Here is a 115,343-nt window from a genome sequence, read left to right as displayed (position 1 = left end):
ACGCTTCATCCGGCAAGTCGGGATCACAGATCATACGAAGGTGTTATGGAAAGCGTCGCCCCGCAGATAACCGTCGTTGTACCTACATACAACGAGCGTGAGAACCTGCCAAAGCTCGTCGATCGCCTCGCCGCGTTGAAGATCCCGAACCTGCACGTCCTCGTGGTGGATGACAACTCCCCCGACGGTACGGGCGAGGTTGCCGACAAGTTGGGTATCGACGGCCCCATCCCGGTGGGAGTACTGCACCGCACGGTCAAGGACGGTCTCGGTCGTGCTTACGTCGCGGGCATGAGCCGGGCTCTGGCGGAGAACGCAGACATCGTCATTCAGATGGACGCAGATCTCTCGCACCCGTCCGAAGCGATCCCCGCCATGATCGAGATCCTCACCACTACCGATGCGGCAGTCGTTCTCGGCTCCCGTTACGTCGAAGGCGGCGCAGTCGCCGGCGACTGGCCGTGGCACCGCAAGGCACTGTCAGCCTGGGCGAACTTCTACGTCAACGCCATTTTGCGACTTCACGTCAAGGATGCGACCGCCGGCTTCAAGGCGTGGCATGCAAAGACCTTGCGCGACATCGACGTCGAATCGGTGCAGAGCAACGGCTACGCGTTCCAGGTCGAGATGAACTACCGAGTTGTTCAGCGCGGCATGAAGATCGCCGAAACGCCCATCCGCTTCGAGGAGCGCACCGAAGGCGTCTCCAAGATGAGTCTCTCGGTTCAGTTGGAGTCTGCTCTGGTGCCGTGGAAGCTCAAGTTCGGCAAGAAGTCTCTGTGACCTCGGCGGCCGATCGAAAGTAGTCGGCCGTCTGCTTGTCCGACGGGTAGAACGATTCGATCGCAATCTCTGCGAGCGTGACGTCGCGCGGCGTACCGAACACTGTGGTGGTGCTGAACATCGCCAGTTCGGTATCGCCGGCGCGTACACGCAACGGAACCAGCAGGGAATTTGCGCGGTCGTCGTGCCAGTCCCCTCCCCTCGGATAGCCGCGCAGCTCGTCGAGCAACGACGCCAACTGCGCATCGGCACTCACCTCCACTTCCCGCGCCAGCCTGGCTAGCAGGTGCGTCCGCCACTGCGCGAGGTTGACGATCCGCGGCGCCATTCCCTCGGGATGCAAACTCAACCGCAAGACGTTCACCGGTGGTTCCAGAAGGAACGCAGCGGCGCCCTCGGTCAAAATTCCCACGGCCTGGTTCCCGGCTACCATCTCCCACTGCTGATCGATCACCACCGCCGGATACGGGTCATGCGCGTCGATGATGCGATCGATGGCCTCACTCACTGCTGACATCGGCGCTTCCACCAACGACTTCTGCGAGTACTCCGGCGCGTGACCACATGCCAGTAGAAGCGTGTTCTGTTGCCGTAGAGGAACATCCAGGCAATCAGATAGGTGAAGAATCATGTCCCGACTGGGTTTGGAGCGGCCGGTTTCGATGAAGCTCAGATGTCTGGTCGACACTCCTGCCGTTGTCGAGAGACCCAACTGAGTGAGCCTTCGCCGCTCCCGCCACCGTTTGAGTTCTGTGCCAACGTCCATCGTCTCGAAGGTCATTCCCCCACGGTAGCGACCCGAGGTAGCCGAGGACATGACCTCACAGGTAATCGACCCGAAGCAGTTTCGGCACAACAGTGATATCAGCCGGCGAGAACGCCGGGTACTGATCAAGGGAGTTACCATGAGCGACTTCGACGCCATTGCCGATGCCTACATCGACATGTGGAACGAAACCGATACCACCGCCCGTAAAGCGCGGATCGAACAACTGTTTACACCAGCCGGTCGCTACACCGATCCGCTGGCGGACGTCACCGGACACGAACAGATCGACGCGATGATCAACGCTGTGCAGCAACAGTTTCCGGGCATGCGCTTCACTCTCGTCGGAGCGGTGGACGCACACCACCGGCAGGCGCGATTCGGCTGGGCTCTCGGCCCGTCGGGGGCCGAGTCACTGATCGACGGATTCGACGTACTCGAACGCGATGACGACGGGCGTCTGACGCTTGTCCTCGGGTTCCTCGACAAGGTGCCGTCAGCCTGAAGCGGCCTTCCACCGACAGCGTTCGACACGAAGGCTGTCGGTGGTTCGTGCCATCATCGTTGCCGATGAACGCCGACGGATTTACCTGGTCCACACCGATTCCCGAGCCTGAGGGCGCCGAGTACAGTGCTCACACGCTGACCGTCAACGGACTCATGACCGTGTATCGAATCGCCAAGACGACGCCTACCAAACTGGGCCAATTCGTCACGCTATGGCGCCGTTCCGATGCCGGGCCCATCCGCCCCTTCGACGCCACCGACGGCGTCATGCTGTTCGTGGTGAAGGTGCACGACGAAGAACATCTGGGGCACTTCGTCTTTCCTGTCGAGACCCTCGTCGAACACGACATCGTGTCGACCAACTTCTCGGGCGGTAAGCGCGCTATCCGGGTCTATCCGCCCTGGGTCACGCCGACCAGTGTGCAGGCAGTCAGAACTCAGCGCTGGCAGTTGCGGCATTTCGGCGAGTTCCCCGATGTGTTCAGCTCAACTGCGTTCACCTCAACTGTGTTCAGCTCACCTGATAAGTCGCAATGATGACGCCGGTTGTCGTGGGGACGCTGTCGACGAGGGTGAACTGAGCGAGCGCAGCGCCGTCGGGGAACAATCTGCGCCCGGTTCCGAGAACCAGCGGATGAATGAGCAGGGTGTAGGTGTCGACGAGGCGCCGCTCGGCCAATGACGCGATCAAGTCTCCACTGCCCAGAATTACCAGATCCGGACCCTCGCTTTCCTTGAGCGCGGCTACGGCATCGGCAGCATCACCTTTCAACAAGGTCGAGTTCTTCCACGGGAGCGGTTCACCCAAAGTTCTTGAAGCGACATACTTCTGCGTGTTGTCGAGCACCTCGGTGAACGGATTGTCGGTCTGAAACGGCCAGTACGAGGCGAAGTTCTCGTAGGTTCTGCGCCCGAAGAGCAACTCTGATTTCTTCGCCATTCCCTCCCCCATCTTCTGCGCCATGACGGAATCGCTGAAAGGTGCCGCCCACCCACCGTGCTCGAATCCGCCACGACGGTCTTCGTCCGGCCCACCAGGTGCCTGCATGACACCGTCGAGAGTCACGCTGTTGGTCACGCTGAGTTTTCTCATAACTTCGATCCTGCGCCTGAAGGACCATCGGGGAAAGAGAAAACGGGCGGTCCTTCTCGATTGAGAAGAACCGCCCGTCAGCTTCGAACGAGAATCAGGAACCGATCAGCCGTGCGGCCAGGTAGCTTTCCACCTGATCGAGGGCGACGCGTTCCTGCGCCATGGAGTCACGCTCACGAACAGTGACGGCCTGATCTTCGAGAGTGTCGAAGTCGACCGTGATGCAGAACGGTGTGCCGATCTCGTCTTGGCGACGGTAACGACGACCGATGGCGCCGGCATCGTCGAACTCGACGTTCCAGTTCTGACGCAGCTGCGCTGCAAGGTCTTTTGCCTTGGGCGTCAGGTCCGCGTTACGCGAGAGCGGCAGAACGGCAGCCTTCACCGGAGCGAGTCGACGATCCAGGCGGAGCACCGTGCGCTTGTCGACGCCGCCCTTGGAATTGGGCGCCTCGTCCTCGGTGTAGGCGTCGACCAGGAAGGCCATCAGCGAACGCGTGAGACCGGCCGCCGGCTCGATGACGTACGGCGTGTAACGCTCGCCCGTCGTCTGGTCGTAGTAGTTCAGCTCGGTGCCCGAGTGCTTGGAGTGCGTCGAGAGATCGAAGTCGGTACGGTTCGCGATGCCCTCGAGCTCGCCCCACTCGCTGCCCTGGAAGTGGAAGCGGTACTCGATGTCAGTCGTACCCTTCGAGTAGTGCGAAAGCTTTTCCGGCGCATGCTCGTACAGACGCAGGTTGTCCTTGTTGATACCGAGGCCGGTGTACCAGTCCAGGCGGTAGTCGATCCAGTACTGATGCCACTGCTCGTCTTCGCCCGGCTTGACGAAGAATTCCATCTCCATCTGCTCGAACTCGCGGGTACGGAAGATGAAGTTGCCGGGGGTGATCTCGTTGCGGAAGCTCTTGCCGATCTGGCCGATCCCGAACGGCGGCTTCTTACGCGAGGTGGTCAGCACGTTGGCGAAGTTCACGAAGATGCCCTGAGCGGTCTCGGGGCGAAGGTAGTGCATGCCCTCTTCGCTCTCGACGGGGCCGAGGTACGTCTTGAGCATCATGTTGAAGTCGCGCGGTTCGGTCCACTGGCCGACGGTGCCGCAGTCGGGGCAACCGATGACATCCATCGAGACGTCGTCCGGGTTGTCGAGCTTCTTCTTCTCCGCGTACGCCTCCTGCAGGTGATCCTGACGGTGACGCTTGTGACAGTTGAGGCACTCGACGAGCGGGTCGTTGAAGACACCGACGTGACCGGATGCGACCCACACCTCGCGAGGCAGAATCACCGACGAGTCGAGGCCGACGACGTCCTCGCGGCTGGTGACCATGTTGCGCCACCACTGGCGCTTGATGTTCTCCTTGAGCTCGACACCCAATGGGCCGTAGTCCCATGCGGACTTGGTACCGCCGTAGATCTCACCGCAGGGGTAGACCAGGCCTCGCCGCTTGGCGAGATTGACAACGGCTTCGATCTTGGACTTGGGTGCCACTCGATTGCTCTCCATCTGGGTAATAGATGCATGATTTTCGTGCGCTTTTCGCACCATCAGCCTATCTGGCGGCTGCCACGCACTTCCGTCCAAGGTTGACATGCATACTTGTGCATATCAAAATGAAAGTGATTTGCAATAATGTGGTGAGATGGCTATGCCCGGACATCATGATCTACCCCTCGAAGGAGCCTCGCTGTGAGCATTGCGGATACCGGCGATCTCCACAAAAGCCATGATCATTCCGACCTCGGACACACGCACGACCCGTTCGAAGCCGCACCTCCCGCGCCCGTGCCACCCAAGGAGACCTTGGCGGCCGCCGGCGAAATTCTGCGGGCACTGGCTGCACCCGTCCGGATCGCGATCGTGCTCCAACTGCACGAGTCGGAGCGCTGCGTTCACGAACTCGTCGGCGCTCTCGGTGTCACTCAGCCACTCATCAGCCAGCATCTGCGCGTTCTCAAAGCAGCGGGCGTCGTCCGCGGCGAACGCAACGGACGAGAAGTTCTCTATCGACTCGTCGACGATCACCTCGCACACATCGTCGTCGACGCTGTCGCCCACGCCGAAGAAGGATGAGATTCCACCGCATGAACACTCCGGGCAGTACGACCTCGAAACGTGGACCGGCCACCGTCGGCGTTCGTTCCACGAAGCAGCGCAGCGCAATCTCCGCCTTGCTCGACGACATCGACGAATTCAAGTCGGCACAGGAACTGCACGACGAACTGCGCAAGCGCGGTGAGGGCATCGGCTTGACCACCGTCTACCGCACGCTGCAGGCACTGTCCGACGCCGGAACCATCGACGTTCTGCGCACCGACACGGGCGAGTCCGTTTACCGTCGGTGCTCCTCCGGCCACCATCATCACCTGGTATGCCGCAACTGCGGATTCACCGTCGAGGTCGAGGGCCCGACCGTCGAGCAGTGGTCACAGACCATCGCCGAGGACAACGGTTTCACCGAAGTGAGCCATACCGTGGAGATCTTCGGTACCTGCCGCGACTGCGCCGCCTCCTGAGAGCGTCAGGGAATCAAACCCTGCCGGGCGGTATCTGCACCGGTGAGCGCCAGTAGCAACATCGTGGTCAGTGCCTCGTCGTCCAGTCCGGCCGCCGGGAACGTGTACCGCAGGATGACGTCCGCCAGACTGCCGTGACCGAACACCGCGATCGAGCCGAATTGGATGGTCCGATTCCGCTCGGCCACCTTGCGATGCAGTGCCGCGCTGACCGGCCGGTCCCACGCGAGAACACACGTCATGGACAGCACATCCAGACCCTCGGACAGATTCATCGCCTGGATCGAACACAGCGCGCCGGAGTACTGAAAACCCAGTGATCCGTCGGCAGCCACATCGACCGTCACGAAATGCGCCAGCGAGGCGGCCGCGCGTTCTTGTAGGCGGGCTGCTTCGTCGGTGGTGTCGGTCATGTTCTCCCCTGTCGTCATTTGACGCCACCGAATCTACGGTCGCGTGAGGCGTATTCGACGCACGCGGCCCAGAGGTCGCGGCGGTCGAAATCGGGAAACAGCTTCTCCTGGTACACCATTTCGGCGTAGGCGGATTGCCAGATCAAGAAATTGGACGTCCGCTGTTCTCCCGACGGGCGCAGGAACAGATCGACGTCGGGCATGTCGGGCTCGTCGAGGTACTTGGCCACCGTCGCCTCGGTGATCTTGTCCGGATTGATCTCGCCGGCGGCGACGCGCTTCGCGATTTCCTTTACCGCATCGGCAATTTCGGCCCGACCGCCGTAATTCACGCACATGGTCAAGTTCATGACGGTGTTGTTCTTGGTCAGTTCTTCGGCGATCTCGAGTTCCTTGATCACACTCGCCCACAGGCGCGGTTTACGGCCGGCCCACCGAACACGCACACCCATTTCGTTCATCTCGTCACGTCGGCGACGGATGACGTCACGGTTGAAGCCCATCAGGAATCGAACCTCGTCGGGACTGCGCTTCCAGTTCTCGGTGGAGAAGGCGTAGGCGGAGAGCCACTCGACGCCCATCTCGATGCAACCGCACACCGTGTCCATCAGGACAGCTTCGCCGCGTTCGTGCCCGGCGGTTCGCGGCAAACCGCGCTCCTGAGCCCACCGACCGTTGCCGTCCATCACCAACGCAACGTGGCGCGGGATGAGTTCGGTCTGCAGGATCGGAGGGGTCGCCCCGGACGGATGTGGGTCCGGTGGCCGGATCACCCGTTCAGCAGCAGAATCAAGCGGAGTTCGCGGTTCGCGTCGTCGAATCACGGGTTCCATCCTGCCTCACGGGCAAGTCGACCTCGACGGCTGCATGCGGCCTCGAACGCTCGATCAGCGGCAACGTCCGCAATTGGCGTTCGAGATGCCACTGCAGGTGTGCCGCGACCAGTCCGCTGGCTTGCGTCCGCAGAGTCGCGGGCGCCGAATCGGTACCCTCCCACTCCCCTCGGAGCAGGGCTTCCATCAAGTCGAGCACTCCGGGCGACGGCGTCGCGGCACCCGCCGGGCGGCAATAGGTACACACGGCTCCACCTGCGGCGACGTGAAATGCCCGGTGCGGTCCAGGAGCGCTGCAGCGGGCACACTCTTCGAGGGCAGGTGCCCAACCCGCATAGCCCATGGCTCGCAACAAGAACGCGTCGAGCACGAACTCGACCGGTCGTGCCTGCTCGGCGATCGCGCGCAGTGCTCCCACCGTCAATCGCTGAAGCTGCGGGGCCGGCGCACGTTCCTCACCAGCCAACCGCTCGGCAGTTTCGAGTACGGCGCAGGCCGTGGTGTACCGGCTGTAGTCGTCGACGATGTCGGTGGCGAACGCATCGACCGTCTGCACCTGGGTGATGATGTCGAGATTCTTGCCGGGGAGAAGCTGTACGTCGATGTGAGCAAACGGTTCGAGTCTGGCGCCGAATTTGGAGGTTGTCCGGCGGACACCTTTGGCCACGGCACGCACCAACCCGAACTGACGGGTGAGCAACGTGACGATGTGGTCGGCTTCGCCCAGTTTGTGCAGGCGCAGCACCACCGCCGTGTCTCGATACAACCTCACTCGACCAGTGTCCCACGTTGTACCGACGACCGATCCCGATGCCGCGCCCGATGACAGTTCGGAAATGCGCCAGGTCCGTCCGGATAGACTGGCCCGATGCCGAGCGACGCAATTGCGCAACCTGTCACTGCGGAGTTGACCGGTCGCGAAGCGCGGTGGGAGCGCCACAACTCCGAGCGTCAGAAACGGATACTCACCTCGGCGGTCGAACTGATCGAAGAGCGGGCAGCAGGCGCCGAGGTGTCCGTTCAGCAGATCGCCGACCGGGCCGGTCTCGCCAAGTCGGTGGTGTACCGGCAATTCAGCGGCCGCGACGACCTCGATCGACGAGTCCGAGCGTTTGTGCTCGGCCAATTTGCCGCGGCCCTGGATGCGTCGATGAGCATTTCGGTGGGAACACTCGACGAGATCCTGACCCGCACCATCAGCGCCGTCGCCGAGTGGATCACCGAGCATCCTCGGATTCACGAGTTCATGGGTACCGGCCCCACCGACTACGACGACGAGAGCATCGACGCGATCAGCAGCTTGAAGGCGACAATCGCCGACTCGGCCCTGGCCACCATCACCGAAGTCGGCCGAAGCGTGGGGATCGATTCGTCGCCCTTCGATTCACTGCCGTTCGCAGTGGTGACGATGGTCGAGGGCACGCTCACACACTGGGTTCGAAGCAATGATCCGAAACCGAGCCGCGCAGAGATCGTCGCCGACCTCGCGAAATACACCTGGTACATGTTCGACGGCGTTGCCCGCTCGAGCGGCCTCACGATCGATCCCCACGTCGAATTGTCCACGCTCATCGCTGAACTGGTGTCCTCCGACGGCCAGTCCTCGCTGCCTGACTAGATCCGGGCCACCTGACTAGATCCGTGTTTTGTCGGAGCGCTTCGGCTCGCCGCGATAGCGTGCGTAGTCGCCGTCGATGCCCAGCTTTCGCCACGCCCGCTTCGACACCGGGTTCATCAGACCGAGTTCGTCTGCCAGGGCCCGCATTTCACCGAAGTAGTTCCCCAGAATTCGGCGGGAATGCGGGCTGCCCCAGAAAGCACTCGCCATCACGTCTTCGGGAATGCCGAATTCTTCGGCGAATTCCTTGGGCGGTGACATGATTTCGCCTGCGAGCCAACGCATCGCGCCGGGGAAGGCTACCGACGTCATTGCCCGACTGGTACGACTGAGCCTGGGAACGTGATTGCGCAGGAACTCGTGCGCAAACGAAATATGTCTCGCTTCTTCGGCGATGTGAATCTCCATGGTGCGGAGCATCGCCGGCGGGGTGTCCTTACCTTCGCGGATCAAGTCCTTCTGGAAGTGGTCGATCGGCTCTTCTCCGGCAAGAATGCCTATGAAGAAGATGACCGGGAACTTGGCACCCAGCACTCCGATGATGGGCGAGAGTCGCCGGAACATCGGACGCATACCCGGCACGTCGATGTCCATACGATTGACGAGTTCCTGGAACATCTGGATGTGATTGCACTCTTCGGTCATCTCGTGAAGGCAGTACCGGAACTCGGGTGACTGATTGGGAAGCGCCATGATGTACTGCAGCATTCCCCGGATCAAGATGCTCTCGAACGCCGAACCCACCTTGGTCACGTTGGCCTGACGCCACATTCCCATCGCGATTCGACGTTCCAGGGACTGCTCCTGGTACCACTGCGTCGCGCCGAGGGGGTCCGAGACGGACGAGAGCACCCATCTCGGATCATGTGGATCGATCGCGAACTCTGGTGAATCCCAGTCGATGTCGAGGTAGGGATCAAAACTGCGGGCCACGGAGCCCTCGGACAAAGTCTGCAGTACCTCGTGGTACGGCATTTCCACTTCGATCGACGCTGACCGAGCCATCGGTGTCTCCTCACGGCCAGTCCGCCGATTGCAGTCGACGGACTTGAATGAGGTCAAACATAATGGGACACCGCGTCCCACGCAACCCCTTCGGTGGCCTGATTTCAGGCCCGACGGAGCGGAATGATCTCGCGAACCTTCTCATCTCGGAGATACAGTCCAGCCCACATCACGATTCCGGCGTAGACGGCAAACAATGTGGTGCTCACCAGAGGCTGTTCAGCTCGAAGGTTGGTCAACACAGCGCCACCCAGGTAACCGGTGAGCAGAATCGCGCCGAGCACGGACGTTCGCGGAATCACGTACAGCGCAAGGCAGATCAACTGCACAACCCCGGCTGTCAGGGCAAGAGAGTCGGGCAGCCCCAGTTCGGCCGAGGCGTCCTTGACCGTCTGCAGATTGAGGATGTGAATGATGCCGTCGAACAGCATGAAAAGTACGAACAGACCACTCAGGACGTATCCGACCTTGCGCGCGGTCCCCGAAGGTGCCGTTCGTGTTGCATCACCGGAAAGGGTGTCGTGGTGGGCAGGCTGGGTAGTCATCGGAATCTCCCGGGGCGAAGGCGAGCGGCCGGTTGCCACTTCGCTTGCAATAACGACTCCCCAGCGATCGAAAACTCATCGCGCCGGCAATTACCACGCACCCGGCGTTCAGGTGGGTTCACCTCTCGTGGTCTGATGGACGGCGACACGGGGTGCCGAAAAAGTCGGCTGAGATCAGACCCGATGAACCTGACCAGTTAGCACTGGCGGAGGGATGTCGACATGACCGAACAGCAATTTCAGCGCGCTCTCGAACTCAGCGAACAGATCGTCCTGATCACCGGTGGCGCCCGCGGGCTCGGAGCCGCACTGAGCCGAGCATTCTCCCGCTCAGGCGCCCGGGTGATCGTGAACTACAACAAGAGCCGTGATGCCGCCGAGGCCCTGGTCGCCGAACTGGGCGAGGATCGCACCTTCGCAGTCCAGGCGGACGTGACGGACCGCAGCTCCGTCGATCAGTTGTTCGCCGCTGCACTCGAGCGATTCGACGCACCGATCTCGACCGTGGTCGACAATGCACTCGTCGACTTCTCGTTCAACGGTGACGCCCGGCCGAACGCGGACACGATCACCTGGGCCGACTTCGACTCCCAACTACGCGGAGCTGTCGCCGGGACACTCAACACCACCCAGGCAGCACTCCCCGGCATGCGAGAACTCGGGTTCGGCCGAATCATCACTGTCGGAACCAATCTGGTCCAGAATCCGGTAGTTCCGTACCACGACTACACCGCCGCCAAAGCCGCACTGTTGGCACTGACGAGGACATTGTCCGCGGACCTCGGTCCGGACGGGATCACCGTCAACATGGTCTCCGGCGGCTTGCTCCGCACCACGGACGCGAGTGCCGCGACGCCGGAAGCAGTATTCGACATGATCGCGGCAAGTACTCCCCTGCGCCGGGTCACGACACCGGACGAATTCGCCGACGCCGCACTGTTCTTCGCCTCGCCCTGGTCGCGGGCCGTGACCGGCCAGAACCTGGTTGTCGACGGCGGACTCGTCAAGAACTGATGGGAACACAGCTACGGATAGGTGCGTTTCTTCTCGGGTGCGGACATCACAGTGCAGCGTGGCGTCACCGCGACTCACCGGTCGAAAGGCTCGGCGACATCACGTATTACGAGTCGCTCGCCCAGATCGCCGAACGCGGCAAGCTGGACGCCGTCTTCTTCGCTGACGGTCACAGTGTTCGCGAACCCGAGTCGGGTGCGTCGTGGTTTCTCGAGCCGATCACCGCATTGACTGCCATGGCGCGAGCGACAACGAACATCGGTCTGGTCACCACCATTTCCACGACTTTCTACACGCCGTTTCACGCGGCGCGACTGTTGGCATCACTCGACCACATCAGCGGCGGCCGGGCCGGCTGGAACGTCGTGACCTCGATGTTCGACCAGGAAGCGCGCAACCACGGACTGGAGGCGATGCCGGACCACGCGTCCAGATATGAACGAGCCGACGAATTTGTCGAAGTAGCCCTCGCACTGTGGGATTCATGGTCGGAAGACTCCCTGATCCTCGACCGCGGCGGGCGTTTCGCCGACGCCGGCAAGATTTCTCGAATCAATCACGACGGCAAGCATTTTCGGGTGGACGGCCCGTTGACGGTTCCGCGATCCCCGCAGGGTAGGCCGGTGTTGTTCCAGGCCGGGGCGTCCGAGCAGGGTCGCGATCTGGCGGCGCGGCGCGCCGAAGCAATCTATTCGGTTGCCTACGACCTCCCCAGCGCGCAGAAGTACTACGCGGACGTGAAATCGAGAATCGAACGCGCCGGCAGGGATTCCGCCGCTGTAGCGGTCATGCCGGGCCTGGTCACCTACGTCGGCAGCACGGTCGCCGAAGCGCGGGCGAAGAAGGCCGAATTGGACCGCCTTCTGCCCACTGAACAGTCGATACGCCAACTGTCATTGTTCACCGGACAGAACTGCGAAGACTGGGATCTCGACGGTCCCGTCCCCCCACTACCTCCGCTCGAGGCATTCACCGGGCCGCAGGGACGCTACGCAACGATTCTGCGGATCGTCGAGAAGGATTCACCGACAGTGCGTGAGCTCCTGGGAACACTGGCTGCCGGTGGTGGACACGCAACAATGATCGGAACACCCGAATCCATCGCCGACGAAATGGAAGCCTGGTTGCACGGCCGCGGCGCCGACGGCTTCAATCTGATGCCACCGACCTATCCCCACGGTCTGGAAGATTTTGTCGATCACGTGATTCCGGCATTGCAGGCTCGTGGGTTGTTCCGTCGCGAGTACGACGGAGCAACTCTGCGAGAAAATCTCACCTAGTCCGGAAGCAACGGCACCGACAGATCCGGGTCGCGCCCCAGAAGGACTCCCCTCGTGAGGGCCGCGGAGCCGAACTTCTTCCGGACACTGTCCATTGCCGAGTCGAGGGCGGCAGTGTCCGGACCCGCGAATCCTGGACCGTCAAAGGGCAATTCGAGTTGTTCGGCGCCGTCCCGATCCAGGTTGGAGACTGCGACACCGATCAACGTGATGCCCTTGTCCGCGATCAGCGGTATCGCTTCGTCCAGCAGCACCATCGAGGCGTTCAGCAGTTCCGCTGTGTCGGCCGTGGACCGGCGCAGCGTGTGAGATCGAGTAGCCCGCGTGAAATCGGCGAAGCGGAGTCGGAGCGTGACCGTGCGCCCCGTCCGCTGCGCCGAGCGCATGCGTCGACTGACACGGTCGACCAGGGACATCAACGACGCATCGAGTTCTGTGCGGGGATGGGATCCGCGACCGAGCGCATGCTGCGCGCCCATCGAACTGCGACCGCGATAGGCCCGGACCGGGCGCGGATCTCGGTTGTGCGAGAGCGCGTAGAGATGCCGGCCGGCGCCGCCCCCGAGAATCGACACTATCGAGGATTCGTCGTGCCGAGCAATGTCGCCCACCGTCACGATGTCGAAGTTTCGCAGCTTCTGGGCGGTGATCTTGCCGACGCCCCACAGCTTCTCGACGGGCAACGGATGCAGGAATTCGGTTTCGCCCTCTGGTGGCACCCGCAGCAATCCGTCGGGTTTCGCGAACGCGCTCGCGACCTTGGCCAGGAACTTGGTGCGCGCGATGCCGACCGTGATCGGTAGTCCGACCTGCTCGGCGACGTCACGCCTGAGGTTCGCACCGATCTGCAATGGCGTGCCGACGATCCGGGCCAATCCCCCGACCTCGAGGAACGCTTCGTCGATCGAAATTCCCTCGACCAGCGGCGACGTGTCATGAAAGACGTCGAACACGTCTTTGCTCGCTTGCGAGTACGCGGACATTCGTGGAGGAACGACTATCGCCTGGGGACACAGGGAACGGGCCTGACCACCGCTCATCGCAGTTCGAACCCCGAAGGCCTTGGCCTCGTAGCTTGCCGCCAGGACCACTCCACCGCCGACGATGACAGGCCTACCTGCCAGAGTCGGGTCGTCGCGTTGCTCGACTGATGCGTAGAACGAATCGAGGTCCGCGTGCAGGATCGTTGCATCTACCGGAGGCCGACTGCCGTCAGAACGAGTAGCGCCAGGGTGATCACCTGGCGTTTCTTGCTCGAACGGTTCGTGCGACACGAACATATGTTCCCATGCCCTACCGACAAAGCGGAAGCCCGCAAATAGATTCCATGGAATTTATAGTGAATCAGGCGTACGGTGAAAAAATGATTCCACGGAATGCATATCGATTCGGCGTCTGGTTATGACGAGGTCGGACCTGAGCAGCCACTTCGACAACCTCGTCCGCTTCGAAACCGAATTGTGGACGGCCATCGACCAGAAACTCCGAACCGAGCACGACCTGCCGCTGAGCCGATTCGAGCCGATGCAGATCATCGGCAGACTCGGTTCCTGCCGGGTCTTCGACATCGCCGAAGCACTCGCGATCACCGTCGGCGGCACCAGCAAGTTGGTGGATCGGATCGAGTCCTCGGGCCACTGCCGTCGACAATCCAATCCCGCCGACAAACGATCCTCACTCATCGAGTTGACCCCCGAGGGCAATGCACTGTTGGGGCGGGCGAAGGCCACGTTCGACGACGAACTGGAACGCCGTCTCGGTTCCGCCCTGACACCCGAGGCTCTCGACCGGTTCGGCGCCACACTGGCCACGCTCCGCGAGGTCAACCGTCGACTGACACCCGCCACGAAGGAGAAATCATGACTGCCACAATGCGGGCAATCGTGCTCGACGCCCCCGGTCCGCCAGAAGCATTGACGATCAAGGAGATTCCGATACCGGTGCCGGTCACCGGGTGGGTGCTGATCCGGGTGAAGGCCTTCGGTCTCAATCGATCCGAACTCCACACCCGACTCGGCCTCGCCGACGGCGTGACATTCCCGCGGGTGCCTGGCATCGAGGCCGTCGGTGAAGTGGTGAACTGCCCCGGCGGGGAGTTGGCCGAAGGACAGCAGGTCGCCGCCATGATGGGCGGGATGGGGAGGACGTTCGACGGCGGATACGCCGAGTACACGCGCGTTCCCCTCAGTCAGGTCGTTCCCTTCTCGAGCGAACTGGACTGGTCGACAGTGGGAGCTGTTCCCGAGATGCTGCAGACGTCCTACGGCTCGCTAACGGTAGGACTGGACGCGAAATCCGGTCAATCCCTGTTGATCCGGGGAGGAACCTCCTCAGTCGGCATGGCAACCGCAGTCCTGGCGAAGCAGTGGGGACTCACTGTCCTTGCGACGACCCGAGATGCGAGCAAAGCATCGTCGTTGACCGCGATCGGGGTTGACCACGTTATCGTCGACCACGGTGCTGTAGCCGGCCAGGTTCGAGACATCCTTCCGGGCGGTGTTGATCTGGCCCTCGAATTGGTCGGAACACCAACACTTCCCGACACGTTGCGCGCGACCCGCGTTCACGGCACCGTGTGTTTCACGGGCATGCTGTCCAACGAGTGGACAGTCAAAGACTTTTATCCGATCGACTACATTCCACGCGGAGTGCGATTGACCTCGTACGGTGGGGACGCGTCCGACCTGACTGCAGACGTACTGCAAGACTTCCTCTCCGCTGTGGCGTCAGGCGAGGCGGTGGTACCGATCGACGAGGTGTTCGCGTTCGAGGACATCGCGCGAGCACATGCCAAGATGGAAGCCGGTACGGCACGTGGCAAATTAGTAGTTGTGCTCTGACCTGGCTTCTCACACCACGAATCGATAACCCATCCCCGCCTCGGTGATCAGATGTTTGGGGTTGGCCGGGTCGTCTTCGAGTTTGCGACGAAGCTGAGCAAGGTAGACACGCAGATAGTGGGTTTCGGTGTCATACGCCGGTCCCCACACCTCCCGAAGCAATTCCTTCTGCCCGACCAGCTTTCCGCGGTTGCGCACAAGCATCTCGAGCATGCCCCACTCGGTCGGTGTCAAGTGCACCTGTTCGCCGCCCCGACTCACCGTTTTGGCAGCCAAGTCCACCGTGAAGGACGCTGTCTCGACCGACGGTTCCGAAGTGTCCGCCGCGGAGGTTCCCCGTCTCGCCGCTGCGCGCACGCGGGCCAGAAACTCGTCCATCCCGAAGGGTTTGGTGACGTAGTCGTCAGCACCGGCGTCGAGCGCCTCCACCTTGTCCGCGGAGTCGGTGCGCGCCGAGAGCACGATGACCGGCGCCGTGCACCAGCCGCGCAGGCCGGCAAGCACTTCGGTGCCGTCCATGTCCGGCAGTCCGAGATCGAGAACCACGACGTCCGGTGGACGCTCGGCAGCAGCCCGCAGTGCGCCCGCGCCGGTCGACGCCGTCACCACCTCGTACCCGCGCACCGACAGATTGATACGCAGGGCCCGCAGAATCTGCGGTTCGTCGTCCACTACCAGGATTCGACTCATAATCCATTTCCATTCGTACCGGCCGCAGCAAATTCCACGATCATCGTCAATCCCCCACCGGGTGTGTCTGTGGCGCTGACCGTTCCGCCCATTGCGTCGACGAATCCGCGCACCACGGAAAGCCCGAGCCCCACTCCGCCGGTGTTGTCACGATCTCCCATCCGTTGGAACGGTTGGAACATCGTTTCGGCCTCACCACGCGGAACACCCGGGCCGGTGTCGGCAACACTGATCACCACACGATCACCGAGTTGCGCTGCCCCGACTCGCACCGGGGTTTCTCCCCCGTAGCGCAGAGCGTTGTCGACGATGTTCGCGATCACCCGCTCGAGCAGCCCTTGATCTGCTTGCACTGCAACGGTACCCACGTCGACGACTACGCTTCGAGCCCGCGAATCGGAGCGTCCACCGATGCCCAGACCCAGCAATGCACGGTGAACCACCTCGTCCAGATACACCGGCCGGAGCGTGGGTTTCACCACCCCGGCGGCAAGACGGGACGAGTCGAGCAAGTTCCCGACCAGTGCCGTCAACTGATCCGCCGACTCCTCAATGGTTGCCAACAATTCAGCGGTGTCTTCGGGCGAGAACTCGATGTCGTCGCTGCGCAGACTCGACACCGCCGCCTTCACTCCGGCGAGAGGCGTTCGCAGGTCATGGCTTACCGCTGACAGCAGGGCTCGCCGCAGTTGATCAGCCTCGGTGAGCGCGGCAGCCTTGCTCGCCTCGACTGTCAGTTTCTCCTGGCGGATCATCCCAACTGCTTGGTGAGCCACCACCGTCAGCACTCGTCGATCCCGCGCACTCAGGTCGGGCCCAGCCAACAACAGCGCGTATTCCCCGTCGTTGACCTCACAGACCGTATCCGCTTCGTCGTCCGTGGTCGGCGGCTGCGTACCCACGGCGGCGATGACTCCGTCGTCGTGATGAATGACGGAAACCCCTCGCTGGCGATAGATTTCGAGTGCCTTCGCCAGCAGTGTCGACAGATCCGCTCCGCGGAGAACTGATCCCGCGAACAGTGTGAGCAGTTCGGCTTCCTCGGATGCGCGCTTCGCCTCGCGGGCGCGTTTTGCTGCGGCGTCGACCAGAACTGCAACTGCCACAGCCACGATCAACAGCACGACGGTGGTGATGAAGTTGTCCGGCTCGGCAATAGTGAAGCTGTACCGAGGATCGGTGAAGAAGTAATTGAGCAGCAGACCCGAAATCAGTGCCGACAATATCGCCGGGCCGACGCCGCCGAGGAGCGCAACCAGCACGACTACGACGAAGAACAATGCGTTCTCGCCGTTGACCCCGGAGATTCGGTCGACGAGCCCCATGATCGCGGCCGCGAGCGAAGGCACGACGATCGCCGCAATCCACGACAGGACACGACGCTCCGAGCGCCCCAACACCGAAATGCGTCGTCGCGTCGTCGCTTCCTCGTGCGTGACCATGTGAACGTCGATACCACCGGACTGCTGAACCACCGCAGCGCCGATCCCCTCGTCGAGAATGCGAGCCAGGCGGGAACGCCGCGACGTTCCCAGCACCAACTGTGTGGCGTTCTCCTCACGCGCGAACTCGAGGAGCGTCGACGGTACGTCGTCACCGACAACGGTGTGAAGCGTGGCGCCGACTCCGACAGCCAACGCGCGCACCTTGCCCATCTCGGGGGCCGAGACTCCGGTGAGTCCGTCACCGCGTACGACGTGGACCACCATCAGCTCGGCGCTCGACTTCGACGCGATTCGAGATGCGCGTCGTACCAGGGTTTCCGACTCCGGTCCCCCGGTCACGGCAACGACGACACGCTCGCGCGCTTCCCAGGTATCGGTGATCTTGTTCTCGGCCCGGTATTTCGCCAGTGCGGCGTCCACCTGATCGGCCACCCACAGCAGAGCCAGTTCGCGTAGCGCCGTGAGGTTTCCGCGTCTGAAGTAATTGCCCAGGGCCGCATCGACACGTTCCGGTGAATACACATTTCCGTGAGAAAGTCTGCGACGCAGCGCTTCCGGGGTGATGTCCACCAACTCGACCTGCGCCGCACTCCGTACTATCGCATCCGGAACCGTCTCCTGCTGCACAACGCCGGTGATGTGTGCGACAACGTCGTTGAGGCTTTCGAGGTGCTGGACGTTGACCGTGGACAGGACGTCGATCCCGGCTTCGAGCAGTTCCTGTACGTCCTGCCAGCGCTTGTGATTCTTGCTTCCCGGGGTGTTGGTGTGCGCCAACTCGTCCACCAGGACCAGGGCTGGACGCCGAGCCAACACGGCCTCGACGTCCAGTTCCGGCATCCGAGTTCCGCGATAGTCCACCAGCTTGGGCGGCACGATCTCGAGGTCCCCGATCTGCGCCGCAGTGCGGGCGCGGCCGTGTGTCTCCACGACGGCCGCGACCACGTCACAGCCCCGATCTCGACGCCGATGAGCTTCACCGAGCATCGCGAAGGTCTTTCCGACGCCGGGAGCAGCGCCGAGGTAGATACGCAATTCACCACGTTTGCGTGCCCTACCGAAAGATTGACCGACCTTCTCCGAAGAACTCACGTGACAATCATCCACCAGTCGTCGGCGTAGCACACGTAGGTGCCGTCAATCCGAGTGCCAGATTCAATTCGAGGACGTTGACTCGCTCGACCCCGAGAAATCCGAGTTGTCTGCCGTCGGTGTGCTCGGCCACCAGATCCCGCACCTTCTCTTCCGAGATGCCGTTGTTCGCCGCCACTCTTTCGACCTGTAATTCGGCGTACGCCGGACTGATGTGGGGATCGATACCCGATCCCGAACCGGTGACCGCGTCGACGGGAACCGATGCCGGGTCGACGCCCTCGCGTGCCGCGATGGCTGCCCGACGTTCGATGACGAATCCGGCCAGAATCTCGCTGCTCGGCCCCTGATTGGACGGCAATGCCGCAGCGGGATCACCGGTGGCAAACGGATCCTCGTCCGATACCGATCCGACAACACGGTTGTGGAAGAACGGGTCCTGTTGCCCTTCGGCAACCTGCGGATCTACACCCACCCAGGCGCTGCCGACCACGCAACCGGCGGCATCGGTGACCGGTGAGCCTTCGGCAGATCCGGAGCTGATCCGACTGACACCCCAGACCGCGGCGGGGTAGATCACACCGAGAACGACGGTGAGCGCGAGCAATACGAGAAGGCCCGCCCACACCTGTTTGGCAAAACCGATAGTGAAACGCATGTCAGGTCACCCAATTCCAGGAATAAAACGTACGACGAGATCGATCAGCCAGATACCGACGAACGGTGTGATCACGCCGCCGAGCCCGTAGACGAGCAGGTTGCGTCCGAGCAACTGCGACGCCGTCGACGGTCGGTATCGAACACCTTTGAGTGCCAACGGAATCAACCCGATGATTACCAGGGCGTTGAAAATCACGGCCGAGACGATCGCCGATTCGGGGGTGGCGAGCCGCATGATGTTCAACGCGTCCAGTTGCGGGTAGATGCCGCTGAACAAGGCAGGCAGGATTGCGAAATACTTCGCGAGATCGTTCGCCAACGAGAAGGTGGTCAACGCGCCGCGGGTGATCAGCAGTTGCTTGCCGATCTCGACTACCTCGATCAGCTTGGTGGGGTCGGAATCGAGATCGACCATGTTTCCGGCCTCTTTGGCTGCCGAGGTTCCCGTGTTCATCGCGACGCCGACGTCCGCCTGGGCAAGGGCGGGAGCGTCATTGGTCCCGTCACCGGTCATCGCGACGAGGCGCCCGCCTTCCTGTTCCTTCCGGATCAGGGCCAGTTTGTCTTCCGGCGTGGCCTCCGCCATGAAGTCGTCGACGCCGGCCTGGTCGGCAATCGCCTTTGCGGTCAACGGATTGTCGCCGGTGATCATGATCGTGCGAATACCCATTGCCCGGAGTTCGCCGAACCTGTCGGCCATTCCCGGCTTGACGACATCCGACAATGCGATGACGCCGAGTATCGAGGTGCTTTCGCTGTGCTTGACGGCTACAACCAAAGGTGTACCGCCGGCTTGGGCGATGTCGTTCACGGTGTCGGTCACCGCGGTCTCTGCGTGTCCACCGCCGCTGACGACCCAGTTCATCACCGCATCTGCTGCGCCTTTTCGGATTTGGCGTCCGGAGTGGTCGAGTCCGCTCATCCGTGTTTGTGCCGTGAACGGAACGAACTCTGCGCGTTCCTCGTCCAGCGTCGGCTCGGCAGCGAGACCGAACTCCGCTGCGCACAACTCGACGATGCTCCGTCCCTCGGGAGTTCCGTCGGCCAGGCTCGACAAGCGTGCCGCCGCAGCCAGATCGTCGGCGGATACACCTGGCGCCGGATGGAGCGCGGTGGCCCGGCGGTTACCGAAGGTGATGGTTCCGGTCTTGTCCATCAACAGGGTGTCGATGTCGCCCGCAGCTTCCACCGCGCGCCCCGACATCGCGAGAACGTTGCGCTGGACGAGGCGGTCCATCCCTGCGATACCGATCGCCGAGAGCAGCGCGCCGATGGTCGTCGGGATCAGGCAGACGAGAAGTGCGATCAGCTTGATCGGATCCTGTTCGTGCCCTGCGTACAAGCCCATCGGGCCGATGGCTACGACGGCGAGGAGGAAGATGACAGTCAACGACGCAAGCAGGATGTTGAGCGCAATCTCGTTGGGTGTCTTCTGTCGCGAGGCACCCTCGACGAGCGCGATCATCCGGTCCACGAACGAACTACCCGGTGCCGCGGTGATTTCCACGACGATGCGATCGGAGAGAACCGTCGTACCACCGGTGACAGCGCAGCGGTCGCCACCGGATTCACGGACTACCGGCGCGGATTCACCGGTGATCGCCGATTCGTCTACGGACGCAATACCTTCGACCACGTCGCCGTCGCCGGGGATGACCTCACCGGCAACCACTATCACCCGATCGCCGACCACCAGTTCGGTGCCCGACACCGATTCGATCGCACCGCTCATCGTGATCCGATGTGCTGTGGTGTCCTGCTTCACCTTTCGCAGGCTCGCCGCCTGCGCCTTGCCTCGCCCTTCGGCCACGGATTCGGCGAGGTTCGCGAAGATCACCGTGAACCAGAGCCACAGGGTGATCACCCAGGAGAACACCGAGGGATCGGCGATCGCCATGACGGTGGTGATGACGGAACCGACGAACACCACGAACATGACCGGGTTGCGGGCGAGGTGGCGTGGGTCGAGTTTGCGCACGGCCCCCGGCAACGCGGTGATCATCTGCCGCGGGTTGAAAACACCTGCGTGTACTTGACGGGACTGCCCTGGATCAACCTTGTCGGCAGCGTCTTGCGCCACCACGGGTTTCTCACTGATACGCACGGTCATTGAAGAGCCTCCGCTAGCGGGCCCAGCGCGAGGGCCGGGAAGAATGTAAGTGCAGCAACAAGAACGACGGTGCCGGTCAACAAACCGGTGAACATCGGTCCGGATGTCGGGAGGGTGCCGGCCGTCGGCGCCACCTTCTTCTGCGAGGCCAGCGCACCGGCCAAAGCGAGAACGAAGATGATCGGCAGGAACCGGCCCAGAAGCATGCAGATTCCGAGAGACGATTGGAACCAGTCGCTGGTGACCGTCAGACCGCCGAACGCGCTGCCGTTGTTGTTCGAGGCGGAAGCGAAGGCGTAAAGCACCTCGCTGAACCCGTGAATCGATCCCGGCGTGCCCGGATCTCCCCCATTGCCTTGATAACCGGTGGTCGAACCGAGGATCACGGTGATGGCGGTACCGATCAAGACCAGCGCGGGCATGACCAGGATCGACAGCGCCGCAAGGGTGATCTCGCGTCGACCCAACTTCTTGCCGAGGTATTCGGGGGTGCGACCGACCAACAATCCGCCGACGAACACTGCGATCAGTGCCAGCACAAGAATCCCGTAGAGGCCGGTTCCTACTCCGCCCGGGGCGATTTCGCCGAGCAACATGTTGAGCAGGACCGCTCCGCCGCCGAGGGGCGACATGCTGTCGTGGGCCGAGTTCACCGCACCCGTCGACGTTCCCGTTGTCGCCACCGCGAACAATGCCGATCCGGGGATTCCGAAGCGAACTTCCTTGCCTTCCATCATCGAACCGGCCGCAGTGGCAGCGACACCGCGGGCACCGGATTCGGCCGCCAGCGTCACCGCGAGCAGTCCGCTCCACAGGATTCCCATCACTGCCAGCAGGGTGAGGCCTTGCCGTCGGTCACCGACCAGGGTTCCGAATGTCCGGGTGAGGCAAACCGGGATCAGCAGTATCGCCAGGATCTCGACGATATTGCTCACCGGGGTGGGATTCTCGAACGGGTGCGCCGAGTTGGCAGCCAAGATCCCGCCACCGTTGGTGCCGAGTTCCTTGATCGCTTCCTGGGACGCGACGGGAGCAAGTGCATTGGTCACCGCATTGCCGTCGAGGCCGGTGGAGGCGAAACCGCTGTGGAAGGACTGGATCACTCCCTGGCTCAACAGGATCAGGGCGATCACGAAGGAGAAGGGCAGGAGGATGCGTAGAGAACCACGCGTCAGATCGACCCAGAAGTTGCCGATCTCACCGCCCCTGGCCACACGGATGAAGCCACGCACCAACGCGATTGCCACTGCCATGCCCACTGCAGCCGAGACGAAGTTCTGCACCGCCAGACCGACGGGCTGAACGAAGTTGCTCATCGTGGTTTCCGGCGTGTACGACTGCCAGTTCGTGTTCGCCACAAAGGAAATCGCGGTGTTGAAGGCAACGGCGGGGCTGACGCCTGACAGTCCGTCGTTCAGCGGCAGTACACCCTGGATCCGTTGGAGGAAGTACAAGAACAAGGCGCTCGCCAGCGAGAATCCGAGAACGCTCGCGGCGTAGCCGTACCATGTCTGCTCGGCGCGAGAGTCGATCCGGCCGACGCGGTAGATCACACTCTCGACGCGCAGATCTCGCGTCGACGAGTAGACACGCGCCATGTAGTCGCCCACCGGAACGTAGGCGATGGCAAGAACGACGAGGACAAAAGCGATCTGCAGGCCGGCTGCAAGAGCGGGCGACATCAGAACCTCTCAGGATCTACGAGTGCAACAAGCAGATAGATGACCAATGCCGCGGCGACGGCGATCAGAACCACGCTGACCACGCCGGCAACCGTCATTTGGGAGCGCTCGCCTGTAGGGCGCGCAGCACGAGCGCGCACACGAGAAAACCGCCGAGAATCAGAGCAACGTAGGCCAGATCGGCCATGAGCTTCCCTCTTCGAAATCTTTTGCCGTGCTGCTGTGCATCGCAGCCATGACGCTCGGTCGCCTCGACCGGGTGCGCTCTCTCAGCTTCGACCTCGGTTAGGACGGATTCCGCGTCTCTGACGATCCACTTACGCACCGACCTGGCGTCTTGACGCGATCTTGACGCGGAACCGAACGTGCCTAATACTGAAACAAGTTACTGTTCGTTCGAACGAACAGTTTGTGCGAAGGGAAACCGATGACTTCTCGAACCGACCACGATCTCGCCCCCGGTCTCGTCGACCAGGTTGCGAGTCTGGCTTCGGGCGTCACCTCGTCCGTCGCGGCGACCGAGGCAGCGCTGGCCCGGATCGACGCAACTCAGCCTCATCTCAATGGGTTCAAGATCGTGCGGCGAGAGAAGGCTCTCGAGGAAGCTGCCGAGGCCGACAGACGTCTCGCGCTCGGTGAGCGCCTACCGCTACTCGGTGTGCCGATCGCAGTGAAGGACGATGTCGACATCACCGGCGAACCCACCGCCTTCGGTTGCCCTGGCGATTTCCCGGCCAAGACCGAAGACTCGGAGATGATTCGACGCCTCCGAGACGCCGGCGCAGTGATCGTAGGCAAGACCAACAGCCCTGAACTGGGCCAGTGGCCGCTCACGAGCGGCTCCGCCTTCGGTTACACACGCAATCCGTGGTCGCGTCACCACACCCCTGGAGGATCGTCGGGCGGCACCGCCGCGGCCGTCGCGGCCGGATTGGTCAGCGCCGGAATCGGTTCCGACGGTGCCGGTTCCATCCGGATACCCGCGGCCTGGACCAACCTCGTCGGAATCAAGCCGCAGCGCGGGCGCATCTCCACCTGGCCCGACGCCGAAGCTTTCTACGGCCTCACGGTCAACGGCCCGCTCGCCCGCACCGTCGCCGACGCCGCACTGCTACTCGACGTCGCTGCGGGCAACCACGATGGCGATCTCCACAAGCCGACACCGGTGACGGTCAGCGACGCGGTAGGGCGCGACCCCGGAAAGCTGAAAATCGCTCTTTCCCTCCGCAATCCGTTTACCGCCACTCCAGTGAAGCTGGATCCAGAAGTGCGCCTGGCGGTGCATTCGATCGCCGATACGCTGCGGGAACTCGGACATCACGTCGTCGTCGACGATCCGGCATACGGCCTGATCTTCGGCCTGAACTTTCTGCCCCGCTCCCTCGTCGGGGTTCACGACTGGCTCGGACGCGTTCCCGATCCGACACTGGTCGATGCCCGAACACGCGGAAATGCCCAGAACGGCAAGCTACTTCGCGGCGCACCTCTGCGCGCAGCCCGTGCAGCCGAGCCTCGGATGCGAAAGCGGATCGGAGCGATCTTCGACACCTACGACGTCGTCCTGGCGCCAACGACGGCAACTCCACCGATCATGGCGACCGCCATCGACGGCATCGGCGGTTGGGACACCGACAAGGTCATGACCGGCGCCTGCCCGTACGCGTGGCCGTGGAACGTCCTCGGCTGGCCCTCGGTCAACGTGCCGGCCGGATTCAGCAAGGCCGGCCTACCCATCGGTGCGCAGTTGATGGGCAGCGAGAACACCGAACCGCTGTTGGTCTCGCTCGCTTCACAATTGGAATCGGTCCTGCGTTGGGATCAGGTCCGCCCCGAGCCGTGGTGGTGAATCGATGAGTAACCGCGACGTTCGCGAGCGAATACTCGATGCCGTTCTGCACGTCGTCGGTACCGACGGCATCCCCGGCGTGAGCAACCGGCGCATCGCAGCGCAGGCGGGCGTCTCACTCGGATCGATCACGTATCACTTCGCCAGCCAGTCGGACATGCTTCGGGCTGCGCTGTCTCGTTTCGTGACAGACGAGACGACGCGCCTGCGAGCCTTGGCCGAGGAGTACCGCGACAAAGGTCTGAGCATCGAGGACGCCGCGGCAATTGCCGAGAAGGTGACGCGAGACCTGTCGTTCTCCGCCGAACGGATCGCGCCGTTCGAGATGTACATCGCCGCCGGCCGAGACCACGAGCTACATCAGGTGGCGGTCGAATGCTTTGCCGCATACGACGATCTGACCGTCACGATCTTGACGGCACTCGGTACACCGGATCCGGAGTCGATTGCATCCACTCTCGTCGCCGTCATCACCGGCTTGCAACTCCGACGCCTGGCTACAGGCGTCGACGATCAAGACATCGGTGCGGCGATCCTCAGGGTCCTTCGGCCCCTGTGAGTGGTTAAGCAGTCCCTGGACTCCTTAACCACTCACGGGGCCGAAGGCCCTAGAAGCCCAGCCGGCCGAGCTGTTTCGGGTCGCGCTGCCAATCCTTGGCGACCTTGACGTGCAACTCCAGGAAGATCCGCACACCGAGCAGCTTTTCGATCTGCAGGCGCGCACTGGTACCGACTTCCCGCAGCCGCGCGCCGCCCTTACCGATGACGATGCCCTTCTGGCTGGGCCGCTCGACGTAGAGCAACGCATGGACGTCGAGCATCTCGCCCTGCTTCTCGGTGCGACCCTCACGCGGGATGACCTCCTCGATCACCACGGCCAAGGAGTGCGGCAATTCTTCACCGAGGCCCTCGAGCGCAGCCTCACGGATGAGTTCGGCCATGAGCACCTCTTCGGGCTCGTCCGTCAACTCCCCGTCCGGGTAGAAGGCCGGGCCCTCGTCCATCAGACCGGCAAGGACGTCGACCAGGATCTCGACCTGCTCGCCCGACTGCGCGGACACCGGGACAACCTCGGATTCGGGGCCGAGCAGGGTGGACAGCGCGAGCAACTGCTTGCCGACGGCGTCGCGGCTGACCTTGTCGATCTTGGTCACGATGCCGACCAGCTTGGTCTTGGGCGCCATCTGACGGACCTGCTGCACGATCCAGCGGTCGCCGGGCCCGATGGCCTCGTCAGCCGGGATGCACAGGCAGATGACGTCGACCTCGGAGTAGGTGTCACGAACCAGGTCGTTGAGACGCTGCCCGAGCAAGGTGCGGGGCTTGTGCAGTCCCGGGGTGTCCACCAGGATCAGCTGCGCATGCTCGCGGTGAACGATGCCGCGAATCGTGTGGCGCGTCGTCTGCGGGCGCGAGGACGTGATTGCGATCTTGCTGCCGACCAACGCGTTGGTCAGCGTGGACTTACCCGTATTGGGTCGACCCACGAAACACACGAAGCCTGACCGGAATTCGTTGTTGCTCATAACTGCTCCTCGCTGAACACTCGCTCAGTCATCGGTGTCTTCTGTCTCTTCGTCTTCGGACCGCGGGATGCGCTGCACGAACACCGTGCTGATGCGTACCCGTCCCCGGCCCGTATTGGTTCCCTCGCCGCGCAGGATCAAACCGTCGTACTCCACTTCGGAACCGGGAAGTGGAACACGGCCGAGTACGTATCCGATCAGCCCGCCGACGGTTTCGACCTCGTCGAGTTCGAGTTCGAGATCGAACAATTCACCGAGGTCTTCGATCGGGAGCCTTGCGGATACGCGGAACATTCCGTCACCGAGATCCTCGATCGGCGGCGTCTCGTCCTCGTCGTATTCGTCGGCGATCTCACCGACGATTTCCTCGATGACGTCCTCGATCGTGACAAGCCCGGCGATTCCGCCGTACTCGTCGACGAGGATCGCCATGTGGTTACGGTCGCGCTGCATCTCGGCCAGCAAGCTGTCGAGCGGCTTCGAGTCGGGAACGAACACTGCGGGCCGCATGACGTCGCAGACGTTGACGTTTCGTCCACCGTCAGGCAGGTGGTAGGTCTGCTTGACCAGATCCTTGAGATAGACGACTCCGAGCACGTCGTCGACGTTCTCCCCGATGACCGGCAAGCGCGAGTGACCACTCCGGACTGCCAACGACGTTGCCTGCCCGGCATTCTTGTCGTTCTCGATCCACACCATGTCGGTGCGGGGCACCATCACCTCGCGCGCCGACGTGTCTCCGAGCTCGAAGACGGACTGGATCATTCGGCGTTCTTCGTCGGCCACTACGCCGCGTTCCTGCGCCATGTCCACGAGTTCGCGCAACTCGATTTCCGAAGCGAACGGACCGTTGCGGAAGCCCTTACCCGGGGTCAAGGCGTTACCGACGAGGATCAGGACGCGACTGATCGGCCCGAGCAGAACACCGATCCAGAGCAGTGGCAGAGACGCTGCCATCGCGATCGAGTACGCATGTTGGCGCCCAAGCGTTCTCGGTCCGACGCCGATGACCACGTACGAGACGAGGACCATGATCACCGCGGTGACGGTCAGCGCCCAGCCCAACGAGAGGACGTCGATCAGGCCGCCCACGAGTACGACGGTGGCCGTGATCTCGCACAAAATGCGAAGCAGGACCATCAGATTCACGTATCGCGGACGATCGGTCAGGATGCGTTGCACTCGCGCCGCACCGGCTCGCTCTTCCTTCGCCATCTCGTCGATGCGCGCCGACGAAATGGTGTTGAGCGCCGAGTCGACGGCCGCGAAGACACCACCGACCGGGACAAGAGCAATCGCCAGAACAAAGAGCGCTATGGCGCTACTCACTACAGAACCCCCGGATAACTGTTATCGGTCCACTCCGTCGACGAAACCCGTCTTACCGAGCAGCTTCTGATCACGTTCGGCCAGCGCTGCTTCGCGGTCGATACGGCGAAGGTCTTCGTACCACTCTTCGAGGAGGCTGTTCTGCAAGCCGAACATCTCCTTCTCCTCTTCCGGCTCCGCGTGGTCGTAGCCGAGGAGGTGCAACACACCGTGAACGGTCAGGAGTGCCAATTCGTGAGCCAGTGAATGCCCGGCCTTGTCGGCCTGATCCGCAGCAAAAGACGGACACAACACGATGTCGCCGAGCATCGACGGCCCAGGCTCGGGGGAATCGGGACGGCCACCCGGCTCGAGTTCGTCCATCGGGAACGACATGACGTCGGTCGGGCCCGGCAGGTCCATCCAGCGAACGTGCAGATCCGCCATCGTCGCGGAGTCGACGAGAACCATCGACAGCTCGGCCGCCGGATGGACATCCATCCGAGCGATCACGAAACGGGCAACGCTGATCAACTCCGGTTCGGAGATGTCCATGCCCGATTCGTTCGAGACCTCGATGCTCATGTGCGACGCTCTTTCCTGGGAAAAGTAGGGGTTGATGCGTCGCTCAGCCTACCGTCGCGGTGAATGAGCATGTGCAGCGCGGCGCTGCGCACGGTTTCCGACCGCCAACTCGCCGGACCGATCCGATTCGTGACGCTCGTAAGCGTCGACGATGTGGGAGACCAGCCGATGACGTACGACGTCGCTGCTGTCGAGAGTGGCGAAATGAATATCGTCGATCCCGGTGAGGATTTCGGATGCCGCACGCAGACCCGAGCGGGCTCCGCCCGGCAGATCGACCTGGGTCACGTCTCCGGTGACCACGATCTTGGAACCGAACCCGAGACGGGTCAGGAACATCTTCATCTGCTCGGCCGTGGTGTTCTGCGCTTCGTCCAAGATGATGAAGGCGTCGTTGAGCGTGCGGCCACGCATGTAGGCGAGCGGAGCGACCTCGATGACCCCGGCCTGCATCAACTTCGGAATCGCCTCGGGATCCATCATGTCGTGCAATGCGTCGTGCAGCGGGCGCAGGTACGGATCGATCTTCTCGTGCAACGTGCCGGGCAGAAAGCCCAGTCGCTCGCCGGCCTCGACTGCCGGCCTGGTCAAGATGATCCGAGAGACCTGCTTGGCCTGCAACGCCTGAACGGCCTTGGCCATGGCGAGGTAGGTCTTGCCAGTACCGGCCGGGCCGACTCCGAACACGATGGTGTTCTCGTCGATGGCGTCGACGTAGCGTTTCTGGTTGAGGGTCTTCGGCCGAATCGTCTTGCCCCGACGCGAAAGAATGTCGAGGGAGAGCACCTCGGCCGGAGACTCGCCGACCTCGTTGGTGAGCATGCCGATGGTTCGTCGAACAGCGTCCGGAGCAATGGGCTGCCCCCGACCGGCCAGCGACGCCAACTCACTGAACACACGTTCTGCCAGCGCCACGTCTGCAGCCGTCCCCGACAAGGAGATGGTTCCGCCACGTACATGAATGTCGGCACGAAGCTCACGTTCGATCGCGGTGAGATTCTCGTCCGTCGCCCCCAGGATTTGACGCACGGTCTCCGGCGCCAGATCCATACTCGAACGGACGGTGCGCTCTGCGGGCAGAGCGCGCTCGGTGATGGTGGTTACACGGTTCCCGTCGAGTTCACTGTGTTCACTCACGTGGTGAATATGGCCTGCTTTCTGGTCCGATCAGCCCACTCGACTCGTGAGCCTCGATACTTCGAAGTCTAGCGCCAGAGTCGGACACGGCCCACTTGTTAATCGTCGCGGCTCAATCCTCGCGGCGACCGGGCGGCAGCGATTCGCGGATCCATTCCGACGCTTCGGCGACGATCTCGGAGCTTCTGTCCGGACTGATACCCGCGATGACCAGGCACACGGCGGCAAAGGATTCGCCCGAGTCCGTGATGAGCCCACTGTTGGCCTGATCGAACAAAGTGATCGTGATCGCCTCGGTCATCGCTACCAGAGTCTCGGCCGGCAGGTATTTCGAGAAGGTTCCGTCACGCTGACCGCGCTCGACGACGCTGATACTCACGGCGCGCGCGGGCTCCATCAGATCGAGAATCCGCTGCTCCCCCAACTCTTTGCGAGCAAAGCTGAGCAGCATCCGGAAGCGATCACCGACCGGCCATGACAGCAATGCCAGTACGGCAGTCGCCAGATCCGGGCGCTCGGGCGGCTCGCCGGCTTGGCTCAGCGCAGCTACGAGATCGGTCGACGCCTCGTCCACGATGCCGTTGATCAGGGCCTCACGGCTGTCGAAATGCGCGTAGACGGTTCGCCTGACCACACCGGCGGCCTTTGCGACGTCGTCCATGCTCGCATCCGGATCAGCAGCGAACGCCGTGATGGCCGCCTCGATGATGCGATTGCGATTGGCCGCGGCCTGACTACGACGCTGCCGTCCGCCCGATTCGGCAGTTCCCGAAACGACTGTGCCCGAATGCGTCAACGCGCGTTCCACCTCTTTCGACTGCCCAACTGTGATCTAGGTCAATCATAGTTGCACATCGGTGTGCAAGTTATTAACTTACACATCAGTGTGCAAATAGATCGAGGAGTCTCTTCGATCATCAGGAACGGAGTCGCGCCATGACGACACTCATGAGCAAACCTGTCTCGGAAATGGACCGGCCGTACTCACGGCGATGGGCCGCCCTGGGGGTGTTGTGCCTGAGCCTGCTGATCGTCGTGATGGCCAACACCGCGCTGATCGTCGCTGCTCCGGACATGACCAGAGACCTCGGCCTCACCAGCACTCAACTCCAATGGGTCATCGACGGCTACACCGTCCCCTACGCCGCATTGATGCTGCTGTTCGGCGTGATCGGTGACAAGTACAGTCGCCGCGGCGCACTTCTCGCCGGACTCGCCGTGTTCGCCGGCGGCGCCGTCTTCGGCAGCATCGCGGACACCACCAACGCCGTCATCGCGGCACGAATGATCATGGGCGTCGGCGCCGCGATCATCATGCCCGCGACGCTCTCCCTTCTGGTCGCTACCTTTCCCAAAGCGGAGCGATCACGCGCCATCGCGGCGTGGGCGGCGACATCGGGTCTCGCGATTGCACTCGGTCCGCTGTTGGCCGGATGGATTCTCGACAGTCATTCCTGGAGCATCACTTTCCTGATCAACGTCCCGATCGCCGCAGTCGCTGCCGTCGCCGCCGTAATTCTGGTGCCGCCGAGCAAGGCCGAGCACCTGGGCCGGATCGACTGGATCGGCGGCGCACTCTCGGTGGTCACCATCGGCTCGCTCGTGTACTCGATCATCAACGGATTCCACTTCGGGTGGACCGGCGGACCCATCGGTGCCGCCGTACTCGCTGCGATCGGCCTCGTCTCGTTCGTCGTCTGGGAACTGCGTCACCCGCAGCCACTGCTCGACGTCCGTAAGCTCGGCCAGCGAATGGTCGGCGGCGCGACGCTCGCCGTACTTCTGCTGTTCCTGGCCGCCTTCGGCGCCATCTACTTCATCTCACAGCAGTTCCAGTTCATCCTCGGCTACGGCGCACTCGAAACCGGTGTTCGTTTGCTGCCCTTGGCAATTGCCGTTTCGATCGGCGCCGTTGTCAGTGGGCGGATCACTCCGCTGATCGGCGTCCGGGCATCCATCGTCGGCGGCATGGTGGTTGCCGCGATCGGCGTTCTGATTCTCACGCAGGTCGACGGCGATTCGGGCTACTGGATGTTCGCAGTCCCACTGATCCTGCTCGGCCTGGGCATCGGCCTCAGTGAACCGCCGGCCACCGACGCCATCATGGACAACTTCTCCGAGGACGATCTCGGCGCTGCGGGTGGCCTCAACGACACCGCCATCGAACTCGGCGGCTCGCTGGGAATCGCGATCCTCGGCTCGATCCTCGCTGCGAGCTACAAGGATTCGATTGCCGGATTCATCAATGGCATGCAGGTTCCGCAGTTGACGGGCGAACTTGCGCAACAGGCCGCGTACGCGATGGAGGTGTCGGGCGAATCCGTCGGCGGCGCTTCGTTGGTCGCCGAAGAGATGGCAGGCAACCCGTTGGCTGCAGCTCAGGCACAGCCGTTGCTCGAGGCGGCCGGCAGTGCCTATGCCGACGCGATTTCGGCGGCCAGTTGGGCGGGCGGGCTTGCATTGTTCGTGGGCGCAGTTGTCGTCGCGTTCATCCTGCCGGGCAAGAAAGCCACTGTGCAAGAAGGCCCCGCGTCAGTCTGACGTGATCGGAGCCAGCGGGTCTTCGGCGAGAACCAACTCGCGGGAGACCCGCCAGGACTCGGTCGAGGGTGAAAGAAAGGCATCATGTCCTTCGCCCTCGATCACACGCAGCGCCACGGGATCACCAGCCGCTTCGGCAGCTTGTGCATACCGGGAGCTCACCTTGGCCGGCACCTGCAGATCCTGCGCACCCGTGACGCACACAACGGGAACGCCGATCGGCAGTCGATGCTGCGGCGACGCACTGCGATACAGATCCGGGTCCGCGTCGAACGGAACGCCGAACAGATCCTCGATGAAACTGATCCGTCGTCCACGCTCGCCTGCCGACGCCAGATCGAGTGCGGCAGCCTGGGCAACGACCCGTTCGGGTCGGGTGAACGTGTCTTTCTCCCCCGCCAGCCACACGGCGAGATGTCCGCCGGCCGAATGCCCGAGCAGGCGTACCTGATTCAGATCGAATTCGGCCGAAGACTTCGCGGCAACCAGTCCGGGGATCTCGTCGTACGCGGCTTTCACGTCGGCGGACATCTCCGGCCAACGACCGCCCGCCCCGAGACGGCGGTATTCGATGTTCCACACCGCGACGCCGTGCCGCGCGAGTTCGACGGCAAACGCGGTGCCCAGAGTCAATCCGTACTGCCCGCTCCAGAAGCCGCCGTGGATCTGCATGACGATCGGGATCGGGCCGTCAGCGGCTCCGTCGGGAACGTAGAGATGCCCGAACTGCTGCTCGTGTGGACCGTAAGGAATCTTGAATCGAGGCACCGGAGGAAATCTTTTCTCAGGCGAGGGCGCTGCCTGCGGCCCAGTCGGCCCACGAGAGCGTCCAGTCGCCGTTCTGCCAGACCTCCAGCGGAGCGCCGCCGGTGTTCTTGATCTCGACGACGTCTCCTGGCTGCGAGAAATCGAAGAACCATTTGGCGTTGGCCGCACTGAGATTGAGGCAACCGTGCGAGGTATCGGTGTTTCCCTGCGCCCAGACGGTGCTCTCCAACTCGTGAAGATAGATGCCGTCGGTGCTGATGCGGGTGGCCCAGTTGATGGATTCCTTGTACCCGAGGCGCGAGTTGATCGGCAGGCCGTAGGTCGACGAATCCATGATCACGGGATTGGCCTTGTCCATGACGGTGTACGTGCCGGGCTGGGTCCAGAACGAGAGCGTCGTGCCGCCGATCGTCTCGGTGCCGCCCATTCCCATCGAGGTCGGCATTTCCTTGATCACCTGACCGTTTTCGTAGACCGTCACCATCTTGGTGTTGTCGTCGGCGACCGAGACGTGAGAGTCACCGATCTTGAAGGACACGGTGTCGTCCTGCTGGCCGTACAGACCGTTGCCCAACTGCTTGCCGTAGATGTTCGCGTTCACAGACACCGTCGTGCCTGGTGCGTAGTAATTCTGCGGACGCCAGTGAACGTTCTGACCGTCGACCCAGTACCACGATCCCTGTACGGGCGGATTGGTTGTGACCAGCAGAGACTTCTCGGCCGCAGCCTTGTCACCGATCAACTCGTCGAAATGGACGGCAACGACCGTGCCGACGCCGTACGTGCCACCGTCCGAGATCGAGGCGCCGCCGGTGGTATTGATGTACGCACGGGTCTGATTACTCGGCGCGACAGTGGTCAGCGTCGTGTTCTTGGTCGTGGCAACACCATTCGCGTCGACGGCGTCGACGATCAACTTGTAGGTCTTGCCGTACCCGAGCGGTTCGCTCGGCTTCCAGGACGTCTTGTCCGGGGTCGTGATGCCGGCGACTTCCTTACCTTCGGGATTGGTCAGCGCGACGGTCGTCAGCGTTCCCTTCGCGACCTGGACTTCGATGGGATCGAGCGGACTCACCGGGGTTCCGCCGTCCGCCGGTGTGACGGTGACGAGCGCCTCGCTGGTCGGTGTGGTGGTGACGGCACTGCTGGAGGAACCCGCGTTGTCTCCGGTGGAGACTGTGCACCCCGCGACCAGGATCATCGCCGCCGCGGCACACACCGCTCCAACGATTCGCATATGCGCACGTGACAACATCTGGCCTCCTGAAATCCCCGAACCAACTCACGCCGAAGGCGACCCCCGACGTCCTTACGATAGTGCGCAAATCTGACACTTCGCTGAGCGCCGGATCCAATTCAGCTCGGGATCACAGCAAGATCAGTGCAGTGGTCGCGGTCCCCAGCGATCGGTCAGCACTCCGATTGCGCCCAGAGCGACGGCTCCGGCGGTCGACGTACGCAGGACCGTCGGGCCGAGAAGCACCGGAGTGGCCCCGGCCTCCGACAACGCACTGATCTCCGAATCGTCCAGTCCACCCTCGGGACCGACAACCAGAAAGACCTCGTCCGCGCTCGCCAGCGGCAAGCCGGCCAACGGCGTCGTCGCCGATTCGTGAAGCACCGCAACCACAGCGCCGCGGGCAACGGCGTCGCGAACCAACCTGATCACCGCCGCCGTCTTGTGCAGCTCCGAAATCTCCGGGACGAATGCGCGCCGAGATTGCTTCGCCGCAGACACGGCGGCACTTCTCCAGCGTGCGACGCCCTTGGCGAGCTTCGGTCCCTCCCACTTGGCCACACACCGCAGGGACTGCCACGGAATCACCGCGTCGATCCCCGCCTCAGTCGCCAGTTCGACTGCCAACTCGGAACGCTCGGCCTTGGGAAGTGCCTGAACAAGTGTCACCAGCGGCTTGGGCTGCTGCAGAACCTGGACGTCACCGACCAACAGTTCCAGGCGATCCTTGCCGACGCTCGTCACCTCGGCATCGGCTACCCGGCCACGACCGTCGGCCAGAACCAAACGCTCGCCGACGCCGATCCGACGGACGGTCGCCGCGTGGCGACCCTCCTGCCCGTCCAGAACCGCGATTTCACCGACACCGGGAACCGGGTCGAGAAAGAAGACCGTTGCGGCCACCGTCAGCGGCCGCTGAATGCTTCGCGAAGACGCGAGAACAATCCACCGCTGTTCTGCGAGTTGGTCGAGACAACTTCGGCCTCGTCACGATCGCGGAGCAGCTTGAATTCCTTGAGCAGCTTGGACTGCTTGTGATCGAGACGGCTCGGGATGACCACTTCGAGGTGAGCGTGGACGTCGCCGCGCACTCCCGACCGCAGCTTCGGCATGCCGTGACCACGAAGAACAGCAACGTGCCCGGGCTGGGTGCCTGGCTCGATGGTGATTTCCTTGGGGCCGTCGATGATGGTGTCGACGGTGACAGCCGTACCGAGCGCTGCGTCGACCATCGGAACGCGGATCGTGCAGTGCAGGTCTTCACCGTCTCGAACGAAGACGTCGTGCTGCTGCTCGACGATCTCGACGTAGAGGTCGCCGGGGTGTCCGCCGCCGGGGCCCACTTCACCCTGCGCGGTCAAACGGATGCGCATGCCACCGGCGACGCCCGCGGGAACCTTCACGGTGATGTCACGCTTGGCCCGAACTCGGCCGTCGCCGCCACACTTGTGGCAGGGATCCGGGATGGTCTCACCGGCACCGCGGCACGTCGGGCAGGGACGCGAAGTCATGACCTGGCCGAGGAACGAACGCTGGATGGACTGAACTTCACCGGCACCGTTGCAGGTCTCGCAGCGCACCGGCTTGGAGTCGCCGTTGGTTCCGGCACCGGTGCAGCTGTCGCACAGGATCGCCGTCTCGACGGTCACGTGCTTGCTGACTCCCGTCGCACATTCTGCGAGGGTGAGCTTGGTGCGAAGCAACGAGTCGGCTCCGGGCTGAACTCGACCGCGCGGGCCACGTCCTGCGCCGCCACCGCCGCCGAAGAATGCTTCGAAGACGTCGCCGAGGCCGCCGCCACCGAAGCCACCACCGAAGCCACCACCTCCGCCGCCACCGGACTCGAGCGGGTCTCCGCCGAGATCGACGATGCGACGCTTCTCGGGGTCGGTCAGGACCTCGTAGGCCGTCGAGATCTCCTTGAACTTGGCCTGCGCCGCCTCGTCAGGGTTGACGTCCGGGTGCAGTTCGCGTGCCAGCTTGCGGTAAGCGCGCTTGAGCTCCTGGTCTGTCGCGTTCTTGTCGACGCCGAGCAATCCGTAGTAATCCCGTGCCACGTTGAGTCTCTCGTCCTTCTCTTACTTCTAGGTTTTCCTCAGTCCTCGCGAGGAGGTGTGTCGACGAATGTCGACGTCCGTCATCGCTCGGAGAGAACTTCGCCGATGTATCTGGCAACGGCGGCAACCGATGCAATTGTTCCCGGATAGTCCATCCGAGTGGGTCCGAGCACACCGACACCACCGAAAACGGTACCGGCCGCGCCGTAGCCAGTCGAAATCACGGAGGTTCCGCGCATCTGTTCGACCTGCGTCTCTTCACCGATCTGAACGGTGACCGTGCCGGAATTCTGCGTCGCAGCGAGCAGCTTCAGGACCACTACCTGCTCTTCCAGTGCCTCGAGCACTGCGCGCAGCGATCCGGGAAAGCCGGCCAGACCGGAGAAATCGGCGGCGTTGCGCGTGAGGTTGGAGGTTCCGCCCAAGACAAGGCGATCTTCCGGATGCTCGACCAGGGTCTCGACCAGAACGGTTGCCGACCGGATCACGGCGTCGCGCAGGTCGGCCGGAGATTCGTCGGCCAGTTCCGCCACGGCAATCGACGCGGCGGCCAGGCGCTTGCCTTCCAGTGCTCCGCCGAGAAGCGTGCGCAACCGGGACAAATCCTCGTCTTCGAGAACGTCCCCGAGTTCGACGATTCGTTGATCGACGCGGCCGGAATCGGTGATGAGAACGAGGAGCAGACGCGCGGGCGTCAGCGCGACCACCTCGAGGTGGCGAACCGACGAAGCGGACAGCGACGGGTACTGGACAACCGCGACCTGACGGGTCAGTTGCGCGAGCAGTCGCACACCTCGACGCAGGACGTCGTCGAGGTCGACGCCTGATTCCAAGAACTCGAGGATCGCTCGACGCTCCGGCCCGGACATGGGCTTGACGTCGGCGATGCGATCGACGAACTCGCGGTATCCCTTGTCGGTGGGGACGCGCCCGGAACTGGTGTGCGGTTGGGCGATGTAGCCCTCGGCCTCGAGGAATGCCATGTCGTTGCGCACAGTGGCGCTCGACACTCCGAGGTTGTGACGCTCGACCAGTGCCTTGGATCCCACCGGGTCCTGGGTGGAGACGTAATCGGCCACGATTGCACGTAAGACCTCGAAACGCCTGTCGTCGGTACTCGACATCGTTGCCACCTCCGTTTCCTGAACAGAACGAACACCGACATTTACACATCGGTTCCCACTGGCAGTCTAATCGCCCGAGCGCCAGAGACGGCTGTTGCCCTTACTGTGGAGTGAGATCGGTGAACGGCCGATCGCACAACCACGGACAAGGCGGCACATGATCTTCAAAGGCGTGATGGACGGCAAACCGTATCCCGATCACGGACTGTCTCTACGCGACTGGTCGAAGTTCCCTCCACGTCAGGTTCGACTCGACGAGATCGTGACCACCACGAAGGTCCTCGAACTCGATCGCCTGCTGTCGGAGGACTCGACCTTCTACGGCGATCTCTTCCCTCACGCAGTGCAGTGGCGCGGCACGCTCTACCTCGAGGACGGCTTGCACCGAGCGGTTCGCTCCGCCCTGCGAAACCGCGTCGTACTGCACGCGCGTGTCTTCGACTTCGACGCAATGCCCGGTGTCATCGAGGGCGTCCGCTGACGCCCGGTGTCATCGAGGGCGTCCGCTGACGCTCAGGCGATAGTCACGAGCAGCGCAGGAGTCGTTTGCCCCGGCCAGGTTCCGGTGAGCGTTTCCGAGTCCGAGACTCGATCTGCGTCGATCACTCTCGCCACAGTCAGTTCCAGGCCTCCCGCGCGGATGATCGTGTCGGTGCCGACTGTCGAGCAGGTCACCGATTCGACGACCGGTACCGACGCCCCGGCCTTACCGCTGCCCGTGACGTGCGCGGTCACCGGAATGTGATCGCCCGAATCCGCGAAGACCAATTCGACCCCGGTACCGCCGGTGAGAATCGCGGTCGCCAACGCGGTCACGTGAACCGGATCACAGCACGCGTCGTACACCCACCGCTCGCCCAGCACCGAATGATCCATGGTTGCGATCAGTGCAGCGTCCGCCCCGGCCAGCGGAGCACCACGGTAGGTGAGCGGGACCTGAAGAATTCGACCGTCTGCCGAGCGGAGCAGGTGCGTCTCGATTCCGACCTCACCGTCCGGGTCGTCGAAACGATAGGCGTCGACGCGTTCGAGCGTCGAACAGTCGACGGCGCCGAGCCACGGTTGCTTGGGTACCCACGCTCGGAGCAAGTCGTTCTTGGACGGATTCAACTGCGCACGATGAATGATGGCCACCACGGCCACATTACGCGGCGAAGGATGGTGGCGCGTCAGGTCAGGATCGTGCGAATCACCGCATCGGCGAGCAGCCGACCACGGTCGGTCAGAACCACGTGATCTTTCTCGATCACAGCCAACCCGTCGACGACCACCTGTTCGGCCGAAACCCGTTCGGATGCAGACAGTTCCGAGAGCGGAAGCCCGGTACGCAAGCGTGCGGTCAACATGACGCGCTCCATGTGTTCGTCCTCGGCCGTCAGTTCTTCACTGCCGCCGACGGGAAGTTCACCGAGCGCCAACTGTTCCGCGTACCGCGCCGGGTGTTTGACGTTCCACCACCGCACTCCACCGACGTGACTGTGCGCGCCCGGTCCGGCACCCCACCAGTCACCGCCGTCCCAGTACCCGAGGTTGTGTCGGCAACGGGTGTCACCGGAGTCCACGGTTTCCGCTTTTGCCCAATTGGAGACCTCGTACCAGTGCAAACCCGCTTCGGCCAGGCGTGAATCGATTCGTTCGTATCGTGAGGCCAGCACGTCGTCGTCCGGGGCCGGCAACTCGCCGCGCCTGACCTTGCGAGCCATCGCGGTGCCGTCCTCGACGATCAGCGCGTAGGCCGAGACATGGTCGACGTCGGCGGAGAGAACCGCATCGAGTGAGGCGTCGAGATCCTGGTCGCGCTCCCCCGGCGTTCCGTAGATCAAATCCAAGTTCACGTGCGAAAAACCAGCTGCGCGAGCCTCTTTCGCGGCAGCGACGGCGCGGCCAGGAGTGTGCGTGCGGTCGAGGATCTTCAGAACGTGCTGAGCCGCGGACTGCATGCCGAGGGAAATCCGAGTGAATCCGGCACTACGGAGAGCACCGAAGAATTCCGGCGAGGTCGATTCGGGGTTCGATTCCGTGGTCACCTCCGCGCCCGATGCCAAGCCGAAACTGCTGCACACCGCCGACAGCACGTCGGACAGTCCGTCGCCGCCGAGCAGCGACGGCGTTCCGCCACCAACGAACACCGTGTCCGCCGCCGGGGCGCCCGTCATCTCGGCTGCGAGATCGAGTTCGCGCCGCAGACCTTCCAACCACGACTGCGGCGACGCCGAGGTTCCGAGTTCACCGGCCGTGTAGGTGTTGAAATCGCAGTACCCACACCTGGTGGCACAGAACGGGACGTGGATGTAGATCCCGAACGGCCGTTTCCCGACACCCTCGAGCGATCGCGCGGGCAAGGCGAAGGGTGTCGCCTCGCTCTGTCGAGTGGGAGTCGTACTGGTGGCATTCACGACTCCAGTGTCCCAGCATCCGGAATGCACACCTATCCAGCCCGCGATGCAGGTCGGCACGTGGCTTGAACTCGATATTTCCCCCATTTTTCGTGGAAATATGTCCCCGAGTCGGAATTATCGAGTTGACGTGGCACAATGGTCCGCATGACCGGACTCGGAGTGCGACTTGTGGCGCGTCGCCATGTCGACTTCAAGCGTGTGTGCAGCTCGTCGTGTCTGCACCTGTGTAGCTGTTGATCCTTCACTGATCTTCCAGCCTTTCCCGCTCATCTCCATCTGCTTCACCGAAACAGCTCTTCCAGAGACGGCTCCTCCAGCTGTTCGTTTTCGTGAGCACACCTGCCGGCCGCGAGCTTTCCGAGACCGAGGACAGCCCCCTCGATTTCCGACACGGACCGGTGCGTCCCGATCAGACACCGCCACAGTTCATCGCTAGTGCGTGCCGCGTGCCGATCAACCGCCCAGATCCAGGAGTTCATCGATGACGTCGACCACCGACGCCGCCACACCCGCCGATTCGGCAGCACCCGCCGAAGCTCGGCCCGCCCGCGCCGCACGTCCTGCCAAGCGTCGCGCCGAAGGTCAGTGGGCCCTCGGCTACCGCGAACCGCTCAACGCCAACGAGCAGGCCAAGAAGGACGACAACCCGCTCAACGTTCGGGCCCGCATCGAGAACATCTACTCCAAGCAGGGTTTCGACAGCATCGACAAGGGTGATCTGCGCGGCCGCTTCCGCTGGTGGGGTCTCTACACTCAGCGCGAGGAAGGCTACGACGGCACTTTCACCGGCGACGAGAACATCGATCTGCTCGAGGCCAAGTACTTCATGATGCGTGTGCGTTGCGACGCCGGCGCGCTGAACGTCGAGCAGCTGCGCACCATCGCCGGTATCTCGAAGGAATTCGGCCGGAACACCGCCGACCTGTCGGACCGCGAGAACGTCCAGTTCCACTGGATCGAAGTCGAGAACGTCCCGGAGATCTGGAAGCGCCTCGAAGCCGTCGGACTCAAGACCACCGAGGCATGTGGTGACTGCCCGCGCGTCGTCCTCGGTTCTCCCCTGGCCGGCGAATCGCTCGACGAGGTCCTCGACCCCACTCCGGCGATCGACGAGATCGTGCGCCGCTACATCGGCGATCCCAAGTACTCCAACCTGCCGCGCAAGTTCAAGACCGCCATCTCCGGTCAGCAGGATGTTGTTCACGAGATCAACGACATCGCCTTCATCGGCGTGAACCACCCCGAGCACGGCCCCGGCCTCGACCTCTGGGTCGGCGGCGGCCTGTCCACCAACCCGATGCTGGCGCAGCGCGTCGGCGCCTGGATCCCGCTCGACGAGGTTCCCGACGTCTGGGAGGGTGTCGTCTCGATCTTCCGTGACTACGGCTACCGCCGTCTGCGCGCGAAGGCCAGGCTCAAGTTCCTGATCAAGGATTGGGGCATCGAAAAGTTCCGTGAGGTTCTCGAGACCGAGTACCTGAAGCGTCCGCTCATCGACGGCCCGGCGCCGGAGAAGCCCAAGCGCCCGATCGATCACGTCGGCATCCAGAAGACTCGCAACGGCCACAACGCAGTCGGTTTCGCTCCGATCGCCGGCCGCGTCTCGGGAGACATCCTGGCTCAGGTCGCCGACGCTGCCGAGAAGGCCGGCAGCGACCGGATCCGCTTCACGCCGTACCAGAAGCTGATCATCCTCGACGTCGCCGACGAGACCCTCGAGCCGCTCATCGCCGATCTCGACGCACTGGGCCTTCCCGCCCGTCCGTCGCACTGGCGCAAGAACCTGATGGCCTGCTCCGGCATCGAGTTCTGCAAGCTCTCGTTCGCCGAGACACGCAAGCGTTCGCAGGTGCTCGTGCCCGAACTCGAACAGCGTCTCGCCGACATCAACAGCCAGCTCGACGTGCCGATCACCATCAACATCAACGGTTGCCCCAACTCCTGCGCTCGCTCCCAGATCGCCGACATCGGCTTCAAGGGCCAGCTCGTCGACGACGGTGAGGGGAATCAAGTCGAGGGTTTTCAGGTTCACCTGGGAGGCAGCCTCGGATTCGACAGCGCCTTCGGACGCAAGCTGCGCCAGCACAAGGTCACCAGCGTCGAGATGGGTGACTACATCGACCGCGTCGTACGTCAGTTCGTGAAGAACCGCAACGAAGGTGAACGGTTCGCCGAATGGGCAGTGCGCGCAGACGAAGGAGATTTGCGATGACAGTGGACATTTCCCGAGCAACTGCCGACGAGCTTCGGTCCATCGCCGAGCGCGGTGCCGTAGAACTCGACGGGGCCAACGCACAGGAACTGTTGCAGTGGACCGAGGACACGTTCGGCGACTCGTACATTGTTGCGTCGAATATGCAGGATGGCGTGCTGGTTCACCTTGCCGCACAGGTGCATCCGGGCGTCGACGTACTCTTCCTCGACACCGGCTACCACTTCCCCGAAACCATCGGCACGCGTGACGCGGTCGAGCAGGTGTACGGCGTCAACGTCATCAACGCTCGTGCGCTGGCAAGCGTCGCCGAGCAGGATGTCGCTGAGGGTAAGGACCTGTTCGCCCGAGATCCCAACCGCTGCTGCGCTTTGCGCAAGGTCGCACCGCTGAAGCAGACACTGTCCGGGTACAGCGCATGGGTGACCGGCATCCGCCGGGTCGAGGCCCCCACCCGCGCCAATGCTCCCCTGATCTCCTTCGACGATGCCTTCGGCCTCGTGAAGATCAACCCGATCGCTCCGTGGTCGGACGAGGAGATGCAGAACTACATCGACACCCATTCCATCCTCGTCAATCCTCTTGTCGACGAGGGATATCCGTCCATCGGCTGCGCACCCTGCACCAGCAAGCCAGCCCCCGGCAGCGATCCGCGTAGCGGTCGTTGGGCCGGTGCCTCCAAGACAGAATGCGGGTTGCACGCATCATGACAGTTGACTTGACACCTTCACGTCCTCAGCTCGACGGCACACAGTTCGACACTCTCGACGCCCTCGAGTCCGAAGCGATCCACATCTTCCGAGAGGTGGCCGGCGAATTCGAACGCCCGGTCATCCTCTTCTCGGGCGGTAAGGACTCCACGGTGCTGCTGCACCTGGCGATCAAGGCCTTCTGGCCTGCGCCGTTGCCGTTCACCCTGCTGCACGTCGACACCGGCCACAACCTGCAGGAAGTCCTCGACTTCCGCGACCACGTGGTGGCCAAGTACAACCTGCGCCTGCACGTGGCGAGCGTCGAGGAGTACATCGCGGACGGTCGCCTCACCGAGCGCCCCGACGGTATCCGCAACCCGCTGCAGACCGTGCCGTTGCTGGACGCGATCTCCGAGAACCGCTTCGACGCCGTCTTCGGTGGCGCTCGCCGCGACGAGGAGCGGGCCCGCGCCAAGGAGCGGATCTTCTCGCTGCGCAACGCTTTCGGTCAGTGGGACCCCAAGAAGCAGCGCCCGGAACTGTGGAACCTGTACAACGGTCGCCACTCCCCCGGCGAGCAGGTGCGAGTCTTCCCGCTCAGCAACTTCACCGAGCTGGACATCTGGCGTTACATCGCCCGCGACAACGTCGAACTCGCCAGCATCTACTACGCCCACCAGCGTCCGGTGTACCAGCGCGACGGCATGTGGATGACGCCCGGCGTCTGGGGTGGACCGGCTGACGGTGAAGAGCTGCAGACCCTTTCGGTGCGTTACCGCACCGTCGGTGACGGTTCGACCACCGGCGCAGTCCTCTCCGATGCGGCTGACAACGAGGCCATCCTGGCCGAGGTTGCGGCATCACGTTTGACCGAGCGCGGCGCGACCCGTGGCGACGACCGAGTTTCCGAAGCGGCCATGGAAGACCGCAAGCGAGAGGGCTACTTCTGATGAGCGATCTGCTCAGACTGGCAACTGCCGGCAGCGTCGACGACGGAAAGTCCACCCTCGTGGGCCGTCTGTTGTACGACACCAAATCCGTTCTCGCCGACCAGATCGACGCCGTCACCCGCGCGTCGGTGGACCGCGGACTCGACACCCCCGACCTCTCGCTGCTGGTGGACGGTCTTCGCGCCGAGCGCGAGCAGGGCATCACCATCGACGTGGCGTACCGCTACTTCGCGACCCCCAAGCGCACGTTCGTGTTGGCCGATACACCGGGCCACGTGCAGTACACCCGCAACACCGTCTCCGGTGCCTCGACGGCGCAGCTCGTGATCTTGCTGGTCGATGCCCGCAAGGGTGTCATCGCGCAGACACGTAGGCACGCAGCGGTTCTCGCGCTCCTCGGTGTTCCGAAGCTGGTTCTCGCCGTGAACAAGATCGACCTCGTCGAGAACCCCGAAGAGGTTTTCACCTCGATCTCCGCCGAGTTCAACGAACTCACCAGCTCGCTGGGCTGGGCAAGCGAAGATGTCGTGGAGATCCCGGTGTCTGCCCTGCACGGAGACAACGTCGCGATCCGCTCGGACAAGACCCCGTACTACACCGGTCCCACGCTTATCGAGCACCTCGAGTCGATTCCGGTCGACGCCGAGCCGCATCGCGTCGGCCTGCGTTTCCCGGTGCAGTACGTGATCCGTCCCCGCACCGCCGAGTTCCTCGACTACCGCGGCTACGCCGGTCAGGTTGCCGCCGGTTCCGTCGTGCCCGGCGACGAAGTGGTGATCCTGCCCTCGGGTACGCGCACCACCGTCACTCGTATCGACACGGCCGACGGCGAACTGGACGTCGCCCACGCGGGACGCAGCGTCACGTTGATCTTGGCCGACGACGTCGACGTCTCCCGCGGCGATACCATCGCATCGCCGTCGGATGCACCCGAGCCGATCGGCGAATTCGACGCCACTGTCTGCTGGCTGGCCGAGAAGTCGCTGCGCCCCGGCGCACGTCTGCTGCTCAAGCACGGCACGCGTACGACGCAGGCCATCGTGGGCAGCTTGGTGGAGCGCTTCAACGAGCAGGACCTGACCACAGATCAGGGCCCGGACACTCTCGAGCTCAACGAGATCGGGAAGATCTCGATCCGGGTGGCCGAGCCGATCGTGGCTGACGACTACGCCGTCAACCGCCACACGGGCAGCTTCCTGCTGATCGATCCCGCGGGTGGAAACACTCTCGCAGCCGGCCTGGTCGGCGACGTCATCTCCGCCGTCGAATTGGGCGAGCGCGTCTAAGTCGATGGTTCCGCTCATTGCTGTTGCGCACGGCAGCCGCGATCCCCGTTCTGCTCGGGTGATCGCGGCTGCTGTGGCAGCTCTTCGTGAAGCCCGGCCAGACCTCGATGTCCGGCTGGCGTTTCTCGACCTCAATGCACCGTCCGTCGATCAGGTCCTGGACGGAGTTGCACACGACGGCCACACTCACGCCGTTGTTGTTCCGATGCTGCTGGGCAAGGCCTTCCATGCTCGGGTAGATCTGCCCGGGCTCTTGGCCGCTGCCGCGACACGCCACCCCCAGCTGACCGTGTTCCAGGCAGACGTACTGGGTCGTGATGCTCGGCTGATCGAAGCAGTGCGCGAGCGAATTCTCGAAGCGGGTGCCCGGCGGGACGATCCGTCGGTCGGTGTCGCACTTGCGGCAGTCGGCTCGTCCGACGCGCGCGCCAATGCCACGACCTCAGAATTGGCGTCCACTCTCCTCTGCGGAACCAACTGGTCGGGCGTTCGAATCTGTTTCGCGACATCCGCGGAACCGACAGTTGCCCAGGCGATCTCCGCACTCGAGCAGGACGGCGCCGAACGTGTTGTCATCGCACCGTGGTTCTTGGCTCCCGGCCTACTGACCGATCGACTGAGCGCTGCCGCCGCGACGGCATGTCCGCGCGCGCGTTTCGCCGACACGATCGGTGGGCATTCTCTACTGATCGAAACGATGATCGACCGTTACCGACAAGTCGCTGATGCACTACCCGACCGTCTGGTCCGCTCCGCCTGATCCGGTTTCACAGGCCGTTATCAGATTGTTACCGTAGTGTTGGATCTGTCCAGCTCGCGAAGGTTCCTCCTTCGCCTGCGAAACAGATCTTTGGGTGCAATCCCCTCAGAGCGCCGCGAGAGGGATCACCATCACTCACAATCTTCGCCTCGGCACAGCCGGCATCGCATGGGTCCTGTCGGTGCTCTACCTGCTTGTCGAAATCTTCACGGCCGGCGCCTGGAAGACGCCGTACAGCTTCGCGCGCGACTCCATCAGTTCGCTCGGTGTGACGACATGCAGTGTGGATTCGTGTTCGCCGATGCACGATGTCATGAACGCAGCTTTCATGATCCTCGGTGCGCTCACCATCCTCGGTGCGGCCTTGCTGCACAAGTACATTCCGGACGGTCGTGCGAAGAAGTGGATTCTCGGACTTGCCGTCGTCGTTGCACTGAGCACCGCGGCCACCGGCCTCTTCCCGGCCAACGACGGGACCTTCGTTCACTGGACTGCCGTGCTCCCCGGCTTCGTCGCCCGGCACGCAGTTCTCGTACTCATGGCCATATCTTTCTGGCAGCATCGTAGGTGGATCGCAGTGTGGTCGGGACTGTGCGCGGCCACCGGAATCGTCGGCGCCGTACTGCTTCTCGGACGAACCCTCACCTTCGGCCTGGGTGAACGCCTGACGCTGTACCCGCTGCCCATGTGGATGGCGGTCACCGGCGTCGCAGCCCTGCTCGCATTGATGCGCCGAACCGTGTTGAAGAACGTGGAACTGACACTGCCCGGTAACGGATTCATCACCGCTCTGTTGTCGTTGCGCCCGCGCCGATCTCGCGCAGCAGTGCCCACCGACGTTCTCGCACCACGTGAGCTGACCAGTTTGTAGCGAACCGGGGGTGAGCAGGGACACACTGGTAAGGAGGCGACGCGAGGAGACTTCCATGACCAGTGCACCTGTTCGACACGGAATCGTGGCCGGTATCGACGGCTCGGCAAGCGCGGTCAACGCCGCGAGGTGGGCAGCATCGGCTGCAAAGAGATTCGACGAACCACTTCGCCTGACCCACGTGCTGCCAGGACAACCCGAGTCCGGTGGAGGTACCAACGTCACCGACGAAGAGATGTTCGACCACCACCTTCGCGTCGAGGGTGCAAAATTACTCGACGAGGCCGAGGACGCCATCCGTGATGATCACACCGACGTCACCATCGAACGCGGCCTCGTGACTGGTACTCCCGCAACCACACTCGTCGAACTCTCGAAGTCGGCGCGCATCGTTGCACTGGGTCAGGCCGGCACCAGCGAAATGCAGTCCGTGTTTCTCGGATCCGACACCATTCGGGTGGTCAACCGTGCGCACTGTCCCGTGGCCGTATTCCGAGGAACGGGTGATCACGCGATGGCCGACACCAGGCCCATCGTCGTCGGCGTCGACGGGAGCAAGCTCAGCGAACTCGCCGTCGCGCATGCTTTCGAGTTTGCCGCGTTCCTCGGCGCACCTTTGGTGGCGGTCCACACGTGGAACGAGCACGCCTCGCTCGGCGGCTATTCCGAAGCCAGGCGCTTCGTCGACTGGGGTCCGTACGAACAGCATGAGCATGCACTGTTGTCCGAGTGCCTTGCCGGTTGGACCGAGAAGTACCCCGACGTCGAAGTCACCCGAAGCGTCCAACGAAGCGGACCGATGAAGGCGCTGCTCGAGCATTCAGCGGAGGCGCAGCTCGTAGTCGTCGGTAGCCACGGCCGCAGTCCGTTCATGGCGTCGATAGTCGGTTCGACCAGTCAGAGCCTGATCCACCACGCCCAGTGCCCGGTCCTCGTTTGCCGCGAGGGCTGAACCCAGCTTGCTGCTGCCCCACCCCATTTCTTTTCTGAGCGAACGGCACTTTCGGCGCCTTCAGTAGACCGAAAGTGCCGTTCGCTCAAACAGGGGTGGGGGTGCAACAGGGCAGACAGCGCAAGCAGGGCGAGCAGGTCAAACCTGGCCGACGACGCTCACCGTGACCGGCTCCTGCACCGGCGTCGACACCGGGGTCTCCGGCAGATCCGGAGCCCGCGTTGCCCGGGCGTACACCGTCTCCCCTGCCTCGAGGTGCAGCGCTGCACTGTCACCGCGGGTGACCTGAGCCGAGAAGAGCTCGCCGGTTGCCTCGTTGCGCAGGTCGACCCGAACCTCGAAGCCGAGGTACACGACGCGCTCGACGGTTGCGCGTGTGACGCCGAGGGACTCGGCCGTTCCAAACTCCTGAGCGAGAGCCATGCTCGGATCGCGGCCGAGGCGGATGTCGTGCGGACGAACCAGCTGCCCGTTGAGCTTCGCGACGGACCCGAGGAAGGACATCACGAAGTCGTTGGACGGGCGGTCGTACAGGTCGGCAGGTTCACCGATCTGCTCGATTCGCCCCTTGTTCAGCACTGCGATCCGGTCTGCGACGTCGAGAGCCTCTTCCTGGTCGTGGGTGACCAGGACGGTGGTGACGTGCACTTCGTCGTGCAGGCGACGCAACCACGTGCGCAGGTCGGCACGGACCTTCGCGTCGAGCGCACCGAAGGGCTCGTCGAGCAGGAGAACCTGCGGGTCGACAGCCAGAGCGCGCGCCAACGCCATGCGCTGACGCTGACCACCGGACAGCTGCGCCGGGTACCGATGTTGAAAGCCGTCGAGGCCGACGATCCCCAGTAGTTCGTTGACCTTCTTCTCGATCTCCGGCTTCGGGCGCTTGCGGATCTTGAGCCCGAACGCCACGTTGTCCCGCACCGTCATGTGCTTGAACGCGGCGTAGTGCTGGAACACGAAACCGATGTCACGCTTCTGCGGCGAGATGCCGGTGACGTCCTTGCCTGCGATGGTGATGGTTCCCGAATCGAGTTCTTCGAGCCCGGCGATCGAACGCAGCAAAGTCGACTTTCCCGAGCCACTGGGCCCCAGCAATGCCGTCAACGAACCCGAAGGAATGTTGACCGTCACGTCGTCGAGTGCCGCGAAATCACCGTAGTTCTTGCGGGCCCCGGTCACTGTGATCATGTGGTGCTCCTCTTACGGTCCAGCAGCGTCATCAGCAACAGGACAATGATGGCGATGCCCATCAGCAGCGTTGCCGCCGAATACGCACCAAAGGTGTTGTGGTCGTCGATGTATCGCGAATGCACCAGCAACGTCAGCGTCTGAGATACCCCCGGGAAACCGGAAGAGACCATGATGACTGCGCCGAATTCACCGAGCGAACGCGCCACCGTCAACACGATTCCGTACGTCAGGCCCCAACGAATCGCGGGCAGTGTGATCCGCCAGAACGTCTGCCAACCCGAAGCACCGAGCGTCGCGGCAGCTTGTTCCTGCTCGTCACCGATCTCGTGCAGGACGGGTTCGACCTCCCGGACGACAAAGGGAAGCGTCACGAAAATGGTCGCGATCACCATGCCGGGCAAGCCGAAGATGACCTTGAACCCCAACGATTCGATCCCGCCGAACCAGCCGTTGGCGCCCCAGAGAAGGATCAAGGACACACCGACGACGACGGGCGAAACCGCGAACGGCAGGTCGACTACCGACTGCAGAACTCCACGGCCAGGGAACCGACCACGGACTAAGGCGAGTGCGGTGACGACACCGAACACAACGTTGATCGGGACCACGATCGCCACGATGATCAGCGACAAATTCAGCGCGGAGACGGCTGCAGGCGTCGTGACCGATTCGAAGAACGGACCGATTCCGTTCTCGAACGTTCGTGTCAGGATCACGCCGATCGGCACGACCAACAACACGAACAAGTAGACGAGCGCGACGGTCCGAAGACCGATCTTCGATCCTCTGGACACGTTCATCGGGAACTCTCCTCACGTCGCTGTCCGCGCGAAGCGAAGATTCGCAAGACGAACAGCGTCACGAATGCGATGACCAGCAGCACGACCGAGACGGCAGCGGCGTTGGTCGGACGATCGATCTCGATCTGCTGCTGAATGTACTGCGACGTCATCTGTGTCACTCGTGGGATGTTGCCGCCGATCAGTACGACCGAACCGTACTCGCCGATCGCTCGGGCGAACGCCAGTCCCGCACCCGAGATGACGGCGGGCGCCAACGTCGGAAGAACGACGGAGCGAAAGATCGTCCAATTGGACGCGCCCAACGATGCAGCGGCTTCCTCGACCTCACGGTCGACCTCCATCAGCACCGGCTGCACAGAGCGAACGACGAACGGCAAGGTCACGAAAGCCAGCGCCACGATCAGACCAGGCTGAGTTGCGTTGAGGTGGATGTCGATCGGCGACTGCGGGCCGTAGAGGGACAACAGCACGATCGACGCCACGATTGTCGGCAACGCGAACGGCAGGTCGATCATCGAGTTGACGATGCGCTTGCCCGGGAAGTCGTCGCGGACCAGCACCCACGCGATGATCGTGCCCATCACGACGTTGATCAGTGCCACGATCACCGAGACGAGCAATGTCACGCGCAGTGACGCCAAGGCAACTGGTGCAGTGACAGCGTCCCAGAATCCGGAGATCCCCTCGTCGAACGCGGTGGCGGTCAACGCGGCGAGCGGAAGCAGAACGATCACGGAGAGCCACAGAGTGGCTACTCCGATTCCGAGCGGCCCCACACTCCCCGTGACCCGCGCGAGTTTTCGCCGACGAGCCACGGGGGTGGGGTCAATAGTGTCAGTCACGTCAGTCTTACTTGGTCGCGTTGTCGTAGATCACTGCGATCGAACCGGTGTCCTTGGTGAACAGTGCACTGTCCACGGCCTTCCAGCCACCGAGGTCTGCGATGGTCCACAGCTTGGTCGGCTCGGGGAACTTGTCGGTGAACTTGGCAGCGACGGCGGGATCGACGGGACGGAATCCTGCTTCGGCCCAGAGCGTCTGACCCTCGGTCGTGTAGAGGTAGTCCTTGAACGCGGTCGCCTTGTCGAGGACCTTGCTGTTCGAGATCACGGCAACCGGGTTCTCGATCTTGAAGGTCGTGGGCGGGGTGACGTGCTCGACCGGGTCGCCGTTGCCCTCGATGAACAGAGCCTCGTTCTCGTAGCTGATCAGAACGTCGCCGCTGCCCTGAAGGAAGGCTTCCGAAGCCTCGCGTCCCGACTTGGGCTGGATCTTGACGTGATCATTGACCAAGGCGGTGACGTAGTCGAGGCCCGCTTGCGGGTTCTTGCCACCGTCGCTCTTTGCGGCGTAGGGCGCCAAGAGGTTCCACTTGGCCGAGCCTGAACTGAACGGGTTCGGCGTGACGACCTCGAGGCCGGGCTGCAGCAGGTCGTCCCAGTCCTTGATGCCCTTCGGATTGCCCGGACGGGTCACGATGGTGACCACCGATCCGAACGGAATTCCGTTGTAGGCGTCCTGGTTCCAGTTCTGATCGACCAGACCGGCATCGACCAGGCGGGTGATGTCAGGCTCGACGGAGAAGTTGACGAAGTCGGCTTCGGCACCGTCCTTCACCTTGCGCGACTGGTCGCCCGAGGCGCCGTACGAAGGATTGAAGTTGACGTTCTTGCCCTCGTCGGTCGCCTGGAAGGCTGCGGTGAGCTTGTCGAAGCCGGGCTTCGGCACGGCGTAGGCGAACAGGTTGATCGTGCCGGCGCTACCGTCGCTGGCAGCGCTGTCACCACCCACGGTGTCGCTCGAGCCACCACTGCACGCTGTGAGTACCACGGCCCCCATGGTCGCGATAGCGGTGAGAAGTGTGCGGGAACGGCGTTTCATTGCAGATACCTTCCTGAAAGGACTGACAAGAGAGTGGTTGACTAAATCACAAAAGTCCGAGACCTCTGGGGCTGAATCCATCGGGACGTTCAGACATGGAGAGCCGACGGGCCAAGAGCCCTGAATCGGGGGGCGCGAGTGACGCGCAGTGAAGTTCGAACGGGGTGCGCAGCACCACCGGAGAGGTCGAACTCAGAAAATCAACAACAGGCGACGTCAGCGACGTCGAGCATGCCGACAGCAATCAACGCCAACTGGTGGCGGATTACGGGAGCTGTTGCTTCGGACACGCGGTGGACTTTAGCAGAGCACCGGCGCCCGCTCTAATCGGGAGAACTAACGGGTGAGAAGCCACGCGACGATCACGAGGAGAATCAGGGCTATCAGGGCGAGAGTGACCCGTGAGCGGGGCATCAGCTTTCCTCTACTTCTCGAGAATTCCTACGCAACCAGCCGAAGAGCGGCAGAGCGAGTACGGCAGCCAAAGCGCGATCCAGACCGACGGCCACCAGGCGGCACAGCGGAACGACGACGATCAGGACCAACGCGACCTGCGGGATGAACGGGAGCCCCGCCATCCACAGCTCGAAGCTGTCCCACCAATCCGCAATCCGATCCACGTCAACACCCTATCCTTCGACCGAAACGGTCCCTACAGCGTGTGGATTGGACGTGTGTCGATTCTGGCCGGATGATGTCCGAATGAGTGCTGACGACGAAGTGGTGCAGACGATTCCTCCCGCCTCCACGGGTCACCATCGAAGCAACTTTCCCCCGATCGACGACTACGCGTTTCTTTCCGATTGCGAAACCTCGTGCTTGATTGCCCGTAACGGATCTGTCGAGTGGATGTGCGTTCCCCGCCCCGACTCCCCCAGCGTGTTCGGTGCCATCCTCGACCGCAGCGCAGGCCATTTCCGTATCGGCCCTTACGGCCAGAACGTACCCGCAGCCAGACGCTATCTGCCGGGCGGACTCATCCTCGAGACCACATGGCAGACGGAGACCGGCTGGCTCGTCGTTCGCGACGCACTGGTTCTCGGTCCGTGGCACAACGTCGACAAACGATCGAACACGCACAAGCGCACACCGACCGACTGGGATGCCGAACACACACTTCTCCGCACGGTCAAATGTGTCAGCGGCACCGTCGAACTCGAGATGAGCTGCGAGCCCGCGTTCGATTATCACCGCGGCACCGCCAATTGGGAGTACACCGGCAAGGTCTACGAGGAAGCGACGGCAACGTGTCGCTCCGCCAAGCCCGGAGACCACCCCACTCTCCGCTTGACCACCGATCTCCGATTGGGTCTGGAAGGTCGCGAGGCCCGGGCCCGGACGCGACTGGTCGAAGGCGACAACGTCTACGTCGCGCTCTCGTGGTCGGATCTTCCCGCGCCGCAGACGTTCGACGAGGCCGCCGACAAGATGTGGCAGACGTCCAAGTCGTGGCGCGAGTGGGTGACCATCGGAAAGTTCCCCGATCATCCGTGGCGCGGATACCTGCAGCGCAGCGCGCTCACACTCAAAGGCCTCACCTACGCACCGACCGGAGCCCTTCTCGCGGCTTCCACGACGTCGCTACCGGAAACACCAGGCGGAGAACGTAACTGGGACTACCGCTACGCATGGGTTCGCGATTCCACCTTCGCATTGTGGGGCCTCTACACGCTCGGGTTGGACCGTGAAGCCAACGACTTCTTCAACTTCATCTACGACGTGTCGAGTTCGGACAACGGTCAGCCGCACCCCTTGCAGGTGATGTACGGCATCGGCGGCGAGCGGACGCTCGAGGAATCCGAACTGAACCACCTCTCCGGATACGATGGCGCCCGTCCGGTGCGGATCGGCAACGGCGCGTTCGATCAACAGCAGCACGACATCTGGGGCACCATGCTCGACTCGGTGTACCTCCACATCCGTACCCGCGAGCGTGTGCCCGAAGCGTTGTGGCCGCTGCTCAAGAAGCAGGTCGAGGAAGCGATCAAGCATTGGCGCCAGCCCGACCGCGGGATCTGGGAGGTGCGCGGTGAACCGCAGCACTTCACGTCGTCGAAGATCATGTGCTGGGTCGCTCTCGACCGCGGCGCCAAGCTTGCAGAGATGCAGGGCGAGAAGAGCTTTGCGCAGCAATGGACGGCCATCGCCGACGACATCAAGGCCGACATCCTCGCGCACGGTGTCGACTCGCGGGGAGTTCTGACACAGCGCTACGGGCACGATTCACTCGACGCGTCTCTGCTGCTGGCTCCGCTGCTGCGCTTCCTGCCGGCCGACGATCCGCGCATCCGGGCAACGGTGCTGGCGATCGCCGACGAGCTCACCGAGGAGGGGCTGGTCCTGCGCTATCGCGTCGACACCACCGACGACGGCTTGAGCGGCGAGGAAGGCACGTTCACCATCTGTTCCTTCTGGCTGGTGTCCGCCCTCGTCGAGATCGGCGAACTGGATCGCGCAAAGCATCTGTGCGAGCGCCTGCTCGGGTTCGCGAGCCCGCTCAAGCTGTACGCGGAAGAGATCGACGCGCACACCGGTCGCCATCTGGGTAACTTCCCGCAGGCGTTCACACACCTGGCGCTGATCAACGCCGTGGTCCACGTGATCCGCGCCGAGGAAGCTGCCGAAGCCGGCGCATTCCAGCCCGCGCACAACGCAACCTAGACCCCCTGCTGTGCGCCTTTATTAACCGCGGGCGGTTAATAAAGGCGCACAGCAGATCTAGCCGGCGACCGCTTCGAGCTGCGGCGTGATCGATTCGAGCGAGTACTTCAGCGACAGTGACGACGGAGTGTTCAGGCCGGCAACAGTCGGATAGTCGACGATGGCCAATCCGCCACCCTTCACTGCAGGCAGGTCGGCAAATCCGGGCAGCTTCATCATGTCGTCCAGCGACCCGCCGTTGGGCAGCAGCACCACGACGTCGGCGCTGAGAGCGTCGACCCGTTCCGGACTGAGTATCAGCCGGCCACCGGTCACACCGGCCTCTTCGACCAGCTTGGGCGGCAACGACATTCCCAGACGCGTGAACAGTCCCGAAGCACCGTCCTTGGGATCGGCGACGATCACCAACTGAGACGTCGGGAAGACATACTGCGACAGAAGTGCCGTCTTTCCCTTCAGCCCCGGCTGTCGCTGTGCGAGCGCATCGATCTGCCCGTTCGTGGACTCGACGATCTCGTCGGCCCGCGACTCCTTGTCGAGGACTCGACCGAGAATCTCGACTTGGTCCTGCCACGGATCGACCTGGACTTCGGACAGACCGGCAATGGTCGGTGCAATCTTGCTCAACTGGTCAAAATCGTCCTGATCGGCGACGGAGAACCCACCGAGAATCAGATCGGGATCCAAGGCTGCAATTTCTTCGACTTTGAGCGGGACACCGAACTGCTGGATCGCGGAGCGATCGAGTTCCTTCGCAGACGCGTCGACGCCGCTCTCCCACGGAAACAGGCCACGATCGTCACCCATCGGGCCGGCAGCCAGGTACCCCACCGGTTGGATTCCGAGTTCGAGCAGGGCGTCGAGCCACTGGGTGTCGGCCGCGACAATGCGCGTCGGTGTGCCGGTGATCGTGGTGGCGCCGAACTTGTGGTCGACCGTGGTGACCCGACCGTCCGCGATCTCGTCGGCGTCCGAAGACGAACAACCACTGATACCGACGACCAGTGCTCCCAAAAGAGCCACCGCCGAGAACTTCTTCGCACGCACGAAATACTCCTCCACTAGTTAGTAGAGGCTTACCTTCTCATATGGGACGCGTCTGTGTCCGACCTTGCTTTTCAGGCGAAACGAGCGAGCAGACGCTCCGCTTCGGCGCCGATGCGTCGAACCACGTCGCCGGCCGGATGGGTTCCGTGCACGAGTCCCACTGCTTCTCCGGCGTAGACGACGCCGCTGTGCGGATCCGACGGGTCATACGCCTTTGCCAACGTTTCTTCGTCGGCGTCGACTCCGTGCCAGGCGGCGGTGAACTCGTTGGCCACCGCGCGGCCACCCCACCGCTGCGGCCACGGCTGACTTCGGGCACGGTCGAAAACTGAGGTGTAGATCGTGTCGGTGCTTCCGGCTTCGACGACGCGGTCGCGGGCATAGTCCGGTCCGACTGTCTCCGGGCTGGCGAGCAGCGCCGTGCCGATCATCACGCCTTCGCCACCGGCTGCCAGTACTGCAGCCAAACCGCGGCCGGTCCCGATACCGCCGGCTGCGAGCACCGGAAGCGTAGTCGCTTCCAGGATCTCCTGCAGCAGCGGCAGAGTTCCGATTCGGCCGGTGTGCCCGCCTGCCTCACCGCCTTGTGCGATCACGCCGTCGACACCTGCGGCCTCGACAATGCGAAGGTCTTCGAGCGTATTAATCTGTGACACAACAGGAATACCGGCGTCGTGGATGCGTCCGACGTACGCTGCCGGATCCCCGAACGACAAGGTGACCATGGTCGGTGCGACGGCAATCGCGGCGTCGAGCATCAGCTCGTTCTCGGGCAGCGACCACGTCATCAGGCCGACGCCGAATCTTCCGCCGATCGACCGGGCAACCTCGGCTTCGGCCTCGATCCACTCCGGTGTGTTGTAGCGGGCTGCGCCCAGTAGACCCAAACCACCGGCAGCCGAGACGGCTCCGGCGAGCGCACCGCCGGCGCGGCCACCCATGGGCGCCCCGAGAACGGGGATTTCGATTCCGAACTCTCGGGACAACCAGGTGGTGACCATGCGCTCCTACTTCTTGGGCTTCTCGCCAACCGATTCCGACGTCAGAGCCGCGACGAATGCTTCCTGAGGCACCTCGACGCGACCGATGGTCTTCATGCGCTTCTTGCCTTCCTTCTGCTTCTCGAGCAGCTTGCGCTTACGGCTGATGTCGCCGCCGTAGCACTTGGCAAGGACGTCCTTGCGGATTGCACGAATGTTCTCGCGCGAGATGATCTTGGCGCCGATCGCAGCCTGGATCGGAACCTCGAACTGCTGGCGCGGGATCAGCTCACGAAGCTTCGACGTCATGCGTCCGCCGTAAGCGCCGGCGTTGGAACGGTGCACGATCGAGGAGAACGCGTCGACGGCCTCGCCCTGCAGAAGGATGTCGACCTTCACCAGGTCGGCCTGCTGCTCACCGGCCTCCTCGTAATCGAGGCTGGCATAACCCTTGGTGCGGGACTTGAGGGCGTCGAAGAAGTCGAACATGATCTCGCCCATGGGCAGTTCGTAACGCAATTCGACGCGAGTCTCGGAGAGGTAGTCCATGCCGCCGAGTTCACCGCGACGGGACTGGCACAGCTCCATGATGGCGCCGACGTACTCGCTCGGGGCGATGACGGTGCACTTGGCGACCGGCTCGTAGACCTCGCGAACCTTGCCTTCCGGCCAGTACGACGGGTTGGTGACGATGACCTCGGCCCCATCCTCCATCACGACGCGGTAGACGACGTTGGGCGCGGTGGAGATCAGTTCCAGGCCGAACTCACGCTCGAGGCGGTCGCGGGTGATCTCCATGTGCAGCAAGCCGAGAAAGCCGCAGCGGAAGCCGAATCCGAGGGCAACCGACGTCTCCGGCTCGTAGGCCAAAGCCGCGTCGTTGAGGCGGAGCTTGTCGAGAGCGTCGCGCAGCACCGGGTAGTCCGAGCCGTCCATCGGGTAGAGACCTGAATAGACCATCGGCTTGGGATCGCGGTAGCCGACCAGCGGTTCGGTCGCGCCGTTGCGGGTTGTGGTGACGGTGTCACCGACGCGCGACTGGCGGACGTCCTTCACACCGGTGATGAGGTAGCCCACCTCGCCGACGCCCAGACCGATACTGGCCTTCGGCTCGGGAGAAATGATGCCGACCTCGAGCAGTTCGTGTGTGGTGCCCGTCGACATCATCGTGATCTTCTCGCGGGGACGGATCCGACCGTCGACCACACGCACGTAGGTGACCACGCCGCGGTATGCGTCGTAAACCGAGTCGAAGATCATGGCGCGAGCCGGACCGTCAGCATCACCCACGGGTGCGGGGATCTGCACGATTACTTCGTCGAGCAGTTCCTTGACGCCTACGCCGGTCTTGCCCGACACGCGCAGGACATCGCCGGGCTCGCAGCCGGTGATGTGCGCGATCTCTTCCGCATAGCGGTCGGGGTCCGCGGCCGGGAGGTCGATCTTGTTGAGGACGGGAATGATCTTGAGATCCTTCTCCATCGCCAGGTAGAGGTTGGCCAGCGTCTGAGCTTCGATGCCCTGAGCTGCGTCGACCAGCAGAATTGCGCCCTCACACGCTTCGAGCGCACGGGAGACCTCATATGTGAAGTCGACGTGACCGGGAGTGTCGATGAGGTGGAGAACAAACTCTTCGCCGTCGACGGTCCAGGGCAGACGAACGTTCTGGGCCTTGATGGTGATGCCGCGTTCACGCTCGATGTCCATACGGTCCAGGTACTGCGCACGCATCGCCCGCTCTTCGACCACACCGGTGAGCTGCAGCATGCGATCTGCCAGCGTCGACTTACCGTGATCGATGTGCGCGATGATGCAGAAGTTCCGGATCTGCGCAGGATCCGTGAACGTCTTGTCGGCGAAGCTGCTGATGGGAGACCCCTTAGTCGGACCGGCACCGGCCCGGATCCGGGCCACTGTCAACCCTCAGGATATCCAAGTCTCGGCGCCGCCGTACCAGGGGTTCCCGCGGGCGGGTGATTATGCTCGAACGCTATGGCAAGCATGTGGAAGCAGATCGGCAGAACCCTCGGAGCCCTCGCGGTGGAGAAGGGCCCTGCGTTGCTGCGCCAGTTGCAGTCGTCAACGTCTCAGTCGTCTACCTCGAAGCCTGGTCCGTCCGGCCGACCGATCGCCGCTCGGACATCTCCGACCGCACATCGCGCCAGGAGGGTGGAGTACTCCCCCGACCTCGACGGCAAAGCCGATCCAGGCGAGATCGTCTGGACCTGGGTTGCCTACGAGGAAGATCCGACCCAGGGCAAAGACCGTCCGGTGCTGGTGGTCGGCCGCGACGGCGACACGCTGCTCGGCCTGATGTTGTCTTCGCAGAGCAAGCGCGAAGGTGAGCGCGATTGGCTCGCAATCGGTTCGGGCCCGTGGGACGGCGAGGGAAGGCCCAGCTGGGTCCGGCTCGACCGGGTGCTCGACGTTCCCGAGAGCGGGATCCGGCGCGAGGGCGCTGTCATGGATCACAAGAAGTTCGACGCGGTCGCGGCAAAACTTCGGGCCGACTTCAGCTGGAGCTGAAGCCGACCCGAAGGGATAGAAGCAGTATCGATCAGCTGTCCATACGGTTGAACCGTCCGAAGAGTGCTCGATAGATGAGTGCACCGAGTGCACCGCCGATCAGCGGGAACACGATGAACAACCACACTTGACCTAGTGCGCCGTCCTGGAAGGGCGCGACTGCGAGGCTTCGAGCGGGGTTGACGGAGGTGTTGTCGATCGGGATCGAGATCAGGTGAATGACGGCCAGGGTGAAGCCGATGGACACTCCGGCAAGCGGTACGTCCGAGATCTGATCGGTCGACGCGAGAACGACGAACACCAGCAGCGCTGTCAGCAGGATCTCGATGATCATGGCGGCACCGATGCCGTAACCGTCCGAGACCACGTTGCCGAGAAGATTCTTCTCGGCCGACGGACTGTGTGCACCCCAACCGTTTGCGCCCAGTCCGTCAGCAGCACGGTTGTACGCCGGGAGACTGTTGGCCACCGTGTAGATCACGACGCCGGCGACCAACCCGCCGATCACTTGCGCGACAACGTAAATCGCCGCATTGACGGCTGAGATTCGCCCGATCACGAATTGGCCGAGGGTCACCGCCGGGTTGACGTGGCAACCGGAAATCGGCCCGATCGCATAGACGAGGAACAGCAGGGTCAAGCCGAATGCGAAGGCAACTCCGAGATTGCCGACTTTCGCACCTGCGAAGACGGCAGTTCCGACCGCGGAGAACACGAGCACAAAAGTCCCCACCGCTTCGGCCGCATACTTCTTCACATCCGAGATCGGTTCGATCTCAGTCAATTCCTGTGCAGTTGGAGACATATTCCCACCTTCTTCTCATCGAACGGTAGTAATGCTCACGCGCCTAGATTTGCCGGACTTTACGCAAGCCTGGTGATCTCCACAACAACTTCAAGATCTGTGGAGCGTCCACCGGAAAATATTCCCTTCAAAGGCGGCACATCCGAATAGTCCCTTCCTATTCCGACGGAGACATGCTGTTCATTCACAGCTATCGCATTGGTCGGGTCATATCCCCACCACGCGCCGGTCCACGCTTCGATCCACGCGTGCGATTCCCCGACCACCGTGTCCCCGACTGCCGCATCACGTTTGGGGTGGAGATAGCCGGAAACGTATCGACACGGAATGCCCATCGTTCGTAGCAATACCAAGGTCAGATGCGCATAATCCTGGCAGACACCTTTCCTGGCCGACCAGGCCTCGACCGCCGACGTATGCACTCCGGTCGTACCCGGAACATAAGACATTTCACCGTAAACCCATTGCGACGCAGCCACTACTGCATCTTCAGGTGATTTATCTTTGCGCAATTCCTTGGCAATTGTCGCCAGCTTACGATCACGCGGAACATATCTCGTGAAACTCAGTTGCTCGTTGAATCGATCTTTAATCGCGTCACCCGATAATTCATCCCAGTCGACGGTTTCCTCGGGCTGAACGAACGGTTCCGTCTCCACCACCGACAGTCCGGTCACTTCGAGTTCGGTGTGCGGCGCGTGCAAGTCGAACGCAGTCACCGCGGTGCCCCAGTAATCGGTGTACCGGTAGGAACGCGTTGCCGGCTGGGTTTCGACGCGCGTGAGGATCACCGTCTGCCTGGTGTCGCCGCGGGGTGTCAATCGCGCCTCGTTGTACGACGACGTCACCGGGGCGTCATACGCATATCCCGTGGTGTGCACGACCCTCATTCGCCAGCTCACAGCTCTCCCTCCACCGTCGAATCCGCGTACGCGGCCCCGGCATCCGTCCATGCGACCCACGGCGCGGCGTGGAAGTACTGCAATGCAATTGCCTCACCCAGTTCGCGGCACGTCTCCTGCCAACCGAGCAACCGTCCCTGCAGATCCTCGAGCAACACGCCCTGTGGCAAAAACTCGAGCTCACTGCGTGCGCGGCCCAGAAGCCGCGGCGCCTCCGCCCGGATTCCGACGCGACTGCCCGGCTGCGGGTCGAGTTCCTGCAGGCACTTCTCGGCCTGCCTGATCGAGTGGAACACCGAGCGCGGAAAGAGCCTGTCCAACAAGATGAACTCGACGACGCGATTGGCGTCGAGTGCTCCGCGATACGTACGCAGATACGTGTCATGCGCACCCGCCGAGCGAAGAACACTGACCCACGCCGGCGAAGACGGTCGGTCACCGGCGCGCGCCAGCAGCATTCGCACGATCATGTCGACACGTTCGATCGAGCGCCCCAGCAGAAGGAACCGGTAGCCGTCGTCGCGACTGAGCGTGGAATCCGCCAGGCCCGCGAACATCGCTGCGCGTTCCTCCACGTAGCGGAAGAACTCGTGCGGGCCCAGCCGGCGTGATGCACGCTCACGCTCGGCCAATCCGTTGTACGTGGTGTTCAGGCACTCCCACATCTCACTCGACGTGACCTCACGTGCTCCGCGAGCATTCTCTCGGGCACTCGCCAGCGAGTCCACGATCGAACCAACCTGATTGCGACTGAACGCAACCAGATCGGTGAGGGAACGCACGTCGAGCTTCTCCTCCGGCGCCTCGATGCCGAGAACACGCAAGAGCAAGCGCGACGTGCGGTCAGGATCGACGGTGGCGTCGTCGAGAAGTTGGTGGACGGCGACATCGAGGATCCGAGCGGTGTCGTCCGCCCGCTCGACGTAGCGGCCGATCCAGTAGAGAGACTCTGCGTTGCGAGCAAGCATCAGTCACCACGCTCCGTTCGCTGATAGTTCTTGGTAGCTGGGCAGTTCAGTGGAGTTCACTGTTGCTGCTGCTGTTGTTGTTGTTGTGAGGTGCTCAGCTCCGGTCCCTGCACCGGTTCCGCGGATTCCGGGGGCTCGGACACCAACTCCTCGCCGGACAGCTCCGGGTCCTCGTGAGAGGTGCGGCTCGCAAGCACCCACGTGTCCTTGCTTCCGCCGCCCTGGCTGGAGTTGACCACCAGCGAACCTTCCGGAAGCGCCACCCGGGTCAGGCCGCCGGGCAACACCCACACGTCTTCACCGTCGTTGACGGCAAAGGGCCGCAAGTCCACATGACGCGGCGAGAGAACGTCGTCGATCTTGGTCGGCACCGTGGACAACTGCACGAGAGGCTGCGCGATCCACCCGCGCGGGTCCGCCTTGATCTTGCGGGTGATCGCGGCCAGCTCCTTGGGGCTCGCGTCGGGCCCGAAGACGATTCCGTAGCCGCCGGACCCTTCCACAGGCTTGATGACGAGTTCCGCGACCCGGTCGAGGACTTGCTCGCACTCCTCGTCCAACCAACAGCGGAACGTGTCGACGTTCTGCAAGAGCGGCTTCTCACCGAGGTAGTAGTCGATGATCTGCGGAACGTAGGTGTAGACCAGCTTGTCGTCACCGACTCCGTTGCCGACGGCACTCGAGATCACCACGTTGCCCGCCCGCGCCGCATTCAATAGACCTGCGACGCCGAGAATCGAATCCGGGCGGAAGTGCATCGGGTCGAGGTACTCGTCGTCGATGCGGCGATAGATGACGTCGACCTGGCGCTCACCTTCCGTCGTACGCATGTAGACCATGTTGTCGCGGCAGAACAGGTCGCGACCTTCGACGAGTTCCACGCCCATCTGACGAGCGAGCAACGAATGCTCGAAATAGGCCGAGTTGGCAATACCTGGTGTGAGAACAACCACTGTGGGGTCCGCTTCGTTGAGTGCAGCACCCGCGCGCAGCGCCCTCAGCAAGTGTGTTGCGTAATCCCCGACGGCCCGCACCTTGTGGGACATGAACAGGTCGGGGAACACCCGAGTCATCGTGCGACGGTTTTCCATCACATAGGAGACGCCGGACGGAGATCGCAGGTTGTCCTCGAGAACTCGGAACTCCCCGGCCTCGTCACGGACCAAGTCGATACCGGCGACGTGGATTCGCACACCATTGGGCGGCACGATGCCGGCCGCTTCACGGTGGAAGTGCTCACACGAGGTGACCAGACGGCGCGGCAACACGTGATCGCGCAGGATTCGCTGCTCGCCGTAAATGTCCGCGAGGAACAGTTCGAGCGCCTTCACACGCTGCTTGATGCCCTTTTCCAGCCGCGACCACTCCTGCGCGGCAATGACCCGCGGCACCAGGTCCAATGGAAACGGTCGTTCCTGCCCGGACAGCGAGAATGTCACTCCCTGGTCGATGAATGCACGTCCGAGCGCGTCGGCGCGCGCAGCGAGGTCGGCACTGCTCGTGGGCGCTAGGGCTTTGAACACGCCCTTGTACGGAGCACGTACCGATCCGTCGGGCTCGAACATCTCGTCGAAAGCCAACTCGTAGCGACCGATGTCTGAATATCCGTCGAACACTGCAGCGGGACGCGCTCGGGTGGTGGTCGAACCTGTTTTACTCGAACTTTTCGAAGGCGGCGGCGTCATAGGGCAACATGCTGCTACAAGTGCGGCTATTCGGCAGCGCGGCGAGAGTTCGAGCGCTCGGTGTACTCTTCTCGACAGACGCAACGTGCGACGGTTTGGGTTCTTGGGCCCTCGGCTGGTAATCTTGCCAGTCGGTGCATCACTGCGCCCACAGCTTTCTCGACCGTAACCAGCTAAAGACGACAAGGATTTTACGCGTGGCCAACATCAAGTCCCAGGTGAAGCGAATCCGTACCAACGAGGCGGCCCGACTCCGTAACCAGTCGGTGAAGTCCTCGCTGCGTACCGCGATCCGTTCATTCCGCGAGGCTGCGGCAGCCGGTGACAAGGACAAGGCCAACGAGCTCCTCGTCTCCACCAGCCGCAAGCTCGACAAGGCAGCCAGCAAGGGCGTTATTCACGCCAACCAGGCTGCCAACAAGAAGTCTGCACTCTCGCAGGCCGCCAACAAGCTCTGACGTTTCCACTGTGACGGTTCGCCGTCATACTGGTTCGTCTCGATAGCCGCCAGGTCGAAAGACCAGGCGGCTATTTTGCGTCTTCAATCGGATCAGTGCGAAGACCCGCCATCCATGTCTTGCAGCGAATATGTGGACCGGGCTGCAACCATCTGATGATGGCGGTCAACAGGTACGGGAAACGCCCTCGCAACTGGTTGTTCACGACTGCCTTCTGGGCGGTCGTCGCTTTCGGCGTATTGGCCGCCCTGGGAATCCCTCGTTGGTGGGAATCATTGACGGTTGCCGTCGTTGGAGGTGCCGCAAGCTACGGATGGTGGAGGCGCAGGCAACGTAGCGAATTCCGGATCTTCTTCGGCGTGATGTGTTCACTCGTTGCGATTCTGGCGTTTCTCGCTGTTGGACGAGCGCTACTCACCACCGTGAAGGTGCCGGTGGACAGCATCGGCCAAGAAAGAATTGTCTGCGGCAGTGTTGTGAATCCGGTGCCCCACGACTCACTACGAGTGATCGACGTCAGAACAGGTGAACCAACGACACGGCCTCAGGCCATTCCGCATACTCAGTTGGAGCAAGCCTGCGTGAAACGCCTCGACTACCGGGCGGGTGAGGCCACGGCCGCCACTGTCGTCGGACTACTTCTGGCCGGTCGCGCCGTCGGCCACGTTGTTCTCAGTTCTTCCGCAACGCACACACTTTCCGCACTGCCATCTCCAGGGCGAAGGACGAGTCGACTGCGGCGCCCTTCACGTCGGCATTGAGGGCGGCGACGATCTGCATTGCAGCGCCGATCGACGTGGGATCCCAGCCGCCGACTTCCTTGATCGCCTTCTTGACCTTCCACGGCGGCATCCCGAGATCCGACGCCAACCGGAACGGGTCACCGCCCCGGGCAAACGGGCCGACCTTCGCGATGGTGTGGACTGCGTCGGCGAGGGCATCAGCGAGCAGGACATGGGCAGTTCCGATCTGATCTGCCCATCGGAGCGCCTCGAGCGCACCCCGGGTATCGCCGACGATGACTTTGTCGGCCACGTCGAATCCGGAAACCTCGGCCTTGCCCGAGTAATACTTGTGGACCGCATCGACGTCGATCTTGCCGCCGGTATCTGCCGCCAATTGTGAGCAGGCCGATGCCAGTTCGCGGAGGTTGGAGCCGACACTTTCGATCATCGCTGCGATCGCGTCGGGCGCAACCCTGACGTCGGCGGTCCGGAACTCACCGCGGACGAAGTCGACCAGCTGACTCTTGTTCAGTTTTCCGCAGCTGTGCACCGTGGCACCGAGCTTCTCGAGGGCCGGTGCCAACGCTTTCGCGCGACCGCCGCCCGAGTGTACGACGATCAGAACGACGCCTTCTGCCGGCTCACGCGCCGCCTCGAGTACAAGAGCTACGGCATCTTTGCCTGCTTCTGCCGCCGATTCCAAGACGATCACACGGTCTTCGGCAAAAAGAGAAGGGCTGAGCAACTCGGCCAACTCGGGAGCATTGGTGTCGCCCGCACGCATCTTGGTTACCGGGAGATCCGAAATACCCTGGCCGCGGTCACCGCGGACGGCTCTGATGAGCTGCGATACCGTGCGGTCGATCAGGAACTCGTCGTCCCCGAGAACAAGATGCAGCGGATCGACTCCAGACGGATTACTCACCCGAAGATGGTCCCACGAGGAACCGACACGATCGACACAGACCCGCCGCCCCCGCCGTACACAGCGACGGTGCCGTCGACGTCGGTCCGAACCACCGCCCCGCCCAATGAATCCAGTTCATCGAGAACCTCCGCATTCGGGTGCCCGAAACTGTTGCCGACGCCGACGCTGATCATCGTCAACCTCGGACGCACCGCTTCCAGAAATGCCGACGACGTGGTCCGAGAACCGTGATGGGGCAGCTTCAACACATCGGCCTTCACGTCCGCTCCCGATCGGAGGATAGCCTCCTCCCCCGCAACTTCGGCGTCGCCCGTCAACAGAATTCGACCCGCGCCCGTGTGCGCCATCACCACCAGCGACTGATCGTTGGCGGCGTCCGCGCCGTCCCCCGCATCACGGGGAGCCGGAAGCAACGGACCGAGAACCTCCACGTTCACCGATCCCAACGTCAACTCCATACCTGCGCGCAACGAGACAACCGGAACGGCCTGCGAGTCGGCGGCTTCCTTCACTGCCCGAAAACCTGACTCCGGCAACAACATCGAACCCACCCCTATCGCAGCGACCGAACGCCCACCCAGAACTGCTTCCAATCCACCGATGTGATCGGCATGAAAATGACTGATCATCAGCAACGCGATGTCGTTGACGTCCAACATGTTCAGGCAACGATCCATCGACGTGGGATCAGGACCGACATCGACGACGATCACCCTGCCGTCGCCGGTCGAGAGCACCAGACCGTCCCCCTGACCGACGTCGCACATCACCAGTACCCACCCCGGAACAATACGGCCACCCCCGAACACATGTTGAAAGATGAGCGCTAGAACAACTCCCAGAACGAGGACGCCGACCACCCATCTCGAGATCCGATTCCACAGCGTCAGCGCTACGACCAGTAAGACGCCCACGACGACGAGAGCGCCGATGAGTCCTGACGGCACCACCACCGACGCTCCGGGAAGCGCCGCCGCCCGCTCGGACACGTATAGCAGCCACCCCATCGGAGGCCGGACGAGCGGAGCAATGAACACGGCAATCGACGGACTGATCTGCGCGCACAAGGCAATTACCGCACCGAACACCGTGACAATTCCGATCACGGGAGTCACCGCCATGTTCGCGGCAATCGTGACGACACTGAATGTTCCCGCCATGGCGCCCACCAACGGTGCAGTGACGACAAACGCCGCACTGGAGACGGCTGTCATCTCCGCGAGCCAACGGGGCCATCCTCGTCGGCGAAGCACATCCACCCACACGGGGGCAATGATCACCAGTGCACCGGTGGCCGTGGTCGACAGCGCAAATCCCCAGTCGACGGCCAACTCGGGCATCACGATAACCAGAGCGATGACGGCGGCAGCAAGAGCAGGCAGCGCCTGTTTGCGCCGACCGGTGACCAGACTGAGCAGGCCGATCAGGCCCATCACCGACGCGCGTAGAACACTCGGCGACGGCCTCGCGACGACAACAAAAGCGACGAGGGCCATCAGTGCCAAGACGGCGCCGACCCGCGGACTCAGCGCCGCTGCTCTGACCAACAGCAGAATGGCCCCGAGCAGAATGCTGATGTTGGCGCCGGACACCGCGGTGAGATGGGAAAGCCCGGCAACGGTGAAGTTGTCCTTCACCACCGGCGACAGAGCCGATGTGTCTCCGACGACGAGGCCGGGCAGCAGACCTGCCTGATCGGGCGGGAGTGCAGCCGAGCACGCAGCCGCGAAACGAGTGCGCACCACGCTCGCCCATCGCTGGTACCAGGGCACGTCTCCCACCGCGACGGGAGGGCCTTCGGACGTGATCACGGCGAGCGTGGAATCGCTACGCCAGGGCTGACTCGCCCGGCCGCGAACCGTGAGGCTCTGCCCTGGAACAACTTCGAGCCACGACGAACTGGGCGCCCGGATGGTGACCAAGCCACCTCCGGAGTACCTGTGATTCTGTGCAACCACCGAATTGACGGTTGCCCTGAAGAAGACCTGACCTTGACCCGCCGCTCCGGAGACCGCGTGCGGATCCTCAGTAGGTTCCACTTCGACACTCACCCAGGCTCCTTCGCTGGCAGCTCGGGCCAGAGGGTGACTCTCCGCCTCGGACGCCCGCCATCCGCTGACGACACTGCACCCGACACCGAACAGTAATGCCGCCAACATGATTCGTGCCCACCCCGCAGATGTCCGGCGCGCAACCACGACAGTCAGGATTGCCGCTGGAACCACGCATACCGCCAGCACCCACGCAGTGGTCGCACCGTACAAGATCCCCACCGCGCTGCTCCCCCACACTGCGACGGCCGACAGAAGCAGTCGAGCGTCGAGAACGGGCCGGACCTCCGATTCGTTCATACCGACACCAGCACTCGCAGCTTCGCCAATCTCGCGGGGCCGATCCCGTCGACTTCCCCCAATTGCTCGATGTCCGTGAACTTTCCGTTGGAGGTGCGCCAGGAAACAATCGCCGCAGCCGTTACCGGCCCCACCCCGGGAAGCTCGTCCAATTCGGCCTCGGTAGCGGTGTTGAGGTTCACCGTGCCGGCCCCGCCCGTTTCACCTGTAGCGGCAGCGCCGGTATCTCCCGCGGTGGTGCTCGAACTCGGCGATACACCGCCGGACTGATCGGCCGCACCCACCACGATCTGATCACCGTCGGCAAGCTTCTGCGCCAGATTCAGGCCCACTGTCTCGGCGCCGTCGAGCGCGCCGCCTGCCGCGGCGAGCGCGTCGGCAATGCGCGAGCCCGGAGGTAGGTTGACAAGACCCGGCGTGCGCACGAGTCCGACGACACTGACTACCAGAGCCTCAGGCCGCTGCTCTTCTACGACACCGGAAGGTACGGGACTGGGTGATTCACCATCGTCGGCAGTGACAGTCGGCGCCGTGACATTCTGGGGCGAGGGCAGCGGTGGGACCGCCTGCATACTCGGAGAATCCCACCACACGGTGAACAAGCCGACAGCCGTGGCCAGTGCAGCGACGATCGCCAACACCCAGGTCGCCGATCGACTCGGGCGCCAACGTGTTCCGCGCCAACGCTCGGGCAGTCGATCGAACCGTGACGAGTCGGGTTGAGCTTCGTACTCTTCCTCGTCGAAGTCCTGAAGCCACTCGGGGGATCTCTCGAATGGCTGCGGGGACCTCTCGAAAGACGCTGAATCCTCGAATTCGTCGACGTCCTCGTGTCGCCGCCTGTAGTTGCCGTCCATCGCCGCGAGGCGATCACGCGCCCGCTCGCGCTCCTCGCTGATCCTCATGACTGGACGCTAACGAGAGACCTCGCCGCCAACGACGAACAATTTCAATCTGTGGAGAACTCGAGGGTTGTGGAGAAGCGATCAGGCACTCGTGTCGACGTCCGGCAGCGGGCACACCACAACACCGATCGCGCCGACACCGACGTGCGCTCCGATGACCGCGCTGAAGTCGGTAACCACAGATTCCGCTACATCGGGGATGCGCTCGGCCAACTGTTCGGCTATCCCGTCCGCACGCTCTCGCGCTCGCATGTGATGCACGGCTATCGCCACACGACCGAGACCAGCGCGCTCGACTGCCGAATCCACCAAGCGTGCAAGCGCTTTGGTGGTGGTACGTGTTTTCTCGCCGAGCACCAGCTTGCCGTCCACCAGATGCAGGATCGGCTTCATCGCCAATGCAGTACCCAGCAACGCGGCTGCGGTTCCGATTCGTCCGCCCCGGCGCAATTGATCAAGTTTGTCGACGACGATGTAGCAGCGCCCACGGCTTGCAACGTCGACGGCCCGGCCGTATGCCTCTTCCAGTGAAGCGCCCTTCTCGGCCAAGCGCGCAGCTTCGAGAGCGGGATATCCCAAACCCATTCCGGCGGACTGTGAATCGACGATCCGGACGGCGCCACCGAACTCCTGGGCCGCGACTCGTCCGGCTTCCCACGTTCCCGACAGTTGGCGTGAAATATGAACGGCGAGAACGCCGTCACCGTCGCTCATCTCCAGGGCGCGTGCGTACGCTTCGGACAACTCGGCGGGTGACGCTCCGGCCGTTGTCACTCCCGACAGATCGTTCGGCATTGCGTCGACGCCCTCACGCAAGTCGCAGCCGTCGCGGAGCACATGGAGGGGAACCACCTGAATGCCACATGCGTCGGCCGACTCCTGCGGAATGCAGGCGGAGGAATCCGTGACGACGACGACCGGCACTGTGCTACCCGACTTCGCTCGGTGGTGAGACGAGTTGCGGTGAGACAAGTTCCGGCGAAACCACTGTCTGCGCCTCGACCCCGCGAATCGCAGCGATCATCGCGCGGGCTACGCCGACGTGACCGTCCCAACCCCAGTGAATGCCATCAGGATTACCGTTCTCGGAAAAGACGTTGTCGCGCACTGCATCCGCGAGGTCGACCACGGGAACGTCTTTCTTCGTAGCCCACTCGGTGATCGCGGACACGGCGGCCGGCCGGCCGGCATGCACGCTTGCGTAGGCATCGCTGCGGTGCACGGATGGCAGAGTCGCGATCATCGGTAGTTCCGGCCGCATGTACTCCAACGCATTTCGCGAGCTTTCCAGATACTCGACGCTCAGCTTGGGCGGAAGCGCGACCGGGCGGCCCAGCGGTGCAAGCCTCGGCTGCAGCCACTGATAACCCTCGCGCACCACGCGTCGAAGCGCCGGAGGACGAACATAGCGGATGGTCTCGCGGAGCGCGGTAGGCAATGGGGACGGCAGCGAGTCCATACCGCCGACTGCGAACACGACGGCGCCGGCCCGCGGCACCGCCGCCCACACACGAGGATCCTGAGTCAGTGCCCACCACGCGTCGCGGCACGTCCAGCCGATACGGGCGACCAGCTCGACATCCCAGCCGAGTTCGTCGGCCACGATGTTGGGCCAGATGCGTGGATGATCTGCCGCGAGGCCGCCTTTGGGGCCGAAATACGACAGCGAATCCGCGAGCACGAGGAGGACGGGGCGCTGCCCGTCGGCACTTTCAGAGGACGTCATTTGCGACACTCGCAGAAGCATTCCATACGTCGAGTCGCCACTCGATCGACTTGACGTCACCGTGTCCGCTGAGTTGCACCCAACTGGTGTTTCCCAATCCGCCGAGGACAGCCCAGCGATCGACGGGCAGGTCGAGCAATGCCGCTGTCAGTGCCGCGATCAAGCCTCCGTGCGCCACCAGAACCACGGGCCGCTCGGCCCAGTCCGGGTGCGTCTCGAGTAGTTCGTGAACTACGGGAAGGCTGCGATTCGCGACGTCGATTCGGCTTTCCCCGCCGGGCGGCGCCAACGTGGCATCTGCCCGCCAGGCAGATCGCACACCGGGAGTGCGCTCGTCGACGTCGTGATGCGTCAGGCCTTGCCACTCGCCCAGGTGTGTCTCACGCAGACGCGTGTCGGTGAGGACCGGAAGTCCGGCGGCATCACCGACAGCGACGGCCGTGAAGTACGCCCGACGCAGATCCGAGGACACGATCGTCAACGGTCTGCGATCGGCGATCACCGGACCTGCACTCTTGGCCTGCGTACGTCCCAACTCCGACAGGTCGGTGTCGAGTTGCCCCTGCATCCGAGAGTCGGCGTTGTATTCGGTCTGTCCGTGACGCAGCAGGATGAGCCGGCGGACAGGGTTCGACGCCGCACTGGGCGCCGATGAAGTCACAGCGAGGGATCCTGCGCGTCCGGCTCGGAGACCGTGTCGGTCTCGAACACCGTGTTGGCGTCGGCGGGGCCGGGACGGTTCTGTCCGAGACCTTCGACCTCGACCGTCGGGCAGTCCTTCCACAGGCGATCGAGAGCGTAGAAGTTGCGCTCCTCGTCGTGCTGGACGTGGACGACGATGTCGGCGTAGTCGAGCAGTGCCCAGCGGCCCTCGCGGGTGCCTTCACGACGGACTGGCTTGTGTCCGGCTTCGCGGAGGCGATCCTCGATGTTCTCGACGATCGAGTTGACCTGACGCTCGTTGGTCGCGGACGCGATCACGAAGCAGTCCGTGATGACCAGCTGTTCGGACACATCGAGCACCACCACTTCTGTGGCCAGCTTCTCGTCGGCTGCCAAGGCCGCGATGCGTGCCATGTCGATGGCTTCGGTGTTTGCACTCACTCGATGTTCTCCAGTTTCGTCTTCAGAAAGTACTTGTTGTTCTCGGCTAGCTCGATTCGGCGCCCGGGACGGCTTCCGACTTCCCCGGTGCGGGCTCCGACATCGTTGTAGCTCCGTCGCGGCGCTCCGCGTCGACAGGTCGATACAGGTTCCGCTTCGAGATGTACTGCACCACTCCATCCGGCACCAGGTACCAGACAGGGCGGTCTTCACTTGCCCGACGCCGACATTCGGTCGACGAAATGGCAAGTGCCGGAATCTCTATCAACGTGACCGCGTCGGCGGGCATGGTGTCGAGGTGACCGGCCAGGTGCTCTGCATTGAGATCGAAACCCGGTCGCGATACCCCGACGAACTTCGCCAATGCGAACAACTCTTCCCAATCTTGCCAGGAAAGGATGCTGGCCAGCGCATCGGCACCGGTGATGAAGAAGAGTTCGGCGTCGGGATGGTAGGCCCGGAGGTCTCGCAGTGTGTCCACGGTGTACGTCACTTTTTCACGGTCGACGTCGACCCGAGAGACGGAAAACCGCGGGTTGGAGGCGGTGGCGATGACCGTCATGAGGTACCGATCCTCGGCAGGACTGACGCCCCTCCCCTGCTTCTGCCAGGGCCGCCCGGTGGGGACGAAGATCACTTCGTCGAGTCCGAACCGGTCGGCGACCTCACTGGCCGCAACGAGGTGGCCATGGTGAATGGGGTCGAAGGTGCCACCCATCACTCCGAGGCGTCGAGCACGTTCCACCGATAGTCCCTTCTGCACGAGTGTCGAGCTTACGGGTCAGACCGGCAGCAGACGGGACACGACGTCGGCAAGCTGCTGGGCCGAGCGGCACTCGTGCATGCTGATGACCTCGTTGTACACCTTCGCCGCGGAGTCACCCGTTCCCCATTGCCCCTTCGGCTCAGGGTTGAGCCAGTGTGCGTGCTTGGCAACCGCAACCATCTGCGACAGCGACTGGAGGTTGGGATCACGGTAGTTGTTGCGACCGTCGCCGAGGACCAGCAGCGACGTGCGACTGGTGATCGACTGCGCGAACTTCTCCTGGAACACACCGAAAGCGTGTCCGTAATCGGAGTGGCCGTCGTAGGTGATCAGTTCGGCTTCACGCACCATCCGTGACATCGCGGACCCGAGGTCTGCGTTCGAGTCGAAGAACCGCGTGACCTCGTCTGTCGTGTCGATGAACGCGAACACCCGCACGCGCGAGAACTGCTCGCGCAAGGCGTTCACGAGCAGCAGGGTGAAATGGCTGAACCCCGCCACCGAACCCGACACGTCACACATCACCACAAGTTCCGGTCGTGCTCGCTTCGGCTTGCGCTGCACCAGATCGATCGGCACTCCACCCGTCGACATGGACTTGCGCAAGGTGCGACGCAGGTCGATCGAACCCGCGCGGGAGCGGCTACGACGCACGGCGAGACGGCTGGCCAGCAGACGAGCCAGGGGTGCGACGTTCTTCTTCAGCGTGGTGAGTTCGGCGTCGGAGGCCCGCAGGAAGTCGACTTCCTCGGCGAGTTTCGGAACGCCGTACGTGGCGACCCGTTCCTTGCCCAGATTCTCAGCGGTGCGTCGACGCGTTTCCTTCTCGACCATCTTGCGGAAGTCCGCGATGCGCTGCGCTGCCGTGCGCTTGGCGACCTCGGATTGATAGTCGGAGTTGTCCTTGCCTTCCGACCCGGAACCCTCCTGGTTGCCGAGTAGACCCTGCAGGATCTTGTTGAGCAAAGTCTCCGGGGCCACGTCGCGCAGTGCCTGGTAGGCGGAGAACGACGGGCCGTTGCTCGACTGGTACTGCCCGAGTTCCTCGACCATTGCGGCGGTGAGAAGTTCGGTCAACTCCATCGCCTCGTCGCTGCCGTCAGTCAGCAATTCGGCGATCAGCTCACGCAAGGCCTGCAGATCGATCGAACCGTCGGGCTTACGCGGCAGTGACACGTCGACGTCACCGACCGCCCGGTCACCGATCGCTTTGGGGAACCACAGATCGAAGACGGCGTCGAACGTGGCCCGGTGGGTCGGCCTGCGCAGGAGCGAGCACGCCAGCCCTTCACGAAGAGCCTCACGATCGAGCAGATCGAGAACCGACATGACCTGACCGGCGTCGACGGTCTCGGACGGGCCGACCATGATTCCGCGTCGTCGCAGCGCCTCGACAAAATCGACGAGGTGACCGGGAATCCCGTGCGGCGCTGCCAGGCCGCCATGCGAGAGCGGCGACGTCGATCCTGCGGGAGCCATGTCAGACCTCAGTTCAGCCGAAGTTCAGCGGCGGCACGCACCTGGTCCGACTGGTGCTTGAGGATCACGCCGAGCGTGGCGCGAACGGCATCGTCGTCGAGAGTGTCCATGCCCAGAGCCAGGAGTGTGCGGCCCCAGTCGATGGTCTCCGACACCGAAGGGACCTTCTTGAGCTGCATTCCGCGAAGAACACGAATGGTATTGACCAGCTGCTCGGCAATCGCTTCGGGCAGTTCCGGCACCCGACTGGCGAGGATGCGACGCTCGAGGTCCGCATCCGGGAAGTCGAGATGCAGGAAGAGGCAACGACGCTTCAGAGCCTCCGAGAGTTCGCGAGTGGCATTCGAGGTCAACACAGTGAAGGGCTTGCGGGTGGCGGTAATGGTTCCGAGTTCGGGGATCGTCACCGCGAAGTCGCTGAGCACTTCGAGGAGCAGACCCTCGATCTCGACGTCGGCCTTGTCCGTCTCGTCGATCAACAGCACCGTCGGGTCCTCGCGGCGAATGGCCTTGAGCAGTGGACGAGCGAGCAGGAACTCCTCCGAGAACACATCCGCCTTCGTCGAATCCCAGCTGTGGTCGACCGCGACATCACCCCTCGCTCCGCTCGCCCCGCCCGACTGGATCCGCAAGATCTGCTTCGCGTGGTTCCACTCGTAGAGCGCACGCGCCTCGTCGACGCCCTCGTAGCACTGCAGACGTACCAGCTCGGCGCCTGTCGTCTGGGCTACCGCGCGCGCCAACTCGGTCTTACCGACACCGGCCGGTCCCTCGATGAGCAGGGGCTTGCCCAGTCGGTCGGCAAGGAACACTGCCGTTGCAGTGCCCTTGTCGGACAGGTAACCCGTCTCGGCCAAACGCTCGATCACGTCGTCGACGCTCGAGAAGAACGGTGTTGTATCGGGGAGAGCTCGGTCCACGGTTAACTCCTAAAAAGGGTGGGGCAAGTCTGGTGAACTTTTCAGGCGGGTCGGGTGTGCCCGTCGCCCCAGACGATCCACTTCGTGGACGTCAGTTCAGGCAGCCCCATGGGGCCACGCGCGTGCAGTTTCTGGGTGGAGATGCCGATCTCGGCGCCGAATCCGAACTGCTCACCGTCGGTGAAGGCAGTCGACGCGTTGACCATCACTGCGGCGGCGTCGACGCGAGCGGTGAACTCGCGGGCAGCCGAGAGATCGGACGTCACGATGGCTTCGGTGTGGCCCGTTCCGTACTGGTCGATGTGCTCGACGGCAGCGTCCAAGTCCTTGACGACCTTGAGAGCGACGTCGAGGGTGAGGTATTCCTTCGACCAGTCGTCCTCGGTGGCGGGGACCAGTCCCGGCAGATCACCGTGCACTACAACGTCGTGCATCTGGAGCGCTTGGAGCAGCTTCGGCACGGCGGTCTCGGCGATCGCAGCGTCGACCAGCACGGTTTCGGCTGTATTACAGACGCTGGGCCGACGGGTCTTGGAGTTGAGAAGAATCTTCTCGGCCATCAGGAGATCGGCGGCCGAGTGAACGTAGACGTGGCAATTACCGACACCGGTCTCGATGGTGGGCACGGTGGCATCACGCACGACTGCGTTGATCAACCCGGCACCGCCGCGCGGGATGACAACATCGACGAGGCCGCGGGCCTGGATGAGGTGCGTGACCGTCGACCGATCTGCACTCGGCAGAAGTTGAACGGAGTCCTCGGGGAGCCCCTGAGCAACCAACGACGCGCGCAGCGCCTCAACCAACGCTTCGTTGGACTTGACCGCCGAGGACGAACCACGTAGCAGCGCAGCATTTCCCGACTTGAGAGTCAGCCCGAAAGCGTCGACGGTAACGTTGGGGCGAGCCTCGTAGACCATGCCGACGACACCGAGCGGAACGCGCTGCTGGCGTAGCTCCAAGCCGTTCGGCAGAGTGGAACCACGAAGCACCTCACCGATCGGATCGGGTAGCCCGGCAACCTGACGCAAACCCGAAGCGATGCCCTGGATCCGGTCAGCGGTCAGCCGAAGGCGGTCGAGCAATGATTCCTCGGTGCCACCGGCCTTCGCAGTGTCGATATCGAGAGCGTTGGCCGCGAGAATCCGATCACTGGCCGCGAGTACCGCGTCGGCTGCGCCGTGGAGCGCAGCGTCCTTCTGCGCGGTGGTCAGCAGAGCCAGGACGCGCGAAGCCTTACGTGCTCGGCGTGCGGCGTCGTGCACGACGGCCTTGGTGTCGGACGCATTCGAGTCGACGGTTTCTGCGTTGGATGTCACAGCGGTCATGAATACACATTAACCACCCACCGCGGCGGCCTGCTCGGCGGAACAAGGCTGTGACCACCCGGGACCATTCCGGCGGACCGCCGGGGAACATTTCGGCGGACCGCCGGGGAACAATTCCGGCGCGCGACACTGTTGCACCCACCGACCTTCTTCTTCGAGTCAGGAGCCATCCGTGAGTGTGTTGTTCGAGCCTTTGACCCTGCGCGGCGTCACCATCCCGAACCGCGTCTGGATGGCACCGATGTGCCAGTACTCGGCTGACGTCATCGGCGACCAGGTCGGAGTGCCCAACGAGTGGCATCGCACGCACTTGGTGAGCCGTGCGATCGGCGGCACCGGCCTGATTCTCACCGAGGCGACGGCCGTCAATCCCGAGGGCCGCATATCGGCAGCTGATCTGGGGATCTGGAACGACACGCAGGCGCAAGCCTTCGCCGAGATCAACGCGCAACTCGCGTACTTCGGCGCAGTGCCCGGAATTCAGCTGGCGCACGCCGGACGCAAAGCGTCGACGCAGGTTCCGTGGCGCGGAGGCAAGAGCCTGCCGGCCGACGACCGTCTCTCCTGGCAGACAGTGGCTCCCAGCGCGGTTCCGTTCGGTCATCTCGCCGATCCGGTCGAGCTCACCACCGAGGGCATCGAACAGGTCGTCGCGGACTTCGCAGCGGCGGCAACCCGTGCATTGAAGGCCGAATTCAAGGTCGTGGAAATTCACGCGGCTCACGGATACCTGATCCATCAGTTCCTCTCCCCCGAGAGCAACAAGCGAACGGACCGCTACGGCGGCAGCTTCGAGAACCGCATTCGGTTGCTCCTGGAAATCCTGAGCGCAGTCCGCGAGGTGTGGCCGGCCGAGTTGCCGCTCTTCGTCCGGGTCTCGGCGACGGATTGGCTGACGGAAGAGCGCGGACTGGAGGTCGACAGCTGGACCGCCGATCAGACCGTTGCCCTCGCCAACATCCTCTCCGACTACGGAGTCGATCTCGTCGACGTCTCCACCGGCGGTAATTCACCGGCGGCGCAGATTCCGGTGGAACCGGGATATCAGGTTCCGTTCGCCCGTCGCCTGCAGAACGAGAGCCTGCTACCGGCCGCCGCCGTGGGCCTCATCACCGAACCCGAACAAGCCGAGAAGATCGTCGAGGACGGTAGCGCCGTGGCGGTGCTCCTCGGCCGCGAGCTGCTGCGTGATCCCTACTGGGCGCGCCGGGCGGCCCGGGAACTGAACGCCGAGGTAGGACCACATATCCCGTCGCAGTACGCGCGCGCCTTCTAGCCCGAAAATCGGCTCCCGCGCACAACTTTGATAGCGTAAGCGTCTTACTTGCCGGTAGTCCGGAGCCCTGTGGGCTCCGGACACTGCCGCGGGCCAGAGCCGTGCGACGGGGGTCGCAACGAGCCACAGGGCACGCGGACGCTCGATTTCCCGACCGGCTCATCGGCGAGTGGGCAACGAAAAGATGCGTGCATCAGGTACGTGCCCCGCTCGGTTCGATGATTGCGCTGGGGAGCGCATGTCATGACTACACCAGAGAACTCGATCAGCGCTCTCGAAGTGGCCGAATCACCCGATGTCTGCGTCACCGACAATGCGTCCGTCAAGCGCGCTGTCAAGGCGACGATGCTCGGAAATGCCATGGAGTGGTTCGATTTCGGCGTTTACGCATATCTAGCAACCACTATCGGAAAAGTGTTCTTCCCGGACGCGAGCGGCAGCGCTCAACTCCTCTCTACCTTTGCAATTTTTGCGGCAGCCTTCATCGTCCGCCCACTCGGCGGATTGTTCTTCGGTCCACTCGGTGACCGCATCGGACGCAAGAAAGTCCTGGCCACCACCATCATTCTGATGGCGGGCAGCACCTTCGCCATCGGCCTCATCCCGAGCTACGAATCCATCGGTATCGCCGCCCCGATCCTGCTGGTACTCCTACGCCTACTGCAGGGCTTTTCCACCGGCGGCGAATACGGCGGGGCCAGTACGTTCGTCGCCGAATACGCACCGGACAAGCGGCGCGGCTTCTTCGCCAGCTTCCTCGAATTCGGCACCCTGGCAGGATATGTGGCGGCAGCGGGCATCGTCACGATCATCCAGACCGTCGTCAGCGCCGAGGACCTCCTCCAGTGGGGCTGGCGCATCCCCTTCCTCATTGCCGGACCGCTGGGTCTCATCGGTCTGTACCTCCGCCTGCGCTTGGAAGAAACCCCCGCGTTCCAGATGATGGAGCAGGCCGAAGAGCGCTCCCTCGCAGACGAATCCACCGGCAAGAAACTGCGCGAAACTCTCGTCGACAACTGGCGACCGCTCGTCCTGTGCATCGTTCTCGTGGCGACGTACAACATCGCTCACTACGGCCTGCTCAGCTACATGCCGACGTACCTGACCAACACGTTGGGTTACGACGAATCCCACGGACTCATCCTGATGATCATCGTCATGATCGTGATGATGATGGGAATCAGCTACGTCGGAAAGTTCTCGGACCGAGTCGGGCGTAAACCATTGTTGCTCAGCGGTTTCATCGGATTCTTCCTCCTTTCCCTGCCCGCATACCTGTTGATCGGCGTCGGCAATTACGTGACGGTCTTCCTGGGACTCGCAATTCTCGGCGGATTGCTCCTGCTGTTCGTCGGAGTCTTCCCGTCCGTGCTGCCCGCACTGTTCCCGACCGGAATCAGGTACGGCGGCTTGGCAATCGGATACAACCTCGCGGTCTCCATCTTCGGCGGAACCACTCCCCTGGTGCTCACCGCCCTCGAAAGTGCAACGGGCAGCAACCTGGTCGCGCCGATGTACATGATGATCGCCGCAGTGATCGGTGGTATCGCGGTACTGCTCATCCCCGAGACTGCACGCAAGCCACTCGACGGTTCGCCGCCCTCCGTCGCCACCGACGAGGAGGCACGTCGGATCATCCGCAAGGTTCGTCGAAAGAGAATGAAGGCCGATAACCTCGAGGTATGAGCACGCCTCGAATCGTCGTCGTCGGCAGTATCAACATGGACCTCGCCACCTCAGTGTCCAGATTTCCCGCTCCGGGAGAAACACTGCTCGGCACTGCCTTTGCCACAACCGCGGGAGGCAAAGGCAGTAATCAGGCCATCGCCGCCGCGAAGGCAGGAGGCGATGTGTCGTTCGTCGGAGCGGTCGGCGACGACGGTTTCGGTACCCAGTTGCGAGACACGCTTGAAGACGCCGGCGTCGACACCGCATTGCTTCGTAGTGTCGACGGCCCGAGTGGCGTTGCCGCCATCACCGTGAGCGAGGACGCGGAGAACAACATCATCGTCGTCCCGGGCGCCAATTCCTCGGTCACCTCGTTGTCCGAAGGAGACCTCGACGCGATCGCACACGCCGACGTTCTCCTGTGCCAACTCGAAATACCCCTCGACACGGTCACCGCAGCGGCCCGGCACGCGCATGCCAACGGAACAACCGTCATCCTCAATCCTTCGCCGGTACAAGCCCTTCCGGGCGCCCTGATCGAGTCTGTCGATATCCTGATCGTCAACCAGACCGAGTCGGAGCAGTTGGCCGCGGCCACCGGCCGCGTCCGATACCTCGTCACGACGCTCGGGGCGGGCGGCGCGGATCTCAGGTCGGGCGAGAAGACAATCCACGCCGACTCCCCGGCCGTGACACCCGTGGATACAACCGGCGCAGGTGATGCCTTCACCGGCGCCTTCGCCGTGGAGTGGGTGCAGGACCAGGAACGCGCCCTGCAGTTCGCTGCCACGGCGGGAAGCCTGGCGACGACGGTTCGCGGTGCCTCGGTGTCGTCACCCGCTCGCGCTGCGATCGAGAAAGTGCTGAAGCGTCAGGCTTGACTCTGACACCGTGTGAGGTCGTAAACCTGTAGGTGTCGGGTTTGTTGAGAGAGAAACGGGGCGAGCAACCATGTTGAGCATCGGAGACTTCGCGAGAGCAGGTCGTGTGTCGGTGCGCATGCTCCGCCACTACGACGCCATCGGCCTGCTCACACCCGCGAGGGTCGACGCATCCAGCGGGTATCGCTCGTACACCGCGGGCCAGTTGGCGCTGCTCAACCGCATCGTCGCTCTCAAGGAGTTGGGCCTGACCCTGGCTCAGGTCCAGCAAGTGGTGGAGTCGGCGGTCACCGTCGACGGGATCCGCGGGATGCTCACGCTTCGCCGCGCAGAACTCGAAACCCGAATCCAGGAAGACACCGCGCGACTGGCGCACGTACAGGCGCGCCTACGCATCATCGAAAGTGAGGGACAGATGTCCGCATACGAGGTTGTGATCAAGTCCGTTCCGGCGCTGCGGGTCGCGGAGTTGACCGGTACCGCCAAGACGATGGATCCGTCGTCGATCGGACCGGTGGTTCGCGGGTTGTACGAGCGCCTTTGTACCGGTTTGGATCGTGCCGGTATCGCCGCGATCGGACCCGCTGTCGCCTACTACGAGGATTCCGGTGACGACGAGAACGTCGTCGTCCATGCGGCGCTACCGGTCGACGCGGATCCCGATGGCGACTACGAGTTCGCTGTGGTGGACCTGCGGGCCGAAGAGCACGTGGCCTCGCTGCTACACAAGGGTTCGATGGACAACTGCCTGCCCGCTTATCAGGCGTTGGCTCAATGGATCGACGCAGCGGGATACCGCAATGCCGGCCCCAGCCGTGAGGTGACGCTGGCGTGCCCGGAGGATGTCGACGGCTGGGTCACCGAGCTGCAGGAACCTGTTGCCAAGGCCTGAAGCCCGCACGTGTCGGCAGGGTCGTGCACCATGGGGTCCATGACCACCGCCACTGCCCCAGCCATGCGCGACGAAGCCGAGCGGCTGCTCCGCGAACTCGCGGGGCCGGATGCCCGCCTACGGGAGGACCAGTGGACGGCCATCGAGGCGCTGGTGGTGCAGCGCAAGCGCGCGCTTGTCGTGCAGCGGACCGGTTGGGGCAAGTCGGCGGTCTACTTCATCTCGGCGAAGCTGCTCCGGGCAACAGGCCACGGCCCCACGGTCATCGTCTCTCCGTTGTTGGCCCTGATGCGAAACCAGGTCAGTTCTGCCGAGCGTGCCGGGGTGCGAGCCGCAACCATCAACTCGGGCAATGTCACCGAGTGGGACGACATCCACGCCCGCGTCGCAGCCAACGATCTCGACGTACTGCTGGTCAGCCCCGAGCGCCTCAACAACCCCGACTTCCGCGATCAGGTCCTTCCGTCCCTGGCAGCTGACGCCGGCTTGGTAGTGGTCGACGAGGCTCACTGTGTTTCCGACTGGGGACACGACTTCCGTCCCGACTATCGGCGCATCAGGACGTTGATCGCCGAACTCGGCGAAGGCATTCCCGTCCTCGCGACCACGGCTACGGCCAACAACCGCGTCGTCGAGGACGTGTCCGCCCAACTCGGCGTCGGCGGCGAGGAAACGCTCGTACTTCGTGGCGGGCTGGAACGCGAGTCACTTCACCTTTCCGTGGTTCACATTCCCGAGGCGACGGCGCGCGCTGCCTGGCTCGCCGACATGCTCGAGACGCTGCCGGGATCGGGCATCATCTACACGCTGACGGTCTCGGCCGCACGCGACCTCGCAAGCCTGCTCTCCGAACGCGGGCATACCGTCGCCGCCTACACGGGCCAGACCGATCCCACCGAACGTGAATCCCTCGAGCAGGACTTGTTGGGCAATCGTGTCAAGGCTCTGGTGGCCACCTCGGCCCTCGGGATGGGCTTCGACAAGCCTGATCTCGGGTTCGTCGTCCACCTCGGCGCACCGTCGTCGCCGATCTCGTACTACCAGCAGGTGGGCCGCGCCGGTCGTTCCACCGACAGGGCCGACGTGATCCTGCTGCCGGGCGCCGAGGACAAGCAGATCTGGAGCTACTTCGCCTCGGTCGCCTTCCCCCGCGAGCATCTCGTCCGCAGCGTCATCGAGCACCTCGACACCGAAAAGGCCACGTCGACACCAGCACTCGAACCTCTGGTGGAGCTCAATAGAACGCGTCTCGAGATGGTCCTCAAAGTCCTCGACGTCGACGGCGCCGTCAAACGCGTCAAGGGCGGCTGGATCAGCACCGGCGAACCTTGGGTGTACGACGCCGAGCGCTACGGCCGACTCGACGACGCTCGCCAGGCCGAGCAGGCCGCAATGGTCGAGTACCAGAGCATCACGACGTGTCGAATGACCTTCCTGCGTGAACAACTCGACGATCCGGGCCTGACCTCGGAGAACTCACAGTGCGGTCGTTGTGACAACTGCACGGGCGATCGCTACGACACCACTGTCGACACCGCCGCCCTCGACGAGACTCGGGCGCGCTTGCAGCGCCCCGGATTCGACCTGGAGCCGCGCAAGATGTGGCCGACCGGCCTGAGCAAGCTGGGCGTCAAGCTGTCCGGGAAGATCACCGAGGGCCCGGAAACCGGGCGCATTCTCGGACGGATGTCGGACCTGGGCTGGGGCCAACGTCTCCGCGCACTTTTCGACGGTCCCGACGCAGAGGTACCCGATGCTGTGGTCAGCGCGTGTATCAGCGTTTTGGCGGCCTGGAATTGGGCCGAGCGCCCCACCGGTGTCATGGCCCTCGAATCCACGACGCATCCGTTACTGGTGTCGAGCCTGGCTGCCAAGCTGGCCGAGGTCGGGCGATTGACCGACCTGGGCACCCTTCGCTTGCGCCCCGACCACCCTCCGGTTTCGGCAGCGAACTCCGCCTATCGCGTGTCCGGACTGGTCGATGTTTGGGAAGTCCCGGACATGAGCATCCACCAGGGACCAATACTTCTTGTCGACGCAATCGCCGATACCGGTTGGACTTTCACGATGGCCGCACGCGCACTTCGACAGGCTGGTGCTCACTCTGTACTTCCGTTGGCGCTCGCGAGCCCGAAATAGCGAGTTTTTGCCCGAAATAGTCGCTCCGACAACGGCAAAAGTTACATAATGTGAGCACCATCACATTCATGTCCTCACCTGGGGCGCAACGGGTTCCACACGGCCCGAAACGGACATCTGCATGACTTCGACAGCAATGATTGTTACGTTCAGATGACCGATGAAGCCTGTTGATACGAGAGCTATCCCGACCACCGCGCCGGACGCGGTGTTGTTCAGAAGCCCACAGATCGATGACGGAGTCCGGCTCTGGGAGATCGCACGTGATTCGAAGGTGCTCGACCTCAATTCGAGTTATGCATACCTGTTGTGGTGCAGGGATTTCAGCGCGACGTCCATCGTCGCAGAGGTAGACGGCCGCGTAGTCGGATTCGTTTCCGGTTATACCCGTCCCAGCGCGCAGGAAACCCTGTTCGTGTGGCAAGTGGCGGTCGACGAAGACCAGCGCGGCAAGGCAATTGCTGCCCGCATGCTGTCCGACTTGATGGATCGCACTGCCCCACTGGGTGTTACACATCTGGAGACGACGATCAGCCCCGACAACGAGGCTTCGATCGCACTCTTCACCGCGCTCGCACGCCGACGCGAAGTACCGATAACCAGGCAGACCTTGTTCTCGCCCAACGATTTTCCCGATGGACACGAAGCCGAAGATCTTTACACGATCGGCGCCTAGCGCACTTCGCGCTCGGCATACAGCATGCCCCGGAGGAACAAAGAAGATATGAATATCAACGAAGCAAGCATTTTCGAAACCCTCGAGTCCGAGGTTCGCAGCTACTGCCGTGACTGGCCCGCAGTGTTCACCAGCGCATCCGGATCCTGGATTCGTGACGAGAACGGACGCGACTACCTCGATTTCTTCGCCGGCGCCGGCGCACTCAACTACGGTCACAACAACCCGGTGCTCAAATCCGCACTGGTCGACTACATCATGAACGACGGCATCACGCACGGCCTCGACATGTCCACTGTCGCCAAACGCGAATTCCTCGAGACCTTTCAGCGCAACATCCTCGAGCCACGCGGCCTGGACTACAAGGTCCAGTTCCCCGGCCCGACCGGCTCGAACACCGTCGAGGCTGCATTGAAGCTGGCTCGCAAGGTCACCGGACGTTCGGCAGTCATCAACTTCACCAACGCATTTCACGGAATGACACTTGGTGCACTCTCCGTGACCGGTAACTCGATGAAGCGCGCGGGCGCCGGTGTCCCCCTCGTGCACACGACACCGATGCCCTTCGACAACTACTTCGACGGCGTCACCGAGGACTTCCAGTGGTTCTCCCGCGTTCTCGATGATTCCGGCAGTGGTATCAACCGCCCCGCGGCAGTGATCGTCGAAACCGTGCAGGGTGAAGGTGGCGTCAATGTCGCTCGCCCCGAATGGCTTCGGGCGCTGGCAACACTGTGCTCGGATCGCGGAATCCTGTTGATCGTCGACGACGTGCAGATGGGTTGCGGCCGTACCGGCCCGTTCTTCTCCTTCGAAGAGGCCGGAATCGTTCCCGACATCGTCACACTGTCCAAGTCGATCAGCGGCTACGGAATGCCCATGGCGCTCACGCTGTTCAAGCGTGAACTCGACGTCTGGGGACCGGGCGAGCACAACGGCACCTTCCGTGGCAACAACCCGGCGTTCGTCACCTCCAAGGTGGCACTCGACCACTACTGGTCCGACGACGCACTGACCAAGACAACGCTGAAGAAGGGCGCACGCATCAGCGAATGCTTCGCCAATCTCTCCGATCAGTTCCCCGGCGAGGTCTCTCACCGCGGACGCGGCCTGGTCCAGGGCCTGGTCTTCGACCAGCCGGAGCGCGCCGGAAAGGTCTGCCAGCTGGCATTCGACGAGGGATTGCTCGCCGAGACCTCCGGACCCTCCGACCAGGTTGTGAAACTGCTTCCCGCACTGACGATTACCGACGACGAGCTCGAGCACGGCCTCTCCATCCTGGCCGAGGCGACACTCAAGGTCTGCAGCTAGAGGAAGGACTCTCCCATGATCGTTCGCACCACCACCGAGATCACCGACACCGACCGCGACATCACGAGCGAGGACGGGAACTGGCGCAGCAAGCGCATCGTCCTCGGCGGCGACCGCGTCGGGTTCTCGTTCCACGAGACCACCATCAAGGCGGGTTCGGTCAACGAGTTCCATTACGCCAACCACGTCGAGGCTGTCTGGCTCGTCGAGGGCACCGGCAAGCTGATCGACCTCGACAACGACAAGGAATACGATCTCGCACCGGGGTCGATGTACCTGCTCAACGGCCATGAGCGTCATCGCGTCGAGCCCGACACGCAGATGCGCATGCTGTGCGTGTTCAATCCGCCGGTCACCGGGCGTGAGGTACACGACGAGAACGGTGTCTACCCACTGGTGGAGGTCCCCGCGTAGCGTCTAGTCATGGCGACTGACACCTCTCCACGCGTAGCGATCGGCCCCGTCCCCGATGCACTGCTCGACAGCGCGGTGCTTCGGGGCGGTGGTCTGATCAGTCCGATCGACACTGCCGACGCCCTGATCTGGGCGGGCTCACCCGAAACATTTCCGTCGGAGTTACCGGCGTCGGTCAGGTGGGTGCAGCTTCCGTCCGCGGGAATCGAGGATTGGTTCGACTCCGGTGTGATTCCGAAGGACACAGATATTACGTGGACCTCGGCGGCCGGTGCATTTTCGGCGTCGGTGGCCGAGCATGCGCTCATGCTTCTCTTGGCCGGAGTTCGTCACTTGCCTGCACACATCGAAGCTCGAACGTGGCGTCAGTTCGAGTTCTTTCCCAAGATCGGCACCCTTCGTGGTTCGACGGTTGCGATCATCGGCGCAGGCGGTATCGGCCGCGCGCTGATTCCGATGCTGGCCGCGCAGGGGGCGGACAGCCTCGCAGTCAATCGTTCCGGTAGCCCGGTCCCCGGGGCGATCTCGACGTACCCCGCATCCAGAATGGATGAAATCTATTCTCGCGCAGATCACTTCGTGATTGCTGCGCCCGCCACCCCGGCCACCCGTCACCTCGTGGGCCGTGCGCAGTTGGCGGCGATGCAACCCCATTCCTGGGTGATCAATGTCGCGCGCGGATCACTGGTCGACACCGATGCGTTGGTCGAGGCGATCGAGTCCGAACAGATCGGCGGCGCCGGTCTCGACGTCACCGATCCTGAACCTCTCCCGGACGGTCACCCTCTGTGGGATCTGACGAATGCGATCATCACACCCCACGATTCCAATCCGCCAGGCGTTCGCCCCGCCGCGTTCGCGGATCACGTCTCCAAGAACGTGACCCGCTTCGCGAAGGGCGAGGCGCTGGCTGCCCTCGTGGACCCGGTTGCCGGATACTGAGCACGCCGCCGAAGCCCGAATGATCCGGCGAAAGCTGTCGGAAGTTACTGTGTCGACTCCCTATCCGGGAAGAAAAGTGCCCGCGCCCGGCGAGCGACTTCCTCGGCAGGTACGTCCTCGACCTTCGTGCATACTGCCCACCTGTGGCCGAACGGATCGAGAAACACCCCATGCCGGTCGCCCGAAAACGTATCGGCCACAGCCGTGACCAGCGTGCCTCCCTCGGCGACGGCCCGAGCGACAAACTCGTCCGTGTCCTCGGTGTAGACGACGATCGACGAATGCACCCAGCCGTCCTGCGGTGATTTGAGACCGAAGTCCGGCATCTCCTGCGAAAGCTGCAGCATCGAATCGCCGATCCGGATCTCCGCATGCATGAGTGAGCCGTCAGGTGCGTTCATCGCATCGATTATCTCAGCTCCAAGTCCTCGCTTGTAGTAGTCGAGTGCGGCATGGCCATCCGGCACCGCAAGGTAGGGAGTGATCGTGCGGTAGCCAGCAGGGATTGGGTTCACTGTGTTCATGGGTACGAGTATTGGCGATCGCACACGTGTTCTATTGAACATTTCGGACTTCCTCCGCGCCTCCGTCTCGCACACGCGCCTATCCTGGAACGGTGCCTACCGACAACAGCCGCCTCGACGCCCTTCCCGAGCTCCTGGCCGGCCGTCGCCTGGCAGTTCTCACGGGCGCCGGCATCTCCACCGACTCCGGAATCCCGGATTACCGAGGACCCGATTCACCCCCGCGCAATCCGATGACGTTCCAGCAGTTCATCGGCGATCCGGCGTTTCGGCGGCACTATTGGGCGCGCAACCACATCGGCTGGCGATACATGGACAGCTCCCGCCCCAACCAGGGCCACCGGGCCGTCGCAGCACTCGAGCGAACCGGGCGAGCAGTCGGCGTGATCACCCAGAACGTCGACCTCCTGCACACCAAGGCCGGCGCGCGAAACGTCATCGACCTCCACGGCACCTACGCGCAGGTTCGATGCCTGAGCTGCCAGCGGCTGATCTCCCGCACCACTCTCGCGGAGAGACTGGAAGAAGCCAATCCCGGATTCGCCGAAACGGTCGCTGCTGCAACAGGAGTCGAGATCGCACCCGACGCAGATGCCGTGATCGAATCTACCGCACACTTTCGCGTCGTGGATTGCGCCGTGTGCGGTGGGCTACTCAAACCAGACATCGTCTACTTCGGCGAATCCGTCCCCAAGGAACGCGTGGCCCGGGCGTACAGCCTTGTCGACCAAGCCGACGCACTGTTGGTAGCCGGGTCGTCGTTGACCGTGATGTCCGGCCTACGTTTCGTCCGGCATGCCGCCAAGACCGGGAAGCCGATCGCCATCGTCAATCGTGGCACGACTCGCGGAGACGAATTCGCCGACCTCAAGCTCGAAGCCGGTTGTGCTGAAGCACTTTCCGCCCTGGTCGATCACGACAGTTACAGCGCCACCAAGTCGTCCGCGTGAACCACGGGACGCTGCATGTCAGCCGGTAGATCGGTGGTGGAGCGCCCCAGGATCTCCTCGATCTCCGTAGCGTCGAATGCGACGACACCCCGGGCGACGGGCTTCTCCCCCGGCCCCATCAGGGACACGACGTCGCCGGCGTGGAAGTCACCGGATACACCGACAATGCCCGCGGACAGCAGGCTTCGACGCTTGGACACGACCGCGCGAACGGCGCCTTCGTCGAGGTGAAGGTCGCCCTGTGTGTCGGCGGCGTGACGGACCCAGAATCGGCGAGCCGACAATCGCGTCGGCCGCGGAGCAAAAGCGGTTCCGACATCGGCACCACTGAGTGCTCGAGCGGCGTCCGAGGCTGCGGCCAGCAGAACCGGCACTCCGGAATCAGCGGCCAGGCGTGCTGCTGAGAGCTTCGACGCCATGCCTCCGGTACCGAGAGCCCCACCCGAACCGGCAACCACACCGTCGAGATCCTCGGGACTGTTGACCTCAGGAATCAGTGTGGCATCGCCCTTTCGGGGATCACCGTCGTAGAGACCGTCGACATCCGACAACAGGATCAACGCGTCGGCACCGACCAGATGCGCAACCAGAGCAGCCAGCCGATCGTTATCACCGAACCGAAGTTCGGTGGTGGCGACAGTGTCGTTCTCGTTCACGATTGCCACCGCGTGCAACGCCCGCAGACGATCGAGCGTCCGTTGAGCGTTCCGGTGCTGCGTCCGTCGAGCGATGTCATCCGCAGTGAGAAGGACCTGCCCGACGGTGCGCTCGTAACGGGCGAACGACGTACCCCAGGCGTGAGCCAGCGCCAACTGTCCGACGCTGGCCGCAGCCTGCTTGGTTGCGAGATCCCGCGGACGCTTGGTCAGTCCCAGCGGCGCCAATCCAGCGCCGACGGCACCGGACGAGACGACGACAACATCGGAACCCGCACGCATGCGAGCCTCGATGGCATCGGCCAACAGATCGAGTCGGTGAGTATCGAGTCCCGCCACCAGACTGGTGAGCGCAGACGACCCGATCTTCACGACGATACTGTGAGCCGACGCTATCGACTCCCTGGTGGACCCGAGCACAGTCCCGTTCCCTCTCTTCGGTTTTCGTCCTGAAATCGCGTGGGTCAGGCGTCTTCGTCGAGCAGGCCGCGGCGGACACGACGCGCATGCTTGCGCTCGTCGGCGCCGATCCGCTCCACCTGATCGAGACGCGGATCGGTTCCACGGCCCGTGCGGGTCAGATCGATACCGGCCGGCGTCATCGGCTCCCACTCGAAGCTCACGTCACCGATGGTGACGGAAGCCCCTGGCTGAGCGCCCTTCTTGACCAATGCGTCCTCGACACCCAATCGAGCAAGACGGTCGGCGAGGTAGCCCACCGCTTCGTCGTTGTCGAAGGCGGTCTGACGAATCCACCGCTCCGGGCGGGTGCCGCGGACGACGAACCCACCGGGAATATCGGGATCCTTCTCGATGGTGAAGCTGGAATCCTTGACCTTGACCGGGCGAATGACCTGACGCTTCGGCTCGGGCTTCGGATGAGCTTCGCGGTAGTCACGGACCATCTTCGCCAGCGCGAATGTCAACGGTCGCAGGCCTTCTCGGCTCACTGCCGAGATGGTGAAGACCGGCCATCCGCGGGCTTCGATCTCAGGCGTGACCATTTCGGCCAACTCGGCTGCCTCGGGCACGTCGGTCTTGTTGAGGATGACGACCCGCGGACGCTTGTCGAGGTCACCGAGTCCCGAGTCGCCGGAGAGCGCAGGCGTGTATGCAGCCAGCTCTGCTTCCAAGGCGTCGATGTCGGAGATCGGGTCGCGTCCCGGATCGAGAGTGGCGCAGTCGATCACGTGCGCCAACACGGCGCATCGTTCGATATGGCGCAGGAAGTCCAGGCCCAATCCGCGGCCTTCGCTGGCGCCGGGGATCAGCCCGGGCACGTCGGCGACGGTGAAGGTTGTGTCACCGCTCGAGACGACGCCGAGATTGGGGACCAGAGTGGTGAAGGGGTAGTCGGCGATCTTCGGCTTGGCCGCGGAGAGAACGGACACCAGTGAAGATTTACCGGCAGAGGGGAATCCGAGCAGACCGACGTCGGCTACCGACTTGAGTTCGAGAACCAGGTCACGCTCGACACCGTCCTCACCGAGGAGTGCGAAACCGGGAGCCTTGCGGGCCTTCGACGCCAGCGCTGCGTTACCGAGTCCGCCGCGGCCGCCCTGAGCAGCGTCGAAGCGCGAACCGACACCCACGAGGTCGGCAAGCACGTTGCCGTCGGCATCGAGAACCACAGTTCCATCCGGAACCTTGAGGATGAGGTCTTCACCGTTTGCACCCTCGCGGTTGCTGCCGGCGCCCTGCTTGCCGTTGGTCGCCTTCGCGTTGGGATGGAAGTGAAAGTCGAGGAGGGTGTGGATGTTCTCGTCGACCACGAGGATGACGTCGCCACCGCGACCTCCGTTGGCACCGTCCGGACCGCCGAGCGGTTTGAACTTCTCGCGGTGTACGGAGGCGCAACCATTGCCGCCTTTTCCAGCGCTGACGTGCAGCACAACACGGTCAATGAATCGGGACATGACTGCCGGATCCTTCCTCAGTCAATTGCGGGTCTCACGCGATGAGCTGAACTTCTGGTGAGCAGGGTTGCTCGGGGTAAACAGGTACTGCTTAAACAAACGATAGGGGCGGACCGGGTTATTTCAACCCTGGTCCGCCCCTATCGGGAGCTTGGAACGCGTCACTCTCTTACCGAAAGCAGAACCGGCTTACCGAAGTAGAACCGATGACGCACAACTAGCGAGAAAGACTAGACCTCAGCCGCAACGACGGCCGGAACGATGTTCACGGTCTTGCGTCCACGCTTCTGGCCGAACTCGACTGCACCGGCAGCGAGAGCGAACAGGGTGTCGTCGCCGCCACGGCCGACGTTGACGCCGGGGTGGAAGTGCGTGCCGCGCTGGCGAACCAGGATTTCGCCTGCGCTGACCGACTGGCCGCCGAAGCGCTTCACGCCGAGGCGCTGGGCGTTTGAATCGCGACCGTTACGGGAGCTGGATGCACCCTTCTTATGTGCCATGCTATTGACCCTCCTCGGGTGAAATTAGCTAGAAAGAACTGGTTACTTGATGCCCGTGACCTTGAGCACCGTGATCGGCTGCCTGTGGCCCTGACGCTTGTGGTAACCGGTCTTGTTCTTGAACTTGTGGATGCGGATCTTCGGGCCCTTGGTGTGCTCGACGATCTCACTGGTGACTGCGACCTTGGCCAGCTTGGCCGCGTCGGTGGTCAGGTCGGATCCGTCGACCACGAGAACGGGAGCAAGCGAGACAGCAGTGCCGGGCTCACCCTCGATCTTCTCGACCTTGACGAGGTCACCAACAGCGACCTTGTACTGCTTTCCGCCGGTCTTGACGATCGCGTACGTTGCCATCGGAGGGCTACCCCTTGCTTCTTCGAACTTGCTCGCGCTGCTGCCTGAGGCTTCAAATGCATCGCGACTGGTCTGGTTTATGTCACCTCGGCTCGGTACTGACGTACCAGGACATTCACGCGCACTCTAGGCACACGGAATCTCTACCGCCGGGTGGCGACCCTCCAAGGTTACGGGAAAGCAACCGTCAGGGTCAAACCGCCCCGCCGAGGGGTGGTGCTCACTACTCTGTACTGCTTCTACCAGCTGAAACTTCGGATAACGGTTGGATGTCCTCGCTCATCGCGAAGTCATCCAACCGACCGAAAGCCAGTAGTTCTTACTCTCCGTCTACCGGAGGACCTGCGGGACGTGCTGCTGCACGCCTGCGACGGGGTCGCTTGACGACGACAACTTCTTCCTCAGCCGGAACTTCGGTGGCCGGAGCCGGAATGTTTTCCACGACCGGTTCTGCCACGGGTTCCGGAGTCGGAATCACGAAGACCGTACCCACCTCGGGAGCTGCCTCGGCAACCGGTGCCGACGCTGCCCGCGACGCCCGGCGACTACGCCGACGACCGCGCGGAGCTGCTTCGGTCGAAGCTGCCGCCGACTCGTTGTCCACTGCGGATACTTCTTCCGCAGCAGAGTCCACAACAGGAACGTCAGGGCGCTCAGTAGCAGCAGGAGTATCGATCGGCCGATCCTGTTGCCGATCGGCACTTTTGGATGCATCATCCCCCGAAGACGTACCGGTGGAATCAGACTCGATCGAGTCGGCCGCGATGGTCTCGTCGTCGTCGTGGTGGTGCGAGGCCATCGCCAATGCCACCGGATGAGCCCGCTTGACGGTCGCGTCGACAGCCGGAACCTCCGGCGCCGGAGCTTCCTGTCCGTTGGACTCGGTCGAAGCCGACTTGTCTGAGCGGCCACGCTTGTTCTTGCGCGAGGTACCGGAATCACTGCGCTGCGAGCCCGAACGCGATCCGCCGTCGTCCGAGGACTTCACCTCGACGGGCTCGGAGTGCACGATGATGCCGCGGCCGTGGCAGTGCTCACAGGTAGTCGAGAAGGCCTCGACCAATCCGGTGCCCAACTTCTTGCGCGTCATCTGCACGAGTCCGAGTGACGTGACCTCCGACACCTGATGGCGCGTGCGATCGCGACCCAGGCATTCGGTGAGTCGACGCAGGACCAGGTCCCGGTTCGATTCGAGGACCATGTCGATGAAGTCGACGACGATCATTCCGCCGATGTCCCGCAGGCGCATCTGGCGAACGATCTCCTCGGCAGCTTCGAGGTTGTTGCGGGTGACGGTCTCTTCGAGGTTTCCGCCGGCTCCGGTGAACTTGCCGGTGTTGACGTCGACGACGGTCATGGCCTCGGTGCGGTCGATCACCAGGGTGCCGCCGGACGGCAGCCACACCTTGCGATCGAGTGCCTTTGCCAACTGCTCGTCGATACGGCGAGCCGCGAAGACGTCGATTCCGTTGTTCGGCGTGTACTTCTCGAGCCGAGGAAGCAGGTCGGGAGCGACGGAGTTGATGTAGTTCTCGACCGTCGTGTGCGCCTTCTCGCCCTCGATGACCAGCTTGGAGAAGTCCTCGTTGAACAGATCACGAATGACCTTGACCAGCATGTCCGGCTCTTCGTACAGCGCCTGCGGGTTGCCCGACTTGCCGGCGTCCGCAGCGGCGGCCTGCTCCTCGATGCCGGCCCACTGCGCCTGCAGACGAGTCACGTCGCGCGCCAACTCTTCTTCGCTGACACCCTCGGACGCCGTGCGAATGATCACGCCGGCGTCGGCGGGAACGATGTCGCGCAGGATTTCCTTGAGACGCTTGCGCTCGGTGTCCGGGAGCTTGCGGCTGATACCCGTGGACGTGCCGCCGGGCACGTAGACGAGGAAACGACCGGCAAGCGAAATCTGTGTGGTCAGTCGCGCGCCCTTGTGCCCAACCGGATCCTTGCTGACCTGAACGAGCACCTGATCGCCAGGCTTGAGAGCCTGCTCGATCTTGCGCGAGTTACCACCGAGACCGGCTGCCTCCCAGTTGACCTCACCGGCGTAGAGCACGCCGTTGCGGCCACGCCCGATGTCGATGAACGCAGCTTCCATGCTGGGGAGCACGTTCTGGACGCGTCCGAGGTAGACGTTGCCGACCATCGATGCGGAAGCCGAGTTGGTGACGAAGTGCTCGACCAGGACGCCGTCTTCGAGGACTGCTACCTGTGTAGTCGCGTGCGGCTGACCGCTGTCTGCTCGATCGCGCACAACCATGACGCGGTCGACGGCTTCACGACGGGCAAGGAATTCCGACTCGGTCAGAATCGGCGGGCGACGACGGCCGGCGTCACGACCGTCGCGGCGACGCTGACGCTTCGCTTCCAGACGCGTCGAGCCACTGATGCCCTGGACCTCGTCCTTGACGCGGGTCTTGTTGCGCGGTTCGCGCTCGTGAACGACGGTGTTCGGCGGATCGTCCTCGGACGTCGCAGTCGCGTCGGTGGCGGCATCGGTGCCGGTCTTACGACGGCGACGGCGACGGCGGCGACGGCTCGATCCGTCAGCATCGAGGTCGGAATCGTCGGCGTTCTCGGATTCTGCATCCGCGTCGGACTCGGTCTTGTTTCCGGATTCTCCGCCGGAAGCATCTTCGGTTTGCTTTTCGACCGACTCGGGGGCAGTTTCCTGCTCCGCTTCGGTGGTCGTCTCCGACTCTTCGTCCGAGCCTTGATCGCTACCTTGCTCGCCGCCCTGTTCGCCACCCTGTTCTCCGCGGCCACGGCCACGTCCACGGCGTCCACGACGACGGCGACGCGGCTGATCGTCGTCCTCGTCCTCGGACTCGGCGCTCTCACCCTCGGTTTGCGGGGCGGTCACAGCCGGCTCTTCGACGGCTGGAACTACAACCGGCGAGACCTCGGGTGCGACTGTTTCGGTTTCCGCAGTTGCCTGCTTCTCTTCGACTACCGCCGGTGCGGCGGGTTCACGGCGGGCGCGACGGCGACGCGGGGCCACCTCGGCTGCCTCGAGATCCGGCTGCAGGAACAGCGGAACCTGCGGCGCGGCGGGAGCCACCTCGGGCTGATGGGTCTGCGGCGCCTCGAAGGAAGTGAACAGATCGGACTGCTCGGCTTCCTTGCTCTGCAGCGCAGCAGCGGCGTCGAGTCCAGCGCTGATCTCGGCGACAGCCGGATCCACCGCTTCTTCTGCTGCCGGTTCTTCGACAACTACTGCCTTTTTACGGGTTCGACGAGCCCTCACCGGCTTCTCGGCTGGAATCTCCGCAGCAGGCTGCTCGGCCGGAGTTTCCGCAGCAGGCGCTTCGACAACCGGGTCGATGAGGGTGTCGAGCTCAGCGACGACCGGCTCGATGGCCTCGGCCGCGGAGGTCAACGAAGCGTGAATCCGCTGAGCGACGTCACGTTGGAGACTCGACTGCGCACTGCGCAATTCGGTACCGAGCGCTGCAGCTTCGGCAAGGACCTGCTTGCTGGTGACACCGAGCAGCTTCGCCAGCGCGTGTACGCGCATCTTGTCGGGGAATTCCGGGGTGGTGCTGGAATCTGATTCGGTTGGGGATTGATCGGCCACGTAAGTCTCCTCAGCCCCCGGGCGCGTCCAACCCAGAAGTCGAGTTGTCACGCGGCCACGCGGGAGCGTGCTGTGTGTACTCGCACCCAGAAGTGAGTACGAGATTGTAAGGTCTCGCTCCGCATGGTCCGCAGTGCCCGTTATTCACTGCGAGCACATGAAGTGCCTGGCTGGATGGCCGTTGTCCTGTGCGCGAGCGCCTGATCATCCAGCGTGCAGAGGTCCAGGGATTTCCTGTTGACCTGGAGCAGCGATGAAAGGGCATCGAACCTAGGTGTCATCCGGTTGAACGTGCGTAAAACAAATTGCGGTTCAACTGAAAGCAGTATCCCACACCAACGCGCCTGCAACTGCAAAGGGCGCACCGATGTGGGATACGTGCCGAGAATTCGCTGTGGAGATGTGGGCCGAAGGCCCGGATAGAAGATTCAGATGGACGACAGCGCGGGGAACCACAGAGCGATTTCACGCTCTGCCGACTCCACGGAATCGCTGCCGTGAACGAGGTTCTGCTGCGCTTCGAGTCCGAAGTCGCCGCGGATCGTGCCCGGAAGAGCCTTGTCGACCGGGTCGGTTCCGCCGGCCAACTGACGGAAAGCAGCGATGGCGCGGGGGCCTTCGAGCACTGCGGCCACCAGCGGACCGGAGGTGATGAACTCCAACAAGCTCGGGTAGAACGGGCGCTCGGCGTGCTCTGCGTAGTGGCTACCAGCCACCTCTTCGGAAGCTACGCGGAGCTCGAGTGCTGCAATTGTCAGGCCTTTGCGCTCGATACGGCTGAGGATTTCTCCTACGTATCCACGGGCAACGGCGTCGGGCTTGATCAGTACGAGGGTGCGCTCAGTCACAGCGGACAGCCTAAATGGTCAGTCCCGCTGGCCGGGAAGCAGGCCCTTGTCCATCCGGCGCTTGATGTCTCTCTGCAGGTAGACGAGGTATCCCCAGACGATCCCGAAGGTGATGGCCACACCCACGATCGACGGGTGGACGAAGAAACCGAACAGAAGAATCACCTGCAGTGCGACGTTGAACCCCATCGCCCACGGCTTTCCCTGGACTCCGGCTCCCAGAATCATCAGTACCGCCAAGCCGATGATGAATCCGGCCGAGAGCGCGGTGAGGCCACCGCCGACGACCGCAACGACCGGCAAAGCCAGCAGCACGACTATCGCCTCGAGGATCAGAGTTCCGGCCATCACTCCGCGGAAACTCTTCCACGGGTCCTTGGTCGGAGGCCCGAACTCACCGGCAGTGTCGCCGGACTCGGGATTGGATTCTGACGGGGTGCTCACGCGGGGTCCTTTCCGAACAGCGTGCGGGCGGCGCCTGCGGTCACGACGGATCCCGTCACCACGACACCTGCCCCCGATACGGCTTCACCGGGTTCGGCGACCTGCTCGGCGATTTCGATCGCGACTTCCAAGGCGTCGGCAAGCACCGGTGCGACGACGACGCGCTCGTCGCCGAACTTTGCGACGGCAATGTTGGCCAGTTCCTCGACGTCCATCGCCCGGGGTGATCCGTTGTGGGTGACGACGATCTCGTCGAAGACGGATTCGAATGCGGTCAAGATTGCGTCGACGTCCTTGTCCGCCATGACGCTGACCACTCCCACGAGCTTGCGGAAGTCGAACTCCGCGGCCAGTGCGGCGGCGAGGGCGCGGGCACCGTCAGGATTGTGGGCGGCGTCGAGAAATACGGTCGGCGCGCTCCGAACACGTTCGAGGCGACCAGGATTGACGATCGAGGCGAAACCGTTGCGGATTGCATCCTGATCGAGTTGTCGATCCGGACCGGCACCGAAGAACGCTTCGACAGCCGCGAGCGCGAGAGCCGCGTTGCGCGCCTGATGCTCGCCGTGCAGCGGGAGGAAGATGTCGGTGTACACACCGCTCAAACCCTGGAGTTCGAGCTGCTGTCCGCCCACCGCGATCTGGCGAGCAAGCACCTTGAACTCCGAGCCTTCGCGAGCTACCGCAGCTTCGACCTCGACTGCTCGCCGCAGCAGTACCTCCATGACTTCGGGAGTCTGCTCGGCGATGATCGCGACAGTGTCCACCGGAACCAGGTCCTCGCGGCCCTTCTTGATGATTCCGGCCTTCTCCTCCGCGATCCCGGCCAGGTCGGTACCCAGATACTCGGCGTGATCGAGACTGATCGGGGTGATCACCGCGACCTGTCCGTCGATCACGTTGGTGGCGTCCCAGCGTCCGCCGAGGCCGACCTCGACCACGGCGACGTCGACCGGTGCCTCAGCGAATGCCGCATAGGCCATCGCGGTGAGCACTTCGAACTTGCTCATCGCCGGTCCCCCGGCTTCCTTGGACTGTGCGTCGATCATCTGCACGTACGGTTCGATCTCGCGGAACGTGTCCACGTAGAGCCGCGGTGAGATCGGATGACCGTCGATGCTGATCCGCTCGGTCGCGATCTGCAGATGAGGGCTGGTGGTTCGGCCGGTACGACGATGCAGAGCGCTCATCAAAGAGTCGATCATGCGCGTCACCGACGTCTTGCCGTTAGTCCCTGTCACGTGCACCGATGGATAGTTGTGCTGCGGCGAGCCCAGCACGTCCATCAGCGCCTCGATACGGGTCAGTGACGGCTCGATCTTGGTCTCGGGCCAACGCTTGTCGAGTTCGGCCTCGACCAGCGCCAGCTCGGCGATGTCGACCGGAGTCGGAACCGAACTCTGAGCGTCGAACTGGGACGGCTCGTACGAACTCACTTGTCGGCCAACTCCTTCAGACGTCCTGTGATGCGCTCGATCTCTTCGACGGCGATCTGGCGACGGTTCTTGATCTTGTCGACGACGGCGTCGGGCGCCTTCGCCAAGAAGGCCTCGTTCGCAAGCTTGTTGTCGGCGGTGACGAGTTCCTTCTGCGCTGCCGCGAGGTCCTTTTCGAGCCGCTTCTTCTCGGCACCGAGGTCGATGGTGCCCGAGGTGTCGATGTCGACCGTGACGGTGCCCTGGCTCAGACGCACCTCGACGGAGATCGATGCGGTGAATCCCTCTTCGGGTTCGGTCAGCTTGGCCAGCGCTGCCACGTAGGCGAACTGGCCGTCCATACCGGCCTCCGAAAGCCCTGACGCACGCGCTGGGACCTTCTGGGAAGGCTTGAGCCCCTGATCGTTTCGGAAACGTCGCACCTCGGTGATCAGTTTCTGGGTGTCTTCGATCCGGGTGGCGGCCGCAGTGTCGACTGCGACCCCGGACAGCGTCGGCCAATCGGCGACGACGACGGATTCGCCTCCGGTGAGCACCTTCCAGAGGGTTTCGGTCACGAACGGGATGACCGGGTGCAGGAGGCGGAGCAGTGCATCGAGAACGTTGCCGAGCACTGCGCGGGTGTTCGCGGCGACGGCCTCGTCGTCGGCGAACTGCACCTTGGCGAGTTCGAGGTACCAGTCACAGACCTCGTCCCACGCGAAGTGGAACAGGCCTTCGCATGCCTTGCTGAACTCGTAGCGATCGAAAGCGGCATCCGCCTCGGCCTGGACCGTGTCGAGACGGTCGAGGATCCAGCGGTCGGCGTCGGTCAGTTCGCTTCGAGCGGGCAGCGGCGCCGGAGCGGCGCCGTTCATCAGCGCGAACTTGGTCGCGTTGAACAACTTGGTCGCGAAGTTGCGTGAGGACTGCGCCGAATCCTCACCGACGGACAGGTCACTGCCCGGGTTGGCCCCGCGTGCGAGTGTGAATCGCAGGGCGTCGGCGCCGAAACGATCCACCCAGTCGAGTGGGTCGATACCGTTGCCACGAGACTTCGACATTTTCTTGCCGAACTGATCGCGAACCAGTCCGTGCAGGAACACGTCCTTGAACGGCATCTGCGCGCCGGACTTACCCGGACCGGCGGTGATCGACTCGTCCTCGGACACATACGTGCCGAACATCATCATGCGGGCGACCCAGAAGAACAGGATGTCGTAGCCGGTGACGAGAACGCTGGTGGGATAGAACTTTTCGAGTTCGGGGGTCTTGTCGGGCCAACCCATCGTCGAGAAGGGCCACAGTCCGGAGGAGAACCAGGTGTCGAGGACGTCGGGATCCTGGACCCAGCCTTCCGGTGCCGCTTCGTCGGGACCGAAGCACGCAACTTCGCCCTCGGGGCCGTACCAGACCGGGATGCGGTGTCCCCACCAGAGCTGACGGGAAATGCACCAGTCGTGCATGTTGTCGACCCAGTCGAACCAGCGTGGTTCCTGACTTGCCGGGTGAATGACGGTGTCGCCGTTGCGAACCGCGTCGCCAGCGGCCTTGGCCAGGGTTTCGACCTTGACCCACCACTGCAGCGACAGGCGCGGCTCGATAGCTTCACCACTGCGCTCGGAGTGTCCGACGCTGTGCAGGTACGGGCGCTTCTCGGCTACGACGCGTCCCTGCTCGGCGAGGGCTTCGCGAACCTTGACGCGAGCCTCGAAGCGGTCCATACCGTCGAATTCGGTTCCCGTGTCGGCAATCTTGCCGGTCTTGTCCATGATGGTGGGCATCGGCAGGTTGTGCCGCAGGCCCATCTCGAAGTCGTTGGGATCGTGAGCCGGCGTGATCTTCACTGCGCCGGTTCCGAACTCGGGATCGACGTAGTCGTCCGCGATGATCGGGATCTGACGCCCGGTGAACGGATGATCGAGAGTTGTGCCGATGAGATGCTTGTAGCGCTCGTCTTCGGGATGGACAGCCACTGCGGTATCACCGAGCATCGTCTCGACACGGGTGGTCGCGACGATGACGTGCGGCTCGTTGTCGTCGAGCGAGCCGTAGCGAAGGGAGACCAGCTCACCCTCGACGTCCTCGAACTTCACCTCGATGTCGGAGATCGCGGTCTGCAACACCGGCGACCAGTTCACGAGACGCTCGGCGCGGTAGATCAGGCCTTCGTCGAACATGCGCTTGAAGACGGTCTGGACGGCGCGCGAGAGGCCCTCGTCCATCGTGAAACGATCGCGGCTCCAGTCGACGCCGTCACCGATGCGCCGCATCTGGCCACCGATGGTTCCACCGGATTCGCGCTTCCAGTCCCAGACCTTGTCGATGAACAGCTCGCGGCCGAAATCTTCCTTGGTCTTGCCGTCGGCAGCGAGTTGCTTCTCGACGACGGACTGCGTGGCGATTCCGGCGTGGTCCATGCCCGGCAGCCACAGAACCTCGTAGCCCTGCATCCGCTTGCGGCGGCTGAGCACGTCCATGAGTGTGTGATCGAGGGCATGACCCATGTGCAGGCTGCCGGTGACGTTCGGGGGCGGCAGCACGATGGAGTAGCCGGGCTTGTCGCTGGTCGCGTCGGCCTGGAAGTACCCGGCGTCTACCCAGCCTCGATACAGATCGGCCTCTACCGCGCTGGGGTCCCAGCTCTTGGGTAGGGCGTCGGCGGGGGTCTGGGGGTTCTCTGGAGCTGCACTGGTCACCACTTGATCCTAATGACTCCCCCGTCGTGAACGAATTCGCCCGTCAGGCGTCGCGGTGGCCACGAACGACGGTCCCCGCAGTCCGGGGGTCAGCCGAACAAACGATATTCACCGATCCGCTCCGCTGACAGGATCGCTCTGAAGGACGACCGACCAACGACCTGTGGAGCAAATATGTTGAACAACTGGAGTTCTCGCCGTCCCGGCGTTCGAACCTTGGCGGCTGCCGCGACGATCGGAGCGGCGGTTGCCCTGGTGCTTCCGGCGACTGCGTCCGCTGCACCCGGCATCGAAGGAAGCGTGCAGGGAAGCGTCGACAGTGGCAGCGCCACGATCAACGGAAGCGTGGGCGACCTGGGGAACGACATCGCGAACGGCATCGCCAGCGGCAGCGTGGGCGACATCGTCGGCGGAATCGCCACGGGGAACGTGAACGACATCATCGGCGGCCGGTCCGCAGGCTCGACCAGCGCCACGGACATCGTCAACGGCCTGGCCAGCGGCAATGTCAGGGACATTCTCAGTGGGCTGGCCAGCGGCAGTGGCGGCGGTGGATCGTTTGCACCGACGCAGCGGTGTGACGCCTCGACGGTCTCCGGCGGCGCAGGAATCACCAGCACCAAGCACGAGCTCGGCCACGGCGGCCCGACGTCGTTCGTACTCGGCTACGAGACCGAGGACATCCCGGATCTGATCGAGGTGTACTACGAAGGACGATTGATCCACAGCACCGGATACATCGGCGACGACATCAACGAGGGAACCGGTTCGGCGGTCGTCAACGTGCCCGCCGGCGGGGCCTCGTCCGTCCTGGTCCGTGTTACCGGCCCCGACCACACCGAGTGGGCGTACACCGTTCGCTGCCCCGGCGCCTGATTCCGGTCCGGATCCGCGCGAAGAAGATCGTGCCTCGTTCGGCTGTTGCGGCCGGACGAGGCACACGCAGTTCAGCCCAGAATTTCCGGAAGCGCGACATCTTCCCCGAGAATGTGCTCGGAGAGGAACGCGGTGACCACTTCGTACCAGATCTTGGTGTGCTGCGGCTTGAGCACCCAGTGATTCTCGTCCGGGAAGTACAGGAAGCGGTGGTCCGTTTTCCCGTGGTCGTCGGCCGGCAGACCTGACTCCGCAAGCAGTTCGTACCAGAGCCGCAAGCCCTCACCGATCGGAACCCGATAGTCCTTGTCGCCGTGGATCACCAGCATCGGCGTCGTGATATCTGCGACGTACAGATGCGGCGAGTTCTCGACGGCCATCTCGGGCGACATCTCGCGCTGCCAGTACCAGGCAGCGTCCGTGGTCGGGCCGAATTGGTCCAGTGCCCAGAGACTTGCGTGGGTGACGATCGCGTCGAAACGGTTGGTATGGCCGGCGATCCAGTTGGCCATGTAACCGCCGAACGAACCTCCCATCGCGCCTGTCCGCTTGGGGTCGATCTCGGGCTGCGCGACGGCAGCATCGGTGATCGCCATCAGATCGGTGAAAGGCGCCTTGCCCCACTGACCCCACCCGCGCTGAACGAAATCCTGGCCGTATCCGGTCGAGAGCGCGGGATCGGGCAGCAGTACTGCATAGCCCTTGGCGACGAGCAGCCACGGATTCCACCGCCAGGACCAGGTGTTCCACGAACCGAGGGGCCCGCCGTGGACCCAGAGAAGCAATGGCACCGGTGCATGCGGCGCGGCGCCGGTCGGCAGCGCCAACCAGCTACGCACTGTCGAACCGTCCTCGGCGCGCGCGGTGATCTCGGTCAGTGTTCCCGGCAGCTCCGGCAACGGGTCGGGTCCACGAAGTGCGGTGATCTCACCTGATCGAAGATCCACGCGTACCACGTGCGGGGGCGCTTCGTACGAAGCCCGCAGCGCGAAAATCGACTCGCCGTCCGGCGCCACTCGAACATCGGTGTACGCCGCGTCGTCGGCTGTCAGGCGAACCGGTTGGCCCCACAGGTCGATCGTGAAGATCGGACCGCGGCCGCCGTCGTCAGCGGTGACCACCAGCCCGGATCCGTCGGGTAGCCAGGCCAGGGAGGTGGGCCAGCGATCCCAGCCGTCGGCAACGCCGGTCACGGCACCGGATCCGAAGTCGTAGAGCTGCAGAGTCATTCGCGGCGCGGACTCCGGCGTGGTGAGAGTCTCCCGAATGAACGCGAGCTTGGTTCCGTCCGGCGAAAGCACCGGGTTGTAGACGTCCGCGTCGGCCTCGTCGACGAGGGTGGTTCGGTCGCCGGTCACCGTGTCGATCCGAACCAACGTGGATCGGCGGGCGGCACTCGGATCGCCGACAGTCCACGTCGTCACCACGAAGAGACCGTCGTCGGAGATCGTGGTCGACGTCTCTCGCAGCGACGCGCCTGCAGTTGGCGTGATGTCCCGCAATTCGACGGATTCCTTCGAATCCGTCTCAGCCACAACCAGATGTGGATGATCGGGGCCCAGGTCGTGGTCCCAGTGCCGCACCGGATAACCGGTGTGCAGCATCGCCGTGACCTTCTTGTCCTTGCGCGTCGATCGCACCTGATCGTCCTGGTCGAGACTGATCGCCGAAGCCATGACCGACGTCTGGGCCACGAACGTCGGCGCCGCCTTGGCCGCTGATACCGACGAGACGCCACCGGGACGTGAGATCAGCAGCTGAGCTTCTCCGCCGGCCGCAGGTAGGCGCCACAGTGCGGGTTGCGGGTCATTCTCGCCCGGCACCGCTCGCGTGGCGGTGAAGAGCACGTCGCCGTCGAACGCGAAGGCAGCACCGGACTCGCTGGTCGAACCCCAGGTCAACCGACGCGCAGGACGTCGACCTTCCGGGTCGATCTCCCACAACGAGGACACGTATTCGGCGCTCTTGTCGTCGAGAACTGCGCGCGCGCAGATGAGCAGCGAGCCGTCTGGTGACAACACCAGGCCGGACAACCTGGCCAGAGCGATGTAGTCGTCGAGTTCGTCGAACGCTGTGCCTGCGTGGAGCTCGGGAATCTGGGTCACCACTAGTTGGTATCACGCGCCCCGCGGTTGACGCATCATTGCGTAGATCGTCGGCCCGCCGCCCGGCATGACGATGTCGCGGGTCACTTCGAAACCGAAGCGGTTGTAGTACGGGATGTTCGATTCCTTGCTGCTCTCGAGGTAAGCGTCGACATGTTCACGGTCGCAACGCTCCAACCGGGAGTTCAGCAGCGCTTTGCCGTATCCCCCACCTCGAGCTGCACTTCCGGTCCCGACAGTCGCGAGATACCAGTGCGGCGAATTCGGATGTGCTCCTTCGAGAACGGAGCTGACCTCGGCCGCATGTCGCAATCCGCTGCCGAAGACACGCACCATTGCGGGCAAGCTCATGAGCCCGGAGATCCACGACTGCTTCCATCGCCCCGGCGGATCCCACAGAGTTGCCCCGCCGATCACGCCGTTGTCATCGGTGGCCACCTCGACACCGCCACCGGCGAGGTGGTGGTAACGAGCTTCTGCGGCAAACAGTTTCGTCAGACGATCAGCCCTGGTGGCTTCGTTCGGCAACATCCACGCCATCAAGGGATCGTCCTCGAACGCCTCGGCCAACACCGCCGACAGTGCCGGAACATCGGATCGGACAGCCGGCCGCACGTGTACACCCATGAGGCGAGAGTACCGCCGACTGTCCGAATCCCCGGTGCTTGAACCGAGCTGTCCGTGAACCGATCAGACGAGCAAGCCCGCAATCCGCGGCGGAATCTGTTCGAGCGCGTACGGCAGGCTCAGTACGGTGCTCCACGTCATGGCTTCGGCAGCAGCGTCTTCCAGGATGATCGCGCGGCCGTCCTTCACGACGTCGAGTTCCTGGTAGATCGGGGTCTTGTCCAATTCCGCGCGAAGCTTGTCGCCGTAACCACCACCGGCGTACCAGACGAGTACGTCGACGTCGGCAAGAGAGAGTTGCTCGGTGCTGATCTCGGCGAAGTTACCCGTGATCTGATCGGTGACAGGCGGATTCACGAATCCGAGTTCGGTGAAGAACCGCACCTTGGGGTCTTCCGGTCCGTAGACCCCGAACTGCCCCGGCCCCTTCAACGCGCCAACCAGAACAGTCTTGCCCGCAAACGCCGGATTGGCCGTCTTCACGTCGGCGAACTTCTCCTCGACGCCGGCGATCAGTTCGGTGGCCTTTCCCTGCTGCCCCAATGCCTCGCCGATGACGGTCGTCTGGTCCTGCCAGGGGATTCCGTAATCCGCGAACTCCTTCGGCTGTGCCACTGTCGGCGCGATGGCACTGAGCTTGTCGTACTGCGCCTGAGTGAGCCCGGAGTAGGTGCCCACAATGAGGTCGGGTGTCACGGAGGCGACCTTCTCGATCTGAATGGTGGTGCCCGCGGTTCCGATGATCTCCGGAGTCGACCCGTTCAGCAGAGGTTGCGCCCACGGCCACACACCCGAGGGGTAGTCGCCGTACCAGTCGAAGGTTCCGACCAAGGTCCCGCCGAGCGCGAGAATCGCATCCTGATCGTTGTATCCGACACTGACGATCCGCTGCGGGTCCTTGGGCAGTTCGGTGGTACCGAACTTGTGAGTGACCGATCCCGCAGTATCACCGCTGGGGGGTGTGTCCTCGTCGTTCGAACTGGAGCAGGCTGCGGCGAATGCCAGCAACGCTCCCGACGTGCCGATCAGAAATCCGCGCCGGGTCAGCCGACCTGCGTCCGTTCGATCCATGTTCTTGCCCCTTAAGTCCGCTGGTTCGGTAGGTAAGGCTAGCCGATGAATGTCGCATTCCGGCGAGTTCGACCGGGCCATTCGATGGCAGTACCGGCTCGTTCGGGCCACTATGGAGACATGACGCGCCAGGGCCCCTCGAAAGACATCGACGAATCGGATCTCGAAGTCACGCATCCCAAGGACTACGCCGCCGGAGTACCGGCCGTCCTGGTGTCGCTGCAACGCGGAATCGAGCAGATGGGGGCCTTACGGACCGCCCGAACGCTCACCAGGCTCAACCAGCGTCACGGCTTCGACTGCCCGGGGTGCGCATGGCCGGAGACTCCCGGACATCGCAAGCCCGCCGAGTTCTGCGAGAACGGCGCGAAGGCTGTTGCCGAGGAAGCAACGCTTCGCACCGTCACACCCGAGTTCTTCGCGGAGCACTCGATCTCCGACCTCGAAGGCAAGACCGATTACTGGCTCGGGCAGCAGGGCCGACTGACGCACCCGATGGTTCTGACGCCGGGCGCAACCCACTATCAGCCGATCGACTGGGACGGCGCGTACGCACTGATCGCCGAACATCTGAACGGCCTCGCGTCGCCGGACGAGGCGGTGTTCTACACCTCCGGTCGCACTTCCAACGAAGCAGCTTTTCTCTACCAGTTGATGATTCGGAGCTACGGCACCAACAACATGCCCGACTGTTCCAACATGTGTCACGAATCGTCCGGGAGCGCACTGACCGAATCCATCGGCATCGGCAAAGGTTCGGTGACCGTCCCCGACCTCGAGAACGCCGATCTCATCCTCATCGCCGGGCAGAATCCCGGCACCAACCACCCTCGAATGCTCTCGACGCTGGAGAAGGCAAAGGGCAACGGCGCCAAGATCATTGCCATCAATCCCCTGCCCGAAGCGGGATTGCGACGGTTCAAGGATCCACAGAAGGTGTCCGGCGTGATCGGGCACGGAGTCGAGATCGCGGACGAGTTCCTGCAGATCCGGCTGGGCGGAGACATGGCGCTGTTCCAGGGCCTGGGGAAGCTGCTGCTCGAACAGGAAGATCGCGCTCCCGGCACCGTCGTCGATCGCGCATTCGTCGACCGGTACTGCGCCGGTTGGGACGAGTACGAGAAGCACATCCGCGCAGTCGATCTCGACACCGTGATCGAAGCGACGGGCCTGTCGATGACGCAACTCGAGGAAACAGCCGCCGCCCTGGTCCGATCCGAACGAACAGTCACCTGCTGGGCCATGGGCATCACTCAGCACACACACGGAGTTGCCACCATCGAGGAAGCGGTCAACCTGTTGCTCATGCGCGGGATGATGGGCAAACCAGGTGCAGGCGTCTGCCCCGTGCGAGGACACTCCAACGTCCAGGGTGACCGCACGATGGGCATCTGGGAGAAGATGCCGGAAGAGTTCCTGGCCGCGCTCGACACCGAGTTCTCGATCTCGAGCCCACGCAAGCACGGTTGGGACACCGTCGACGCGATCCGCGCCATGAACGCCGGCAAGGCAAGCTTCTTCATGGCGATGGGCGGCAACTTCATCCAGGCCAGCCCGGACACTGCGGCCACCGAAACGGCATTGCGCCAGTGCGAACTCACCGTGCAGGTTTCCACCAAGCTGAATCGCAGTCACGTGGTCCACGGGCAGACCGCGATCATCCTCCCCACCCTCGGACGCACCGACCTCGACGTCCAAGCCGGCGGAAAGCAGCTTGTCTCCGTGGAGGATTCGATGTCCATGGTGCACCTGTCCCGCGGACGCCTCACACCGGTCAGCCCCTACCTGCGCAGTGAAGTCGCCATCATCTGCCAACTCGCCCGCGAACTACTCGGCAGCGATCACTCCGTCCGCTGGTCGGCTTTCGAGGGCAACTACGACCTGATTCGCGATTCCATCTCGCGGGTGGTGCCAGGCTGCGAAAACTACAACACCCGCGTCCGTGAGCCCGACGGATTCCAACTCCCCCACCCACCACGTGACTCGCGCGAATTCCGCACGCACACCGGCAAAGCCAATTTCGGCGTGAACGACCTGCACTGGATACCCACCCCTCGCGGCCGTCTGATTCTGCAGACCATGCGAAGCCACGACCAGTACAACACCACGATCTACGGCCTCGACGACAGATACCGCGGCATCAAGGGTGGACGCAAAGTCATCCTCGTCAATGCCGAAGACATCACGGCGCTCGGATTCCGCGACGGCGATCTGGTCGACATCGTGTCCGAGTGGACAACCCCAGACGGCACTCTCGAAGAGCGTCGGGTCACGGAGTTCCGCATCGTCTCCTACGACACCCCACGCGGAAATGCGGCGGCGTACTACCCCGAGACGAATCCCCTCGTTCCCCTCGAACACGTTGCAGCCAAGTCGAACACACCGGTCTCGAAGGCAGTCACCGTTCGACTCGAAGCTTCAGGCGTCTGAGATGGGACGAGTCACCACACGAACACCGGTCGTTCGAATCTCGGGCGATCGGGTCGTCACGCGCCCCGACACGCTGGCCGTCGAGGAACCACTCGAAATGAGGGTCGGCGGCCAGGTGCTGGCCGTGACGATGCGAACACCCGGCAACGACGTCGACCTCGTACACGGATTTCTCCTCAGCGAAGGCGTCATCGCCACCCGCGACGACGTGAGCGTCGTCCGCTACTGCGACGGCGTCGACGACACCGGTGCGAACACGTACAACGTCCTCGACATCGCTCTCGCTCCCGGAGTGCCGTTGCCCGATCACACCACCGACCGCAACACCGTGGTCAGTTCCGCGTGCGGAGTGTGCGGCAAGACCTCACTCGACGCCGTCCGGACCACGACGCGTCATCCGTTGGTCGGTGACACCACTTCCGTCACCTCCACCACCCTGTCGGCCATGCCGGTCACGCTGCGGGAGAGCCAACGGATCTTCGAACGCACCGGCGGCCTGCACGCGGCCGGATTGTTCACCGCCACCGGCGAACTCCTGGCACTGCGCGAGGACGTCGGCCGTCACAACGCCGTCGACAAGGTGATCGGGTGGGCAATCACCGACGGCCGAGTGCCCCTCTACGACACGATCTTGATCGTCAGCGGTCGGGCGTCGTTCGAACTCGTCCAGAAGGCCGTCATGGCCGGCATTCCGATCCTCGGAGCCGTCTCCGCGCCGTCCTCACTGGCGGTGGAACTAGCGCAGGAGTCCGGGCTGACTCTCGCCGGTTTCATCCGCGGCGATTCGATGAACGTCTACTCACACCCGCACCGAGTCGAGGTCACGTCGAACTCGCACGCAACTGAGCCGACAGTCGCACAGCGGAGTTGACCTCCCCGTAGCCCTCGTACCCACCCACTCGCTGCACGACCTCGAAGAACAGGTCTCCCCCGACGGTCGGGGTGAACAGGTGGAAGAACTCGCCGTGAGCGTCCGCGTCGTAAAGGATTCCGGCGCTGCGCATACGGTCGAGCAGTTCGGCATTCAGTCCGAAACGCGCGTCGAGATCGTCGTAGTAGTTCGGGGAAATAGGTAGCGGCACAAAGCCCCAGTCCTGCATCGACGCGGCAGCACCGAAGATATTCTCACACGCGAACGCGACGTGACTGACGCCGCCGCGGCGAACAGTCGGCAGCCCGCTTCGACTGCCCTCCACCATGTTCAGCGAGATGCGCAGGGCCTGTCCGTCGCCGTCTTGAACGAGCGTGAGCGCCTGGCTCCGCATGAGGCCGACGGAATCGGTGACGTCCTGCCCCTCGTGCGGGTGCATCTCGAACACCGACCGCAGGAGCAGCATGATGCCGTCCCAGCTCTCGGCCGGAACTGCAAGCGCCACATGGTCGATCCCGGTGAACACTGCGCCCTGTTCACGATTGCGCTCGGCGGGTAGCGGATAGATCTCGAATGCCGATTCCCACGCCGCAGCACTGCCAGGGCCACGAAGGTCGATCGACGTCGCGTCGGTGACCTTCAGACGTACGACGTCCGGTACCTCGGAGTTCTCGTCGCTCGATCCCGGCAACTGCACTCGCGTCGCCGGCACTTCGAGAGCCAGCGCTCGCTCACCCCACACTTCGGGTTCGGTTGCCCGGATGCCGATCTGAGTCAGAACCGGTAGATCCGCAGGCAGCCCGGGCGCCGTCCACACCGTACCCGCAGTCGCGTCCACGGCAACGGTGAGCGATCCGTGCCGCCACAACTGCAAATCGTGGTCGTGGTGCCGCCCGAGAAGGTGAAAACCTAGGCGGGAGAGCATCGTGTGCACCTGGTCCTGCTTAGCTGGTCCCGCCGCGATTCGCAGAGACACGATTCCTTCGAGCGGCGTGCGCTCCGGGGCGGTGAACAGCGTGGGTCCACCGGCGGCCGGGTTCGCGGCAGCGACCTGTTCTTCGAGGTGGAGCAGCGACCGATGAGCGTCGATTGCCGTTCGCTGGGTGTCGGCGCGACGGAATACGTCGTTGAAGATCTCGAGGGACCACGGTCCGTCGTAGCCCGTGGCGTAGACGTGCTGAGCGAAAGCACTCAGATCGAAACTGCCCTGCCCCGGGAAGTTTCGGTGGTGCCGGCTCCACTGCAGGATGTCCATCGCCAAGAACGGTGCGTCCGCCAACTGGAGGAAGAAAATCTTCTCGCCCGGAATCTCGCGAATTCCGGCGGGATCGTCACCGCGCGAGAGGATGTGGAAGCTGTCCAGACAGGTTCCGAGTGAAGGATGGTCGATCCCTTCGACGATCTTCCATGCGTGGCCGTAGGTGTTGACGTGGGCTCCCCACGCGAGCGCCTCGTAGGCAACTTTCTTGTCGTGCTCGGACGCCAATTCGGCGAGAGCTCCGAACTGTTCTGTCAACTGACCGTCGTCGTGACTCGCGGTCGGTAGGGGCGAGGAGCACACCAGGAGCGTCTCGCATCCCAGCTGATCCATCAGCTCGAATTTGCGTTGCACTCGAACAAGATTCCGAGCAAATTGACGTTCGTCCACCGTGTCGAAGTCACGGAACGGCTGATACAGATCGAGGGTGAGCCCCAGATCCGCTGCCCTCGTTCGCAATTCCTTCGGGGACCACGGCGAAGCAACAAAATCCGGCTCGAACACCTCGAAGCCGTCGAAGCCGGCGGCCGCGATGGCGTCGAGCTTCTCCTCGAGAGTGCCGCTCAGCGATACCGTCGCGATCGACGTCCGAACCGGGGCACTCACAGCGCTGCCGCAGTCTGTTCGCCGTGCACCAGTTCGGTCATGTGAGCGAGCATCCGCTTGCTGTCAGGCTCGATGCCCGTGAAGATCCGGAATGCGTCGACGGCCTGGAAGACTGTCATCCCGCCTCCGCTGAGCGTCGGCGCGCCGATCAACCTGGCCTGACGCAACAGTTCCGTTTCGAGCGGGCGGTAGACGATTTCCGCCACCCACAGATCAGGGCGGAGCAGATCCGGGGAGAAGGCCATTCCGGGATGGGCCGCCATTCCCATCGGTGTCGCGTGGATCAATCCGTGTGCGTTGCCGAGCGCTTCGGCGAGGTCGCTCGTGTGCCGCGCCTGGACTACCTGCGCCGGGAACTGCCGCGAGAAGGAATCCGCGAGTTCTTCCGCGCGAGCCAGGCTCGAATCGACCAACGTCAGCGTCCCGACACCGCGGGTGAGCGCGGCATAGGCAACCGCCGCACCTGCTCCGCCCGCACCGAGCTGCACGACGCGATCGAGCTGCGCACCGGGTAGTCCCTCGTCGAAATTCCGTCCGAAGCCCGACCAATCGGTGTTGTGTCCGATCGCCTTGCCGGAGTCGAAGAGGACCGTGTTCACTGCGCCGAGTTTGTCTGCGTCCGGCGAGAGCTCGTCGAGGTGCTCGATCACCAACTGCTTGCACGGGTGAGTGATGTTGAGGCCGCGGAACCCGAAACGTCGTGCATAGGTGAGAAGTTCACCGATGTCCGACGGCGCCATCCCCATCGCGTCGAGATCGAGGATGCGGTACACGTACGGCAGGCCCTGTCTGCGCCCTTCTTCCTCGTGCATGATCGGAGTCAAGGAGGCTCCGATGCCGGTGCCGATCAGACCGCAGAGGATCGAATCACTCATCAGTTCTTCCCTTCTCGAATGCAGACGAATTCGACTGCGGCGCTGTAACCGTCGATCCCCAACCCGCAGATGACCGCGTCGGCGATCCCGGACACGTAGGAGTGGTGACGGAATTCTTCGCGGCCGTGGATGTTGCTGATGTGCACCTCCACCACGGGGGCGTCGAGTGTGACCAGTGCGTCTCGCAACGCAACGGAGGTATGCGAATACCCACCGGGATTGATGACGATGCCCGCGACTCTGCCTCTGGCCTCGTGGATCCAATCGATCAGTTGACCCTCGTGGTTCGACTGCTTTGCTTCGACCACCGCTCCGAACTTCTGGGCCGCAACTTCGCAGCGGGAAACGACGTCGTCCAGGGTGTCCGTCCCGTAGAACTCCGGTTGCCGCTGGCCCAACAAATTCAAGTTGGGTCCGTTGAGGACCAGAACCGGCAGAGATGGAGTCATCAGGGCACCTCGGTGTCGACGTTCGAAGCTAATGTACGAACTAGTGAGTTAGTTCACTGGACGTTACTCCCCCGACGCGAACTCGACAAGCAAAGTCGACAAACTCCTGACAGATAGAGTGAGCACATGGTTTCCGAGCAGTCAGTGAACTCCGTGGCGTCGAAGCCGGAGAAGCGACGCCGAAACAGTGATCTGACCAGGGTGAACATCATCGCCGTCGCCACCGAGGAGTTTGCCGACAAGGGCTTCGCCGGCGCCCGGGTGGACGAGATCGCAACCAAGACGCACACCACCAAGCGGATGATCTACTACTACTTCACCGACAAGGAAGGACTGTACAAATCAGTCCTCGAACACGCGTACAGCGTGATTCGTGCGCAGGAGCGTGAACTCGACCTCGAGGGATTGAACCCCACCGCAGCGGTGCGCGCCTTGGCCGAACTGACCTTCGACCACCACGAACAGCACCCGAACTTCATTCGGCTGGTGGCCAACGAGAACATGCTCCGCGGCGAGCACATCGAGAAATCCGAGTTGCTCAGCGGCCTCGGCGCACCCGCCGCCGACCTGGTCTCGCAGATCCTCCACGACGGGCAGCACGCAGGGGTATTCCGATCCGACGTCGATGCTCTCGATATTCACATGTTGATCAGCAGTTACTGCGTCTTCCGCATCGCCAACCGGTACACGTTCAAAGCGCTCTTCGACCGTGATCTGACCGACTCGACTCATCGCGAACATCTCCGAACGATGCTCGGCGACATGGTTGTTGCGTTCCTGACCTCACCGACGCCGTCCTGACCCACCCCGAAGTCCGAAAAATCCCCCTACGGTGGTGAGTGGAACTCACAGCTGCCACCGGGAGGAATGACGTGACCGAGAACTACGTAGACGGGCTTTCACTCGAGGAGAAGGCGTCGTTGACGTCCGGCTCGGACTTCTGGCACAGCCAGTCCGTTGCCGGAATCGAGTCGATATTGCTGACCGACGGTCCGCACGGAGTCCGGAAACAACCCGAGGGTGGCGACGCACTCGGACTCGGCCACAGCATTCCCGCGACGTGTTTTCCACCGGCAGTCGGGTTGGGCTCGTCGTGGAACCTCGACCTCATCCGCCGGGTCGGTGAGGCTCTGGGCGACGAAGCCAAAGCCGAACAGGTCTCGGTTCTCCTCGGTCCCGGTATCAACATCAAACGATCCCCGTTGTGCGGCCGGAATTTCGAGTACGTCTCCGAGGACCCATTCCTCTCCGGCCGCGTCGCGGCAGCGCTGATCACCGGCATCCAGTCTCGCGGCGTCGGAACCTCGCTCAAGCACTTCGCTGCCAACAACCAAGAGCACGACCGGATGAGAGTCAGCGCCGACGTCGACGAACGGACGCTGCGCGAGATCTATCTGGCCGGATTCGAGTACGCCGTCAAGACCGCGGCCCCGACGACGGTCATGTGCTCGTACAACAAGATCAACGGTGTGTACTCGAGCCAGAACCATTGGCTGCTCACCGAGGTGCTCCGCGAGCAGTGGGGCTTCGACGGACTCGTCGTTTCGGACTGGGGAGCGGTCAACGATCGCGTGGCGGCACTCGCCGCCGGCCTCGATCTGGAAATGCCGCCGACCGGAACCGATACCCAGATCGTCGACGCCGTGCGCGGCGGAGACTTGGACGAATCCGTACTCAACGCTGCAGCCGAACGCCTGTCGACGCTGGTGAAACGCACCGCCGCCGCACGCACCGAAGGCCACACGTACGACATCGCACGTCACCACGAGTTGGCTCGGACCGCGGCGGCGGAGTCCGCGGTTCTCCTTGCGAACGACGGCGAATTACTGCCGCTCACGCCCGGCGGGCAAACCGTCGCGGTGATCGGCGAATTCGCGTGCAGCCCGCGATATCAAGGTGCAGGCAGTTCACAGGTGGTTCCGACCCGGCTCGACAATGCCTTGGACGCGATCCTCGACCTCGAAGGCGCCGACCGAGTCACCTTCGCACCGGGCTTCACCTTCGACGGCACTCCGGACAGCGACATGGTCACCGAGGCTGTCGACGCTGCGCGCCGCGCTGACGTCGCCGTGCTCTTCCTCGGACTACCGTCCGCCGCCGAATCCGAAGGGTTCGACCGAACCGACATCGAGTTGCCCGCCGACCAGATTGCCCTGTTGGAAGCGGTGCACGGTGCGAACCCGAACACCGTCGTCGTGCTCTCCAACGGCGGCGTGATTTCGATCGAGCCTTGGAAGGATCATGCCGCCGCAATCCTCGAGGGTTGGCTACTCGGCCAGGCCGGCGGCTCTGCGATCGCCGATCTGCTGTTCGGCATCACCAATCCGTCCGGTCGACTCACGGAGACCATTCCGCTTCGGCTCCAAGACAATCCGTCGTTTCTGCATTTCCCCGGATCACAGCAGCACGTGCGATACGGCGAAGGACTGTACGTCGGGTACCGCTACTACGACTCCGCGCTGCGTGAGGTGGCGTACCCGTTCGGATTCGGGCTGAGCTACACCACCTTCGACATCACCGACACTGCTGTCGACGCCGGCAAGAACTCCGCCGACGTGACCGTCACCGTGCGCAACAGCGGCGATCGAGCGGGCAGCACCGTCGTTCAGGTCTACGTTCACGACGCCTCGGAAGGCGTCGACCGTCCCGCGCAGGAATTGAAGGGGTTTGCCAAGGTCCACCTCGACCCCGACGAATCTGCGCCTGTGACCATCACGCTCGATACCAAGGCATTTGCCTACTGGTCCATATCGGCGCAGGACTGGGCGATCGAACCCGGCGACTACGAGATCCGCGTCGGCTTCTCGTCTCGGGACATCGCGACCACCGACACGATCACTCTGGCCGGAAACGTCGGCGCCGGCACGCTCGACGCCATGTCGACGATCGGTGAATGGCTCGCCCATCCCGTCGGCAGTGCCGTTCTCGGCGCCGCCATGTCTGCCGCGGCAGGCGAAGGTGCGCAGTCGGTCAGCCCCGAAATGATGGCGCTCGCCGGTTCGATGCCGCTCGGAAAGCTCGCCACCTTCGGCCTCGGGATCACCGAGGAACAGGTGGAGCAGTTGGTGGCGGCCGCAGCGCAACCGGCCTCCTGACCCCCTGAACTGCAGTTTCGACGTGTGATGTGTCCGCCGGTAGATTTTTATGAACTATTTGGTTAATAATCTTGTGTAGTTGCTGTGGCGTCGGTTACATTCCTTGTATCGCTCTCCGCACAGACGTTCTCAATACGAACACCGTTACGAACACAGTCAGCGGATGTAGAGCCTCCACGACGCTTCCACCCAGGAGATGAGCATGTCAGCTAGCACGGTTACACCGTCCGGCCCCGAGGCGGGATCCTTGGCCAGGCCGGACACGACCAAGGTCAAGCGCGCCGCAACGTCGTCGTTTCTCGGCAGCATGCTCGAGTACTACGACTTCTACATCTACGCCTCCGCCGCCGCGCTCATCTTCCCCACGGTGTTCTTCCCGGACAGCGGACATGCGGCACTGCTTTCGCTCGCCACATTCGGTGTCGCGTACGTCGCGCGCCCCCTCGGCGCAGTGGTCCTCGGTCATTTCGGTGACCGCGTCGGCCGCAAGAAGATCATGCTGCTCACGCTCATTCTGATGGGTGCAGCCACCTTCCTCATCGGATGTATTCCCAGCGCCGATTCGATCGGAGTTTTTGCACCGATACTTCTGGTCCTGATGAGAATCGCTCAAGGAATCTCCGCCGCGGGCGAACAGAGCGGTGCCAGCTCGCTGACCCTCGAGCATGCCCCCGAAGGTCGACGCGCGTTCTTCTGCAGTTGGATCCTCAACGGCACCCAGGCCGGCTTCATCCTCGCCAGCCTCGTATTCCTGCCCATCGCTGCACTCCCCGACGACATTCTCTACACGTGGGGCTGGCGAATCCCGTTCTGGGGCAGCCTGATCGTTCTGGTGGCGGCATACATCATGCGTCTCAAGCTCGAAGAGCCCGAAGAGTTCACCGAGCAGCAGGAATCCAAGACCGTCGCCAAATTGCCTGTCGCCGATCTTCTTCGCACCCACAGCGCAAATCTGATTCGCGTGATCTGCTGCGCTTTCATCGCCGTCGTCTCGACCATCTTCTCCGTCTTCGGACTCGCCTTCGCCACCACCGAAGAAGTGGGGATTCCGAAATCGACCATGCTCTGGGTTGCCATCGCAGCCAACGCCGTGGCATTGCTCAGTCAGCCCGCCTGGGCGATGCTCTCCGACCGAATCGGTCGCAGGCCGCTGTTCATCGGCGGCGCCCTCGGTAGCGCCGTGTTCATCTACGTGTACTTCGGCGCAATCGCCAGCGGCAACGTTCCCCTGATCTTCCTCGCCGCAATCGGATTGATGTCCGTCTTCTACGCAGCCCCGAACGCCATCTGGCCGTCGTTCTACTCCGAGATGTTCAACACCAAGGTCCGCTACTCGGGCATCGCAATCGGAACCCAGGTCGGCTTCGCCCTCGCAGGCTTTGCCCCCGCCATCGGCAACGCCCTCATGGGCGGCGACAAGACACACTGGATGCCCGTCGCCATTCTGACTTCGGTGGCGTGCGTCATCTGCGCGATCTCGGCGTTCACCGCCAAGGAGACGTTCCGCACTCCCCTCAAGGAACTCGGCAACCCGATCTAGCCGAATACCCGACAGACATCCTGCACGAACGACTGTGGCCCGGCATCTCGCGAGAGATGCCGGGCCACAGTCGTTTAAGAGTTTCTAAGCCGTCTTTTAGCGACGCTAGCCCCCTTAGGGCGTAAGCGGGACCCTGGTCGGGAGTACGTTTTGGTTGAAGGTCTCCGCGGGGACAACCACC

General features: G+C 63.2%; 107 protein-coding genes and 1 riboswitch. Of the genes, 40 read left to right on the top strand and 67 right to left on the bottom strand.

Translation table 11 applies throughout. From position 1 onward, the window contains the following. Positions 1-45 precede the first annotated feature (45 nt). Positions 46-783: a polyprenol monophosphomannose synthase gene (locus ACFQ6H_RS08275; RefSeq protein WP_003944487.1), complete on the top strand. Its 738-nt coding sequence runs from the start codon at positions 46-48 to the stop codon at positions 781-783. On the opposite strand, the gene ACFQ6H_RS08270 is transcribed toward ACFQ6H_RS08275, so the two are convergent. Next, the gene (locus ACFQ6H_RS08270) at positions 758-1,564 is read right to left on the bottom strand and encodes a helix-turn-helix domain-containing protein (RefSeq protein WP_378645314.1); all 807 of its coding nucleotides are present in this window, start codon (positions 1,562-1,564) and stop codon (positions 758-760) included. The two genes, ACFQ6H_RS08275 and ACFQ6H_RS08270, sit on opposite strands and share 26 nt — an antisense overlap. Positions 1,565-1,688: 124 nt before the next feature. Here ACFQ6H_RS08270 and ACFQ6H_RS08265 point away from each other — a divergent pair, with 124 nt between their 5' ends. Both ACFQ6H_RS08265 and ACFQ6H_RS08260 read left to right on the top strand, forming a co-directional pair. Continuing rightward, a complete protein-coding gene (locus tag ACFQ6H_RS08265) occupies positions 1,689-2,054 on the top strand; it encodes a nuclear transport factor 2 family protein (RefSeq protein ID WP_378645312.1) in 366 nt (121 codons plus the stop codon). A gap of 47 nt (positions 2,055-2,101) precedes the next feature. Next, positions 2,102-2,593 (top strand): MepB family protein, encoded by a 492-nt coding sequence (locus ACFQ6H_RS08260; protein WP_378645309.1) that lies wholly within the window; start codon positions 2,102-2,104, stop codon positions 2,591-2,593. On the opposite strand, the gene ACFQ6H_RS08255 is transcribed toward ACFQ6H_RS08260, so the two are convergent. Together ACFQ6H_RS08255 and ACFQ6H_RS08250 are read right to left on the bottom strand one after the other, a co-directional pair. Beyond that, entirely contained in the window at positions 2,568-3,149 is a 582-nt protein-coding gene (locus ACFQ6H_RS08255; protein WP_378645306.1) for a dihydrofolate reductase family protein, read from the bottom strand. The genes ACFQ6H_RS08260 and ACFQ6H_RS08255 overlap by 26 nt on opposite strands. 94 nt (positions 3,150-3,243) lie before the next feature. Next, a complete protein-coding gene (locus tag ACFQ6H_RS08250; RefSeq protein ID WP_003944491.1) occupies positions 3,244-4,635 on the bottom strand; it encodes a glycine--tRNA ligase in 1,392 nt (463 codons plus the stop codon). Positions 4,636-4,833: 198 nt separating this feature from the next. On the opposite strand from ACFQ6H_RS08250, the gene ACFQ6H_RS08245 reads away from it, so the two are divergent. Both ACFQ6H_RS08245 and ACFQ6H_RS08240 read left to right on the top strand, forming a co-directional pair. Next, entirely contained in the window at positions 4,834-5,217 is a 384-nt protein-coding gene (locus ACFQ6H_RS08245) for a metalloregulator ArsR/SmtB family transcription factor (protein WP_003944457.1), read from the top strand. 11 nt (positions 5,218-5,228) lie between these two features. Continuing rightward, positions 5,229-5,660: a Fur family transcriptional regulator gene (locus ACFQ6H_RS08240; protein WP_020908177.1), complete on the top strand. Its 432-nt coding sequence runs from the start codon at positions 5,229-5,231 to the stop codon at positions 5,658-5,660. Positions 5,661-5,665: 5 nt separating this feature from the next. Here ACFQ6H_RS08240 and ACFQ6H_RS08235 read toward each other — a convergent pair whose 3' ends face one another. From ACFQ6H_RS08235 to recO, 3 genes are read right to left on the bottom strand one after another with little or no spacing between them, the layout of a single operon-like run. Continuing rightward, positions 5,666-6,073 carry a YbjN domain-containing protein gene (locus ACFQ6H_RS08235; RefSeq protein WP_007731100.1) on the bottom strand — a complete coding sequence of 136 codons (408 nt, stop codon included), beginning with the start codon at positions 6,071-6,073 and terminating at the stop codon, positions 5,666-5,668. Positions 6,074-6,087: 14 nt separating this feature from the next. Beyond that, the gene (locus tag ACFQ6H_RS08230; protein ID WP_378447908.1) at positions 6,088-6,906 is read right to left on the bottom strand and encodes an isoprenyl transferase; all 819 of its coding nucleotides are present in this window, start codon (positions 6,904-6,906) and stop codon (positions 6,088-6,090) included. After that, positions 6,863-7,678, bottom strand: a complete 816-nt coding sequence (gene recO / locus ACFQ6H_RS08225; RefSeq protein ID WP_029255636.1) for a DNA repair protein RecO — start codon at positions 7,676-7,678, stop codon at positions 6,863-6,865. Before recO ends, ACFQ6H_RS08230 begins: the two co-directional genes overlap by 44 nt. 96 nt (positions 7,679-7,774) lie before the next feature. Here recO and ACFQ6H_RS08220 point away from each other — a divergent pair, with 96 nt between their 5' ends. Beyond that, complete coding sequence (locus ACFQ6H_RS08220) at positions 7,775-8,524, top strand: TetR/AcrR family transcriptional regulator (protein WP_378637250.1); 750 nt, start codon at positions 7,775-7,777, stop codon at positions 8,522-8,524. A gap of 15 nt (positions 8,525-8,539) precedes the next feature. Here the strand turns inward: ACFQ6H_RS08220 and ACFQ6H_RS08215 are convergent, their stop codons facing one another. Both ACFQ6H_RS08215 and ACFQ6H_RS08210 read right to left on the bottom strand, forming a co-directional pair. Beyond that, positions 8,540-9,529 carry a diiron oxygenase gene (locus ACFQ6H_RS08215; RefSeq protein WP_378645285.1) on the bottom strand — a complete coding sequence of 330 codons (990 nt, stop codon included), beginning with the start codon at positions 9,527-9,529 and terminating at the stop codon, positions 8,540-8,542. 104 nt (positions 9,530-9,633) lie between these two features. Continuing rightward, positions 9,634-10,074: a DoxX family protein gene (locus ACFQ6H_RS08210; protein WP_378447906.1), complete on the bottom strand. Its 441-nt coding sequence runs from the start codon at positions 10,072-10,074 to the stop codon at positions 9,634-9,636. Positions 10,075-10,212: 138 nt separating this feature from the next. Continuing rightward, positions 10,213-10,306: riboswitch (TPP riboswitch) on the top strand. On the opposite strand from ACFQ6H_RS08210, the gene ACFQ6H_RS08205 reads away from it, so the two are divergent. Both ACFQ6H_RS08205 and ACFQ6H_RS08200 read left to right on the top strand, forming a co-directional pair. Beyond that, the gene (locus tag ACFQ6H_RS08205) at positions 10,297-11,088 is read left to right on the top strand and encodes a 3-oxoacyl-ACP reductase (RefSeq protein ID WP_378447905.1); all 792 of its coding nucleotides are present in this window, start codon (positions 10,297-10,299) and stop codon (positions 11,086-11,088) included. (Overlaps the previous riboswitch by 10 nt.) After that, the gene (locus ACFQ6H_RS08200) at positions 11,088-12,368 is read left to right on the top strand and encodes an LLM class flavin-dependent oxidoreductase (protein ID WP_378645282.1); all 1,281 of its coding nucleotides are present in this window, start codon (positions 11,088-11,090) and stop codon (positions 12,366-12,368) included. The genes ACFQ6H_RS08205 and ACFQ6H_RS08200 overlap by 1 nt, the downstream gene beginning before the upstream one ends. On the opposite strand, the gene dinB is transcribed toward ACFQ6H_RS08200, so the two are convergent. Next, positions 12,365-13,648: a DNA polymerase IV gene (dinB, locus tag ACFQ6H_RS08195; RefSeq protein WP_378645279.1), complete on the bottom strand. Its 1,284-nt coding sequence runs from the start codon at positions 13,646-13,648 to the stop codon at positions 12,365-12,367. The two genes, ACFQ6H_RS08200 and dinB, sit on opposite strands and share 4 nt — an antisense overlap. Before the next feature lie 121 nt (positions 13,649-13,769). Between dinB and ACFQ6H_RS08190 the strand changes: the two genes are divergently transcribed. Together ACFQ6H_RS08190 and ACFQ6H_RS08185 are read left to right on the top strand one after the other, a co-directional pair. After that, a complete protein-coding gene (locus ACFQ6H_RS08190) occupies positions 13,770-14,231 on the top strand; it encodes a MarR family winged helix-turn-helix transcriptional regulator (protein WP_378645277.1) in 462 nt (153 codons plus the stop codon). Then, positions 14,228-15,208: a zinc-binding alcohol dehydrogenase family protein gene (locus ACFQ6H_RS08185; RefSeq protein WP_378645274.1), complete on the top strand. Its 981-nt coding sequence runs from the start codon at positions 14,228-14,230 to the stop codon at positions 15,206-15,208. The genes ACFQ6H_RS08190 and ACFQ6H_RS08185 overlap by 4 nt, the downstream gene beginning before the upstream one ends. Positions 15,209-15,217: 9 nt before the next feature. On the opposite strand, the gene ACFQ6H_RS08180 is transcribed toward ACFQ6H_RS08185, so the two are convergent. The 6 genes from ACFQ6H_RS08180 to kdpF are packed head-to-tail and all read right to left on the bottom strand — an operon-like array spanning position 15,218 to position 22,985. Next, positions 15,218-15,898: a response regulator gene (locus ACFQ6H_RS08180; protein WP_378645271.1), complete on the bottom strand. Its 681-nt coding sequence runs from the start codon at positions 15,896-15,898 to the stop codon at positions 15,218-15,220. After that, positions 15,895-18,435: a DUF4118 domain-containing protein gene (locus ACFQ6H_RS08175; RefSeq protein ID WP_378645268.1), complete on the bottom strand. Its 2,541-nt coding sequence runs from the start codon at positions 18,433-18,435 to the stop codon at positions 15,895-15,897. The genes ACFQ6H_RS08180 and ACFQ6H_RS08175 overlap by 4 nt, the downstream gene beginning before the upstream one ends. A gap of 7 nt (positions 18,436-18,442) precedes the next feature. Then, the gene (locus tag ACFQ6H_RS08170) at positions 18,443-19,093 is read right to left on the bottom strand and encodes a potassium-transporting ATPase subunit C (protein WP_378645266.1); all 651 of its coding nucleotides are present in this window, start codon (positions 19,091-19,093) and stop codon (positions 18,443-18,445) included. 6 nt (positions 19,094-19,099) lie between these two features. Further along, the gene (gene kdpB / locus ACFQ6H_RS08165; protein ID WP_378645263.1) at positions 19,100-21,205 is read right to left on the bottom strand and encodes a potassium-transporting ATPase subunit KdpB; all 2,106 of its coding nucleotides are present in this window, start codon (positions 21,203-21,205) and stop codon (positions 19,100-19,102) included. Beyond that, positions 21,202-22,887, bottom strand: a complete 1,686-nt coding sequence (gene kdpA / locus ACFQ6H_RS08160; protein ID WP_283304186.1) for a potassium-transporting ATPase subunit KdpA — start codon at positions 22,885-22,887, stop codon at positions 21,202-21,204. Before kdpA ends, kdpB begins: the two co-directional genes overlap by 4 nt. Beyond that, positions 22,887-22,985, bottom strand: a complete 99-nt coding sequence (gene kdpF, locus ACFQ6H_RS08155; protein ID WP_007731078.1) for a K(+)-transporting ATPase subunit F — start codon at positions 22,983-22,985, stop codon at positions 22,887-22,889. Before kdpF ends, kdpA begins: the two co-directional genes overlap by 1 nt. A gap of 329 nt (positions 22,986-23,314) precedes the next feature. On the opposite strand from kdpF, the gene ACFQ6H_RS08150 reads away from it, so the two are divergent. Both ACFQ6H_RS08150 and ACFQ6H_RS08145 read left to right on the top strand, forming a co-directional pair. Beyond that, positions 23,315-24,733 carry an amidase gene (locus ACFQ6H_RS08150; protein WP_378645260.1) on the top strand — a complete coding sequence of 473 codons (1,419 nt, stop codon included), beginning with the start codon at positions 23,315-23,317 and terminating at the stop codon, positions 24,731-24,733. 4 nt (positions 24,734-24,737) lie between these two features. Then, positions 24,738-25,292: a TetR/AcrR family transcriptional regulator gene (locus tag ACFQ6H_RS08145; RefSeq protein WP_378645258.1), complete on the top strand. Its 555-nt coding sequence runs from the start codon at positions 24,738-24,740 to the stop codon at positions 25,290-25,292. A gap of 49 nt (positions 25,293-25,341) precedes the next feature. Here the strand turns inward: ACFQ6H_RS08145 and era are convergent, their stop codons facing one another. From era to ACFQ6H_RS08120, 5 genes are all read right to left on the bottom strand, one after another. Beyond that, positions 25,342-26,259 (bottom strand): GTPase Era, encoded by a 918-nt coding sequence (era, locus tag ACFQ6H_RS08140; protein WP_230813895.1) that lies wholly within the window; start codon positions 26,257-26,259, stop codon positions 25,342-25,344. Positions 26,260-26,283: 24 nt separating this feature from the next. Next, positions 26,284-27,588, bottom strand: coding sequence for a hemolysin family protein (locus ACFQ6H_RS08135; protein WP_378447894.1), 1,305 nt, complete (start codon positions 27,586-27,588; stop codon positions 26,284-26,286). 21 nt (positions 27,589-27,609) lie between these two features. Next, a complete protein-coding gene (gene ybeY / locus ACFQ6H_RS08130) occupies positions 27,610-28,152 on the bottom strand; it encodes an rRNA maturation RNase YbeY (protein ID WP_003944525.1) in 543 nt (180 codons plus the stop codon). 48 nt (positions 28,153-28,200) lie between these two features. Next, on the bottom strand, positions 28,201-29,289 hold the full coding sequence (locus ACFQ6H_RS08125) for a PhoH family protein (protein ID WP_003944580.1): 1,089 nt from the start codon (positions 29,287-29,289) through the stop codon (positions 28,201-28,203). Between the two features lie 112 nt (positions 29,290-29,401). Continuing rightward, positions 29,402-30,097, bottom strand: a complete 696-nt coding sequence (locus tag ACFQ6H_RS08120) for a TetR/AcrR family transcriptional regulator (protein ID WP_118602585.1) — start codon at positions 30,095-30,097, stop codon at positions 29,402-29,404. 128 nt (positions 30,098-30,225) lie between these two features. On the opposite strand from ACFQ6H_RS08120, the gene ACFQ6H_RS08115 reads away from it, so the two are divergent. Continuing rightward, positions 30,226-31,830, top strand: coding sequence for an MFS transporter (locus tag ACFQ6H_RS08115; protein WP_378645254.1), 1,605 nt, complete (start codon positions 30,226-30,228; stop codon positions 31,828-31,830). Here ACFQ6H_RS08115 and ACFQ6H_RS08110 read toward each other — a convergent pair. The 5 genes from ACFQ6H_RS08110 to hrcA all read right to left on the bottom strand — a co-directional run bounded on the left by ACFQ6H_RS08110 (position 31,822) and on the right by hrcA (position 37,016). After that, the gene (locus ACFQ6H_RS08110; RefSeq protein WP_378546813.1) at positions 31,822-32,598 is read right to left on the bottom strand and encodes an alpha/beta hydrolase family protein; all 777 of its coding nucleotides are present in this window, start codon (positions 32,596-32,598) and stop codon (positions 31,822-31,824) included. The two genes, ACFQ6H_RS08115 and ACFQ6H_RS08110, sit on opposite strands and share 9 nt — an antisense overlap. Positions 32,599-32,614: 16 nt before the next feature. Continuing rightward, positions 32,615-33,853 carry an Ig-like domain-containing protein gene (locus tag ACFQ6H_RS08105; protein WP_378645251.1) on the bottom strand — a complete coding sequence of 413 codons (1,239 nt, stop codon included), beginning with the start codon at positions 33,851-33,853 and terminating at the stop codon, positions 32,615-32,617. 123 nt (positions 33,854-33,976) lie between these two features. Then, a complete protein-coding gene (locus ACFQ6H_RS08100; protein WP_378645249.1) occupies positions 33,977-34,738 on the bottom strand; it encodes a 16S rRNA (uracil(1498)-N(3))-methyltransferase in 762 nt (253 codons plus the stop codon). Between the two features lie 2 nt (positions 34,739-34,740). Then, entirely contained in the window at positions 34,741-35,892 is a 1,152-nt protein-coding gene (gene dnaJ, locus ACFQ6H_RS08095; RefSeq protein WP_378645246.1) for a molecular chaperone DnaJ, read from the bottom strand. An 80-nt stretch (positions 35,893-35,972) separates the two neighbouring features. Further along, the gene (gene hrcA / locus ACFQ6H_RS08090) at positions 35,973-37,016 is read right to left on the bottom strand and encodes a heat-inducible transcriptional repressor HrcA (protein ID WP_003944583.1); all 1,044 of its coding nucleotides are present in this window, start codon (positions 37,014-37,016) and stop codon (positions 35,973-35,975) included. Between the two features lie 157 nt (positions 37,017-37,173). On the opposite strand from hrcA, the gene ACFQ6H_RS08085 reads away from it, so the two are divergent. After that, positions 37,174-37,497: a type II toxin-antitoxin system VapB family antitoxin gene (locus ACFQ6H_RS08085; protein ID WP_003944521.1), complete on the top strand. Its 324-nt coding sequence runs from the start codon at positions 37,174-37,176 to the stop codon at positions 37,495-37,497. Positions 37,498-37,529: 32 nt separating this feature from the next. Here the strand turns inward: ACFQ6H_RS08085 and ACFQ6H_RS08080 are convergent, their stop codons facing one another. Continuing rightward, complete coding sequence (locus ACFQ6H_RS08080) at positions 37,530-38,150, bottom strand: hypothetical protein (RefSeq protein WP_378645243.1); 621 nt, start codon at positions 38,148-38,150, stop codon at positions 37,530-37,532. A 35-nt stretch (positions 38,151-38,185) separates the two neighbouring features. After that, the gene (gene hemW, locus ACFQ6H_RS08075) at positions 38,186-39,412 is read right to left on the bottom strand and encodes a radical SAM family heme chaperone HemW (RefSeq protein WP_378645240.1); all 1,227 of its coding nucleotides are present in this window, start codon (positions 39,410-39,412) and stop codon (positions 38,186-38,188) included. A 484-nt stretch (positions 39,413-39,896) separates the two neighbouring features. Between hemW and ACFQ6H_RS08070 the strand changes: the two genes are divergently transcribed. From ACFQ6H_RS08070 to ACFQ6H_RS08040, 7 genes are all read left to right on the top strand, one after another. Further along, positions 39,897-41,627, top strand: a complete 1,731-nt coding sequence (locus ACFQ6H_RS08070; protein ID WP_019749031.1) for a nitrite/sulfite reductase — start codon at positions 39,897-39,899, stop codon at positions 41,625-41,627. Then, positions 41,624-42,337, top strand: a complete 714-nt coding sequence (locus ACFQ6H_RS08065; protein WP_378447884.1) for a phosphoadenylyl-sulfate reductase — start codon at positions 41,624-41,626, stop codon at positions 42,335-42,337. Before ACFQ6H_RS08070 ends, ACFQ6H_RS08065 begins: the two co-directional genes overlap by 4 nt. Then, positions 42,334-43,269 (top strand): sulfate adenylyltransferase subunit CysD, encoded by a 936-nt coding sequence (gene cysD / locus ACFQ6H_RS08060; protein ID WP_007731054.1) that lies wholly within the window; start codon positions 42,334-42,336, stop codon positions 43,267-43,269. The genes ACFQ6H_RS08065 and cysD overlap by 4 nt, the downstream gene beginning before the upstream one ends. Further along, positions 43,269-44,555, top strand: a complete 1,287-nt coding sequence (locus tag ACFQ6H_RS08055) for a sulfate adenylyltransferase subunit 1 (protein ID WP_020969973.1) — start codon at positions 43,269-43,271, stop codon at positions 44,553-44,555. The genes cysD and ACFQ6H_RS08055 overlap by 1 nt, the downstream gene beginning before the upstream one ends. Before the next feature lie 4 nt (positions 44,556-44,559). Then, the gene (locus ACFQ6H_RS08050; RefSeq protein ID WP_378645237.1) at positions 44,560-45,315 is read left to right on the top strand and encodes a sirohydrochlorin chelatase; all 756 of its coding nucleotides are present in this window, start codon (positions 44,560-44,562) and stop codon (positions 45,313-45,315) included. A gap of 94 nt (positions 45,316-45,409) precedes the next feature. Next, positions 45,410-46,186 (top strand): DUF998 domain-containing protein, encoded by a 777-nt coding sequence (locus tag ACFQ6H_RS08045; protein ID WP_378645234.1) that lies wholly within the window; start codon positions 45,410-45,412, stop codon positions 46,184-46,186. Between the two features lie 55 nt (positions 46,187-46,241). After that, the gene (locus ACFQ6H_RS08040; protein WP_378538139.1) at positions 46,242-47,138 is read left to right on the top strand and encodes a universal stress protein; all 897 of its coding nucleotides are present in this window, start codon (positions 46,242-46,244) and stop codon (positions 47,136-47,138) included. 138 nt (positions 47,139-47,276) lie between these two features. Here ACFQ6H_RS08040 and ACFQ6H_RS08035 read toward each other — a convergent pair whose 3' ends face one another. The 6 genes from ACFQ6H_RS08035 to ACFQ6H_RS08010 form a co-directional block, all read right to left on the bottom strand. After that, positions 47,277-48,326 (bottom strand): sulfate/molybdate ABC transporter ATP-binding protein, encoded by a 1,050-nt coding sequence (locus ACFQ6H_RS08035; RefSeq protein ID WP_378645231.1) that lies wholly within the window; start codon positions 48,324-48,326, stop codon positions 47,277-47,279. Continuing rightward, a complete protein-coding gene (cysW, locus tag ACFQ6H_RS08030; RefSeq protein ID WP_378645228.1) occupies positions 48,323-49,129 on the bottom strand; it encodes a sulfate ABC transporter permease subunit CysW in 807 nt (268 codons plus the stop codon). Before cysW ends, ACFQ6H_RS08035 begins: the two co-directional genes overlap by 4 nt. Continuing rightward, complete coding sequence (gene cysT / locus ACFQ6H_RS08025; protein ID WP_378546783.1) at positions 49,126-49,974, bottom strand: sulfate ABC transporter permease subunit CysT; 849 nt, start codon at positions 49,972-49,974, stop codon at positions 49,126-49,128. The genes cysW and cysT overlap by 4 nt, the downstream gene beginning before the upstream one ends. A gap of 7 nt (positions 49,975-49,981) precedes the next feature. Beyond that, positions 49,982-51,013, bottom strand: coding sequence for a sulfate ABC transporter substrate-binding protein (locus tag ACFQ6H_RS08020; protein ID WP_003944569.1), 1,032 nt, complete (start codon positions 51,011-51,013; stop codon positions 49,982-49,984). A 200-nt stretch (positions 51,014-51,213) separates the two neighbouring features. After that, a complete protein-coding gene (locus ACFQ6H_RS08015) occupies positions 51,214-51,303 on the bottom strand; it encodes an Ms4533A family Cys-rich leader peptide (RefSeq protein ID WP_309599318.1) in 90 nt (29 codons plus the stop codon). Positions 51,304-51,426: 123 nt separating this feature from the next. Then, positions 51,427-51,633 carry a hypothetical protein gene (locus ACFQ6H_RS08010; RefSeq protein ID WP_019749040.1) on the bottom strand — a complete coding sequence of 69 codons (207 nt, stop codon included), beginning with the start codon at positions 51,631-51,633 and terminating at the stop codon, positions 51,427-51,429. An 82-nt stretch (positions 51,634-51,715) separates the two neighbouring features. Here ACFQ6H_RS08010 and ACFQ6H_RS08005 point away from each other — a divergent pair, with 82 nt between their 5' ends. Continuing rightward, entirely contained in the window at positions 51,716-53,674 is a 1,959-nt protein-coding gene (locus ACFQ6H_RS08005; protein ID WP_063316226.1) for a glycoside hydrolase family 15 protein, read from the top strand. Positions 53,675-53,731: 57 nt separating this feature from the next. Here ACFQ6H_RS08005 and ACFQ6H_RS08000 read toward each other — a convergent pair whose 3' ends face one another. The 3 genes from ACFQ6H_RS08000 to lepA all read right to left on the bottom strand — a co-directional run bounded on the left by ACFQ6H_RS08000 (position 53,732) and on the right by lepA (position 57,621). Beyond that, positions 53,732-54,721, bottom strand: a complete 990-nt coding sequence (locus ACFQ6H_RS08000; protein WP_378645225.1) for an ABC transporter substrate-binding protein — start codon at positions 54,719-54,721, stop codon at positions 53,732-53,734. Between the two features lie 71 nt (positions 54,722-54,792). Continuing rightward, the gene (locus ACFQ6H_RS07995) at positions 54,793-55,722 is read right to left on the bottom strand and encodes an NAD(P)H-dependent flavin oxidoreductase (RefSeq protein WP_378645222.1); all 930 of its coding nucleotides are present in this window, start codon (positions 55,720-55,722) and stop codon (positions 54,793-54,795) included. Between the two features lie 6 nt (positions 55,723-55,728). Next, complete coding sequence (gene lepA, locus ACFQ6H_RS07990) at positions 55,729-57,621, bottom strand: translation elongation factor 4 (protein WP_230813932.1); 1,893 nt, start codon at positions 57,619-57,621, stop codon at positions 55,729-55,731. A 72-nt stretch (positions 57,622-57,693) separates the two neighbouring features. Here lepA and ACFQ6H_RS07985 point away from each other — a divergent pair, with 72 nt between their 5' ends. Next, positions 57,694-58,227 carry a type II toxin-antitoxin system PemK/MazF family toxin gene (locus tag ACFQ6H_RS07985; protein WP_378546773.1) on the top strand — a complete coding sequence of 178 codons (534 nt, stop codon included), beginning with the start codon at positions 57,694-57,696 and terminating at the stop codon, positions 58,225-58,227. A 31-nt stretch (positions 58,228-58,258) separates the two neighbouring features. Here the strand turns inward: ACFQ6H_RS07985 and ACFQ6H_RS07980 are convergent, their stop codons facing one another. Genes ACFQ6H_RS07980 through ACFQ6H_RS07965 form a run of 4 tightly spaced genes read right to left on the bottom strand, consistent with a single transcriptional unit; the run spans position 58,259 to position 62,587 of the window. Then, on the bottom strand, positions 58,259-59,032 hold the full coding sequence (locus tag ACFQ6H_RS07980; protein WP_003944482.1) for an aquaporin: 774 nt from the start codon (positions 59,030-59,032) through the stop codon (positions 58,259-58,261). A gap of 59 nt (positions 59,033-59,091) precedes the next feature. Beyond that, a complete protein-coding gene (locus ACFQ6H_RS07975) occupies positions 59,092-59,922 on the bottom strand; it encodes a transglutaminase domain-containing protein (RefSeq protein ID WP_378538543.1) in 831 nt (276 codons plus the stop codon). Between the two features lie 8 nt (positions 59,923-59,930). Then, a complete protein-coding gene (locus ACFQ6H_RS07970) occupies positions 59,931-60,902 on the bottom strand; it encodes an alpha-E domain-containing protein (protein WP_095969748.1) in 972 nt (323 codons plus the stop codon). 56 nt (positions 60,903-60,958) lie between these two features. Beyond that, entirely contained in the window at positions 60,959-62,587 is a 1,629-nt protein-coding gene (locus ACFQ6H_RS07965; protein WP_214881382.1) for a circularly permuted type 2 ATP-grasp protein, read from the bottom strand. Positions 62,588-62,784: 197 nt separating this feature from the next. Here ACFQ6H_RS07965 and rpsT point away from each other — a divergent pair, with 197 nt between their 5' ends. Further along, complete coding sequence (gene rpsT / locus ACFQ6H_RS07960) at positions 62,785-63,045, top strand: 30S ribosomal protein S20 (RefSeq protein ID WP_003944567.1); 261 nt, start codon at positions 62,785-62,787, stop codon at positions 63,043-63,045. 672 nt (positions 63,046-63,717) lie between these two features. Here the strand turns inward: rpsT and holA are convergent. The 11 genes from holA to ACFQ6H_RS07905 all read right to left on the bottom strand — a co-directional run bounded on the left by holA (position 63,718) and on the right by ACFQ6H_RS07905 (position 75,277). Then, positions 63,718-64,695: a DNA polymerase III subunit delta gene (gene holA, locus ACFQ6H_RS07955; RefSeq protein ID WP_283304155.1), complete on the bottom strand. Its 978-nt coding sequence runs from the start codon at positions 64,693-64,695 to the stop codon at positions 63,718-63,720. Further along, positions 64,692-67,049 (bottom strand): ComEC/Rec2 family competence protein, encoded by a 2,358-nt coding sequence (locus tag ACFQ6H_RS07950; RefSeq protein ID WP_378645207.1) that lies wholly within the window; start codon positions 67,047-67,049, stop codon positions 64,692-64,694. The genes holA and ACFQ6H_RS07950 overlap by 4 nt, the downstream gene beginning before the upstream one ends. Beyond that, a complete protein-coding gene (locus ACFQ6H_RS07945; protein WP_378645204.1) occupies positions 67,046-67,954 on the bottom strand; it encodes a helix-hairpin-helix domain-containing protein in 909 nt (302 codons plus the stop codon). The genes ACFQ6H_RS07950 and ACFQ6H_RS07945 overlap by 4 nt, the downstream gene beginning before the upstream one ends. Before the next feature lie 81 nt (positions 67,955-68,035). Continuing rightward, positions 68,036-68,878 carry a DegV family protein gene (locus ACFQ6H_RS07940; protein ID WP_378645201.1) on the bottom strand — a complete coding sequence of 281 codons (843 nt, stop codon included), beginning with the start codon at positions 68,876-68,878 and terminating at the stop codon, positions 68,036-68,038. Positions 68,879-68,882: 4 nt separating this feature from the next. Then, positions 68,883-69,680 carry a diglucosylglycerate octanoyltransferase gene (gene octT / locus ACFQ6H_RS07935; protein WP_378645198.1) on the bottom strand — a complete coding sequence of 266 codons (798 nt, stop codon included), beginning with the start codon at positions 69,678-69,680 and terminating at the stop codon, positions 68,883-68,885. After that, positions 69,667-70,341 (bottom strand): histidine phosphatase family protein, encoded by a 675-nt coding sequence (locus ACFQ6H_RS07930; RefSeq protein ID WP_050654641.1) that lies wholly within the window; start codon positions 70,339-70,341, stop codon positions 69,667-69,669. Before ACFQ6H_RS07930 ends, octT begins: the two co-directional genes overlap by 14 nt. After that, entirely contained in the window at positions 70,338-70,784 is a 447-nt protein-coding gene (rsfS, locus tag ACFQ6H_RS07925) for a ribosome silencing factor (RefSeq protein ID WP_003944502.1), read from the bottom strand. Before rsfS ends, ACFQ6H_RS07930 begins: the two co-directional genes overlap by 4 nt. A 46-nt stretch (positions 70,785-70,830) precedes the next feature. Continuing rightward, positions 70,831-71,547, bottom strand: coding sequence for a nicotinate-nucleotide adenylyltransferase (gene nadD / locus ACFQ6H_RS07920; RefSeq protein ID WP_080657183.1), 717 nt, complete (start codon positions 71,545-71,547; stop codon positions 70,831-70,833). 18 nt (positions 71,548-71,565) lie between these two features. Beyond that, entirely contained in the window at positions 71,566-73,029 is a 1,464-nt protein-coding gene (locus ACFQ6H_RS07915) for a VWA domain-containing protein (protein WP_378645194.1), read from the bottom strand. Between the two features lie 8 nt (positions 73,030-73,037). Beyond that, entirely contained in the window at positions 73,038-73,949 is a 912-nt protein-coding gene (locus ACFQ6H_RS07910; protein ID WP_019749056.1) for a MoxR family ATPase, read from the bottom strand. Between the two features lie 41 nt (positions 73,950-73,990). Beyond that, positions 73,991-75,277 carry a glutamate-5-semialdehyde dehydrogenase gene (locus ACFQ6H_RS07905; protein ID WP_378645192.1) on the bottom strand — a complete coding sequence of 429 codons (1,287 nt, stop codon included), beginning with the start codon at positions 75,275-75,277 and terminating at the stop codon, positions 73,991-73,993. Positions 75,278-75,449: 172 nt separating this feature from the next. Between ACFQ6H_RS07905 and ACFQ6H_RS07900 the strand changes: the two genes are divergently transcribed. The 9 genes from ACFQ6H_RS07900 to ACFQ6H_RS07860 all read left to right on the top strand — a co-directional run bounded on the left by ACFQ6H_RS07900 (position 75,450) and on the right by ACFQ6H_RS07860 (position 85,476). Beyond that, entirely contained in the window at positions 75,450-76,553 is a 1,104-nt protein-coding gene (locus ACFQ6H_RS07900) for an NADH:flavin oxidoreductase/NADH oxidase (protein WP_378645190.1), read from the top strand. A gap of 243 nt (positions 76,554-76,796) precedes the next feature. Continuing rightward, positions 76,797-78,239, top strand: a complete 1,443-nt coding sequence (locus ACFQ6H_RS07895; RefSeq protein WP_378447867.1) for an MFS transporter — start codon at positions 76,797-76,799, stop codon at positions 78,237-78,239. Continuing rightward, positions 78,236-79,102: a ribokinase gene (locus tag ACFQ6H_RS07890; RefSeq protein WP_378645187.1), complete on the top strand. Its 867-nt coding sequence runs from the start codon at positions 78,236-78,238 to the stop codon at positions 79,100-79,102. The genes ACFQ6H_RS07895 and ACFQ6H_RS07890 overlap by 4 nt, the downstream gene beginning before the upstream one ends. Before the next feature lie 70 nt (positions 79,103-79,172). Further along, the gene (locus tag ACFQ6H_RS07885; RefSeq protein ID WP_378645184.1) at positions 79,173-79,994 is read left to right on the top strand and encodes a MerR family transcriptional regulator; all 822 of its coding nucleotides are present in this window, start codon (positions 79,173-79,175) and stop codon (positions 79,992-79,994) included. Between the two features lie 39 nt (positions 79,995-80,033). Continuing rightward, entirely contained in the window at positions 80,034-82,133 is a 2,100-nt protein-coding gene (locus ACFQ6H_RS07880) for a RecQ family ATP-dependent DNA helicase (RefSeq protein ID WP_378538079.1), read from the top strand. A gap of 160 nt (positions 82,134-82,293) precedes the next feature. Continuing rightward, positions 82,294-82,809: a diaminobutyrate acetyltransferase gene (ectA, locus tag ACFQ6H_RS07875; RefSeq protein WP_003944572.1), complete on the top strand. Its 516-nt coding sequence runs from the start codon at positions 82,294-82,296 to the stop codon at positions 82,807-82,809. A gap of 48 nt (positions 82,810-82,857) precedes the next feature. After that, complete coding sequence (gene ectB, locus ACFQ6H_RS07870; RefSeq protein ID WP_378538076.1) at positions 82,858-84,120, top strand: diaminobutyrate--2-oxoglutarate transaminase; 1,263 nt, start codon at positions 82,858-82,860, stop codon at positions 84,118-84,120. Between the two features lie 15 nt (positions 84,121-84,135). Next, positions 84,136-84,534: an ectoine synthase gene (locus ACFQ6H_RS07865; protein ID WP_378538074.1), complete on the top strand. Its 399-nt coding sequence runs from the start codon at positions 84,136-84,138 to the stop codon at positions 84,532-84,534. 9 nt (positions 84,535-84,543) lie between these two features. Beyond that, a complete protein-coding gene (locus tag ACFQ6H_RS07860; protein WP_214881327.1) occupies positions 84,544-85,476 on the top strand; it encodes a D-isomer specific 2-hydroxyacid dehydrogenase family protein in 933 nt (310 codons plus the stop codon). A 44-nt stretch (positions 85,477-85,520) separates the two neighbouring features. On the opposite strand, the gene ACFQ6H_RS07855 is transcribed toward ACFQ6H_RS07860, so the two are convergent. Then, a complete protein-coding gene (locus ACFQ6H_RS07855; RefSeq protein ID WP_378645181.1) occupies positions 85,521-86,042 on the bottom strand; it encodes a VOC family protein in 522 nt (173 codons plus the stop codon). A 50-nt stretch (positions 86,043-86,092) separates the two neighbouring features. On the opposite strand from ACFQ6H_RS07855, the gene ACFQ6H_RS07850 reads away from it, so the two are divergent. Further along, a complete protein-coding gene (locus ACFQ6H_RS07850; RefSeq protein WP_378645178.1) occupies positions 86,093-86,950 on the top strand; it encodes an NAD-dependent protein deacetylase in 858 nt (285 codons plus the stop codon). Here the strand turns inward: ACFQ6H_RS07850 and proB are convergent. The 9 genes from proB to ACFQ6H_RS07805 all read right to left on the bottom strand — a co-directional run bounded on the left by proB (position 86,923) and on the right by ACFQ6H_RS07805 (position 99,359). Further along, positions 86,923-88,026, bottom strand: a complete 1,104-nt coding sequence (gene proB / locus ACFQ6H_RS07845) for a glutamate 5-kinase (protein WP_378645176.1) — start codon at positions 88,024-88,026, stop codon at positions 86,923-86,925. The two genes, ACFQ6H_RS07850 and proB, sit on opposite strands and share 28 nt — an antisense overlap. Before the next feature lie 44 nt (positions 88,027-88,070). Next, entirely contained in the window at positions 88,071-89,522 is a 1,452-nt protein-coding gene (gene obgE, locus ACFQ6H_RS07840) for a GTPase ObgE (RefSeq protein WP_378447859.1), read from the bottom strand. Between the two features lie 230 nt (positions 89,523-89,752). Further along, on the bottom strand, positions 89,753-90,022 hold the full coding sequence (gene rpmA / locus ACFQ6H_RS07835; protein WP_003944532.1) for a 50S ribosomal protein L27: 270 nt from the start codon (positions 90,020-90,022) through the stop codon (positions 89,753-89,755). 42 nt (positions 90,023-90,064) lie between these two features. Further along, positions 90,065-90,376, bottom strand: coding sequence for a 50S ribosomal protein L21 (gene rplU / locus ACFQ6H_RS07830; protein ID WP_003944533.1), 312 nt, complete (start codon positions 90,374-90,376; stop codon positions 90,065-90,067). A gap of 319 nt (positions 90,377-90,695) precedes the next feature. Further along, the gene (locus tag ACFQ6H_RS07825; protein WP_378645173.1) at positions 90,696-93,953 is read right to left on the bottom strand and encodes a translation initiation factor IF-2 N-terminal domain-containing protein; all 3,258 of its coding nucleotides are present in this window, start codon (positions 93,951-93,953) and stop codon (positions 90,696-90,698) included. A gap of 428 nt (positions 93,954-94,381) precedes the next feature. After that, on the bottom strand, positions 94,382-94,801 hold the full coding sequence (gene ndk / locus ACFQ6H_RS07820; RefSeq protein WP_019749070.1) for a nucleoside-diphosphate kinase: 420 nt from the start codon (positions 94,799-94,801) through the stop codon (positions 94,382-94,384). An 18-nt stretch (positions 94,802-94,819) separates the two neighbouring features. Beyond that, positions 94,820-95,245 (bottom strand): DUF4233 domain-containing protein, encoded by a 426-nt coding sequence (locus ACFQ6H_RS07815; protein WP_378447857.1) that lies wholly within the window; start codon positions 95,243-95,245, stop codon positions 94,820-94,822. After that, a complete protein-coding gene (locus ACFQ6H_RS07810; protein WP_378538054.1) occupies positions 95,242-96,681 on the bottom strand; it encodes a bifunctional folylpolyglutamate synthase/dihydrofolate synthase in 1,440 nt (479 codons plus the stop codon). Before ACFQ6H_RS07810 ends, ACFQ6H_RS07815 begins: the two co-directional genes overlap by 4 nt. Beyond that, positions 96,678-99,359, bottom strand: coding sequence for a valine--tRNA ligase (locus ACFQ6H_RS07805; protein ID WP_378645171.1), 2,682 nt, complete (start codon positions 99,357-99,359; stop codon positions 96,678-96,680). The genes ACFQ6H_RS07810 and ACFQ6H_RS07805 overlap by 4 nt, the downstream gene beginning before the upstream one ends. Positions 99,360-99,533: 174 nt before the next feature. On the opposite strand from ACFQ6H_RS07805, the gene ACFQ6H_RS07800 reads away from it, so the two are divergent. Continuing rightward, positions 99,534-100,235: a hypothetical protein gene (locus ACFQ6H_RS07800; RefSeq protein ID WP_378645169.1), complete on the top strand. Its 702-nt coding sequence runs from the start codon at positions 99,534-99,536 to the stop codon at positions 100,233-100,235. Between the two features lie 71 nt (positions 100,236-100,306). On the opposite strand, the gene ACFQ6H_RS07795 is transcribed toward ACFQ6H_RS07800, so the two are convergent. The 3 genes from ACFQ6H_RS07795 to ACFQ6H_RS07785 all read right to left on the bottom strand — a co-directional run bounded on the left by ACFQ6H_RS07795 (position 100,307) and on the right by ACFQ6H_RS07785 (position 104,038). Then, positions 100,307-102,340 carry a prolyl oligopeptidase family serine peptidase gene (locus tag ACFQ6H_RS07795; protein WP_378645166.1) on the bottom strand — a complete coding sequence of 678 codons (2,034 nt, stop codon included), beginning with the start codon at positions 102,338-102,340 and terminating at the stop codon, positions 100,307-100,309. A gap of 12 nt (positions 102,341-102,352) precedes the next feature. Next, on the bottom strand, positions 102,353-102,967 hold the full coding sequence (locus tag ACFQ6H_RS07790; protein WP_378447853.1) for a GNAT family N-acetyltransferase: 615 nt from the start codon (positions 102,965-102,967) through the stop codon (positions 102,353-102,355). Between the two features lie 63 nt (positions 102,968-103,030). Further along, on the bottom strand, positions 103,031-104,038 hold the full coding sequence (locus ACFQ6H_RS07785; RefSeq protein ID WP_378645163.1) for an iron-siderophore ABC transporter substrate-binding protein: 1,008 nt from the start codon (positions 104,036-104,038) through the stop codon (positions 103,031-103,033). 120 nt (positions 104,039-104,158) lie between these two features. Between ACFQ6H_RS07785 and ACFQ6H_RS07780 the strand changes: the two genes are divergently transcribed. Further along, entirely contained in the window at positions 104,159-106,468 is a 2,310-nt protein-coding gene (locus ACFQ6H_RS07780; RefSeq protein ID WP_378645161.1) for an FdhF/YdeP family oxidoreductase, read from the top strand. 1 nt (position 106,469) lies between these two features. After that, positions 106,470-107,339, top strand: coding sequence for a formate dehydrogenase accessory sulfurtransferase FdhD (gene fdhD / locus ACFQ6H_RS07775; RefSeq protein ID WP_378645158.1), 870 nt, complete (start codon positions 106,470-106,472; stop codon positions 107,337-107,339). On the opposite strand, the gene ACFQ6H_RS07770 is transcribed toward fdhD, so the two are convergent. The 3 genes from ACFQ6H_RS07770 to aroQ are packed head-to-tail and all read right to left on the bottom strand — an operon-like array spanning position 107,290 to position 110,527. Further along, positions 107,290-109,203, bottom strand: a complete 1,914-nt coding sequence (locus ACFQ6H_RS07770; RefSeq protein ID WP_378645155.1) for a TIM barrel protein — start codon at positions 109,201-109,203, stop codon at positions 107,290-107,292. The genes fdhD and ACFQ6H_RS07770 overlap by 50 nt on opposite strands. Continuing rightward, complete coding sequence (locus ACFQ6H_RS07765; protein WP_378645152.1) at positions 109,200-110,078, bottom strand: shikimate dehydrogenase; 879 nt, start codon at positions 110,076-110,078, stop codon at positions 109,200-109,202. Before ACFQ6H_RS07765 ends, ACFQ6H_RS07770 begins: the two co-directional genes overlap by 4 nt. Then, entirely contained in the window at positions 110,078-110,527 is a 450-nt protein-coding gene (gene aroQ / locus ACFQ6H_RS07760) for a type II 3-dehydroquinate dehydratase (protein ID WP_378447847.1), read from the bottom strand. The genes ACFQ6H_RS07765 and aroQ overlap by 1 nt, the downstream gene beginning before the upstream one ends. A gap of 126 nt (positions 110,528-110,653) precedes the next feature. Between aroQ and ACFQ6H_RS07755 the strand changes: the two genes are divergently transcribed. From ACFQ6H_RS07755 to ACFQ6H_RS07745, 3 genes are all read left to right on the top strand, one after another. Continuing rightward, positions 110,654-111,328: a TetR/AcrR family transcriptional regulator gene (locus ACFQ6H_RS07755; RefSeq protein ID WP_378447846.1), complete on the top strand. Its 675-nt coding sequence runs from the start codon at positions 110,654-110,656 to the stop codon at positions 111,326-111,328. 71 nt (positions 111,329-111,399) lie between these two features. Further along, positions 111,400-113,622, top strand: a complete 2,223-nt coding sequence (locus ACFQ6H_RS07750; RefSeq protein WP_378645149.1) for a glycoside hydrolase family 3 C-terminal domain-containing protein — start codon at positions 111,400-111,402, stop codon at positions 113,620-113,622. Between the two features lie 202 nt (positions 113,623-113,824). Further along, positions 113,825-115,162 (top strand): MFS transporter, encoded by a 1,338-nt coding sequence (locus ACFQ6H_RS07745; RefSeq protein WP_378645147.1) that lies wholly within the window; start codon positions 113,825-113,827, stop codon positions 115,160-115,162. Positions 115,163-115,343 lie beyond the last annotated feature (181 nt).

The organism is Rhodococcus sp. NPDC056506, from assembly GCF_042794945.1.
In the GTDB taxonomy this organism is placed as follows: domain Bacteria; phylum Actinomycetota; class Actinomycetes; order Mycobacteriales; family Mycobacteriaceae; genus Rhodococcus_F.
Note: the sequence above shows the minus strand (reverse complement) of the source record. Positions and strands in the feature narration are given on the sequence as shown.

Excerpts from the sequence above, each read along its gene's own strand:
- kdpB (WP_378645263.1), bottom strand. The coding sequence starts at position 21,205 with ATGACCGTGCGTATCAGTGAGAAACCCGTGGTGGCGCAAGACGCTGCC.
- ACFQ6H_RS07755 (WP_378447846.1), top strand. The coding sequence starts at position 110,654 with ATGGTTTCCGAGCAGTCAGTGAACTCCGTGGCGTCGAAGCCGGAGAAG.
- ACFQ6H_RS07885 (WP_378645184.1), top strand. The coding sequence starts at position 79,173 with ATGTTGAGCATCGGAGACTTCGCGAGAGCAGGTCGTGTGTCGGTGCGC.
- ACFQ6H_RS07975 (WP_378538543.1), bottom strand. The coding sequence starts at position 59,922 with ATGAGGGTCGTGCACACCACGGGATATGCGTATGACGCCCCGGTGACG.
- octT (WP_378645198.1), bottom strand. The coding sequence starts at position 69,680 with ATGACGTCCTCTGAAAGTGCCGACGGGCAGCGCCCCGTCCTCCTCGTG.
- ACFQ6H_RS07995 (WP_378645222.1), bottom strand. The coding sequence starts at position 55,722 with ATGGTCACCACCTGGTTGTCCCGAGAGTTCGGAATCGAAATCCCCGTT.
- ACFQ6H_RS08210 (WP_378447906.1), bottom strand. The coding sequence starts at position 10,074 with ATGACTACCCAGCCTGCCCACCACGACACCCTTTCCGGTGATGCAACA.
- ectA (WP_003944572.1), top strand. The coding sequence starts at position 82,294 with ATGAAGCCTGTTGATACGAGAGCTATCCCGACCACCGCGCCGGACGCG.
- ACFQ6H_RS07980 (WP_003944482.1), bottom strand. The coding sequence starts at position 59,032 with ATGTCTCCAACTGCACAGGAATTGACTGAGATCGAACCGATCTCGGAT.
- kdpA (WP_283304186.1), bottom strand. The coding sequence starts at position 22,887 with ATGTCGCCCGCTCTTGCAGCCGGCCTGCAGATCGCTTTTGTCCTCGTC.
- ACFQ6H_RS08105 (WP_378645251.1), bottom strand. The coding sequence starts at position 33,853 with ATGTTGTCACGTGCGCATATGCGAATCGTTGGAGCGGTGTGTGCCGCG.
- ACFQ6H_RS07895 (WP_378447867.1), top strand. The coding sequence starts at position 76,797 with ATGACTACACCAGAGAACTCGATCAGCGCTCTCGAAGTGGCCGAATCA.
- ACFQ6H_RS07800 (WP_378645169.1), top strand. The coding sequence starts at position 99,534 with ATGTTGAACAACTGGAGTTCTCGCCGTCCCGGCGTTCGAACCTTGGCG.
- ACFQ6H_RS08150 (WP_378645260.1), top strand. The coding sequence starts at position 23,315 with ATGACTTCTCGAACCGACCACGATCTCGCCCCCGGTCTCGTCGACCAG.
- ACFQ6H_RS08200 (WP_378645282.1), top strand. The coding sequence starts at position 11,088 with ATGGGAACACAGCTACGGATAGGTGCGTTTCTTCTCGGGTGCGGACAT.
- ACFQ6H_RS07970 (WP_095969748.1), bottom strand. The coding sequence starts at position 60,902 with ATGCTTGCTCGCAACGCAGAGTCTCTCTACTGGATCGGCCGCTACGTC.
- ACFQ6H_RS08275 (WP_003944487.1), top strand. The coding sequence starts at position 46 with ATGGAAAGCGTCGCCCCGCAGATAACCGTCGTTGTACCTACATACAAC.
- ACFQ6H_RS08215 (WP_378645285.1), bottom strand. The coding sequence starts at position 9,529 with ATGGCTCGGTCAGCGTCGATCGAAGTGGAAATGCCGTACCACGAGGTA.
- ACFQ6H_RS08050 (WP_378645237.1), top strand. The coding sequence starts at position 44,560 with ATGGTTCCGCTCATTGCTGTTGCGCACGGCAGCCGCGATCCCCGTTCT.
- ACFQ6H_RS07780 (WP_378645161.1), top strand. The coding sequence starts at position 104,159 with ATGACGCGCCAGGGCCCCTCGAAAGACATCGACGAATCGGATCTCGAA.
- ACFQ6H_RS07950 (WP_378645207.1), bottom strand. The coding sequence starts at position 67,049 with ATGAACGAATCGGAGGTCCGGCCCGTTCTCGACGCTCGACTGCTTCTG.
- ACFQ6H_RS08270 (WP_378645314.1), bottom strand. The coding sequence starts at position 1,564 with ATGACCTTCGAGACGATGGACGTTGGCACAGAACTCAAACGGTGGCGG.
- aroQ (WP_378447847.1), bottom strand. The coding sequence starts at position 110,527 with ATGACTCCATCTCTGCCGGTTCTGGTCCTCAACGGACCCAACTTGAAT.
- era (WP_230813895.1), bottom strand. The coding sequence starts at position 26,259 with ATGAGCAACAACGAATTCCGGTCAGGCTTCGTGTGTTTCGTGGGTCGA.
- ACFQ6H_RS07765 (WP_378645152.1), bottom strand. The coding sequence starts at position 110,078 with ATGAGTGATTCGATCCTCTGCGGTCTGATCGGCACCGGCATCGGAGCC.
- ACFQ6H_RS07890 (WP_378645187.1), top strand. The coding sequence starts at position 78,236 with ATGAGCACGCCTCGAATCGTCGTCGTCGGCAGTATCAACATGGACCTC.
- ACFQ6H_RS07880 (WP_378538079.1), top strand. The coding sequence starts at position 80,034 with ATGACCACCGCCACTGCCCCAGCCATGCGCGACGAAGCCGAGCGGCTG.
- ACFQ6H_RS08115 (WP_378645254.1), top strand. The coding sequence starts at position 30,226 with ATGACGACACTCATGAGCAAACCTGTCTCGGAAATGGACCGGCCGTAC.
- ACFQ6H_RS08005 (WP_063316226.1), top strand. The coding sequence starts at position 51,716 with ATGAGTGCTGACGACGAAGTGGTGCAGACGATTCCTCCCGCCTCCACG.
- ACFQ6H_RS07745 (WP_378645147.1), top strand. The coding sequence starts at position 113,825 with ATGTCAGCTAGCACGGTTACACCGTCCGGCCCCGAGGCGGGATCCTTG.
- ACFQ6H_RS08235 (WP_007731100.1), bottom strand. The coding sequence starts at position 6,073 with ATGACCGACACCACCGACGAAGCAGCCCGCCTACAAGAACGCGCGGCC.
- ACFQ6H_RS08020 (WP_003944569.1), bottom strand. The coding sequence starts at position 51,013 with ATGAAACGCCGTTCCCGCACACTTCTCACCGCTATCGCGACCATGGGG.
- rplU (WP_003944533.1), bottom strand. The coding sequence starts at position 90,376 with ATGGCAACGTACGCGATCGTCAAGACCGGCGGAAAGCAGTACAAGGTC.
- ACFQ6H_RS07905 (WP_378645192.1), bottom strand. The coding sequence starts at position 75,277 with ATGACCGCTGTGACATCCAACGCAGAAACCGTCGACTCGAATGCGTCC.
- ACFQ6H_RS08230 (WP_378447908.1), bottom strand. The coding sequence starts at position 6,906 with ATGGAACCCGTGATTCGACGACGCGAACCGCGAACTCCGCTTGATTCT.
- ybeY (WP_003944525.1), bottom strand. The coding sequence starts at position 28,152 with ATGAGCATCGAGGTCTCGAACGAATCGGGCATGGACATCTCCGAACCG.
- ACFQ6H_RS08185 (WP_378645274.1), top strand. The coding sequence starts at position 14,228 with ATGACTGCCACAATGCGGGCAATCGTGCTCGACGCCCCCGGTCCGCCA.
- ACFQ6H_RS08220 (WP_378637250.1), top strand. The coding sequence starts at position 7,775 with ATGCCGAGCGACGCAATTGCGCAACCTGTCACTGCGGAGTTGACCGGT.
- ACFQ6H_RS07985 (WP_378546773.1), top strand. The coding sequence starts at position 57,694 with ATGGCAAGCATGTGGAAGCAGATCGGCAGAACCCTCGGAGCCCTCGCG.
- ACFQ6H_RS08265 (WP_378645312.1), top strand. The coding sequence starts at position 1,689 with ATGAGCGACTTCGACGCCATTGCCGATGCCTACATCGACATGTGGAAC.
- ectB (WP_378538076.1), top strand. The coding sequence starts at position 82,858 with ATGAATATCAACGAAGCAAGCATTTTCGAAACCCTCGAGTCCGAGGTT.
- ACFQ6H_RS08190 (WP_378645277.1), top strand. The coding sequence starts at position 13,770 with ATGACGAGGTCGGACCTGAGCAGCCACTTCGACAACCTCGTCCGCTTC.
- ACFQ6H_RS08255 (WP_378645306.1), bottom strand. The coding sequence starts at position 3,149 with ATGAGAAAACTCAGCGTGACCAACAGCGTGACTCTCGACGGTGTCATG.
- ACFQ6H_RS07790 (WP_378447853.1), bottom strand. The coding sequence starts at position 102,967 with ATGGGTGTACACGTGCGGCCGGCTGTCCGATCCGATGTTCCGGCACTG.
- rpmA (WP_003944532.1), bottom strand. The coding sequence starts at position 90,022 with ATGGCACATAAGAAGGGTGCATCCAGCTCCCGTAACGGTCGCGATTCA.
- obgE (WP_378447859.1), bottom strand. The coding sequence starts at position 89,522 with ATGTCCCGATTCATTGACCGTGTTGTGCTGCACGTCAGCGCTGGAAAA.
- fdhD (WP_378645158.1), top strand. The coding sequence starts at position 106,470 with ATGGGACGAGTCACCACACGAACACCGGTCGTTCGAATCTCGGGCGAT.
- cysD (WP_007731054.1), top strand. The coding sequence starts at position 42,334 with ATGACAGTTGACTTGACACCTTCACGTCCTCAGCTCGACGGCACACAG.
- ACFQ6H_RS08145 (WP_378645258.1), top strand. The coding sequence starts at position 24,738 with ATGAGTAACCGCGACGTTCGCGAGCGAATACTCGATGCCGTTCTGCAC.
- cysW (WP_378645228.1), bottom strand. The coding sequence starts at position 49,129 with ATGAACGTGTCCAGAGGATCGAAGATCGGTCTTCGGACCGTCGCGCTC.
- ACFQ6H_RS08170 (WP_378645266.1), bottom strand. The coding sequence starts at position 19,093 with ATGCGTTTCACTATCGGTTTTGCCAAACAGGTGTGGGCGGGCCTTCTC.
- ACFQ6H_RS07915 (WP_378645194.1), bottom strand. The coding sequence starts at position 73,029 with ATGGCTCCCGCAGGATCGACGTCGCCGCTCTCGCATGGCGGCCTGGCA.
- ACFQ6H_RS08240 (WP_020908177.1), top strand. The coding sequence starts at position 5,229 with ATGAACACTCCGGGCAGTACGACCTCGAAACGTGGACCGGCCACCGTC.
- ACFQ6H_RS08055 (WP_020969973.1), top strand. The coding sequence starts at position 43,269 with ATGAGCGATCTGCTCAGACTGGCAACTGCCGGCAGCGTCGACGACGGA.
- ACFQ6H_RS08205 (WP_378447905.1), top strand. The coding sequence starts at position 10,297 with ATGACCGAACAGCAATTTCAGCGCGCTCTCGAACTCAGCGAACAGATC.
- ACFQ6H_RS08035 (WP_378645231.1), bottom strand. The coding sequence starts at position 48,326 with ATGATCACAGTGACCGGGGCCCGCAAGAACTACGGTGATTTCGCGGCA.
- ACFQ6H_RS08180 (WP_378645271.1), bottom strand. The coding sequence starts at position 15,898 with ATGAGTCGAATCCTGGTAGTGGACGACGAACCGCAGATTCTGCGGGCC.
- ACFQ6H_RS08085 (WP_003944521.1), top strand. The coding sequence starts at position 37,174 with ATGATCTTCAAAGGCGTGATGGACGGCAAACCGTATCCCGATCACGGA.
- hrcA (WP_003944583.1), bottom strand. The coding sequence starts at position 37,016 with ATGTCGAGTACCGACGACAGGCGTTTCGAGGTCTTACGTGCAATCGTG.
- ACFQ6H_RS07855 (WP_378645181.1), bottom strand. The coding sequence starts at position 86,042 with ATGTTCAATAGAACACGTGTGCGATCGCCAATACTCGTACCCATGAAC.
- ACFQ6H_RS07965 (WP_214881382.1), bottom strand. The coding sequence starts at position 62,587 with ATGACGCCGCCGCCTTCGAAAAGTTCGAGTAAAACAGGTTCGACCACC.
- ACFQ6H_RS08070 (WP_019749031.1), top strand. The coding sequence starts at position 39,897 with ATGACGTCGACCACCGACGCCGCCACACCCGCCGATTCGGCAGCACCC.
- ACFQ6H_RS07785 (WP_378645163.1), bottom strand. The coding sequence starts at position 104,038 with ATGGATCGAACGGACGCAGGTCGGCTGACCCGGCGCGGATTTCTGATC.
- ACFQ6H_RS07860 (WP_214881327.1), top strand. The coding sequence starts at position 84,544 with ATGGCGACTGACACCTCTCCACGCGTAGCGATCGGCCCCGTCCCCGAT.
- kdpF (WP_007731078.1), bottom strand. The coding sequence starts at position 22,985 with ATGACGGTTGCCGGCGTGGTCAGCGTGGTTCTGATCGCCGTCGCCGCG.
- ACFQ6H_RS07945 (WP_378645204.1), bottom strand. The coding sequence starts at position 67,954 with ATGAGGATCAGCGAGGAGCGCGAGCGGGCGCGTGATCGCCTCGCGGCG.
- dinB (WP_378645279.1), bottom strand. The coding sequence starts at position 13,648 with ATGTTCGTGTCGCACGAACCGTTCGAGCAAGAAACGCCAGGTGATCAC.
- ACFQ6H_RS08065 (WP_378447884.1), top strand. The coding sequence starts at position 41,624 with ATGACAGTGGACATTTCCCGAGCAACTGCCGACGAGCTTCGGTCCATC.
- ACFQ6H_RS08040 (WP_378538139.1), top strand. The coding sequence starts at position 46,242 with ATGACCAGTGCACCTGTTCGACACGGAATCGTGGCCGGTATCGACGGC.
- ACFQ6H_RS07865 (WP_378538074.1), top strand. The coding sequence starts at position 84,136 with ATGATCGTTCGCACCACCACCGAGATCACCGACACCGACCGCGACATC.